The sequence below is a fragment of the Halopseudomonas sp. L-58 genome (assembly GCF_056859475.1).
The window spans coordinates 1-114,466 of the sequence record NZ_JBSXON010000051.1 but is presented as its reverse complement, the minus strand read 5'-3'; the positions used below and the strand labels follow the sequence as shown (position 1 = coordinate 114,466).

Genomic DNA, 114,466 nt, shown 5'->3' with positions numbered 1-114,466 from the left:
CAGCAGGACGTACCGACCAACCACGCGCCGTGGGAGCAGCTAGGAAAGCTGGTGGCATTACTGGCAGAGCCAACACCCTTGCTGGTAGAGGGCACGGCTCAAGGCGAGGCACTGGCCGACAACGTGGCAAAGCACTGGCTGGGCAGCTTCGACAGCCTGTGCCTGAACTGCGGTTTCTTGCTGATGGATGAGGCTGACGACCCAGCGCCGGGGTGATGCCCGGTTATTTGGTTTTCAGGCGCTCAGTCAGCTGCGCCACCAGACGCATGACCAGCTCCCGGTCAGCGGTGTCCAGTGGCTCCAGCATGCTGCGCAGGTTACGCACCTGATCGTCGACGTGCGGGCTCCCCTCCGTCAGCAGATCCACCGCTTCACAACCAAATAGCGCAGCCAACTCATAAAGGCGAGCAACCGATGGCATGGCAATGCCCCGCTCCATCCGCGAGACCGCCTCAATGCCGATACCCAACTTGCCGGCAACACCGTCCTGCGTCATCCCCGCATCACTGCGCTTTTGCGCAATCGCCCGACCGATGCTCGCGGTCAGTGCGTTTTTTGGTTTGGCCATACCCCCTCCTATCCGACCTGAATGGTTGGGCATCGACCGATTGACATGAAGGACTTGAAACGATGAGAATCAACTTCACAGGTAGATTTGACGCCAATTTCTACGCTTTGACTCCACTAATTAGGAAAGGAAAGGACGCCATGAAGCACTCTCTCCGCGCCAGCGCTCTGCTCAGCGTAATGGCTCTCACCACTATTCCCGCCACAGCAGCCGAGTGGACCAGCGGCTACGGTATGGGCACGACCGAGTACACGGTCACCGATGAATCCGGTAACGAGCTGTACATCGCCTGCCCTGAAAGCGACGGTGAATATGTCCATGCCTACGCCAAGATCCAGGGGCAGTCCTACAGCTCGAAGAAGGATCCCGGTTTCAACGTCATCCTCGATGGCACCGAGTACGGCAACCCGTTCGACACCATGTGCCGTATCTGCGGTCAGGCATTCCCAAGCTTCTGGGAGCACCTGCGCACTGCCCAAACCCTGCAGATCAGCCAGGACGGGCAAACCGTCGCGCTGCCCACGACCGGCATCGACGTACTCAAGCCGCTCAACCACCCGGAAAACACCTGCCAGTCCGCCTGGTGATCAGGCGCACCGATTCCAATAACGCTCAAAAGGAGCCCGCTGTATGGAACAGAACAACCTCGACCGACGAGATCCCCAGGACGACGAAGACGATTACATCGACGATACCTTGCCGGTCCCAGTCAAAGTGCTTGGCTGGGCGCTGGCAGCCTTTGCCTTCGCCATCTTCGCTGTAACGTTCAACAACTCCGGCATGGTGCTGCGTGCTGGCTTTTTCGCCAAAGCCTTCGCGGTACTGGTGGGTACCTTGCTTGGCTGGGGCGGTGCCCTGCTGGGTGATGCCATCTGCCGCTTTGCGCGCCCATCTGCCGTGTTCACCACCGGCGGGTTCTTCAGCCTCGTGTTCACCAAGCTTTTCTGGATAGCGGGCCCACAGGTGATCGGGCTAGTCATCGGCGTAGCGCTGGGCATTTCCCAGGTACTGTCCCGCATATAAGGAGCAAGGATGTGAAAAATAAACTACTGGCGGTATTGGCGCTGAGCGTGCTGGCAGCGGGCTGTTCTAGCCCGGAAGACAAAATGCGCGGGCAGTTCTTGTCAGGCTGCGCGCAGAGCGGCGCGGATCGTGAGTTCTGCAACTGCGTTTTTGATCAGTTGATGCTGCAGTTCGATGTCAGCTATCTGGAACGCATGAACCGCACAGGCATTCCAACCGACGACTTTGTCAAAGCCACCGTGGAAGCCGGGCAGCAGTGCAACCGGATCTACTGAGCAAAAGCACCCCAGCGGCCTGCGGGCCTAGCTGGGGTGTTATTTTTTTGAAGCACGTCATTCGTGAAGACCCCCACGGCTGATCGGGAAGCATCTTGGTCCAGAATGGACGGTGAATCCTTGATTCCAATGGGGTTGTGCCCGATCAGTGTCAGGGTCAGTGCAATCAGACCCTGCTGTGCACCGTTCCTGAGTTCCTACTCAAAGTGCACGCGAGCGGTTAGCTGATTCGATGGCCAATCGCGGCAGAAATCTCTCGGCCAGAACCTAGCGCTCAAGTGGAGTCATGCGTTCTTCATTGCTTATCACTCGATAGCGCGAAGAGCCTCATCAATCCTGGGATGCCCCAAAACTAGGTGGTAGTCAATTTCACCTCGTCGGACGTCCGCTTTCGTTATTTTTGATCCGACGGCGAGACCATTCATCCCCATGCAGAATTCCGTCGGTTCCTGCACTACGGGGTTTTGCTTCTGTAGCTGCGAAGTAACGGTCATGCACAGATTACCTTCCTTAGCTCTCCACTCGCCCAGGCTGCTCAATACCCCCTCCGGGTTATACCCCTCGAAACTTCCGTCTGCTGAGTACTGAAAAAACGCAGGCCCGAATCTATTTACAACCAATAGCGAATTACCAGAAAAAGCATCGTTCAGAGTGTTATCGCTGCTCTCGTCTGCGTACGTTCCCGAGCAGGCCAGGCAGAGAAAGTACGGCAGCGCCAAGCACAAACGTTTTTTTGATTTCATAAATCCTCATAAGTAGATCGCGCAGGTTGAATCGCCTCTGGTTTTTAGAGACATCCGAGTAACGGCTCCTGGCTGACTCCAGCCCTGTACAACTGGCTGAGGAGTTGAGTTGGTTTACCTGTCTGCAGGCGCACTTCCCTGTGCACCCGGCAACTTACCACTGGTGGCTGTACCCCATCGTTAGGGTCGTGCCAGGAGCAGGCAGATGGCTTGTATTGCTGCTGCTGCGCATCAGTTGGCTGTATAGCGGGTAGTAGTCGCGGTTGAACAGATTCTCCACCCCCAGGCTGACCTTGCCATTTTCACTCAGACGGTAGTCGCTGATCAGGTCCACGGTAGTATAGCTGTCGACTTCGCGGCGGCCGAAGCTGGCCACGCCGTTTAGACGATAGTCCTTGCTACCAACGTAGGTGGCCTGAACGCGGTTGCTCCAGTTTTCATCCGTTTGGTACTGCAGGTAAGCGGTAACTTTCAGTGGCGGTACACGGAAGCCGGTCATGCCCTGCCAGTCGCCGTCTTCTGGCTTCTCGCGCCCCCTCATCCACGTGAAGGTACCACCCATGCCCCAGACCTCATCCAGGGTCAACCAGTCGGCACTGGCCTCTACGCCGTAGACACGTTCCTTGGTGCGTTTGAGGATCAGACCGTTGTTGAAGCTTTGCACGTCACCCAGATCAGAGGTGGTGTAGAACAGCGCCAGTGAGGCAAGTGTCTGCTCGCCTACGGCACCACGCCAGCCCAACTCGTAGTTGTCTGTCTTCACCGGCTCAAGGTCCGAGGAGTCGATGTCAAAGCCGCTACGTGCATTCCGTACCTGCACGCCGATATCGGGTAACTGGAAACCCTGGCTGAAGGATGCATAGATTTCCTGACCTGCGAGCGGCGAGTAGACGACGCCGAGGTTATAGAGCACATCGTCATAGCGGACTTCGCCACCCTGGACGGTCGCCGGGCTAGCGTTGTGAATTTCCGATAGAGGGACGAAGTCATCGAACTGGGCGGTGGCATATTCGTAGCGTATGCCGCCATCGATCGACCAGCGGTCATTGAAGCGATGTTGCAACTGTGCAAAGGCACCGCTGCTGACGGTAGTCAGGTCAGGCATATAAATCATCTTGCCGATCTTCTCGAAGTCGGTGCCGCCACTGGCGTCGTAGATAGCGGGATCGAAGATGTCGAGGGGCATGTCGCTACGCTCGTGGCTAAGGTCTCCCCCCCAGACCAGTTCGGTGTTGTCGCCAAGCGGTGTACGCAGGGTCAGACGACCACCGAAGATTTCGCTGTTCTGCATCACCTGATCGACAAAGCGGCCGCGGGTGGCAACGCCACGGGCATCGAAGGGAGTGAAGCGAGTGAAGTAGTCGCGGTAGTAGAGCTGCGCCGACAGGCGACTGCCAAGCAGGTCCGCATGGCTGTATTCGAGGTTGGCCATGGTGTTCTTGATCTGGTTTTGCTCATCCAGGCTCAGCCCCTTGAGTGCCTGCGCAGGCACCGTGCCGGCGGGCAGACTGGCCACCGATGGGTCAGAGGTGTAGTCGCTGTCCTGCTGGGCGTCGTAGTGGCTGAGGGCGAGCTGGATGCGCTGATCGTCGTCGATGCGTAGCCCTAGCTTGCCGCCGATATTGAATGCATTGGAGTCGAACAGATCGCCCTGGCTAGGCTCTGGCGCAATGCGCTGCCCGTTTGCATCGAACGAGCTGCCGATATGTCGCGCGCCAAGGTCGAGTGCATAGTCGAACTGGCCCTGGGAGCCAGATTGATGGTGCTGCAGTTGCCCGCCGAGACTCTGAGTATCGAACTGAGTTAGTGAGGAAATGCCGGTCAGCGTGGTTTCAGCGCGGGTTTCGCCATCGGCGGGGCGCGTGGTGATGTTGACGATCCCACCCGTGGCACCGGCGCCATAGATCGCGCTGCTGCCGTGGATTACCTCGACGCGCTCGATCAGTGCAGGGTCGATGTTGGCCAGGTTGCGTGAGGAGTCACGGTTGGTGTTCAGCGGCACACCGTCGACCAGAATCAGCATGGTACGACCGCGCAAGGTCTGGCCGTAGTCGGTGATGGTGCGGCTGGAGTCCGAGATACCGGGAATGCTCTTGGCCAGCACGGTGGCCAGACTGCCGGAGGCCATGCGCAGCTTCTCGAGTTGCTCGCGTTCGATAACGTCGACCTGTCGGGCCTGCGGAACCAGATCGCTGGTTGTGCGTGACGAAATCACTTCAATCGGGGGCAGTTCGATAGCTTCCGCCGAGGAGGTCGGATCGACATTGGCCACTGCGCGCGGCACCACGATGAAGGTGTGCTCATCCTGTTGTTGCACAGCAAGACCACTTTCGTTGAGTACGCGCTGAAGGGCTTCGCGGGTACTCAAGCGCCCGCGCAAGGCAGGCGACTGCTTGCCAAGGGTGAGGTCGCTGGAGAACAAAATCTGACTGTTAGCCTGTGCCGCCAGAGAGTTTAGGGATTGCTCAAGGGGCGCAGCGGGCAGATCGAAATCGATTTCGCTAGCAGCCTGGGTCATTGACGACAGGCCGAGCAGCAGGCTGCTGGCCAACAAGGTAAGGTGCCGGGTTGGGTTATTCACTTATAGGGCTCCGGGAAAGTATAGGTCGTTCCTAGAGATAGCCGCCGCAGCAATGAAAAAACCCTACCTCGTGCCGCGATTATTTTTTCTCGGCCTGTCGGCTCAGACTCAACGAGCCATCTGCAGCCGTGTGAAGTTCTAGCGGCAGTATCTTCGGTAGCAGGGCTGGCAATGCGCTCAGGTTGGCGCGCTCGAAGGTGCCGGAGACGGGTAGTTGCGCCAGTTCAGGATCGTTTAAACGCACGATGGTGTTCTGCTGGCGCTTGAGCGTATCCAGTACCTCGGCCAACGTGGTGCGATCAAACACCAGGCGCCCCTCGACCCAGCCGGTCAGGGCCTGAGCGTCGACCTGAATCGGTTTATCGACCAGACCGTTGCGCACTCGAACCTGCTGGCCGGGTGTGAGCCGTAGTTTGCTCCCCTGGCCGCGCACCTCGACCTTGCCCTCTTCGACGGTTACGCGCACATCGTCCTGCAGGCGACTGACGTTATAGCGGGTGCCGACCACAGTGATTTCTGCCGAGCCGGCCAGCGTGCGGAAGGGACGGTAACTGGCAGGAGCCACGTCGAACAGCGCTTGCCCCGCTTGTAGATCCACACGTCGGCTGCGCAGGTGCCAGCTGACCTCGACTTGGCTGGCGCCATCGAGGGTGAGGATACTGCCGTCCCGCAACGCGATGTGCTGCACCTGGCCTGGTGTGCTGCTGTAACTGGTGCTCTGATAGGCAGGGTCAAACCATGCCAGCCCCAGGGCTATTGCACTGAGCAGCACGCCGAGCGCTGCAGGTTGCTGCCGGGCTTTCTTTGCCGGCGAGGGCAGCGGGAAGCGCTTCTTCAGCTCCTCACGATGGCGTGCAAGCGCATCGTCGGTAGCGTTGTCGTCAGCTGGGCGATTCATGTGCGAACCTGCTGCTGGCCCAGACGTGCCAGACATTTGCTCATGCCGACCCTGAGGTGTTTTTCCACGGCCTTTAGTGAAATCCCCAGTTGCCTGGCAATCTGCTGCTGCGGCAGTTGGTGAATTTTGTGCATGACGAATACCTGCTGACAGCGTGGCGGCAACTCGGCAATTGCGGTGCACAGATGTTCCAACTCATCGATAGCCGCATGCTGACGCTCCGGACCAGGGGCCCTGCAGAGCACCTCGTCCAGTTCGGCCTTGTCATCGACCCATGCCTGTCGGCGACGTTCGCTGCGGTAGTGGCTGATGGCGCGATCATGAATGATCTTGTGCAGCAGCGCCAAGGGTACACGTGCGGTCTCTTTCTCGGGCGACGCCAGCAGGTTCACACACACATCATGCACGACTTCGTGCGCCTCCTGGCGGTCACCAAAGCGGCGGCGCACGGAATCGACCAGCTCGTCATAGTGACGGACCAGGGCCGTGAGAAGCGAGGTTTTAGGCGATGCGTGGGGCAATGAGGAGGCACAATGAGCAGGGAATTTGCGCAAATATAAATGATAACAAGTCGCATTTAAAGAAAAGTATTCCCGAGTTGCTCAAAAATGTAAGCTCAGGCCGTGCTGGTAACCTCATCCGTTTGACTGATTCTGACGGTATCAACCTGAGCGACCGACTCAAAGTGGCCAGCAACTGCCGAACTGAACCCAACCAGTACGTTCTGAATATGCCCGATACACGACTAAGCAAGAAACCTCCAGACGGCATCAAGCACAACGACTTGGTGCTCGCGGTGCGGCACATGACCACAGTCGGGTAACATCAGCAGGTGCCTCCCTCCTCTACTCCCTGCACATATCCGCTGCGGATGAAGTGCCGAACCGTATTCATCAAGCTCTCCATGTATGGCCAGCACGGGGCAGCAAACATTTGCCAGTGCCCCATCCAGGTTCCACTCCCGAAACCCCGCGGATAGCCAAGTATCGGTCCAGGAGCGGAGCACCCATTCCGCTTTTTCGCCATGGTACTTCTGCAGCCGCTCTAACTGTCCGGGCTTGGCAAACTGCGTCTTTGCTTCCTGGATACCAGCCAGTGTCCGGGGCTCGACAAACGCCTGCGCCGATTCGGTGATAAGCCCCTTACAAGCCTCCGGATAGGCAGCGGCGCAGGATACAGCCATACCGCCGCCGACACTGTGCCCCATGATCACGAACGCATCCAAGCCAAGCTGGGTAGCCCCCAGCGAAGCAGGAAGCAGCCCCCCCATAAGCAGACTAACTGGCCCGGCAAACCAAGACCTTCCGGCTCTATGGGCTGAGTGGATAACACCTATAAGCACTCCTTCACCACCAGGTTTGATCAACTATGGACGGTACGGGCTGGTAACTAGCGGATACACCCCGTCCTGTAGGCCCTGACACCTGCCGGCCTGATCCGCAGGTGCTGTCCCTTGTCCTTGACCAAGTAGGTCATCAGGCTCGCTACGGCATAGCGTCCATTCACGTCGCTACGCTGAAACATGCCAGTGCCTCTGCCCTCATCCTTGCCCCCCTGTTTCATCCATTCCGCACCACTGTCGTGCCAATGCCCGCCACCATGAGTGATCTCCTCCCACAGCTCGCCGATAAGCTCAGCAATGCGGAAATGACGCCTGACGCATGAGCCGTTGAAGAAGAACGCGACATGTAGATGAAAGCCCTGATCCTCACCCTGCTCTACCCGGATGATGAAAGCCACCAGATGCTCAAAGATGGGATTGGTCCTGCGAGCTCTGACCAGCTTGTTCATGTCATCGAACACCTGCTCGACAGTGAGCCGCTGTCTGGCTGACTTCTTGTAGTAGAGGTTCAGCCTCAGCACGAGCGTCTTGGAATACCGCTCCATCACTCTCTGCACGAACTCACTGATGTCTTCAGCCTGGCGCTTGGCTTGATACCGACGGTCTCTGGCTCTGCGCTGATACCACTCCTGCTTACTCAGCTCACGAATGCGCTCGATGAGCAGATTCATGGTCTCAGGTTCTGACAGAAAGCCACCGTTAGACTCCGGATCAGGACAGATATAGGAACGATCGACACACTCCAGTCGAATGTCATGGCAAGCATCGTAGAACAGCTCCAGGTTCTCGCTGTAGTCGTAATCCACGCGACCATCGAACAAAGCAAGCATCTGACTGAAGTAATCCAGATACTCCCCTAGTTTCGTCTTGTGGTATGGCATGCCTGGGTGTGACTGAGGAATATAGGCCTGACCACCTCTGCGTAGAGCATCGTCTACGAGCTGATCGATCTTGACGCTGGCTTCTGCTTGGGAGATTGCAGGTGTGTAGTGGTTGAATGTGTGATGCATGGTATGTCTCCTCGGTTAGGTACATACCACTGGTCACTTGTGTATTTTTTAACCTGATCCCTCTGTCGTAGTGGGTTGATCTCTTAGCTGTCTCTGTCCTGTATGAGGTTATGTATTCGCATCGGGTTGATTAGGATTGGTGATTAGATAACCAGAGCACATAGAGTATATAAATAAATCCCGATTCAAGCTGCCGACTGATGCCCAGCGCGGCAAGGAGTTCAGGGAGAAACATCACGGCGGGGCTTGGCAAAAGACGCTGGACGACCACTGTCAGGTTAGCTGATGCGGGAACGGAATCATCCCTCGCAGAACTCCAACTAAAACACGAAGAAAGGACTACGCGCACACGAATCGCTGAGTTACTCCTCAGCGACATAGAAGCCACGACCGGCAACGGCCAGCCGTGGTTTCTATGTTGCACTAACTGGCCACGCTCAACCGCTGGGGCTTCACACCATCTGCCAGGCTAACGTCCCGCTCCTCAATCCTGGCCAAAACCCAATCAAAGATCTCGGCATCAACCCAGCCTACCCCCCTGGTATTGACGCCATCATGCCCAGCTGGGGCAAGGTTAACCGGCTTAGGGAAAATTCCCTCCGCGATGTACTTGTAGATGGTGGAGCGTGCAAGCCCTGTGGTGTCGATTACGTCTTTCAGTCGCATGATCCTCATGAGCAGTCTCCTCTGTTAGCTCAGAGGATTTGCAACGGTGGTAAAAAAAGACGCTCAGACTGACTATTCAGCAGCGAGCCCAGCAGCCAAGCGTACATTCTGAGGGATCTCTTGCTCATACATGCACTCCGACCTGCCAAACGCCCCGGGAGCACATTTTACTGGGCTGGGAGATTTCACTTCAGCACGAACAAGCAATGTGATGTACTCGTAGCCGCGCAGAATGTTCCCTGGCAGCATCAGGACTTCGTTCATTTTCACTGTCGCCGGAATCACCGTCCCGAACAGCAGCACCACCTCCTCAAGTAGTCGCTCAGCACAGTAAGCTAACTCGTCGACCATCGACTCTGATGCGAAAGCAGCCCGCTTCGACTCTACAGACTCTCCGCGCTCAAGGATGGCAAGAAACCCTTTGATAGACTCCCTTATCGACGGACGATCAACATCTCGCTCTTGGACCAACCTGACCGTCAGCCATTGCGAGACCAGCCGATTGACAAAGAGCTCAATCTGAAGGAAGGCATGCTTGGGCAAATGGCGGTAGATATGAGCTACATGGCGCAAGTCACCAGATTCGCGAGCGTAAACCGCCTGCTCCCAAAAAACCTGCAAAAACTTGGAACGCTCCGAGTCACAATCATCCCTGAAAATCAAAACAGCGGTAGGGCTGCATACACCCCGAAACACGGGATGGTTGATGTTGACGATGTAAACCGAACTAAGCTTGCGTGAGAACACTGACGCGCCGATGCCTGGAATGACCTGACGCAGCACACCATTGTCAGTCAGCTTCTTTAGCCGCCCTTTGAGCGCCACCCTAGTAACCCCGATCGCCGCTGCTAGCCGCCTATGACTCCACCCCGCCACCACGCCAACGGGGTCAGATGCGGCAAGTAGCAACGTTAGAAGGAGCACACCTGATGCATCAAGAAAGGTGCTTTTCCCATCAACCATCTTCCGAGCTATCGGGTTATCTCCTTCCTGAAGCAGGTAGCCAGAGGCAATCAATTTCGCGGCACTGGTAGCACTGCTACCAGACGCCCACCTCAAACTTGCCACCCTAACTGTAGGCCGATCTAGGAACGAGATCGCAGACAGAATACTTTCAACTTGAAATTCTTTACCCACTGGTATCGCCCCGATCAACGTCTTGTTCAACGAAAGTTTCCGCAATGGTCGCCCTCGTTTTTTGTAGACCGGTTGCACTACCAGAAAGCTCGCTGCGATCAGCCTAGGTACCGACGACTCTACTAAACCTCTCTTCAGCCCGAGCGCTTCTGCTAGCTCGGCAATCCTCAACTCCCCACTCCAGCCCTCCCCATAACGCGCAGCAAATACTAGCAAAAATAGCTTGTCACTTGCGGTTAGCGTTACAGAAGAAAGCAGGAGCACTTTCTCGACCAGCGTCCTTTTCACAGTTTATTCCACGTTAAGAGATACTATATCCTGCCATCCCGCTAGGTATAACGCTAGAACTAACGCTATTACTAACGTATATTTTCCACCTATGTGATACCGCAAGTTCAATGCCGCGAGAATGGCGTAATGCTGCTTTATTGACGCGAAGGTAGAAATAATGACAGGCAAAATTGAGTGGCTTCGAAGCGAGGAAGAGTGTCGGTACTCAGTGAGCTATCTGCATAGAAAAGCAACCGCCGATGAGTGGGGGCTTCTACACCCAGGGAATGGACATAGAGGCGTAAAGATGAATGCACGCACTAGGGCCGAGACTTGGATTCACGCACTGAGTGACGCAGGCCACAAGGAAATAATTAGGTCTCTACAGAATAATCTGCGCCAGCGACGCATTCAGAAACGAACCAAACCGAGGCGTTTCAATCTACCCCCGGAGGCATGTGCAGCACTCAACAAGCTGACGAAAGAGTTTGAAACCAAGCCTTCAGAAACGCTGGCAATCCTGCTGAAGAACAGCCCCAAGGAATATGCGGCGCTGAAGGACAAATGGAAAAAGGAGCATGAAGGAGAGATCGGTGCACTAACCTACGAAAACCTGTGCTTAAAGCAAGCCATCAAGTCGAAGGACCTGGAGAGAAGCGAGCTGATTGACGTGTTGCGTAAACACGTCCTGGAGGTTGAGATATGGAAATCCGCAACGCTCAATGAATCGCCCCCGTTTGAAGGAGACTGGCAGACGCTGGAGAGCAAAGTGAACGCAGTACTAGAGGCGCTGCAGGAGAGCGTGAGGGAGTCGACCAGAATCAAACTCCTGCGACCTGACCCGACATGAAGCCCACCGCATAGCTAGCACCGTAGACATGCTCAGCCGCCCCCCCCCAAATACCATTCCAAGAAATTGGAAACCGCATACGATCAACAAGGACACTGCGCGAGCAATACAGAATGCGAGACGCCGAGGAATAGCTCAGGGGAGCCACCCACCCCCTTTCCACCAACAGGCGACGTGAGCAGCGAGAATAGCCCCTTCCCCCAGGTAAAGAGCATGTCGCCAGGCCCGCTCAATCCATCGACCTCAAACCCGGCAAATGAGCTTCGAGCGCAAACTTGGCCATGCGGACGCCCACACCTTCGCCGGCACAAGCAATCAAGGCAGTGCAGCAGGCACAACCAATCGCCACCGATGACGTAAGCGCAGGCGAGCTAGAAACCATTATTGAGCACAGGTAGGCACATGAGCATCAAAACAAAAAACACAGACAAAATTCGGTGGGGCAAAAAGTGGGGCAAAAATGCGAGGCAAATAAAAAGGGGTCAGACCGTATCGATCTAACCCCTTGATTTTATTGGTCGGGACGGAGTGATTCGAACACTCGACCCCTTGCACCCCATGCAAGTGCGCTACCAGGCTGCGCTACGCCCCGACGATGCTTCGGTTTGTCTGCCGAAGCGGGTCGCATAATACATTAACTCCCTGAAATGAGAAAGTTTTTTTTCAGTATCAGCGAACCCGAAGAACGTTGAGCACTTCCTCCAGCTCGGCAATGGTCTGGCGGATCAGTTGCTTGTACTGGGTGAGATCTTCACGGGCTTCTTCACCGGACAGGCGCTGGCGTGCGCCGCCGATGGTGAATCCCTGATCGTACAGCAGAGCACGAATCTGACGGATCATGAGCACATCCTGACGCTGATAGTAGCGACGGTTACCCCGACGCTTGACCGGCGACAACTGGGGAAACTCCTGTTCCCAGTAGCGCAGAACATGGGGCTTTACTGCACACAACTCGCTCACTTCACCAATGGTGAAGTAGCGTTTACCGGGGATCGCCGGCAGCTCGTCGTTATGGCTGGGTTCCAGCATACGCTTCTACTCGTGCCTTGAGTTTTTGTCCCGGGCGAAAGGTCACCACCCGCCTGGCGGTAATGGGGATCTCTTCGCCTGTTTTCGGATTTCGGCCGGGGCGCTGACGTTTATCGCGCAAATCGAAGTTGCCGAATCCGGACAACTTGACCTGTTCATTGGCTTCCAGTGCGTTACGAATTTCTTCGAAAAACAACTCGACCAACTCTTTGGCTTCGCGCTTGTTGAACCCTAACTCTTCGTACAGCCGCTCAGCCATTTCCGCTTTTGTCAGAGCCCCCATTTCACCTATTTCCTTAGCGTGGCGTTAAACCCTTGCTCCAAGGACTGCAGCACTCTGTCCATGACAGCATTCACCTCATCATCGGTAAGAGTGCGTGACGAATCCTGTAACGTCAAGCCGATTGCCATGCTTTTTCTATGAGGATCAATACCTTTGCCCTCATACACGTCAAACAACCTGAGGTTTTTGAGATGTTCGCCGGCCGCTTGGCGAATGGCACCGAGCAGATCCTGGGCCAATACCTCGCGGTCCACAACCAGTGCGATATCCCGTCTGACCTCAGGGAAGCGGGACAATTCGCTAAAGCGCGGCAGCTCGCCCTGACAGATCTTCGCCAATGCCAACTCGAACACAAATACCGGCCCATTGAGGTCAAGATCCTCAACCAGCTGCGGGTGCAGCGCACCGATCAGGCCTACCTGCTCTTCACCATTGAGGATCCCGGCAGACTGGCCAGGATGCAGCGCAGGGTGGGCCACCGGTGCGAAGCGGAAGCTGACGCCGGCGGCACTCTGCGCCAGGATGGCTTCAACATCAGCCTTGACGTCGAAGAAGTCGACCTTCTCTGCCCCGTTCGCCCAGCCCTCAGGTTGACGGCTGCCAGTAACAATACCGGAAAGCATGACTTCCTGACGCAGACCATCTGCGCACGGAATGAAGCGCTGGCCGCTCTCGAACAGCCGCACCCGGCCTTGCTGCCGATTCTGGTTGTACTGCACCGCCTTGCACAGGCCCGGCCACAGGGAGGGACGCATGACTGCCATGTCACTGGAAATCGGGTTGGCCAGCGCCAGGGGTTCGATCTCCGGCTCGAACTGCTTGCTCAGGCCCGGCTCGATGAAGCTGTAAGTAATGGCTTCATGGTAGCCACGGGCGACCAGCAGGCGACGCAACACGGTCAGCTCGCCGCGGGCCTCCGGCTTGCCAGCCAGACTGAGGGCTGCGGTTGGCGCGCTGACCGGCAGGCGGTTGTAACCATACAGGCGAGCCAGCTCTTCGATCAGATCCACTTCGATACTGATATCGAAGCGGTGACTGGGTACATCAATCTGCCACTGGCCATTACCAATCGCAGTAACGCCCAGCCCAAGACCGGAGAGATAACCGACCACGTCGGCCTCACCCATCTGCATGCCGAGCATCTGGGTGATGCGGTCATTGCGCAAGGTGATTTGCTTGAGTGAGGGCAATGCGCCCTGCTCGACCGCCTCGATGACCGGGCCCGGCTCACCACCGACGATCTCCAGGATCAGTGCAGTCGCACGCTCGATGGCCTCACGCTGCAGTTGCCAGTCAACGCCTCGCTCAAAGCGATGCGAAGAGTCGGTGTGCAGGCTGTAGCCACGCGCCTTGCCGGCGATGGCGATGGTGTCGAAGAAGGCGCTCTCCAGGAACAGGTCCCGGGTGTTTTCGCTGACGCCACTGTGCTCACCACCCATGATGCCGGCCATAGCCAGCGGGCGTTCGTGGTCTGCAATCACCAGGGTATCTGCACGCAGGCTGATTTCCTGGCCGTCCAGCAGTACCAGCTTCTCACCCTCTTCCGCCATACGCACGCGAATGCCGCCCTTGATCTCGGCCAGATCGAAGGCATGCATCGGCTGTCCCAGCTCAAGCATCACGTAGTTGGTGATGTCGACCACTGCATCAATACTGCGAATATCGCTGCGACGCAGACGCTCAACCATCCACAGCGGCGTTGGGCGTGACAGATCAACGTTGCGGATAACCCGCCCCATATAACGCGGGCAGGCTTGAGCAGCGACCAGCTCAACCGGACGCACCTCGTCATGGACGGCTGCGATCGGCTCAACCTTGACACGGCAAACCTCGGCGCCATAGTTGGCGCCTACTTCACGGGCCAGACCAGCGATGGACAGGCAATCACCACGGTTCGGCGTCAGATCGACTTCGATGATAGCGTCGTCGAGGCCAAGGTACTCGCGTACGCTCTGACCGACAGGGGCATCAAGCGGCAGCTCATAGAGGCCGTCGTGGTCTTCTGAAATCTGCAGCTCGGCAGCCGAGCACAGCATGCCGAAGGATTCGACACCGCGCAGTTTGGCCTTCTTGATCTTGAAGTCTTCGCCCAGTACCGCGCCCACCATGGCAAACGGGATCTTGATGCCGGCGCGCGCGTTGGGTGCGCCGCACACCACCTGGAACTCTTCGCTGCCATTGCTGACACGGCATACGCGCAGCTTGTCGGCATCGGGATGCTGCTCGGCACTGAGGATCTCGCCCACCACAACGCCGGAGAACTCGCCGGCTGCCGGGGTAACGCTGTCTACTTCGAGTCCAGTCATGGACAGGCGCGCTACCAGTTCGTCACGGGAAACGTCAGGGTTTACCCAGGTGCGCAGCCACTGTTCACTGAATTTCATTATCGATTCCTGCTGTCAAAAGGGTTGCGGATGCGGCGCTCAACGGAACTGCTCAAGGAAACGCAGATCGTTGTCGAAGAAAATGCGCAGATCGCCCACGCCATAACGCAGCATGGTCAGGCGCTCGACGCCCATCCCGAAAGCAAACCCCTGGTATTTCTCCGGGTCGATACCGGACATGCGCAGCACCTCCGGGTGCACCATGCCGCAACCCAGGACTTCCAGCCAGTCGGCCTTTTCTTCACCGTTCTTGACTACGCGGCGGCGAATATCCACCTCGGCGGAAGGTTCGGTGAAGGGGAAGAACGACGGGCGGAAACGGACTTCGAGATCAGCCTCGAAGAACTCGCGCAGGAACTGCTCAATGGTGCCCTTCAGATCGGCAAAGCTCACACCCTCGTCAATCAGCAGACCTTCAACCTGATGGAACATCGGCGAGTGGGTCTGGTCGGAGTCGCAGCGGTACACGCGACCCGGACAGATGATGCGAATCGGCGGCTGCTGGCTCTCCATGGTGCGTACCTGAACCGGCGAGGTGTGGGTACGCAGCAGGGTGTTGGCATTGAAGTAGAAGGTGTCGTGCATGGCACGCGCCGGGTGGTGACCCGGAATATTAAGCGCCTCGAAGTTGTGGTAGTCGTCTTCCACTTCCGGGCCTTCCGCGACGGTATAACCGACGTGGGCAAAAATCTGTTCAATCCGCTCCATGGTGCGGGTAACCGGGTGCAAACCACCGGTAGTCTGACCACGGCCGGGCAAGGTGACATCCACACGCTCGGCAGCCAGACGGGCATTCATCGCAGCGCTTTCCATCTCGGACTTGCGTCCATTGAGCACGCTCTGAACCTGCTCTTTAGCCTGGTTGACCAGCGCGCCAACCTTGGGACGCTCCTCGGCCGGAATGTTGCCCAGAGTCTTCATCACCTGGGTCAGCTCGCCCTTCTTGCCAAGATACTGAACGCGGATATTCTCCAGCGCAGCCACATCAGCTGCCTGTTTGATTGCCTCAAGTGCTTGTGCGACCAGGGCGTCGAGGTTTTCCATCAACACGTACTCCAGAAACAAAAATAGGGGAAGAGCTTTGAGGCTCTTCCCCTATCATTGACGTTGCCAGCCGCGCCCGAAGGCGCGGTGATTGTCGTAACGAGGGCTTAAGCCAGGCTAGCCTTTGCTTTTTCGACAATCGCGGTAAACGCCGCTTTTTCGTTCACGGCCAGATCGGCCAGAACCTTACGATCGATCTCGACGGACGCCTTTTTCAGGCCAGCGATCAGGCGGCTGTAGGACAGACCGTTCTGACGAGCACCAGCGTTGATACGGGCAATCCACAGCGCGCGGAACTGACGCTTGCGCTGCTTGCGGTCACGATATGCGTACTGACCAGCTTTGATAACCGCTTGCTTGGCAACGCGGAACACGCGTGAACGCGCGCCGTAGTAACCTTTAGCCAGCTTGAGAACTTTCTTGTGACGCTTGCGCGCCATGACACCACGTTTTACACGAGCCATTGCTTTCTTCCTCTAACCTGTAACCTTGATGATTAACGCAGACGCAGCATGCGCTCGACTTTTTGGACGTCAGCAGCGTTCAGCTGCGAAGTGCCGCGAAGTTGACGCTTACGCTTGGTGCTCATCTTGGTCAGGATGTGGCTTTTGAAAGCATGCTTGTGCTTGATGCCGTTCCCGGTTTTCTTGAAGCGCTTGGCAGCGCCACTTTTGGTCTTCATCTTTGCCATGTTCAGTTACTCCAAATTGAAGTGCATCAAATAATCGCAAGGCCTGGCGTTGCCCTGGAGATTACTTTTTCTTTTTGGGGGCGATGACCATCATCAGCTGACGACCTTCCATCTTCGGGTGCTGTTCCACGGTGCCGTATTCAAGCAGGTCGTTTTCGACCCGTTTCAACAGCTCCATGCCCAGCTCCTGATGGGCCATTTCGCGACCACGGAATCGCAACGATACCTTGGCCTTGTCCCCTTCAGAGAGGAAACGAATCAGGTTGCGAAGCTTGACCTGATAGTCACCCTCTTCCGTCCCTGGACGAAACTTGATTTCCTTGATCTGAATCTGCTTCTGATTCTTGCGCGCTGCGGCTTGCTGTTTCTTCTTTTCGAAGATGTGCTTGCCGTAGTCCATGATGCGGCACACGGGCGGCGCCGCATCGGGAGAGATTTCAACCAGGTCCAGCTTGACTTCTTCAGCTGCGGCCAGCGCTTCCTGAATGGATACGATGCCGATCTGCTCGCCATCTGCACCAATCAGGCGCACTTCGCGCGCCGTGATGTTTTCGTTAATCGGCGGGCGTTGTGCGGCTCTTTTGTCTTGTCTCATCTCGCGTTTAATCTTTATTGCTCCGAATTCGGGCGGCCTCGTTGTGCCACAGCGCGAGATAGGAAATCAGCGAACTCGGTTACAGTCATTGAACCCAGATCTTTACCCTCTCGCGTGCGCACGGCCACGGTGTGCGACTCGACTTCCCGATCACCTACAACCAGCAGGTAGGGAGTCTTGTGCAAAGTATGCTCGCGGATTTTAAAGCCGATCTTCTCGTTTCTCAAGTCCGCAACCACTCTATACCCCATATCCTTCAGGGATTTCTCGACTTCACTGCAGAATTCGGCCTGATTATCGGTGATATTCAGTACCGCTGCCTGCGTCGGCGCGAGCCATGCCGGGAAGTCGCCGGCGTAATGTTCGATCAGAATACCGATAAAACGCTCGAACGAACCGAGGATCGCACGGTGCAGCATGACCGGGGTCTTGCGCGCACCATCTTCGGCGACGTACTGAGCGCCCAGACGGCCCGGCAACATGAAGTCCAACTGCAGGGTACCGCACTGCCAGACCCGTCCGATACAGTCACGCAGGGAGAATTCGATCTTCGGACCATAGAAAGCGCCCTCGCCCGGCTGCAAATCCCACTTCAGGCCCGCTTCATTAAGTGCATCCTCTAGACCTTTTTCGGCGCGATCCCACAATGCGTCATCACCAACCCGGCTTTCCGGACGAGTGGACAACTTCAGCTCAACGTCGTCAAAGCCGAAATCCCGGTAGACCTGCAGCGTCAGCGCGATAAAGTCGCTGGCTTCCTTCTTGACCTGCTCATCGGTACAGAAGATATGCGCATCGTCCTGGGTAAAGCCACGCACGCGCATCAGACCGTGCAGCGAACCGGAGGGCTCATTGCGATGGCAGGAGCCGAACTCGGCCAGACGCAGCGGCAGCTCGCGGTAGCTCTTGAGACCCTGATTGAACACCTGGATGTGACACGGACAGTTCATCGGCTTGACCGCGTAATCACGGCTTTCCGACTCGGTGGTAAACATGTTCGCCGCGTAGTGCTCCCAGTGACCTGAACGCTCCCACAGCACGCGATCAACCACCTGAGGCGTCTTGATTTCTTTATAACCGGCGTCCAGCTGGACCTTGCGCATGTACTGTTCAAGCACCTGGTAGATAGACCAGCCATTGGGGTGCCAGAACACCATGCCCGGCGCTTCTTCCTGGGTGTGGAACAGGTCCAGACGCTTGCCGATCTTGCGGTGATCGCGCTTCTCGGCCTCTTCCATACGCTGGATATAGGCTGCCAGCTGCTTCTTGTCCGCCCAGGCAGTGCCATAGATACGCTGCAGCTGCTCATTCTTGGCATCGCCGCGCCAGTAGGCACCGGAGATACGGGTCAGCTTGAACGCTTTCAGAAAGCGCGTGTTCGGCACGTGCGGGCCGCGGCACATGTCGACATATTCTTCGTGGTAGTAGAGGCCCATGGCCTTTTCGTCCGGCATATCCTCAACCAGACGCAGCTTGTACTCCTCACCACGGGACTCGAACACCTTGATGACCTCATCACGCGGGGTCACCTTTTTGATCACGTCGTAATTGGTGTCGATCAGCTCGGCCATACGCTTTTCGATGGCGGCCATGTCTTCCGGCGTAAAGGGGCGCTCAAAGGAGATGTCGTAATAGAAGCCGTCATCGATAACCGGACCGATGACCATCTTGGCCGTCGGATACAGCTGCTTGACCGCATGACCCACCAGGTGAGCACAGGAGTGGCGAATGATTTCGACCCCTTCCTCGTCCTTGGCGGTAATGATCTGCAGGGTCGCGTCCTGCTCGATCAGATCACAGGCGTCGACCAGACGCCCATCGACTTTGCCGGCAATGGTTGCCTTGGCAAGGCCGGCGCCAATGGACTGCGCAACGTCTGCAACGGAAACGGGATTTTCAAAAACGCGCTGACTGCCGTCAGGAAGAGTAATTACGGGCATGTGCCTCTCCTTCTCAGTGGTGACCCCTACGCAAGGCCACGTGATGGATGAACCGCCCCAGCGACTCGCCGCAGTCAGACCGGCATCACGATTGCCGGCAGCCCTTGCGGGCTACTGCAGAAGCACCTGAAGCGGTGCAGAAAGAAAAAAACCCGGCCACAGGGACCGGGTTTCTAATTTGGTAGGCACGATTGGATTCGAACCAACGACCCCCACCATGTCAAGGTGGTGCTCTAACCAACTGAGCTACGTGCCTGCGATGGAGGCGAACTTTACGCACCTCCCTTAACCCTGTCAACCACTAAGTTACTGAAAACCTGAAAAAAGCTTGAATCGCCAGCAGGGCGATCAACAAACAACCAGCACCTGATTATTCTTTATCCAAAACGCTCAAATAACGAGCAAAACCCCTGAATCCGATTCAGACCTGCATCAGTTGATCGCGCAATTTCTGGATCTGGTCACGCAACTGGGCAGCCGACTCGAATTCCAGATCACGCGCGTGCTGGAACATTTTTTCTTCCAGCTCGCCGATACGCTTGGTGATTTCGCCCGGTGTGCGCGGCGCAGAATATCCCGCCCCCTCTTCTGCCACCTTCTGCTGACGACGACGGCCACTGCGACTGCCAGGCACCACTGCACCCTCCAGAATATCCGCCACGCTCTTGGTAACGCCCCGCGGGGTGATGCCATGCTCCTTGTTGAAGTTGATCTGCTTCTCGCGGCGGCGTTCAGTTTCACCGATTGCGCGCTCCATCGACCCGGTAATACGGTCGGCGTAGAGTATCGCCTTGCCGTTCAGGTTGCGCGCCGCGCGGCCGATGGTCTGGATCAGCGATCGTTCGGAACGCAGAAAGCCCTCCTTATCTGCATCCAGAATGGCAACCAGCGACACCTCCGGCATGTCCAAACCCTCACGCAGCAGGTTGATGCCCACCAGCACATCGAAGGCCCCGGTACGCAGGTCACGGATAATCTCGACCCGCTCCACCGTATCAATGTCCGAATGCAGATAGCGCACCCGCACACCGTGATCGCCCAGATAGTCCGTCAGATCCTCGGCCATGCGCTTGGTCAGCGTGGCGACCAGCACCCGCTCCTCTTTATCCACCCGCAAGCGTATCTCGGACAATAGATCGTCGACCTGAGTGGTCGCCGGGCGTACTTCAATCAGCGGGTCAACCAGCCCGGTTGGCCGCACCACCTGCTCGACCACCCGCCCGGCATGGGCCTCTTCATAGGGGCCGGGTGTAGCCGAAACAAAGATCGTTTGCGGCGATATCGCCTCCCACTCATCAAAGCGCATCGGGCGGTTATCCAATGCCGACGGCAGACGGAAGCCATACTCGACCAGGGTCTCCTTGCGCGAACGGTCACCCTTGTACATCGCACCGACCTGCGGTACCGACACATGGGATTCGTCGATGATCAGCAGCGCGTTCTGCGGCAGATAATCAAACAGCGTTGGCGGCGGCGCACCCGGCTCGCGACCGGACAGGTAGCGCGAGTAGTTCTCGATGCCATTGCAGTAACCCAGCTCCAGAATCATCTCCAGGTCAAAGCGGGTACGCTGCTCCAGCCGCTGCATTTCAACCAGTTTGTTCTGCTCCTTCAGTACCGCGAGACGCGCATCCAGCTCCACCTTGATATGTTCCACAGCCTCAAGCAATGTCTCACGAGGCGTTACATAATGGCTTTTAGGATAAACAGTTACGCGCGGAACCTTACGCAAAACCTCACCTGTTAGCGGGTCGAAGAAACTAATCGTCTCGACCTCATCATCGAACAGTTCGATACGAATGGCCTCGAGGTCAGATTCCGCCGGAAAGATGTCGATCACATCACCGCGCACACGGTAAGTCGCCCGGGCCAGCTCCATGTCGTTGCGGGTGTACTGCAGCTCGGCCAGTCTGCGCAGCAAGGTCCGCTGATCCACCTGATCGCCGCGATCAACATGCAGCACCATCCGCAGGTAGGATTCGGGATCACCCAGGCCGTAAATAGCCGACACCGTCGCCACGATGATGGCATCCGGGCGCTCCATCAGCGCCTTGGTCGCCGACAGCCGCATCTGCTCTATGTGATCATTGATGGAGGCATCCTTCTCGATATAGGTATCGGAGGACGGCACATAGGCTTCAGGCTGGTAGTAATCGTAATAGGAAACGAAGTACTCGACCGCGTTGTGCGGAAAGAACTCCTTGAACTCCCCGTACAGCTGCGCAGCGAGGGTCTTGTTCGGAGCCATGATGATCGCCGGCCGCTGCATCTGCTGAATGACATTGGCAATGGTAAAGGTCTTGCCGGAGCCGGTCACACCCAACAGGGTCTGGTGCGACAGCCCTGCCTCGAGGCCCTCGACCAGCTGAGCGATCGCTGTCGGCTGATCGCCGGCAGGCTGAAAGCGGGTTTGCAGATTGAACTCAGACACGGTCGACGATCTCTCACTATTACGACAATCGCACATCATACCCGACACAACCCCAACGCGTCCGTCACTGCCTCGCAGTGACGCTATCAGCAAAGCTGTCGTCTGCATTGAGAGCGCATTCGCGGCAAAAAGACGCGTAACGCGAAGGGAACCCGATTGGAGTTATCTGATCAGTTCCTTATAATGAACGGCCGCTAAGATGGCACTGACAGAACCCTGATGGCGAGGCAAAGCAACCCACCCTCGTCAATCCGCAGCTTCAGTGCAGTCTCCTGGCATAGCCCGACACCCTACATTCACCTGTATCGAGTTTGCCCATATCATGAGTTTGTTTTCCCCGGTAGAACTGGCCCCGCGTGATCCTATCCTTGGCTTGAACGAAGCGTTCAACGCCGATACCCGTGCGAACAAAGTCAATCTGGGTGTTGGGGTATACAGTGACGAATCAGGCAAGGTGCCGCTGCTGCGCGCAGTACAGGCCGCCGAAGAAGCCCGCGTTGCCGAACATGCCGCCCGCGCCTACCTGCCGATCGACGGCCTGGCACCCTACGATCAGGCGGTGCAAAAGCTGCTGTTCGGTGCCGACTCCGCCCTGCTCTCCTCCGGCCGCATCATTACTGCCCAGGCGCTCGGCGGCACCGGTGCCCTGAAACTGGGTGCAGACTTCCTTTATCGCCTGACCGGCAAGCGAACCGTCGCCATCAGCAATCCGAGCTGGGAAAACCATCGCGCGCTGTTCGAAGCCGCCGGTTACGATGTCGTCAACTACACCTACTTCGACCCGGCAACCAACGGTCTGAACCTGAGCGGCATGCTTGCGGACCTGGAAGCGCTGGCCGAAGGCACCGTGGTTATTTTGCACGCCTGCTGCCACAACCCGACCGGTGTCGATCTGAGTCTGGCTGACTGGGCCAAGGTCATCGACGTTGTTGGCCGCCGCCAGCTTGTTCCCTTCCTCGACATCGCCTATCAGGGCTTCGGCGAGAATCTCGAAGACGACGCGGTTGCCGTGCGCCTGTTTGCCGAGTCCGGCCTGCCATTCCTGGTTGCCAGCTCCTTCTCCAAATCCTTCTCGCTGTATGGCGAGCGTGTTGGCGCCCTGACCATGGTCACCGCCAGCAAGGAAGAAACTGCACCGGTGCTGTCGCAGCTCAAGCGCGTTATCCGCACCAACTACTCCAACCCGCCGACCCACGGTGCCAAGGTAGTTGCAGCGGTGCTCACCAACCCTGAGCTGTATGCCCTGTGGGAAGAAGAACTGGCCGAGATGCGTGACCGTATCCGCGACATGCGCGCAGCCCTGGTTCAGAAACTGCAGGAAGCCGGCGTCGAACAGGACGTCAGCTTCATTCAGCGCCAGCGTGGCATGTTCTCCTTCTCCGGCCTGAGCAAGGAGCAGGTGGCACGCCTGGCAGACGAGTTCGGCATCTACGCTGTTGGCAGCGGCCGCATCTGTGTCGCGGCGCTGAATAACAGCAACATCGACGCCGTTGCCCAGGCAATGGCTGCGGTCATGAAGGCGTGAGTTTCACGCCTGATTGATCAATTGGCTTCAAGGCGTTGACTTCCATCATTTTTTTGGTAAAGTGCGCAGCGTCCATTCCGCGATAGCTCAGTCGGTAGAGCAAATGACTGTTAATCATTGGGTCCCTGGTTCGAGTCCAGGTCGCGGAGCCAAATTAAAAAACCCGGCTGATTGCCGGGTTTTTTATTGCCTGCGTTTTATCAGGCGATAGCAGCCAAAGCCTGATCCGCTTCAGCGCGGCCCTTGGCAGCCTCTTCCTCGCCCAACGCCTGACCTTCAACGTTGACGAATTCCACATCCTGAATGCCGATAAAGCCCAGCAACTGACGAATGTAGGGCTCCTGGAAGTCGATCGGCGTACCGGCATAGCGGCCACCACGGGCGGTCACCACATACACCTTGCGATCACCTGCCAGACCTACAGGTCCATTTTCGGTGTACTTGAAGGTGCGCCCGGCCAGCAAAACGTGGTCGAACCAGCTTTTCAAGGTAGAGGTAATGCCGAAGTTGTACATGGAAGAGCCAATCACGACGATATCGCTGGCAAGCAACTCATCGATCAACTGTCCCGACCGGGCAGCGGCCGCCCGCTCCTCCTCAGTCTGTTCCTCGGCTGGCTTCATCCAGCCGCCAAGCAGGGTGCCGTCAAGGTGGGGGATCGGCTCAGCGCCCAAGTCACGGGTCACCACCCAGGAACCGGGGTTGGCCGCTTCAATCAGGCGCACCAGCTGCGCAGTGTATTCGCGGGTCAGCGACCCTTCCTGACGGGCACTGGATTGCACTACAAGGATCTTTTTCATGGCTCGACTCCATCTTTCGGTAAAGGATAGCGCCATGATAGAACCAATAAAAAGATAAAAAAGCGCAAAAATGCGCTAATACCAATCGGCTAAATTGATATATTCAGTTTGCACTGCAGCGCACATCGACCCTGACGCGAGTGATAATCCGCTGGAAAGACTGACTGACCACCGTGCTCTCCCCTGCCGCCAGTCGCACCCGGCGCGGCGCGGGCCGTTCCGGGCCGTTGACGAACGTCGCCTCGCACAGAGCCGTGTTAGCCCCGGCATTACGCAGCGTCACTGTTGCGATATTACTGATGTCCGTGGTCCGGGTTTCGATGGTCACCCCATCGACATGCGCTTCCAGATCGATTGGAAAGGCCTGGGCAGCTGCGGGCAGTAACAGGCAGGTCAGTGCGCTGGCGGAGACGAGAGAACGCATCGAAAACTCCTTGCGGCAATACAGATGCACGACGCGTGCAAGCGTCGGGCGTGCCCCGAAACGAACACGCTCGAATACGATACGGCAGAGGATGGCAAGATGAAAGCACCACGTGTAACCCTCGAACAATGGCGTACCCTGCAGGCGGTCATCGACCACGGCGGCTTTGCCCAGGCAGCTGAGGCGCTGCACCGCTCACAGTCCTCGGTCAGCTACACGGTAGCGCGCATGCAGGAACAACTGGGCGTGCCGCTGCTGACCATTGAGGGCCGCAAGGCGGTGCTGACCGAGGCCGGCACGGTGCTGCTCAGGCGCTCCCGCCAGTTGCTGTCGCAGGCCAGTCAGCTGGAAATGCTGGCCACCGAGATGGAGCTGGGCTGGGAGCCGGAAGTGCGTCTGGTAGTCGACGCCGCTTACCCGACCGAGCGGCTGGCCAGTGCCCTGCGCGCGTTCATGCCCCAAAGCCGTGGCTGCCGGGTACAACTGCGCGAGGAGGTGCTCTCCGGCGTGGAAGATTGTCTGCTTGAAGGCTCCGCCGACCTGGCCATTTCCGGGCTCAGCATCGCCGGCTTCCTGCCGCAACAGCTCAACTCGGTCGACTTCGTCGCGGTTGCCCACCCCGAACATCCGCTGCACCAATTGCAGCGCAGCCTGACCCATGACGATCTGCAAGGCCACCTGCAGATCGTTATCCGCGACTCGGGGCAGCACAAGCCCAGGGATTCCGGCTGGCTTGGCGCCGAGCAACGCTGGACGGTAGCCAGTCTGGGCACCGCCGCCCGTATGGTCGCCAGCGGCCTGGGCTTTGCCTGGCTGCCCTGCCACGAGATACGCCACCTGATCAACGACGGCAAACTGAAAGCCTTGCCGCTGGAGAAAGGCGCCAACCGCTCGGTACCACTGTTCCTGTACGCCAACAAGGACCGCCCGGTCGGCCCGGCCACGCGCATTCTTGCCGACCTGATCATTGAACATTCGATGACAGACTGATGCAGCACTTCAATTGGCAGGACGTCCATGCATAGAATGCCATCTCTATTCGTCAGGGACGCCGTCCATGCCACAGATCCGACTGAACGACTGTGAATTCCATTACACCGACCAGGGCTCGGGCCAGCCGGTACTCTTGCTGCACGGTCTTGGTTCCAGCGAGCAGGACTGGGAATACCAGATACCCGCGCTCAGCGCCCATTACCGCGTTCTGTGCCTGGATATGCGTGGCCACGGCGGCACCGACAAAACCGGCAAGGGCTACTCGATAGCCCTGTTCGCCCGGGACTGTCTGGCCTTCATTGAGGCAATGGGGCTGGAAAAGCCGCACATCGTCGGCCTGTCGATGGGCGGCATGATCGCCTTTCAACTCGCCACGGACGCTCCTGAGGTGCCGGCCAGTCTGACCATCGTCAATAGCGCACCCGAGGTCATCCCCCGTCGCCCGGCGGAACTATGGATGGCCGGCAAGCGCCTGTTTTTCGCCCACGTATTACCGATGTCGACCATCGCCAAGGGGCTCTCTCGCCTGCTGTTCCCCAAGCCTGAGCAGGTGAACCATCGGCAAACATTCATCCAGCGCTGGACCGCCAACCATCGACGCAGCTATCTGGCGTCACTGCGGGCGATTGTCGGCTGGGGCGTCAGCAACCAGCTGGACCGTATCAGTTGCCCGGTGCTGGTCGTCAGCGCCGATCAGGATTACACCCCGGTTGAACTCAAGCGCGAATACGTCAGTCGCATGGGCGACGCCAGGCTTGAGGTGATTGCCGATTCACGGCACGCTACCCCGGTTGACCAACCCGACGCTTTCAACACGCTGTTGCTGAATTTCCTGAGCCAGGTCGACAGCAGCCGCGTAACAACAACGACAGAGCCCGCCCAGGCAGGCCTTTCCACCCTCTGACCACGGAGTCAAACCATGCTCAAACACCTGATTGGTGCCACTACCCTGCTGCTGCTCAGCAGTACCGCGCTGGCCGAAAACCCGCGTGTGCAACTGACCACCAACCTCGGCGACATCGTTGTCGAGCTGAACGAGGAGCAGGCACCCATCAGCGCCGCCAACTTCCTGCGTTATGTCGAAGCAGGCCACTACGACGGCGTGATTTTCCACCGTGTGATCCCGGGCTTCATGATTCAGACCGGCGGCTTCGACAGCAACATGCGTCAGCGTGAAACCGGCAACCCGATCAAGAACGAAGCCGACAACGGCCTGCGCAATCTGCGCTACACCCTCGCCATGGCCCGCACCGGCGTCGTCGACAGCGCCACCAGCCAGTTCTTCATCAATCTGGATAACAACGATTTCCTCGACCACGGCTCACGCGACTTCGGCTATGCCGTGTTCGGCAAGGTCGTCAGCGGTGAACAGGTTGTTGAAACCATCGGCAAGGTACCCACCACCAGCCGCAGCGGGCACCAGAACGTACCGGTCAACCCGGTCACCATCATCAGCGCCACCCGCCTGGAAGACGGCGCCGAGTAAGCTCGCTACTCAGCTGCCTGCCGGAATGGCAGGTAGCTGATTGCCTCCTGCTGATAGGCTTTCACTCCCGCGCGCTCGCGCAGCAAAAAATCCGCTACCGCCCCATGCAGTCCCGGCTGCAGCTTGTGCCATGACTGTGTCAACACCGGCTCAAAGCCGCGCACCAGCTTGTGCTCACCCTGCGCCCCGGCATCAAACCGCTTTAGCCCTTCAGCAATACAGCGCTCCATACCCTGATAGAAACAGGTCTCAAAGTGCAGGCGGTCAAACTCCTCAAGGCAACCCCAGTAACGCCCATACAGGGTGTCGCCACCCACGAGAAACAACGCGCCGGCGACTGGCCGCTCACCCTGCATGGCAAACAGCAGGCGAACGCTGGCCTGGCAGTACCGGTTCAACAAGATAAAAAACTCAGCCGGCAGATAGGGCTCCTGTCCGCGCTTGTAATAGGTCGCCGCGTAAAACGGGTAGAACTGCCGCCAGACCGCCTCATCCAATTGTTCGCCGGCCAGCCAGCGGAACTCGATACCCTGATCGCGAATCGCCTGGCGCTCCTTGCGAAAGTTCTTGCGCTTGCGCGAGCTGCAGGCGGCCAGAAAGTCGTTGAAGCACTGGTAGTCGCGGTTGTACCAGTGAAACTGGCAACCCAGACGCTGCAGCCAACCGTACTCCTGCAGCAACGCGTTCTCGGCACCCAGATTGAACAGCAGATGCAGGCTGGACACCTCACCGGCCTGCAACTCGGCATCCAGCCCGCCAAGCAGCGCGCCGGCCGCCGCCGGGTCCCGCGCGATCAAACGCGGCCCCTGCACCGGTGAAAACGGCGCAGCGCTCAGGTATTTGGGGTAGTAACGCCGCCCTGCCCGCTCCCAGGCATCGGCCCACTGCCAGTCAAACACGTACTCGCCCCAGGAATGGCTTTTGCGATACAGCGGCATCAATGCCAGCAGCTCACCATCCTGCTCGACCACTCGGTGTGCAGGCTCCCAGCCAGAGGCCGCGCATACCGCTCCGCTTTCTTCCAGTGCGCGCAGAAAGCCGTGGCACAGTAACGGGTAGTCAGCCGCGAGCAGAGCGTCCCAGCTGGCGGCATCAACATCATTGATCGAACGTAAGCGTTTCGGCACCATGGAGCAAAACCCATCCGGCAAATGACACAGCAGCCGATGATGACCGGCTGCCGATTCAGTAGCAAGATACCGGATGCAGCCCCGATCTGCCGCAGGCAACATCGATAGCAGACACCTCGGCGAGACACGGCAATGATCCATACACCTCCAGACAGTCTGACCCGGCAGCGCCTGCAGCAGATCCAGGCCCGAGATGTCGCCGCAGATGGCAGCTTTATCTACGCTGTGATCACCACGGGCGTGTATTGCCGCCCAAGCTGTCCATCCCGTCACGCACGCGCCGAAAACCTGCGTTTCTTCGACAACACAACCGAGGCCCGTGCCGCGGGCTTTCGCCCCTGCCTGCGCTGCAAACCGGATGACGCCCCACATGCCGAACGGCAGGCGCGCATTACCCGCCTCTGCCGCCTGATTGAGCAGGCCGAGCAGGCACCAACCTTGCAGCACCTGGCCGAAGCAGCCGGGCTGAGTCGCTGGCACCTGCAACGTGAATTCCGCAGAGAAACCGGCGTGACACCCAAAGAGTATGCCCGCGCCGTGCGGCAAAAACGTCTGCAGCAACAGCTTGCCGACGCCCCAACAGCGACAGATGCCGCTTTCGCTGCGGGGTTTGGCTCGACCAGCCACTTCTACGCTGAAGCCCCCGGTGAACTCGGTATGCCTGCGGCGGATTATCGTCAGGGCGGCTCCAGGCAGCAGATCGGTTTTGCCATCGGCCCCTGCCCGCTCGGCCGCGTGCTGGTCGCCCGCAGCGCACAGGGCATCTGCTCGATCCTGCTGGGCGATGATGACACCCTGCTGGAAGCCGATCTGCGAGCACGCTTTCCGAAAGCCCAGTGCACGCCCGATAAGGGCCTTGGCGACCAGCTGGGCGCCGTGGTCGCGCTGATCGAGTCACCACACCAGGCGCAGCAGCTGCCGCTGGACATTCGCGGCACCGCCTTTCAACGTCGCGTCTGGCAGGCGCTGCAAGCCATCCCGCCCGGCCAGACCCGAAGCTACTCCGAGCTGGCCGAGGCCATGGGCTCGCCCAGCGCCGCAAGGGCGGTAGCCGGCGCCTGCGCTGCCAACCCGCTGGCTATCGTCGTGCCCTGCCACCGTATTGTCCGCAGCGACGGCAGTCTGTCTGGTTATCGCTGGGGCGTAGAACGCAAACGCGCGCTCCTGCAACGCGAGGCGCAGGGCCCAAAGGATGACTGAAGCCGGTACCGCACTGCGCCTCACCCTGCCCGCAGACTATCGTCATGCCGATGTGCAGCGCTTCTACGCCCGTGACCGCGAGCAGGTCTCGGAACGCACAGCAGGCCAGCGCATCGAAAAGGCCCTGCACTGGCAAGGCCACCCCACCCTGCTGCAACTGGATTTCAGCGAACCCGGCAGCGTGCTGGCCCAACTGTCGATTGCAGAACCCGACACCACTGCGCTCCTGCATTACCTGCGCAACCTGCTCGGCCTGAATCAGGATATCGACGGCCTGCGCATTGCCCACGGCGCGCACCCCGAGATCGCCCGACTGCTCAGGCAAACACCCGGCCTGCGCATGCCGCAGAGCGCCAGCCCGTTTGAAGCCGCCTGCTGGGCGGTCACCGGCCAGATGATCAGCGTCGATGCCGCCATCTCCGTACGCCGCCGCGTTATTCGCGCACTGGGTACGCCACTGGCCAACGGCATGCATTGCCACCCCCAACCCGACGCACTGCTGGGCGCGACACCAGACGACCTGCGCAGCTGCGGCCTGTCCGCCAGCAAAGCCGCCACCCTGATACGCCTGGCCAAGGCAGTAGAAAGCAACCAGTTACCATTGGACACCTGGGCCGCCACCACCCCGTCACCCGCCGCAGCTATTGCCGAAGGCCTCGCCAGCATCAAAGGCATCGGCCCCTGGACCCAGAGCTATATCCTGCTGCGCGGCTACGGCGTACTCGACGGCTCCATGCACGGCGACGTCGTCGTGCGCAAACGACTCGGCGCACTGCTCAACCTGCCCGAAGCACCGGACCAAGCCTTTACCCAACAATGGCTCGCCCAGTTCGGCTCCTGGAAAGCCCTGGTCGCCGCCCACCTCTGGGCCATGCCAGCCGACACCCAAGCCAAAGACTACTAACAGCGATAGTGCTGGCTGTGCAAAGTCGGCATCCTGGCCCCCTGCCGCTGGCCCCAATCCGCCGCGCATGTCTACAATGCCCCTGACCCACACAACAACAGCGACATAAGGCTTTCTCGACAATGGCTTTCGGTTCCCACGGCAGTAGCGCCCTATGATCAGACACTGGTTCGATATTTTCCGCTCCGCGGTGCAGAACTGGCTGGAAAGCCAGGCCTTTATCTATGCCGCGGCTCTGGCGTTTTTCACGGTGTTTTCCATTGCGCCGGTGCTGGTGGTGGTCGTGGCGCTGGTGGGGTTTGTGTTGGGTGAGCGCGCGGTAGAGGGGCAGCTATTTGCGCAGCTTGAGGGCACTATCGGGCCTGAGGCGGCGGGGGTTATTCAAACGGCGGTGGCCAATTCGCAGATAGATCAGAGCGGCATCTGGCCGGCGTTGATTGGCATTCTGGCCACCATCGTTGGTGCAACCACGGTGTTCGGCAAGATGCAGCAGTCGCTGAACCAGATCTGGGGCGTGGCACCGCGCCCGTCGCGTAACAACTTTTGGCTGTTGATCAAAAGTCGCCTGCTGTCGCTGACCCTGATTCTGGCTATCGGTTTTATTCTGCTGGTGTCGCTGACGCTGTCTGTCGCCTTCAGTGCAGTAATGGCCTTTGCCGACAGCTGGCTGCCCGTTCCGGCACCGGCCATGGTGGCGATGGAGTTTTGCCTGTCTCTGGCGTTGACCACGCTGCTGTTTGCGGCGATGTTCAAGATTCTGCCGGATGTGCTGCTGTCGTGGCGTGATGTGCTGGTAGGCGCCTTTATTACAGCAGTACTGTTCGCCGCCGGCCGCTCCCTGATTGCACTCTATCTGGCCTACTCGGCTACCGCGTCGGCCTATGGCGCTGCCGGCTCGCTGGCCCTGCTGCTGCTCTGGGTGAACTATTCCTCGATGATCCTGCTGTTTGGTGCCGCCTTTACCCGCGCGCATCTGGAAGGCCGTGGTCTGGAAGTGCGGCCCAAGCGCACGGCGGTGCGCGTGCAGCGCGAGTTGATAGCCAAGGCGCCGCAGGACTGACCCCGTTGCGGCCAGTTCGGCTGCCGCACACAGGTATTTAGCAAGCGACGGCTGCCGAATCACGCGGGCTTATGCAGCCGGCGCAATCCCCCATCCTGCACGCAACTCCCGTAAGTTATGCCCACAACAATAAAAGATGGAGTACACGCATGAAAAAAGGGATCCTTTCGATCATTGTGCTGCTGGCAATCGCCTGCGGCGTTTTCTGGGTCACGGCCGACCAGGATATGCGCCGACTGGCGCTGAACCTGCCAACCAGCACCAATGTGCTGTTCTGGTCCGACGATCAGCGCGATGCCGGTTTCAGGGCGCTGGATCGCCTGCCGGTTCTGAGCGACTCCCGGGTAATCGAGGCGGGTGACAACGTATACCCCCTGCCCAACGGCGCACCGCTGGATGTGGGTGTGGACGTAGATGCCTACATGGACTCCCAGCGCGCCGCTGCACTGATCATCGTGCACGACGGCAAGGTACGGCTCGAAAAGTACGCCATGGACTTTGGCCCCGATGGACGCTGGACCAGTTTCTCGGTCGCCAAGTCATTTACCTCGACGCTGGTCGGCGCCGCGATTCAGGACGGTTACATCAAAAGTATCGACGACATGGTGTCGGACTATATACCGGACCTCAAGGGCTCGGCGTACGACAACGTGACCATAGCCCAGCTGCTTACCATGACATCGGGCGTGGCATGGAACGAGGATTACGCCGACCCGAACTCGGACGTAGCCCGCTTCAACTCGCACACTGCCGAGCCCGGTATGGACGTGACCGTCAGTTATATGCGCCAGCTGCAGGCCGAGGCCGAGCCCGGTACCAAATGGGTGTACAAAACCGGCGAGACCAACCTGATTGGCGTGCTCGCCAGCTCGGCCACCAACAAGCCGCTGGCGGAGTATCTGTCGGAAAAGATCTGGAAACCCTTTGGCATGCAACAGGACGCCACCTGGCTGCTCGGCTCCACCGGCCATGAAATCAGCGGCTGTTGCGTGCAGGCCGCCACCCGGGACTACGCCCGCTTCGGCCTGTTCATGCTCGGCGGCGGTATCGCCGGCGGAAAGCAGGTACTGCCCGAGGGCTGGATCACCGAGGCCACCCACAAACAGGTGGATATCGGCGTGCCGGGCCGCGGCTACGGCTATCAGTGGTGGACCCTCGACGACGGCGCCTACATGGCCCAGGGCATTTTCGGGCAAAGCATCTTTATCGACCCGAACCGCCAGCTGGTCATCGCCGCCAACGGCAACTGGCCGCAGGCCACCGACAGGCAAGGCGGCACCCAGGGCAAGGACCGTTTGGCCTTCTACCGCCAGGTACAGCAAGCCATCGATGCCGAGCAACCGTAGAGCGGACCAAGCCGCAAGCGTGTCCGCGCGGTTGCACCGCGTGATCGGGCTACGCGTGGCCAACGCTGCGCGCTGACCACCCTACCGGCCCGTGCACAAAAAATGGTTCTTTATGGCGTTCTCGGTTACTCGGCCGGGTTGTGACCCGAGCCATCAATGCCAAGCAACCGCAGGGCGGACCAAGCCGCAGGCGTGTCCGCGCGGTTGCGTCGCGTGGTCGGGCTACGCGTGGCCAAGGCTGCGCGATTGACCACCCTAGCGGCACATGCACAAAAAAATCCCCGCGTGAGCGGGGAATAAGGTGCAGCACACAAGCCTACGGGGTGTTACTCGATTACTGAGCGGCCCATTCGAGGAAGGCGTCACGGCTTTCCGGGCTGAGCATCAGGTAGATCTGCTTCAAGGTAGCAAGGGTCGATGCGTCATGCGGCAGCGTCTGGGCTGGCGCAGCAGCCTGCGACGGAGTCGGCACGGCCATCGGCACTTGCGCGGTAGCCTGGGGAGCCGCGCCAATCGGAGCGATACCGTGATCCCGGGTGGCGACCATGGTGCCAGAACCGAACATTTCGCCCAGCAGCGACACATAACGCGGACCCGGTTCGCTGACAACACGCTCGCCGGTGCGGGTGTTGACGGCAACGCCTTCGAAGTTATTTTCCATTTCCTGAGCCTGCTTCAGGTTGCCCGGCTCATCGAACTCAATGCGCCATACCTCGCCGGCCTGACCGTCGATGGTGAAGGTCGCGCTGCGGGTACGGACGATTTCGTGGCTCAGACCGCCGCCCACATCGTAGCCGTTTTCAAAGTACGCATTGATGCGGTACTTGCCCGGCTGCAGCTCCAGCTGACGCAGGTTGTTGCCGACCATACGATTGGCTTCCGGCGCAGGCTGACCGTTGATATTGAGGACCTCAAGGGTGTTGGGCATTTCAACAACCAGGACCTGCGAAGCAGGCTGTTCGGCGCCTGAGTACAGTTTGACGGGAGCCTGCTGGGCGCAAGCGGACAGAAGCGCGGCGGCGGCGAGACAGAGCAGTTGACGCATGGGATAGAACTCCTGGCACAAGTGAACATTGAGATCCGGTCGTGATCACACTTTATGACCACCTGGCGACGAGATTAAGACTGCAGGGTTTCACTTTAATGACAAAGCCGGACTGTTTTCTCAAACAGTCCGGCTTTGGGGTACTTCAATCCTGTCAGGTGACGGGATCAGAAGTCGTAACGCAGGCCTACCGAGAAGCCGGTTGCATCTTCGCCCAGTGCACCAGCCGGGTTGGCGGTACGTGCCTGGCTCCAGGGAGTCAGAGCAACGTTCTCGTCATTTTCAACCATGGCGTAGTTGGCGTAGACACGAACAGCCTTGTCCAGCTTGTGCTCGATACCTACAGCCAGCATGTCGCTGTCAAAGTTGTCGGCATCGGAGTCGCGGGTCAGCCACATGGCTTTCAGCGCAGTAGCGGAACCGACTTTCAGCTCGCCACCCAGACCGTAAGTGTCGGAGGTCAGTGCGTCCTGAACAGCTTCAGTCGCTGCCGGGTTGGTGTAGTCGACAGTCTGGTAGAAACCAACCAGTTTGAAGCCGTCAGTGATCTTGTAGGCAGCGGCAGCACGGATACCGTCGCGCTCGCCACGGCCGGTGTCTTCGTCGGCAGCTTCGTACGCCAAAGCCGCTTCCAGGGCGTCACCAGCATAGTTCAGGGAGCCGCTGATCACGCTGTCGTCGGTGTCGTCTTCATTGACGGTGCTTTCCTGAACGGAGTAGCCCAGTTTGGCGAAGAAGCCGTTCATGTCCGGCGTGGTGTATTCCAGAGTGTTGTCATAACGCTCGTCGAAGCGGGCGTTGCCAACGCGGGTCAGGTTGCGCATGTCGCCGACCTGATCGCCGAACAGGTTGGCCGGGCCGCGAGCTGCTTTGAAGGGGCTGTCGAAACGACCCATGCGAGCGGAACCAAAGTTGCCTTTCAGACCGACGAAGGTATCGCGGGTGTTGAAGGAGCTGCCGTTGTCGGTACCGAAGTCGATCTGCTGCTCAATCTGGAAGAAGGCAGTCAGGTTCGGGTTGATCTCGTGGTCACCCTTGAAGCCCAGACGGGAAGAGTTGCTGGACAGGTTGGTTTCGGAGTAGTCCGCACCGTCATCCAGGAAATCGACGGATACGTGGGCGCGGCCGTAGATGCTTACATCGGCCATGGCGACTGCCGGAATGGCGGCAGCCAGTGCGGTTACGGCGAATCCAGCGAAGTGCTTGCGCAGAGTCATTGAGTCTTCCCTCAGTTATGTTTTGCGTTGACAGTGAAACAACACATTGGGGCTCGCCGGATGGGGCGGCGCCCGGTGTTGGAGGGAATACTGGCAGCGCCATATTTCAGATCAGTTGCGCGGACATGAACATTCGATGACAGGGGAACTTTTTCCGTACGCAGCACATCCGCCAGGAAGACGGAAACAGCTTTACCTTGAAAGCATCGAGATAGAGGGGTTCAGAGCAGTCGAGGATGACGCGGCCGACACCCGTCTGAAACGTACGAGCGCTGATTGACGAGTCAGTGATGGTCGCGGCGAACCGCCTGCATTGCCTTGATCAACGCGTCCAGCTCCGCCACATCGGCGTCTGGCAGCTGGCGGATGACCCGCTGACCGAGCCGCAGCTGGCGAATGAACCGTCGGCAACGCAGACAGACAGCCAGATGCGCCGCAACCGCCAGGCGCTGCTTGAACTTCAGCTCGCCATCCAGCAGATCGCTTGACCGCCCAACCAGCTCCTTGCACGTCAACATTCGCCCGTTACCTCAAAATGCTCCAGCGTCGCAAATACACTCAGACGGGCGCGATGCAGCAGCACCCTGACATTGGAGTGCGAGATGTCCAGCAGGTTACAAATGTCGGTTAATTCGAGCCCCTGCCGTTCACGCAGCAGCAACACACTGCGCTGCAGCTCGGAGAGCGAGTTCAGGGTATGTTCGAGGCAATCACGCAATGCCTGCTCGTCAAGCAATGCTTCGGGTGAGTCGCTGTGCCAGAGCGGCAGCTCCCCGGCCCAGTGCCCGTCAGATGCAAAGCGTCGGTCGTCGATGGAGCCATGCGGCCCAGTCAGGTCGTCGAGCAGGACCTCGCGACGCTGTTTGCGCAGGCGCGACTTTGCGGTGTTGGCGGTGATGGTAAGCAGCCAGGTCTTGAGGCTTGAGCGCGCGGCAAACCCGTTGAGGTTGCGCACGACCGCAAGCCAGCTTTCCTGCACCACTTCTTCGGCATTGGCGATTCCGACAATCGCCGTCGCGACCGCCCGCATGGCCCCCTGGTAAGTGGATACCAGCTGACGGTACGCGCCCTGTTCTCCGGCGAGCAGGCGCTGAATCAGATCCTGCTCGTCGGTCACACGGATCAGCCCTTGCGGACGATGACGCTACCGATGGAGTAACCCGCGCCGAAGGAGCAGATCACGCCGTGGCTGCCGACCGGCAGGTCAGCCTGGTGCTGGTGGAACGCGATGATCGAACCGGCAGAACTGGTATTCGCGTACTGGTCAAGCACCACTGGCGCTTCTTCTACGCTGGGGTCACGACCGAGCAGCTTGCGGGCGATCAGCATGTTCATGTTGAGGTTGGCCTGGTGCAGCCAGAAGCGCTTGACGTCGGCAACAGCGAGACCGGTTTCGGTCAGGTGCTCACCGATCAGCTCGGCGACCATCGGGCATACATCGCGGAACACCTTGCGACCGTTCTGCATGAACAGCTTGTCGCGCGCGCCGATGCCGGACTCGTCACAGCGGTTGAGGAAGCCGAAGTTGTTGCGGATGTTGTTGGAGAACTTGGTCAGCAGCTTGGTGCCAAGGATCTCGTAAGGGTGCTCGCAGACCGCATCTTCGGCGCGCTCGATAACCACTGCGGTGCAGGCATCACCAAAGATGAAATGGCTGTCGCGATCGCGGAAACTCATGTGGCCGGTACAGACTTCTGGGTTGACCATCAGCACGGCGCGGGCCTGACCGAGGGCAACGGTATTGGCTGCATTCTGAATACCGAAGGTGGCCGAGGAGCAGGCCACATTCATGTCGAACCCGAAACCCTCGATGCCCAGTGCTTCCTGCACTTCAACCGACAGTGCCGGATAGGCGCGCGGCAGGTTGGAGCAGGCAACGATGACGCCATCGATATCAGCCGGTGTGCGACCCGCAGCTTCAAGCGCCTGATGGGCAGCCTTCACGGCCATCTCGCACAGCAGCGATTGTTCGTCGTCGCTGCGCTCGGGAATGGAAGGAACCATGCGATCCACGTCCAGGATGCCGCTCTTGTTAATGACATAGCGAGCCTTGATGCCCGATGCCTTCTCGATAAACTCGGTACTGGAGCACGCCAGGGGTTCAACGCTACCGGCTTCGATAGCTGCGGCATTCTCAGCGTTGAAACGCTCTACGTAGGCATTGTAACTGGCAACCAGCTCTTCATTGCTGATGCTCTCGGACGGGGTAAACAAACCTGTTCCGCTGATCACGACTCTGTGCACGGTCGGTCCTCTTCTGATGTAATGTACGCCGCCCCCTCAACGTCCGCTGCGCTACAGCGAGGGAACAGCTCTTGTGTGTGCGTAGGTTGCTGGCGCTGAGCCAGCCAGTCGGCAATCAGCGGAAAATGATCCTGCTCTGCCTGCGGATGGGTGAGCAGATCGGTGTGCCCGTAATGGCGCGAGCAACCCCGGCCCTTTTCCAGCAAGATTACCTGTGCATCATGTCTGCCCAACTCGTGGGCAAACCGTCTGACATCCTGCATGTGCCCCAACACGCGATCACGATCGCCAGCCAGATACAGGCTGGGGGGCCACGCCAGACTCTTCAAGGCGCTAGCATAGTCGAAACCATCCTCAAGATCACGCCATTCGCCGCGCTCCCAGGCCAGGCAAACGGTGTGAACATCGACGCTCTCATCGTGACTGCCCAGTCCCATTGAGCAGGCCGGGATGCGCCCCTTGAACCGACCGGCAATAGACGCCAACGCCCCCCAGATACAGCGCCGGGCAAAGCGGGTAAAACGGCCACCGGCCAGCGCTCGACGGCGCACGCCGAGCTGCACCAGCCCGCAGATCGAGGCCAGCAACTGGGGCTTGCGGATCAACGCTGCCGCCAGCCACACGCCACCCCAGCCGTGGCTGACGACAAACAGCCGCTGATCGGGGTGTTCGGAGCGCAGCCATTCAAGCAGGGCCGGAATATCGGCCTGCAACAGGTCCCACATGCGAATCGGCTGCAGCCCACCGAGCGCGGGCTGACTGTCACCGTGGCCGCGCAGATCGGCTACGTAAACGCAGCAGCCCTGCTCCGCAAGATAACGGGCCAGCCCGTGTTCGGCAGGCAAAAATACCCGACTGTCGGACATGGCACCATGCAGCAACAGGACCACAGGCCCCGACGTTGGCGCTGCGCCCAGGCGCTGCAGCTGCAATTGGCCGCCGTTGTCACTTGCCACCCGAATAGGCTCGATCACTCCAGTCACCCCGTCACGCCGTGCATTGTCAGCCGTGCTGTCAGGCGGTTATTTCCCGCCACAGTTTTGCCAGCCGCTTGCCCGAGACCGGCATCCGCGTGCCAAGCTGCTGGGCAAACAGCGACACCCGATACTCCTCCAGCATCCAGCGCCATTCTTCCAGTCTCGGGTCCCAGCGACCTTCGCGCTGGAAGCGCTCACTCAAGGCCTTGTATTGCTGCCAGTAACCTTGCAGCTCATCGGTCCAGGCGCGATCACGCGGCACCTGACCCGGCAGTTTGTCGAGGCGCTGCTCGATCGCACTCAGATACCGCGGGTACTGGCTCAGCCATTCGCCCGGCACCTGCCGCGCAAAGCCCGGGAAGACCAGTTCAGACAGTTGCTCGCGAACATCGTTCATGGCCAGCGCGTGGGCCAGTTCGACCTTACCCTTGAAGCGCTTGCGCAGCCCGTGCCACTGCTTGAGGATCGCCAGCACCTGACTCGCCAGCTGCTCGCACGCCGGCACCCAGTCGCCGCGGCCGGCCTCGATCAGCGCAGCCAACGTCTCGGCATCGCGGGGCAATGGTGCCCCGGCAGGCAAAAACACCCGATCAATCGCGCCCAGCAGCACATCATCGGTCAACTGCTTCTGGGTGCCCAGGTCACGGTAGTAGATGGCTGCGTCCTTGAGGGTGGTCAGCTTCTGGCGCAGGTAACGCGCCTGCTCGTTCAACTGAGGACTTTGCAGCAGCAGGCGCTGAATGCCAAATCGATGCTCACGCAACGCGACCTGCGGCACATCAAACAGTTGTTCGACCACGTCCTCGCCCTGCTCCACCCAGGCGGGATGAAAGTTGACGGCAATACCCGCCTGCTTGCGCACCAGGGTTTCCGGCAACGCATAGCTGCCGGGCACCTGGGCGGGCGCCTTGGGCTTGTCTTCAGCAACTGGCATCGCGGCCTGCAGCGGCAGACCGTCAATCTGGGCGCACAACGCGCTGTAATCGCGGCCGGCACAGATCGGCTTACCGACCGCATCGACCACCTCGATACGCATGCGCAGATGGTCTTCCAGCTCCACATCAGCCCAGGCATCGTCATCCAGCCGCACACCGGTCATGCGCGTCAGCTCGCGGCCGAGCGCCTGGGTCAGGCTGCCGTCGGCAAACGGCATGCGCTCCAGCGCGGCGCGGACAAAGTCCGGCACCGGGACAAAGTTCTTACGAATGGCCTTTGGCAAACCACGCACCAGCGCCACGCACTTGTCGAACAACAGCCCGGGCACCAGCCAGTCGAGCCGCTGCGGGTCGATACGCCGCAGCAGCGAAGCAGGAATACGCACGGTCACGCCATCTGCCGGATGGCCCGGCTCGAAGTGATAGCTGAGCGGCAGTGCCACACTCTCCCAGCGCAGCAGATCCGGGTACAGATCGGCGCTGACATCATTGGCCTCGCGCTGCAGCAGGTCATCGCGGGTCATGTGCAGCAGCTTGGGATCGGTCTCGCTGCTGCGCTTGAGCCAGCGCTCGAAACTCGCCAGCTGGTAGATGTTCTCGGGGATGCGCTGATCAAAGAAGCGGTAAAGCGTTTCCTCGTCCACCACGATATCGCGCTTGCGTGCCTTGGCTTCCAGTTCATCCAGCTGGCTGAGCAACTGCTGGTTGGCCTTGTTGAAGGCCGCCCTGCCGTGCCACTCGCCTGCCACCAGCGCCTGGCGAATAAACAGTTCGCGCGAGACAACCGGATCAATCGGGCCGAAGTGCACCTTGCGCTTTGGCACGATGATCAGGCCGTACAGCGAGACCTGCTCAAAGGCCACGACCTGACCGCGCTTTTTCTCCCAGTGCGGTTCACTGTGGCTGGTCTTGACCAGGTGCGCCGCCAGCGGCTCGACCCACACCGGATCAATCTTTGCCGCCAGCCGACCATACAGACGGCGGGTTTCGGTCAGCTCGGCGACCATCACCCAGGCCGGCTTTTTCTTCGCCAGACCCGAGGACGGATGCAGCAGGAAGCGGCGTTGCCTCGCGCCGAGATAATCGCCCTCCTCGGTCTTGTTGCCGAGGTGGCTGAGCAGACCCGCGAGCAGCGCCTTGTGTATCGGCTCGCCGGACGCAGGCTGTTTGTTTTCTTCCAGTCCCATGTCGCGGCAGGTGAGACGAATCTGCCGATGGGTTTCGCGCCACTCACGCAGACGCAGATAATTCAGGAAATTGCGACGGCACCAGCTGCGCAGCTGGCTTTGGGTCAGTGCCTGACGCTGGCTCTCAAAACCGTTCCACAGATTCAGGAAGGCGGCAAAGTCCGAGCCCTCCTCGTTCCACTGGGCATGGGCCTGATCGGCTGCCTGCTGCTTTTCCAGCGGACGTTCGCGCGGATCCTGCACAGCCAGCGCGCTGGCAATCACCGCCAGCTCGGCCAGGCAGCCCTGACGAGCCCCTTCCAGCAACATCCGACCAATGCGCGGATCAACCGGCAGGCGCGCCAGCTGGCGACCGATATCAGTCATTGCGCCGCTGCGATCAACCGCGCCCAGTTCCTGCAGCAAGGTGAAACCGTCGCTGATGGCCCGGCCATCCGGCGGCTCGATAAACGGGAAATCCTCGATGCGGCCAAGGCGCAGATGCAGCATCTGCAGAATGACCGAGGCCAGGTTGGTGCGGCGAATCTCCGGGTCGGTGAACTCCGGGCGAGCGAGGAAGTCTTCCTCGCTGAACAGCCGCACACAGATACCGGGGGCAACCCGGCCGCACCGGCCCTTGCGCTGGTTGGCACTGGCCTGCGAGACAGCTTCCACCGGCAGCCGCTGCACCTTGGAGCGCGGACTGTAGCGGCTGATGCGCGCCTCGCCCGGGTCAATCACATAAACGATGCCCGGCACCGTCAGCGAGGTTTCCGCCACGTTGGTTGCCAGCACCACACGCCGCCCGGCATGGGAGGAAAAAATCTTCTGCTGTTCGGCAGCCGACAGCCGCGCATACAACGGCAGAATCTCGGTGTGCTTCAGGTTGGCCTTGCGCAGGTACTCGGCGGTATCGCGAATCTCCCGCTCGCCCGGCAGAAACACCAGCACGTCACCCGGCGACTTGCCCTGACTGCGCTCAAACTGCTGAATCTCGGTCAGCGCGGCAACGATGCCCTGGTCGATGCTGAGGTCTTCCTCGACCGTGTTGCCCTCTTCGTCCCGCTCGGCGCTGAGCGGCCGATACCAGACATCCACCGGGTAGGTACGACCGGACACTTCAATCACCGGCGCATTGTCGAAACGGGCCGAGAACCGCTCAAGATCAATGGTTGCCGAGGTGATGATCACCTTCAGATCAGGCCGCTTGGCCAGGATGGTCTTGAGGTAACCCAGCAGGAAATCGATATTGAGGCTGCGCTCGTGCGCCTCGTCGATGATCAGAGTGTCATAGCGGCTGAGGTAACGGTCATTCTGGGTTTCGGCCAGCAGAATGCCGTCGGTCATCAGCTTGATCAGCGAGCGCTCTGAGGTCTGATCGGTAAAGCGCACCTGATAACCGACCAGCTCACCCAGCGGCGTGCCCAGCTCTTCCGCAATCCGCGATGCCACGCTGCGCGCAGCCAGTCGCCGCGGCTGGGTATGGCCGATCACACCGTGGGTGCCGCGCCCCAGTTCCAGACAGATCTTCGGCAACTGGGTGGTCTTGCCTGAGCCGGTCTCGCCGGCGATCACCACCACCTGATTGTCGGCAATAGCGGCCTTGATCTGCTCCCGCTTGTCGGCAATAGGCAGCGCGTCCGGGTAAATGATCTTCGGGATCAGCCGGACGCGCTCGGCCACCTTCTCGCTTGAAGCGTTAAAGCGCTCCAGCCAGGCTGCAGCGGCCTTGCCCTGATCGTCCTTGGGCAGGCGCTGAAACTGCTGCTGCAGGCGATGACGATCGCTGGCCATGACCTGGGAAAAATCGGGTGCATTGGAGTGCTTGGCTGACATGGTTGATCCTTGGCATTAAAAAACCCCGCCCGGCAGTGCCGGGCGGGGCTCTATTGTCGCAAAATCGAAGCGACCGGTGCAGCTTACTGGCTGGCGAGTTTCTTCAGCTCTTCGTCACGCAGTTCGCGGCGCAGGATCTTGCCGACGTTGGTGGTCGGCAGAGCGTCGCGGAACTCGACGTGCTTGGGCACCTTGTAGGCAGTCAGGCTGCTGCGCATATGGGCGATCACGTCTTTCTCGGTCAGGGTCGAGTCGGCAGATTTGACCAGGAACACCTTGATCGCTTCGCCCGATTTCTCGTCCGGTACGCCGATGGCAGCACACTGCACCACGCCCGGCAGTGTCGCCATGACATCTTCCAGCTCGTTCGGGTACACGTTGAAACCGGATACCAGAATCATGTCCTTCTTGCGGTCAACAATGCGCAGGTAGCCGTCTTCCTGAATGATCGCAATGTCACCGGTTTTCAGCCAGCCTTCGGCGTCCAGGATCTCATCGGTTGCTTCCTGACGCTGCCAGTAGCCCTTCATCACCTGCGGGCCCTTGACGCACAGCTCGCCACGCTCACCCAGCGGCAGCTCGTTACCATCCTCATCGATGATCTTGCACAGGGTGGACGGCACCGGAATACCGATGGTGCCCAGCTGAATGTTGCTGATCGGGTTAACCGTAGCAACCGGGCTGGTTTCGGTCATGCCGAAGCCTTCACAGATATCGCACCCGGTAACCTGCTTCCAGCGCTCGGCGGTAGCCAGTTGCAGCGCCATGCCGCCGGACAGGGTGACCTTGAACTTGCTGAAATCCAGCGCACGGAAAGCGGCATCGTTACACAGAGCAACGAACAAGGTGTTGAGGCCAACAAAGCCGGTGAACTGGAACTTGGACAACTCCTTCACAAAGGACGGGATATCACGCGGGTTGGTGATCAGCACGTTATGGTTACCGCTGACCATCATTGCCATGCAGTGGAAGGTGAAGGCATAGATGTGATAAAGCGGCAGCGGGCAGATCACGACTTCTTCGCCATCAATCATGTTCGAGCCCATCAGCGCCTTGGCCTGCAACATGTTGGCAACCAGGTTGCGGTGCGTCAGCATCGCACCCTTGGCAACGCCGGTAGTGCCACCGGTGTACTGCAACACGGCGATGTCGCCAGACGCCGGACTGGCTTCTGCCAGACTCAGGCTGCGTCCCTTGGCCATGGCATCGTTGAAGCGGACCATGCCCGGAATATTGTAGGACGGTACCATCTTCTTGAGGTACTTGACCGCCGCATTGATCAGCACGCGCTTGAGCGGAGGCAGCATATCGCCGAGCTCGGTGACGATGACATGCTTGACGCCGGTCTTGGGCACTACTTCTTCTGCCATATGCGCCATGTTGGCCAGGCAGACCAGCGCCTTGGCGCCGGAGTCGTTGAACTGGTGTTCCATTTCCCGCGGGGTGTAAAGCGGGTTGGTATTGACTACGACATAGCCGGCACGCATCGCGCCGAACACGGCAATCGGATACTGCAAAACGTTCGGCATCTGAATAGCGATACGATCGCCCGGCTGCAGGCCGCTATGCTTCTGAAGGTAGGCAGCAAAGTGACCCGAGAGAGTGTAAAGGTCACCGTAGGTGAGTGTCTTTCCGAGGTTGGTAAAGGCAGGCTTGTTGGCGAAGCGCTGGCAGGAGTCTTTGAGAACGGCGAGAACGTTGGGGTACTGGTCGGGATCGATTTCAGGGGAAACACCCGCTGGATATTTGTCTTTCCAGAAATTTTCAAGCATGTAGGCCGGCTCCTGAACAGGTATTGCTGCTGTCTTATCGTATGTTCGGTTGTCTTTTGGTGCTTTCAGCACTCTTGTCACGACACTCAGTCTGGCCCCAGGCAAGCGTCTATTTGACGCACCCGAGGGGCCAAAGAGCCCGAAGACTAGCAGCTTTTCCAGAGGCAGACCAGCACCCCGGACAGGCATCCAGGGTGCATGAAGCTTGGCTTTGAGCGCCTGCGGGAGTGACCGGCGGGTCATCCTCGCAGGCAGAGGATTACTGGTCGCGCAGCTCGCGACGCAGAATCTTGCCAACCGCCGACATGGGCAGCGACTCACGAATCTCGTAATGCTTGGGCACCTTGTACCCGGTGAAATTCGCGCGGCAGTATGCCTTGAGCTCGTCAACGGTCAGGCTCTTGTCGCTGGGCACAACAAACAGCTTGACTGCTTCGCCGGATTTCTCGTCTTCCACGCCGATGGCCGCCGCATTGGCGACCTTGGGATGGGCAGCCACCACATCTTCAATCTCGTTGGGATAGACGTTGAAACCGGACACAATGATCAGGTCCTTGATGCGGTCAACAATCGACACAAAGCCGTCTTCGTCGATGATCGCCACGTCACCGGTACGGAACCAGCCGTCGGCATCCAGTACCTCTGCAGTCGCTTCCGGGCGATTCCAGTAGCCCTTCATTACCTGCGGGCCTTTGACGCACAGCTCGCCACGCTCGCCGATAGGCAGCTCGTTGCCGTTTTCATCAATGACCTTGAGGGCTGTGCCCGGTGCCGGCAGGCCAACCGAGCCCAGACGCGCCAAACCATCGCCCGGGCTGGAGGTCACAACGGGCGAGCACTCGGTCAGGCCATAGCCTTCACCAATGACGCAGCCGGTCTTTTTCTGCCAGCGCTCGGCGGTGGCCTTGACCAGTGCGGTGCCGCCGGAACCGGTACTTTTAAGGCGAGAGAAATCCAGCTTTTCAAACTCGGGATGATCCATCAACGCGACAAACAGCGTATTGAGGCCGACAATCGACGAGAACTGCCACTTTTTCAGCTCGGCGACAAAGCCGGGAATATCGCGCGGATTGGTGATCAGCACGTTATGGTGCCCGGCGATCATCATGCACATGCAGTTCACGGTGAAAGCAAAGATGTGATACAGCGGCAGCGGTGCAATGATCACCTCGCCAGGCTCACCGTTGATCTTCTGGCCGTTGCTGTCGAGCTGCTGCATGTTGGCGTACACCTGCAGCATGTTGGCCACCAGGTTGCCGTGGGTCAGCATGGCCCCCTTGGCAACACCGGTAGTGCCGCCGGTGTATTGCAGCACTGCCACGTCGTCCAGCGTGCGGGTAACACCGCTCGGGCGCCGGCCGTTGCTGCGCTTGAGTGCTGCCTTGAACGCTACCGCCTGCGGCAACGAGTAATCCGGGACCAGCTTTTTAACGTGCTTGACCGCAGCGTTGACCAGCATGCCCTTGAGACCGGGCAGCATGTCACCCATGCGCGCCTCAAACAGGTACTTGATCTCGGTATCAGGCAGCACTTCCTGCACCAGATGCCCAAACATGTTCATGTAGATCAGCGCCTTGGCACCAGAGTCCTGGAACTGGTGACGCATCTCCCGGGCGGTATAGAGCGGATTGGTGTTGACCACCACCAGTCCAGCACGAATCGCACCGAAAACAGCAATCGGGAACTGCAGCACGTTAGGCATTTGCACGGCAATACGGTCGCCGGGCTCAAGGTCGGTGTGCTGCTGGAGATAACTGGCGAAGGCGGCTGACAGACGATCCAGGTCAGCGTAGGTCAGGGTGACCCCCATGTTGCTGAAGGCTGCCAACTTGGCGTGCTTCACACAAGCCTGGTCAAAGACGTCGATAATCGAGCTGTACTGTGTCAGATCGATGTCGTTGGGAATCCCCGCCGGCCGTTTGTCAGCCCAGAAGGACGCATCCATTGTTATTCTCCTATTCCCCGGTGGTGCAGTTTCTTATATTGGCGACGCCAGTCGTTGGCATCGATTGAGCATTGAAGCTCTTGGCACTACTGATAAAGTGGCTCAAAGCTAACAGGGCTTTGCGCAAATACAAAATGCTGGAGTGTTTCATTTGATTTGTGAATACCGCTCCTCCCGCGGGCACTAGCATGCCTGCAGCGACTGCCCGTAAACAACAAGAACAACAAGCACAGGACGACTGACCGATGCCCTACTCCACCCTGGCGTTAACTGCACCTGACGGCGCCCGCCTGAACATTCACCACTGGCCCAGCGCATTGCCAGTGCGCGCCAGCGTCGTCATCTGTCACGGCATGGCCGAACACGGCGCACGCTATCAGGCACTGGCGGAACAACTGAACGCCACCGGCCTTAAGGTATGGGCGCTGGATCTGCGTGGTCACGGTCTGAGTACGCCCGAACTGGCTCGTGGGCAACTTACCCCCGGTGCCGGCTGGGAGGCATTGACCAACGACCTGCTGCAAGTGATCAGGCATGCCAGAGACGCTGCGCCGGAGCACCCGCTGATCCTGCTCGGGCACAGCATGGGCAGCTACGTCGTCCAAAGCCTGCTGCTCACCCATTCCGACTGCGTCGATCTGGCAGTGCTCAGCGGCAGCAACGCCAACCCCCGGATTCTCTGCCGTATCGGCCAGGTAATGGCAGCACTGGAAAGCCGCTTGCGTGGTGCCGATGCGCCCGCACACACCATGAGCACACTCTCGTTCGGTCGCTTCAACCGCGCCTTCGGTGCACCCCGCACTGCGTTTGACTGGCTCAGCCGGGACCCTGTTCAGGTCGACCGCTATGTAGCTGACCCGCTTTGCGGGTTCGTGCTCAGTGGTCACTACTGGCAGCGCCTGTTCGACGCGCTTGGACGTATTGCGACAGCCGATCAACTGGCGTCGATACGGCGCGACCTGCCCATTCTGATACTGGGCGGCGAGCGCGACCCCGTCAGCGCCGGAAACGGCCTGGCAAAGCTGCAGCAACGGTTGCACGCCGCCGGACTTTCACAGGTAGAATTGCGGCTTTATCCGGGTGCCCGGCACGAAGCCTTCAATGAGATCAATCGGGATGAGGTCATCTCCGATTTGCTCGGCTGGCTGGACCGGCACCTGCCCACCCCCTGCAACGGAGCCGCAGCCATGCAGAAGCTTGAAAACCGCATTTACGACGAACTCAACATTGGCGACAAGGCCAGCCTTGCCCACCAGGTACAGGAGAGCGACCTGCTGCTGTTCGCTGCGGTGTCCGGCGACGTCAACCCGGTCCACCTGGACGAAGAATTTGCCGCAGCCACCCCGTTCAAGGGTCGCATTGCCCACGGCATGTTCTCCGGCGCACTGATCTCCGCCGCCATTGCCTGCGAACTGCCGGGGCCGGGCAGCATCTACATCGGCCAGGAACTGAGCTTTCTGCGCCCGGTACGCCTGGGCGACAACATCACCATTGAGCTGGAAGTGCTGGAAAAACTGCCAAAGAACCGGGTAAAAATCGCCACCCGCGTGATCAATCAGGACGGCAAGCAGGTTGTGGATGGTGTCGCCACCGTAATGGCGCCCACCGAGAAGGTCAGCATCGACCGTCCGCAGGCGCCGGCGGTGCAGTTGGGGTAAGCGGCAGCTTTCGCTGCCGCAGCCACGAGCTGTAAGCCTCAAGCTGCAAGCTAAAAACCAAACCCGGCACTGTGCCGGGTTTGGTTTTGGAGCTGGAAGCGAATGTGCCAAATCAGCCGCCACAGACAGCCCCTGCAGGGACTGCTTGTGGCTTATAGCTTGCAGCTTCTGGCTGCGGCGGCGAAGCCGCCGCCTACTTGCTGAGGTACTTCATCCCATCTTCCAGACCCTGCAGGGTCAAGGGGTACATCTTGTCCTCGACCAGCTCGCGAATCAGCTTGGTTGATGAGGTGTATTCCCAGGCATCCTTCGGGTACGGGTTAATCCAGATGAGCTTCTTGTACTTTTCCATGAAGCGCTGAATCCAGACGTAGCCCGCCTCTTCGTTCCAGTGCTCTACGCTGCCGCCCGGCTGAGTGATTTCGTAGGGCGCCATGGCCGCGTCTCCGACAAACACCACCTTGTAGTCCGGACCGTACTTGTGCAGCAGGTCCAGCGTCGAGGTGCGCTCGCTGGTGCGACGCATGTTGTTCTTCCACACCGACTCATAGACGCAGTTATGGAAGTAGTAATACTCCAGGTGCTTGAACTCGGTACGGCAGGCCGAGAACAGCTCTTCGCACACCTTGATGTGCGCATCCATCGAGCCGCCGATATCGAACAACAGCAGCAGCTTGACCGCGTTACGCCGCTCCGGACGCATCTGGATATTCAGCAGACCCGCATCCTTGGCGGTGTGGTCGATGGTGCCGTCAATGTCCAGTTCGTCTGCAGCGCCCTGACGCGCGAATTTGCGCAGGCGACGCAGCGCCACCTTGATATTGCGTGTCCCCAGCTCGACCTGATCATCCAGGTTCTTGTATTCGCGCTGATCCCAGACCTTGACCGCCTTGCCCTGGCGCTTTCCGGCGTCGCCGACGCGAATACCCTCAGGGTTGAAGCCACCGGAACCAAAGGGACTGGTGCCGCCGGTCCCGACCCACTTGTTGCCGCCCTCGTGGCGCTCTTTCTGCTCTTCGAGGCGCTTTTTGAACTCCTCGATCAGCTTGTCAAGACCGCCGAGCGTCTGGATCTTGGCTTTTTCCTCCTCGGTCAGCATGCGCTCGAATTCCTTGCGCAGCCAGTCGTCGGGGATCATCGCCTCAATCAGTTGGTCGAGGTTTTCCAGCCCCTTGAAGTAGGCACCGAAGGCACGATCGAACTTGTCGAAGTGCCGCTCGTCCTTGACCATGACCGTACGCGCCAGATAGTAGAACTCGTCCATATCGGCGAACACGACGTGGTGCTTCAGCGCATTGATCAGGTCGAGCAGCTCGCGTACCGAGACCGGTACCTTGGCTGCCCGCATCTCATTGAACAGGCCCAGTAACATCGGGCACCTCCCTCTTAACGGTTCTGACGACGCGTCATGAAGGCGAGGCGTTCCAGCAGCTGGACATCCTGTTCGTTCTTGACCAGCGCACCGTACAGCGGCGGAATCGCCTTGGTCGGATCGCGGTCACGCAGAACGGCCTCGGGAATCTGATCAGCCATCAGCAGCTTCAGCCAGTCAACCAGCTCGGAGGTAGACGGCTTCTTCTTGATGCCCGGCACCTTGCGCACGTCGAAGAAAATATCCATGGCTTCGGACAGCAGTGTCTGCTCGATCTTCGGGAAATGCACTTCCACAATCTTCTTCATGGTCTCGCGATCCGGGAAGGCAATGTAGTGGAAGAAGCAACGACGCAGGAAGGCGTCCGGCAGCTCTTTCTCGTTATTGGAGGTAATGATGATGATCGGGCGCTGCTTGGCCTTGATGGTCTGATTGGTCTCGTAAACGTAGAACTCCATCTTATCGAGTTCCTGCAGCAGGTCGTTCGGGAACTCGATGTCGGCCTTGTCGATTTCATCGATCAGCAGAATGGCACGTTCTTCGGACTCGAACGCTTCCCAGAGCTTGCCTTTCTTGATGTAGTTGGCAACGTCGTGCACCTTGTCGACGCCCAGCTGGGAATCACGCAGACGACTTACCGCGTCATACTCGTACAGCCCCTGATGCGCCTTGGTGGTGGATTTGATGTGCCAGGTAATCAGCTTGGCGCCCATGGACTCGGCCAGTTGCTCGGCCAGCATGGTTTTACCCGTGCCCGGCTCGCCCTTGATCAGCAGCGGGCGTTCCAGGGTAATGGCAGCGTTAACCGCCAGTTTGAGGTCGTCGGTTGCGACGTAGGACTGAGTACCTTCGAACTTCATCTGAGTGTTCCTTGGGCCGGAGCCCGGTGTAATAGAGACCAGGCATTGCACGAAAAATGGATCAAGCACTATAGCGTGCGACGATTTTCACTGTAAACGCGACATGGCACAACCAAAGGCTGGCTGATACCCACTCATTATTGGCAACGAGATTTGCGCCGCCACCGCACCCGAAAGCACCGCGCATCGCATTGACGGGTGCCGGCGCCCGGCATAGGCTGATTGGCCTGATCCCCCTGCCCTGCAGCATTTACAACAAGGAGTCGTGCCATGAGCCGCATCTTCGCAGACAACTCCCAGGCCATCGGCAACACGCCGCTGGTTCGCATCAATCGCCTCGGCCCCAAGGGCGTGACCATTCTGGCCAAGATCGAAGGCCGCAACCCTGCCTATTCGGTCAAGTGCCGTATCGGCGCAAGCATGATCTGGGATGCCGAATCCAGCGGCCGCCTGAAGCCGGGCATGACCATTGTCGAGCCAACCTCTGGCAACACCGGCATCGGTCTGGCATTCGTTGCAGCCGCCCGCGGCTACAAGCTGGTGCTGACCATGCCCGCTTCAATGAGTCTGGAGCGCCGCAAGGTACTCAAGGCGCTGGGTGCCGAGTTGGTACTGACCGATCCGGCCAAGGGCATGAAGGGTGCTATCGAAAAGGCACAGGAGCTGGCCACCCAGCACCCGGAGCAATACATTCTGCTGCAGCAGTTCGAGAACCCGGCCAACCCGGCCATTCACGAAAAGACCACCGGTCCGGAAATCTGGAACGACACCGACGGCAGCATTGACGTGCTGGTCGCCGGCGTCGGCACCGGCGGTACCATTACCGGCATTTCTCGCTACATCAAGCTGACCTGCGGCAAGAAGATAACGTCTATCGCGGTTGAACCGGCAACCTCCCCGGTAATCACCCAGACGCTGCAGGGTGATGAGGTCAAACCCAGCCCGCACAAGATCCAGGGCATTGGTGCCGGCTTCGTGCCTGCCAACCTTGATCTGGGCATGGTTGATCGCGTTGAACAGGTCAGTGATGACGAAGCCAAGGACATGGCGCTGCGCCTGATGCGCGAGGAAGGCATTCTGGTCGGCATTTCCTGCGGTGCGGCCATGGCGGCAGCAGTGCGGGTCGCAGAGGAGCCAGCGATGCAAGGCAAAACCATCGTCGTCGTCCTGCCGGATTCCGGCGAGCGCTACCTGTCCACCATGCTGTTCAGCGACCTGTTCACCGATCAGGAAACCGTGCAGTAACAGCCGCGCCCGCCGCACCCTGACCCGGTGCGGCGGATCGCAGCACACCCTTCCCAGTCTGTCCCTGACTGGCTATGCTGCGGGCATTCGCTCCCCTACCCGCAGGCGCTCTCATGTCCCAGGCTTCCGATCAGATAGCTCAGCAGATTCTTTCCGGCTTTGACCGCTACCGTCGCATCTTTCGCGACCTGACCGCCGGCGCCCGAGCGCGCTTCGAGCAAGCCCGCTGGAACGACATTCAGGAAGCCTCTACCCTGAGGATCAACGCCTACGAAGAACAGGTACAGGACACCGCTGAACGTCTTGCCGCATCCGAACTTGGCGAGCAGGTGCGCAATGTCGCGGCCTGGCCCGATATTCGCCTCTCCTACATTACCCTGATTGATCAGCGCTTTGACGACGAACTCGCAGAGACCTGGTTCAACTCGGTATTCTGCAGCCTGCATCAGCACGACCAGATCAGCGACGAAACCATGTTCGTCCACAGCACCCGGCCGGTTAGCCGCCCGCCCTCACGCATCTCCCTGACCCGTGGCTTCATCTCCGAGGGATCGCTGCAGGGGCTGGCCCACCAGATTCTCAGTGAATACAGCTTCGATGTGCCCTGGGAAGACATGACCCGGGATGTCGAGATGATTGTCAGTGAGCTGCAGCAGGGGCTGCCTGACTGGGCGCAGATGGATCGCGGACTGACCGCCGAGATGGTGCAGAGTGTGTTCTACCGCAACAAGGGAGCCTACCTGGTCGGACGCCTGATCAGCCAGCAGGAGCAATGGCCCTTTGTACTGCCGCTGGTCAACCGCGAGCACCAGGGCATCAGCGTCGATACCGTGATCACCGATGAGTCGGACGTTTCGATCATCTTCTCCTTCACCCGCTCCTATTTCATGGTCGAATGTGCGGTACCCAGTGAGCTGATCGCCTTCGTGAAACGCCTGCTGCCCGGCAAGCATCTGGCCGAGCTTTATACCGCCATCGGTTTCTACAAGCAGGGCAAGTCCGAGTTTTACCGTTCGCTGATCGCCCACCTGGCCAATTCGGATGACCGGTTTATCATGGCGCCCGGGGTACGCGGCATGGTAATGAGCGTATTTACCCTGCCGGGCTTCAATACGGTCTTCAAGATTATCAAGGACCGATTTGCCCCCTCGAAGAACATCGACCGGGCTACCGTCATCGAGAAATACCGACTGGTTAAACGTCACGATCGCGTCGGTCGCATGGCAGATACCCAGGAATTTGCCGATTTTCGCTTTCCGCGTGATCGCTTCGACCCCGAATGCCTGCAGGAGCTGCTGGAGGTCGCCGCATCAACTGTCATTGAGGAAGGCGATACCATTCTGATCCGGCACTGCTGGACCGAGCGCCGCATGACGCCACTGAACATCTATCTGGAAAATGCCAGCGAACAGCAGACTCACGACGCTTTGCTCGATTATGGCAAGGCGATCAAGGAACTGGCCGCTGCCAATATTTTCCCCGGCGACATGCTGTTGAAGAATTTTGGTGTTACCCGCCATGGCCGCGTGGTGTTTTACGACTACGACGAAATCAGTTATCTGACCGAGGTTAACTTTCGAGTCATTCCGGAAGCGCTTTACCCGGAACAGGAAATGGCGTCGGAACCCTGGTATTCGGTATCACCAAATGACGTGTTCCCCGAAGAGTTTCCGGTTTTCCTGTTTGCCGATCTGCACCAGCGCAGACTGTTCTCCAGATTGCACGGTGACCTGTTCGACGCCGGGTACTGGCAAGGCCTGCAGGAGCAGATTCGCGCGGGCCAGGTACTGGATGTCTACCCCTACCGACGCGCCACGCAAGGCGCGTAAAACGGGCATTTCCGGCTTACTGAAAAAAAATCTTGAAAGACGTGCCATTTCCTGAATCTGTCGTATACTCAATTTCGTTTATTCGCGCCGTGACGGGGTCTTGTTGAGGTCTTGACTTGTCCCCCTGAAAGGCGCAGAGTGAGCGCGTAGGTTTTCAAGAGATAGAGTTGTAGGCTGCAAGCGCACTTTTCAGTACGTAAGTTTGTCATTCTCGTGATCTTTGATTCCCACGCTTTAATTGAGTGCAAGCTCAAGTATTTCAATTTGATAGGAATTATCTGAAATGGCAACTGGTACAGTTAAGTGGTTCAACGACACTAAAGGTTTTGGTTTCATCACTCCGGATGGCGGTGGAGACGACCTGTTCGCCCACTTCTCCGAGATCAAGGTTCAGGGCTTCAAGTCCCTGGCTGAGAACCAGAAGGTGTCCTTTGACGTGACCACTGGTCCGAAAGGCAAGCAGGCTGCAAACATTCAGATCATCGGTTAATCCGAGAACTGAATAAAAAAACCCGGCTCAGGCCGGGTTTTTTGTTGCCTGCAGAATGCTAAAAACTACTCGCCTCCGCCGTCCCGACCGCGTACCCTATGCGGCATAAAAGCCATCCGACACCCCTGCTGCCGCCCAGGGTATCCCGCGGATGCAACACGTCTAACAGCCTCGTTTTACCCTCGCCCGACCAGAATCGGCCGCGAGCAGGAACGTCAGTCACAGGGGGTTACCAGTGGAAACCACGCCCAGCAGTCAGAACCCGGATGCACTCAAGGTCATCATTTTTCGTGCCGCAGAAGCGATCGTCAGTGAATTGGGCGCGTCGCAACTGACCTTCGCCAGCCTGAGCGAACGCAGCAAAATTGATGAAGCCACGCTGCAACAAATGTTCCCCGACCGCGAAGCGCTGCTGAGCGCCATGATCGAATACCGTCTTGAGCGTTTTCGCGTGCGCTGGGGCGCCTATGAAAGCGTATTGCCCGACGAGCCCATGCGCGAACTCAAGGCATTGCTGCTCAGCAACATGAGCGAATCCAGCGAGGAAAAGAACCTGGACTCGGCCATTTTCGCTGCCGCCGCCAGCAATCCGGCCTTGCTGCAGACCAGCTCGGATAACGTCCAGGGGCTGTTCGATATTCTGGAGAAGTCTCCCCTGGGGCTAGCCCAGGCGGCCATCCTGTTTTTCTCGGTACGGGGTTATCGTCTGTTCGAGCAACTGAACATGTGCCCTATGACCGACGCTCAGCGTACCGAATTCCAGGAGCAGATCATGCGTCTGGCACGCATGATGTATGAGGCTCGCAACGGAGAATAAGGGATCAGGCGTCGGCGGCGGCCGGCTCGTCTTCCTGTGGATGACGCCGGCGCCACCAACGCTGGACTGCAAGGCGGACCGCCGCAACCGGCACATAGCAGGCAAACGCCAGCGTCATCACCAGGCTGAGCTCGCCAAGCACGCGCGACTGGTTCTCACCGGTAGACAGAAACGTATCGAGCAGATAGATCAGGGTGGCCGGAGCCATCCAGGTCCCGTCAGCCTCGACGGAAACCGGTGTAAACAGCAAGACCGCCATGGCCAGACAAAGCGGCTCACGAATAAGCCACCAGCGGGTCAGAGCGGTCAGCTTCCACCAGACAAGCCAGCACCCTGCCGCCGTCGCCAGATAGATCCACCAGACCGTCTGATATTCTGCTTCGTTGAACATTGCCTGCCATCCGTCCGATCAAATCAACCGCGCCATGATAACGGTTTTTAGCCCATGAGTCCTGAACTGCACCAACCCATCGCCCGCCGCGAATCCGGTGAAGATCCCTACCGCTGGCTCGAGCAGCGCGACACACCAGAGGTCATCCAATATCTGCAGGCGGAGAATGAGCACACCGACGCCTGGATGGCGCCCCATGCCGAGCTTCGCGAACAGCTGTTTCAGGAGATTCGTGGGCGCATCCGGGAGACCGATCTGGGCCTGCCCAGCCCCAAGGGCGCCTGGCTGTATTATCAGCGCACCGAAGCCGGCGCCGAGTATCCGCGCTACTACCGCTGCCGCCGGCCGGCCGACCAGAGCCTGCACATCGACACCAGCACCGAACAGTTGCTGCTGGACCTGAATCAGCTCGCCGAAAATGAAGATTTTCTCGAGCTTGGCGACTTCAGCGTCAGTCCGGACCAGCACTGGCTGGCCTACAGTCTGGACACCCAGGGTAACGAGGTATATCAGCTTTACGTTCGCTCATTGCTGAATGATGAAATCTACTCCCTGCCACTGGAGAATGCCGGTGGCAACCTGTGCTGGGCCAACGATAACCGCACGCTGTTCGCCATCAGTCTGGATGACAGCGCACGCCCGGCTCACCTCTGGCGTCTGCGTCGAGACGAAGAGCCGGTCAGGGTCTTTGACGAGCCGGACGCGCTGTTCTATCTCTCGGTCTATCGCAGCAGTTCCGAACACTTTATCTGCGTCTCCAGCAGCAGCAAGAACACCGGTGAGGTGCACTTTCTGCCGGCGGACCGACCGGAAGCGGCTCTGGAGTGTCTGGCCGCTCGACAGACAGGCCACGAATACGACGCAGACCATGGTGAGCAGGGTTTCATTATTCGCAGCAACAGTGCGGGAGAGAACTTTGGTCTCTACTGCTGTGATCCGGCCACACCGGGTCAGTCGAACTGGCGGCTGCTGTGCCCTGCAGATCCGGCGCATACCCTGGAGGATGTCGAGGTACAGCGCGACGCGCTGATTCTCCAGTATCGATGCGATGGCCTTTGCCGGCTGGATGTCCTGCCGGTTGGCGCAGACGCGTATCAGGTACAGATGCCAGATGCTGCCTACAGCCTCCATGTGCAGTCCGGCGAGGAGTACCAGAGCCCGCAGGTTCGACTGCGCTATGAGTCGCTGAATCGACCGGCCGAGATTCGCGCTCTGAATCTCAAGAGCGGCGAGCAAACGGTGCTGAAGCAAACACCGGTTGAGGGCCCCTTCGATGCAGAGGCCTACCGGGTCGAACGACTCTGGGCTATTGCTGACGACGGCGCCCGCATTCCCGTCAGCCTGATCGAGCGCAGCGATGCAAGCGGCAGCGGTCCGCTTTATCTATATGGCTACGGTGCTTACGGCGCGTCTATGGACCCTTGGTTCTCCCACGCCCGGTTGTCACTGCTGGATCGCGGCTGGCGCTTTGCGATAGCGCACGTTCGCGGCGGCGCAGAAATGGGCGAGTACTGGTATCAGCAGGGTAAGCTGGAGCACAAGGGCAATACGTTCAGTGATTTTATCCGCTGCGCAGAGCAACTGATCGAGCAAGGCAAAACGGATCCCGGCCACCTGGTCATTGCTGGAGGCAGTGCCGGTGGCCTGCTGATCGGCAATGTCATCAACCAGCGCCCGGAGCTGTTTCGTGCAGCCGTAGCAGACGTGCCGTTCGTGGATGTCTGGAACACCATGAACAACCCGGAGTTGCCGCTGACTATCGGTGAATACGAAGAGTGGGGCGATCCCAACGAGCCGGAGGTTGCCGCACGCATCAAGGGTTATGCACCCTACGAGAATGTTGGCGCCAAGGCCTACCCTGCCCTGTTTGTGACCGCGGGTTACCATGACGTGCGCGTGCAGTACTGGGAAGCGGCCAAGTGGGTTGCGCGGTTGCGTTCCACACGCAGCAATCAGGCACCGCTGCTGCTGCGCACGCAGATGAGCGCGGGGCACGGCGGCGCCAGCGGCCGCTACCAGGCCATGCGCGACATTGCCGAGGAATACACCTTCCTGCTGACCGTGTGCAGCGGTTAGGCACTGCAGCGCAAGCATAAAAAAACCGCCGGCCCTTGTGGGTGCGGCGGTTTTTTACGTTCAGACGATCAGAACCGTGAAGCCATGTCGTCGAATTGATCGGCTACCTTGCCTTCCGGAGCCGGGGTGATCAGGGTCACCACCACAATGGCGATGGTGGCAAGGATGAAACCGGGGATGATTTCGTAAAGACCGATGGTATCGATCTGCTTCCACACCACCACGGTAACGCCACCAACAATGATACCGGCCAGCGCACCAAAGCGATTCATCCGGCGCCAGAACAGCGACAGAATGATCGCCGGCCCGAAGGCGGCGCCAAACCCGGCCCACGCGTAGGACACCAGACCCAGTACGGTACTTTCAGGGTTGAAAGCGAAGACCAGAGCCAGCGCTGCGATACCCACAACCGCCGCGCGACCAACCCAGACCAGCTCCTGCTGTGACGCATCACGACGGAACAGTGCCTTGTAGAAATCTTCGGCCAGAGCAGAGGACGATACCAGCAGCTGGGAGTCGGCAGTGGACATGATGGCAGCCAGCACCGCAGCCAACAGGATACCCGCAACCAGCGGATGCATCAGCGCCTGAACCAGGGCGAGGAACACGGTCTCGGCGTCCGCCAGCCCTTCTTCACCGAAGTAACCGATGCCGATCCAGCCGATCACCAGCGCTGCCAGCAGGCACACGCCGGACCACAGGACCGCGATGCGGCGGGCGGTCGGCAGTGCGGCATCACTCTCGATCGCCTTGAAGCGCGCGAGAATGTGCGGCTGACCGAAATAGCCAAGACCCCAGCCCAGCAGGGAAATAATGGCGATAAAGCCCAGCGGCTCGCCTTCTACGTTGGTCCAGAGGTTCAGCAGTTCAGGGTTGCGTGCTTCCATGGCTCCGTGCACTGCATCCCATCCACCCACGACGTTGAGTGCCATAACCGGCACGACAATCAGCGCTGCGGCCATCAGCAGACCCTGAATAACGTCGGTCCAGGATACCGCGAGAAACCCGCCGAAGAAGGTGTAGGAGATAATCGCCAGCGTGCCGATGACAACTGCGAGCTCGTAACCAAAGCCGAAGGTGCTCTCGAACAGCTTGCCGGCTGCGACCAGACCGGAACTGGTGTAGAACAGGAAGAACAACAGGATGAACACGGCCGAGATAACCCGCAGCATCCGGCTGTTGTCTTCGAAACGGTTCTCAAAATACGCCGGCAGCGTCAGTGAGTCACTGGCCAGGTGCGAGTAAACCCGCAGACGGCGCGCCACGATCAACCAGTTTGCCCAAGTCCCCAGCAACAGACCGATGGCAATCCAGGATGCCTCGTAACCGGCTGACAGCGCATAACCGGGCAAGCCCAGCAGCAGCCAGCCACTCATATCCGATGCGCCGGCAGACAATGCCGCCGTGCCCGGGCCCAACGAGCGGCCCCCCAAAATGTAATCCGACAGGTTGGTGGTGCGCTTGTAGGCGATATAGCCCAGTGCGAGCATCACCCCGATGTACACGATAAACGTCGCTGTAACGACTGCAGTATTACCTTCCATTTTTATTCTCTCTCTTGGAGATTCGTGAATGGTTCTCGCGGGCCGGGGGTAACCCGATCCGCGAGCAGGTGGCTATTGTCACCCAACTAACCGGTTCACGCATCTATGGTTGCTGAACTGTCCGTGCTGCTGATTCATCCCTGTTGCTTCTTTTCGCCAGTCGCCGCCGCCTCAGGGCTCCCCGTCACCAAGTGAAAGCAGACTGGCATTACCACCTACCGCCGTAGTGTTGATGGTTCGCGTACGCTCCGTGACAAACCGTAGCAGATAATGCGGACCACCCGCCTTGGGACCAGTGCCGGAGAGGCCCTGACCACCGAAAGGTTGCACCCCGACAACCGCACCGATCTGGTTGCGATTGATGTAGACGTTGCCGATGCGCACCCGTGCGTCGATATGCTCTGCGGTATCCTCGTTACGCGTATGTACGCCGAGGGTCAGACCAAAACCGGTCGCGTTGATGTCATCGATGATCTTGTCGAGATCCCGTGCGCGCCAGGTTACAACGTGAAGAACCGGGCCAAAATGCTCCTCGCTCAGCTCGTTGATGCTGTCGAGACGGAAAGCGACCGGCGCCACGAAGTGACCGTTCAGCGATTCGGGTACCGGTGTCTCGGCGATCAGACGTCCGGCCTGTTTCATTTCTCGAATATGCTTGAGCAGCCCGTCACGGGCATCAGCGTCGATCACCGGGCCAACATCGGTGTCTCGACGTGCAGGATCACCCACATGCAGCTCGGCCATCGCCCCCTTAAGCAGTTCGATAACTCGCTCGGCGATGTCTTCCTGCACAAACAGCACGCGCAACGCAGAGCAGCGCTGACCGGCGCTCTGGAACGCCGAGTGCACCACATCGTTGACCACCTGCTCGGGCAAGGCAGTGGAGTCGACAATCATGGCGTTCTGACCACCGGTCTCGGCGATCATCGGCGCAATCGCGCCGTTGCGGGCGGCCAGCGCGCGGTTGATCACATGGGCTGTCTGGGTGGAGCCGGTGAAGGCCACACCGGCGATACGCGGGTCGGACGTGATGACGCTACCAACCTGTACCCCATCACCCGGCAAGAGTGCCAGCACGTCACCCGGCAGGCCGGCTTCATGCATCAGCTCAACGCAGCGTACGGCAACCAGACTGGTCTGCTCGGCCGGCTTGGCAACCACGGTGTTGCCGCAGACCAGCGCCGCGCTGACCTGACCGAGGAAGATCGCCAGCGGAAAGTTCCACGGACTGATACAGGCAAACACGCCGCGTCCTTGCAGATACAGCTCGTTGCTTTCACCGGTCGGCCCCGGCAGGGTGATGGTAGCGAAGCGCTGGCGCGCCTGCATGGCGTAGAAGCGACAGAAATCAACTGCTTCACGCACTTCATCGATGCCGTCCTGCAACAGCTTGCCCGCCTCGCGGGTACACAGGGCCATCAGCTCGGGCATGTGTTCTTCGAGCTTGTCGGCGGTACGCTCAAGAATCGCTGCACGCTCATCAACCGGGGTCGCATTCCAGCGCACAAAGGCGCTGCTCAGGCTATCAATCGCGGAGCGGGTCTGATCGGCCGAGGCCCAGACCACCTCACCGACCTGATGGCTCAGCTCGTAGGGACACATGACCGGGCGCCCCTCCCCTTGCAGACGCTTGCCGTTAACCAGCGGAGCGCCGCTCCAGCGGGCATCCCACCACTTGTCCAACTCGTCCTTCAACGGCAGCCATTCGCTGAGGATGTTCATGTTCACACCGCGGGAGTTTCGGCGCGCGTCACCAAACAATGCAGGCGGCAGCGGAATGCGCGGATTGGCCAGCGAGGCATGACGCTTGAGCGCGTTAACCGGATGAGTCGTCAGACTGTCGACCGGTACACGCGGGTCAACCAGCTTGTGCACAAAGGACGAATTGGCGCCGTTCTCAAGCAGGCGGCGAACAAGATACGGCAGCAGGTCCTTGTGGGCTCCTACCGGCGCATAAATGCGCACCGGGCACTTGGCCTGCTCAATCACCGTGTCATACAGCGCATCACCCATGCCGTGCAGGCGCTGAAACTCGAACTCGCGGCGACCCGCCAGCTCCAGAATGCAGGTAACGGTGTGCGCATTGTGGGTAGCAAACTGCGGGTAGATATGGCCTTCGGTCAGGGGGCTGAGCAGGTAGCGGGCACATGCCAGATAGGAGACATCGGTCGCCTCCTTGCGGGTAAATACCGGGTAGCTGCTGAGGCCAGCCTGTTGCGACCACTTGATCTCGGAGTCCCAGTAGGCGCCCTTGACCAGACGCACCGGAATACGATCACCCTGGGAGCGGGCAACCAGCGTCAGCCAGCACAGCACCGGCAACGCGCGCTTGGAGTAGGCTTGTACGACGAGGCCGAAGTTGCCCCAGCCCTGCACATCCGGGTGGCGATATACGCGCTCGAACAGTTTCAGCGACAGTTCAAGGCGGTCAGCCTCTTCCGCGTCGATGGTAATACCCACGTCGCCTACGCGTGCCTGCCGCACCAGCGCCAGCACACTGTCACCCAACTCTTTGAGCACCTGCTCTTCGCGCGCGGTTTCATAGTGCGGATGCAAAGCGGAGAGTTTGATCGAAATCGTCGGTTTCGGGCTGCGGCCCTTGTATTTGTCGTCTACCAGCGCGGCGATCGCCTTGCTGTAGTCCTGGAAATACTTTTCGGCGTCGGCACGGGTCAGCGCCGCCTCGCCGAGCATATCAAAGGAGTAGGTGTAGCCCTGGTCGCGTTGCGGCTTGCCGTTCTTCAACGCTTCGGTGATGGTGCGCCCGAGCACGAACTGGCGCCCCATGATCTTCATCGCCTGCATCATGGCGGCGCGAATGACCGGCTCACCGCTGCGCTTGATCAGACGCCCCAGCACGGTACCCGGCGTGCCATCCTGACGCTGATCCATGTTGACCACCTTGCCGGTCATCACCAGGCCCCAGGCCGCGGCGTTCACCAGCGTATGCTCGCTCTGTCCGAGGTGACGGTCCCACTGCGCAGCGTTCAGCTTGTCACGGATCAGCGCATCGGCGGTATCGGCATCCGGCACGCGCAGCAGCGCCTCGGCCAGACACATGAGCATGATGCCTTCCTGGGTATCCAGGCTGTACTGCTGCAGCAGCGCGTCGATACTGTCGACCGCGTTGTCACGCTTGCGTACATCCACAATCAGCTGGCTGGCCTTGCGCGTAATCGCACTCAGATCCTGGTCCTGCGCGAGTTCGATCAACTCACGCAGATAGCTGTCCTCATCAACAGCGTAATTGGCACTGACCTTGTGCAGGAATTCCGTTGGCTGGCTGCGCAGGAAATCGCCCTGCAGCACCTCGCTGGCTTTAAACATTCTGGCATGCTCCTGGACGTGTCCGGCGTCACGGCATGTGACACACGAACATATGAGTTCGCCTGTAACAACCCTAGACCATTCAGGCGTATCGGACGAATCATCCCGTTTGTTGTGATTTAGCCGGGCTCTTGCCGACCCGCTTTCGGGTAGCGACACTGCCCGATGCTCGACTGTAGAAGCGCAGGCGGAGGGAATCTTGCGGAAAGCTCTGGGATTTTTGTCAAAATCTCGGAAGCAGTGCAAGCCATTCAGCTCGCAAATAGTTGAGATACAGGGGCGTCAGGAAGGCAAGACTGACCAGCAATATCAGGGGGAATCACGCAGCTTTGCGCCATTCAAGGCACTCAGGCACGGCCGAGACGCAACCCCCGAGGCGTCTGTCCCCAGTAACGGCGCACAGCGTGGCTGAGCGCACTCTGGCTGGAAAATCCGCAGCGACTGGCAACCTCGGCTACTGGCATTGACGTCTCCTGCAGCAGTCGGGACGCTTCGCGAAGACGCAGCGACAGCACGTGCTGATGCGGGGTTATGCCCGTCGACTCACGGAACAGCGCATGAAAATGACTGCTGCTCACGCATACCTGCGCCGCCAGCGCGGCAACACTGATGGGATGGTCCAGGTTGGCCAGAATGTAGGCGTCTAGCCGCTGCAGCTCTGCGGGCGTCAGCGCTGTTCGCCGCGTAGGCTGGGGCAACCCGTCTGACAGGCGCCGTTGCAGCGCCGCAAGCAGGACACCCCCAAGATGCCAGTTAAGGCCATCCTGATCCGGTCCGGGTTCGGTCAACGCATGCTGGGCAAAGTCCAGCAAGCCCTGCATGCGGTGATCAAGCTGCATAAAGCGTGGCCGCTCAAACAGTCGTGCCAGATCATCGCCCAGCCCAAGCTCTTGGCCGGCGCCGGGCAAGTCCATGATCAACATATGATTCTGGCCACGGCCGGAGAACGCGTGCGCCTCCCCGCCCGGCACAATGCAGGCATGCAAACGATTCACCGCGCCGCCCTGACCCTGCACCTCGAAATCTGCGCAGCCGCTCAACCCGATAACCAGCTGGTGCTCGGGATGGGCGTGAATCGCGGTTTGTACAGGAAGATCCAGTAAGCGGGTTCGCATCAACGGCTTCATCGATCCGGAAAGAACGATGTCATGCTGCCACAATCCTCAACAAATTTCCGCTATTGAAATAGTCGCCCGGCGTCGCCATCTCATCCCCAAGAGTTGTCCGTAAAAGGTGAATCGATGAGCGATCAGGATACCGACTACATTGAACACGTCGCCGAGGATGCTGCAGAGTCCCGCGGTACAGGGCTTGTTCTGCCCGATCAGAACCTGCCTGACAAGCTGTATTTGCTGCCGATAAACAATCGGCCGTTCTTCCCTGCCCAGGTCATGCCGGTGGTGGTTAATGAATCCCCCTGGCACGAGACCATAGAACGGGTCGCCAATACTCAGCACAAGGCGCTGTCCCTGTTCTACGTCGACGGCCCCATGCCTGCCGATGGTGAACTCGACCCGGATCACTTGCCGGCTACCGGCTGCGCCGTTCGCATCCACCATGCCGTGCGCGAAGACGGCAAGATCCAGTTCATTGCCCAGGGCCTGCGCCGGGTTCGTATTACCCAGTGGCTCAGCCACAAGCCGCCCTATCTGGTAGAAGTTGAATACCCGCACTCGCCCGCCGACGAGCGAGATGAGGTGCGCGCCTATGCCATGGCGCTGATCAACGCGATCAAGGAACTGCTGCCGCTCAACCCGCTGTACAGCGAGGAACTGAAGAACTACCTCAACCGTTTCAGCCCCAACGATCCGTCGCCGTTGTCGGACTTTGCCGCCGCACTGACCTCCGCAAAGGGGCCTGAATTGCAGGACATCCTGGACACCACCGGCATTCTGCGCCGGATGGAAAAGGTGCTGGTGCTGCTGCGCAAGGAAATCGATGTAGCGCGCCTGCAGGGTGAAATCACCGCCGAGGTCAATCGCAACATCGGCGAGCATCAGCGCACCTTCTTCCTCAAGGAACAGTTGAAGATCATCCAGAAAGAACTGGGCATGACCAAGGATGACCGAACAGCCGACATAGAGCAGTTCCGTCAGCGCCTTGAAGGCAAGACCCTGCCTGATGCGGCCGCCCAACGGATTGAGGAGGAGCTGAACAAACTGTCGGTACTGGAAACCGGCTCGCCTGAATATGCCGTTACCCGCAACTATCTGGACTGGGCAACCGCCCTGCCCTGGGGAATCGTGCATCCGGATCGGATCGATCTGAAGCGGGCAAGACGCATCCTCGACCGTGACCACGACGGCCTTGAGGATGTAAAAAGCCGCATTCTGGAGTTCCTTGCAGTGGGCGCCTTCCGTGGCACGATCTCGGGCTCGATCATTTTGCTGGTTGGCCCGCCGGGCGTTGGCAAAACCAGCATAGGACGCTCCATTGCGGAAAGTCTGGACCGCCCGTTCTATCGCTTCAGCGTCGGTGGCATGCGCGATGAGGCGGAAATCAAAGGCCACCGGCGCACCTACATCGGTGCCATGCCCGGCAAGTTCGTCCAGGCGCTGAAGGACGTGGGCGTGATGAACCCGGTGATCATGCTCGACGAGATCGACAAACTCGGCGCCAGCCATCAGGGCGATCCCGCATCAGCGCTGCTGGAGACGCTTGACCCCGAGCAGAACAGCCAGTTCCTCGACCATTACCTGGATCTGCGTCTGGATCTGTCGAACGTCCTGTTTGTCTGCACCGCCAACACGCTGGACAGCATCCCTGCGCCACTGCTCGACCGCATGGATGTCATCCGTCTGTCCGGCTATATCAGTGAGGAGAAGCTGGCCATCGCCAAGCACCATCTGTGGCCACGTCAGCTGGAGCGCACCGGGCTGCGCAAGAGCCAGCTGCGCATCAGCGACAAGGCTCTGCGTGAGGTGATCGAGGGCTATGCCCGCGAAGCCGGCGTGCGCAATCTGGACAAGCAGCTTGGCAAGCTGGTACGCAAGTCAGTGGTGAAGCTGCTTGAGGAGCCGGATACGCGTATCAGCATCAAGCCCGCTGACCTGAAAAGGCTGCTCGGCACGCCTGCCTTCCGCACCGAGAAGCAGCTCAAGGGCACCGGCATCATCACCGGCCTGGCCTGGACCTCGATGGGTGGCGCTACATTGCCAGTCGAGGCGACACGCATTCACACGCTGAACCGTGGCTTCAAGCTGACCGGTCAGTTGGGTGACGTGATGAAGGAATCGGCGGAAATCGCCTACAGCTATCTCTGCGCCAACCTGGCCAGCTATAAGGCCGACCGCGCGTTCTTCGATGAAGCCTTCGTTCACCTGCACGTACCCGAGGGAGCCACACCCAAGGATGGCCCGTCGGCCGGCATCACTATTGCCAGCGCACTATTGTCACTTGCTCGCCAGCAACCGCCACGCAGTGGACTGGCGATGACCGGGGAAATTACCCTGACCGGGCACGTGCTGCCGGTTGGCGGCATTCGGGAGAAGGTGATTGCCGCAAGGCGCCAGAGCATCCATGAACTGATCCTGCCGGAGGCCAATCGTGGCGACTATGAAGAGCTGCCGGCGTATCTGCGCGACGGCATGACTGTGCACTTTGCCAGCCACTTCAGGGACGTTGCCAAGCGCCTGTTTGACTGAAGGGTGCGGTGCGCAGTAGCTGGCTCATTCTGTTCTGGCACATCGATGGCGGAGACACCGTTGGCTTACTCCACCCTGCCGCACAGTCCTGTTCCGCAGGGTGGATTAAGCGCAGCGTATCCACCGACGCTCCCGCTCCAGCGCGTCTGCAGGCAGCGATGTGCCGCGCCTAGTTTGCTCCGGACATAAAAAAGGCGACCGCAATGGTCGCCTTCTGTTCATGCCGTATCTCAGCGCTTGTCCTGCTCATCACTGGGGCTGCGCACCAGGTCATGAGGCCCGTCCAGATCATCCAGCTCCTCGATTTCCGGGAACTCGTGGAGACTGCTCTCGAACGCCTCGTCGTCCAGCGCAATCGGATCAAGTCGGCTGTTCTTGCGCGCTGGCGTGGGGGTCAGGCCTTCAATCAGGTCCCAGTCAGGGTCGAGCGTGAAGTCGTTAAGATTGAGCTGGGATTCAGCCAGATCGTTATCGGCCTGCTCGGTATCCAGTACATCGTCTACCGTATCGATCGGCGATACCGCCGCGTCCAGCTGCGGGAAGCGGGCGCGCAACTGATCAACGCGCTGCATGTCGCCACCCAGCTGAGAAATGGCGGCAGCCTGCTCAGTGAACCCTTCGGCATCACACAGCTCCCCCAAAACCCTGGCTTGCTTGTAGCGCAACTCCAGATTTTCCGGCTCCTCGCTGATCGCCTTTGCCAACGCGTCACGCGCTTCGGCAAAACGTCCGTAGGTAATATACAGCTCAATGCCGGACACGTTGTCCTGCGCCTCATCTGCCACGGCCGCCGCTGTCACGCCGGCGGCAGCCGGTGCAACGCTGCTGCGGGGCTCGGCTCGGGTGACATCGGAGGTCATCTGGCGCGGCGACGCAACCACCGGCTTGCCGGCTGGCTTGCCGCGCACACGGGCCACCACCCAACCGATCAGAAACGCCAGCAGTGCCAGCAGTACAGACCACCAGGCAAACGACGAATCGGCCTTCTCGCTCGCAACCGGTTGCTCGGCGGCCACACTGCCGGCTTGCGGATCATCACTGCCGGTCGGAGAGACGGTATCGCCACCGTTACCACTGCCCAGCGTACCGCCTGCCTGGCCCTGACTGGCAGCGGCTTCCTCCGCCTGACGGGCCGCATGCAGCACATCCAGCTCGGCCTGCAACGCGGCGATCTGACGATCACGGCTGTCAAGCTCGCTCAACAACGTGTTGAACCGCCCCTCAAGTTCATTCAATCGGGATGCGAGCATGGCGGCCTCGGCTTCGGCGTCACTGACCGCATCTTCGTCGATGGTCAGACGGCCCTGTCCTTGCCCGGCATCAGACTGGCCTTGCGCAGCCATAGACTCGGCAGCATCGTCAATCATCTCGTCAGCGATCTGCGGCGGCCTGCTATCGCCTGCTGGAGCTGCGGATGGCGCTGGCGTCGATTCCGGCGCTGCCTGCGGGGCAGCCTCCGAAGCCGGAGCCGGACTAACCGATACGCCCAGTTGCCCCGCCGTCGGCAAGACCAGCGCCTGGCCGACCTTGAGTCGATTGATATCGCCGCCAACGAAGGCCTGCTGATTAAGCGCATGGATGGCAGTCATTGTGGCCTGAACCGAAACACTCGCAGCGGGACGACTGCGTTCTGCAATGGCCCACAGTGAATCACCGGCAACCGTCGTGTACTGATCGGCATCAGGCTGCGGGGTCAGATTTGGCAGCACGACCTGCCGACGCGGCACCGGGCTCGGAGACGCAGCAGCTGGTGCCGACGGCGCAGCGGCGACCGGCGCACGCTCAACCGGTGCGGACTGACCCGCGCTGTAGAGCGGCGGATCCAGCAGCACTGTGTACTCGCGCAGCATGCGTCCGCTGGGACGACGCAGCTCTACAAGAAAATTCAGATAAGGTTCGCGCACCGGCTGGGTTGAGCGCACCTGCACAGTCAGGCGGCGATTCTGCACCACGGGCGTGAAGCGCAGATCGTTGAGGAAATACGGTTTGTCGATGCCGGCGTTATCGAAGTCTGACGTCTGGGCCAGCCTGACGATCACATCGTCAGGTCCGAGCCCCTCCGAGCCCTGCAATTCGATAATTGCATTGAGCGGTTGGTTCAGCGCAGACTCCAGCTGAATTTCCCCCAGCCCCAGCGCCCCAGCAACACCTGCATACAATGCTGCCAGCGAGGCAGCACCACGGACAATCTGGCGTTTAACAGCCATACCCTTTCCTCATTTAACTGTGAGCCCCGATCGGCACAGGGAACTCAATGCGTCCATTGCTCTTGTGAACATCAGCTTGCTGTTGCCGGCAACTCGCCCACCAACGCGACGCTACCAGCGCGCTATTATGCCACCTAGCCGCACGGAAACGAATGGCAAGCCAGCCGAACAGTCAAAAAACACTATGAATACTGCCGAATGAGCACAAAAAGCCAATAAATTGGCCATGTGACACAGCGCACACTCTACTGTGCAGTCAAGCAATCCGCACTCCATCCTGTCAAGGCAGACGAGTTGGGTTAGAATGCGCAGCCTCACGATGCCACCCGGGGTCCCGCCATGTCAGAGGTAGACAAGCTGTTCGCCAGCCCTATCAGCAAGGTCGACGATTTTCGCTTCGACGATGCTGTCGCGCGCGTTTTTCCCGACATGATCAAGCGCTCGGTACCCGGCTACCCCACTATCATTGAAAGCATTGGCGTGATCGCCGGACAGTACGCCCAGCCCGGTACCCTGATCTACGATCTCGGCTGCTCGCTCGGTGCAGCGACCCAATCGATGCGCCGCCACCTCCCCCAGAACGGCTGCCGGATCATTGCGGTCGACAACGCCGAGGCCATGAGCGAGCGCTGCAGGGAGTACCTCAGTGCCCAGGACGCCATGCTCGAAGAGGCGATTCCTGCCGAGGTGGTTACCGCCGATATCAACACGCTGACGCTGCAACCCTGTTCCATGGTGGTGCTGAACTTCACCCTTCAGTTCATCCCCCCGCACCAGCGTCTGGCCCTACTGCAGCGCATCCGCAAGGCCCTGCTGCCAGGCGGCGTTCTGGTACTGTCAGAAAAGCTCAACTTCACCGACAGCCAGACCCAGAACGCGCTGGAATCGCTGCATTACGCGTTCAAGCGCGCCAATGGCTACAGCGAGCTGGAGATTGCCCAGAAGCGCACCGCAATCGAGAACGTGATGCGCCCTGATCCCCTGGAAGTTCACCAACAGAGGCTGCGCGACGCGGGCTTCAGCCACAGCCACCTTTGGTTCCAGTGCCTCAACTTCTGCTCGATGATTGCCCACACGTGATTGATTACACCCCGCTACTCGACACCCTGAAATCCACGCCGCTCGCCAGCTGGCACACGACGCTGGCAGAGGGTCTGCAAGCCCGCCTGGCCGAACTGCAGCACGGCGATCTGGAGCGCTGGCAGCAAAGTCTGCGCAACCTGCCGCCCCTGGACGGCGTGCAGCATGATTTCAGCCGGGGCGTGAAGCTGACCGGCGCCGCTGCGCTGCCGGACGCCACCCGACAGCAACTGCACGATGCCCTGCAGGGGTTGCACCCCTGGCGCAAGGGGCCGTTCGACCTGTTCGGGGTGCATATCGACACCGAGTGGCGCTCGGACTGGAAGTGGGAGCGCGTCGCGCCGCACATCGACCTGCGCGGACGTCGGGTGCTGGACATCGGCTGCGGCAATGGCTACTACATGTGGCGCATGTGGCACGCCGGCGCCGCCATGGTGATCGGCGTCGATCCCAACCTGCTGTTCCTCAACCAGTTCGAGGCGGTAAAGCACTATTTGCCGACAGCGCCGGTCTGGCAGCTACCCTTCACCCTGGAAGACCTGCCGGAGCCGACCAACGCCTTCGACACCGTGTTCTCGATGGGCGTGTTCTACCATCGCCGCTCCCCGGTTGACCACCTGCTGCAACTCAAGGCCTGTCTGCGACCGGGAGGCGAACTGGTGCTTGAAACGCTGGTGGTAGAGGGCGATGAGAACCACTGCCTGCTGCCGGAAGACCGCTACGCGCAGATGCGCAACGTCTGGTTCCTGCCGTCAGTCCCGATGCTCGAACGCATGTTGCGACGCGCCGGTTTCAGAAACGTGCGCTGCGTTGATCTGAATCAGACCAGCATGGAAGAGCAACGCAGTACCGAGTGGATGCGCTTCAACTCGCTGCCATCGTTCCTCGACCCGAACGACAGCAGCAAGACCATCGAAGGCTACCCGGCACCACTGCGGGCCACCCTGATCGCAGAGCGTCCCGCCTGAGCCGTCAACCGAAAACCGTGACGGTCTGACGGCTGATGGCAACCAGCTCGCCCGCCGCATTCCAGACCATCGCCGCGCAGTGACCATAGCCATCACGGGCATGTTCGATGGTCGCCTTGTACAGCAGCCACTCATCACCGGCAATCGCTGGCTGCGGCTGGACGAACTCGATGGTCCACGTCAGTGAGCTGGCCGGAGCCCGCTCCTTGAGGTGCGGAAGCACCGCAGGTGGCCAAACGTCGACCAGGCCAACCAGGTGCACTTCGTCAAACTGCTCGAAGGTTTCATCAAAGCGCATCCAGCCGCCCATTTCCCGCTTGCGGCTATTGGTGCAGGGGTAATCACCAAAGGTCCAGCGCGTATCAAAATAGCGCAGGAAGTTGGGCATGACGCCTTCGACATACGGGGTACGCTGACATTCGCTCGCCGGCGGCGCGCTGGGTGCCGGCTCTGCCGCAACGTTGACGCTGGACTCACGGCCCGCGCCAAAGCTGCCCTGTACGATGCACATGGTCTGCCCATTCTGCACCGCCCGGCCCAGCACCTGAGTGACGGCTCGGCCTTCGCGCAGGGTTTCGGTCTGCACCTGGACCGGCTCGCCCGGCTGCACCGGCCCCACAAAGGTGATCGCCAGAGATCGCACCGGCCGGGCGTCGGACAGCGTGGCCCGCATACCGCGCAGCACCAGCGCAGCCACAAGGCCACCATACCCGGCGCGGCCCTGAGCCCACTCTGGCGGGATGGTGACGGATGCATTGGCGGACTGATCAAAGGCCTGAAGCAGAGCGGTGAAGTTCATCAAACAAGATCCCTAGCCGTGACAAAGCCGGCTATGTTAGGCCAGCCGCCCGTTACTGACCAGCATTGCCGTCCGATTCACTCACCCGCAAACCGCACAACCAGCCAAGCGCCATCCAGGCTGCCGGAATATCCGGCCAGTCCTGCGGGCCGGCACCGGCCAGGTCATAGTCTGGCTCCCCGGCGCGCGCCATCAATCGCTCATACCACCAGCGAACATAGTGCCCATCCCCGAGCGGATATCGATTTGCCAGCTCGGCCCGCAGCCGTAACGGCAGCGAGCTGAACAGACGTTCGTCGACCGCCCGGTAAATACGCTGCTCATTATCCAGATAGGCTGATTCCGCCGCTGCAGCAACCTCAAGCAAGCTGGCCAGAATCCGCAATTGAGTGGCGTATTCACGATGGGGTGTCAGGGGATTGAGCTGGCTGCGCCAGTCAAGCTGCAAACGCTCCAGCGCCTCCAGCAGGGTCACTGGGCCGGCGCTTGGCGCATCCAGCAGGCTCGCCAGCCAGCGCCGCTGGCGGGGCTCCAGACGCTCCAGCCAGACCAGCAGCTCGGCACTGCTGGAACCGTCACGGGGTCGCCAGTGCACGGTTTCACCGTCGCCGATAGAAGCCAGTCTGGCCATGCGTTCGGGCCAGCCGAGCGGCAACAACTGATCACGCAGCCTGCCGAGGTGCTCCCCCAATCTGTCCTGCTGCCGCGCCAGCCAGCGCTCCGCCAGCCAGCGGCGTCGCGATTTATAACCCGCCATCGATACTGCGCCCCAGGCGCTCCTTCATCATCCTGATAATGCCCCGATTGTCCTCGACCAGTTGCTGCTTTTCTGCCAACGGTGCCGCACGACTGAGATCCAGCGTAAAATGCCCCAGCCGGGCACTGTAAAGCCCGACCCCGACACCCTGCCCGATCCGCGCCGCGACCTTTTCCAGCAAGCCCGACAGTAACGAATCACTCAATGCACCCATGGCTACTTCGGTGCCGCCTGCCAGAGCGATATTACGCAGCACATGGCGCGCCAGGCGCCAGCGACTGAAGCGACCGATAGGCAGTCCGTAGCAGACAGCCACCCGTTGCATCAGCCGAATATTTCGCCAGACTACCAGCAACAGATCGATTGCGACCCATGGACTGGACGCCACCAGCGCGCCGGTAGCAACCGACTCCTGACGGATAATCTGCCGCGCCTGCTGGTCGATTGGCTGGTAGAACTGCAGGTTCAACCGCCTGGCCACTTCCTCCGCGCTGTGGGAGCCGTCCAGCCCCGCACACGCCTGGCGCAAGTTGCCGGCCAACGGTGTATCGGCGTAGACACGCTGCAGGCGGTCCAGCCAGTCGACTGCCAGCCGCTGATCGTGTTCAGCCATGGCCTGCTGCATTTCGGCGCGCAGTTGCTCCAGTGAGCTCAGACGGTGCCGCTGTCGGCGCAAATCGCGCCAGGCCAGCAGCCCGGAACCGGCCAGCGCCAGCCCAATGCCACCTACCAACGCCCCCCACAGCGGCTGCCATTGCCACGCTGCCCAACTCCACTGCCCCCACTGCAGAACGGCGCCGCCAAGCCCGGCAGCCAGGGCGAGGCGAACAAGCCTGCCAGGCCAGCGACTGGCAGGCGGCGCATTCAGGGTTGACGGCAGCGCCGCTTGCGCGGACTCGGAAAAGGCATCTGGCATGGTATCGGCGCTGCCTACTACCTCGGTAGCACGCTCGGTATCGCCCTGCTGCTCGCCCTGCCAGGTATCAATAATGCGGGTTTTCTGTTCGGTACTCACAGTTGCGCCCCCTCAATCAGCCAGGCCACCAGGTCGTCCATACGGTAATGGGGAAACGGCTCACTGCGATGCAGGCCCGGTGGCGGTCTGAGCGGCAACAGCTCGGGACTGTTCAGTTGCAGCGACTGCGGCAGATGTGCCGGAATGCTGCCCGGCCGGTAGCGAACCCAGCCTTCCTGCCCTTCCAGCCCGGCCACCAGATTCTCACCTTCCTGACGGGTTGCCCGGATAGCCGATAACGGCAGACCGAGAACCTCCACACCGCCATGACGCACATCAGCCAGGCGATCCAGCATCAGGTCCTCCAGGCACTGCTGCACCGAGCGCTGCTGCTCGGGGCTGACCTTATCGACCTTGGTTGCGCAGAAGGCCAGCCGGCGAATACGCGGGCGGAACCGCAGCAAACGTGCCAGCAGGCCACTGCGGCCATAATCGAAGCTCGACAGCACCGCTTCCATTGCATCGCGAAGATCAGCCAGCGCCGCTTCGCCGGCATCCATCGGGCCGAGCATATCGACCAGCAACACCTGCTGATCCAGGTGGCGGAAATGCTCGTCATAGAAACCACGTACCAGATAATCGCGGTAGTAGTTGAAACGCGCCGCACAGACGCCAAACCAGCTGCTATCGCTCTCGCTGCTGTGTCGATTGGCCCTCAGCAACGGAATAAACTGCAGCATCTGTTCGGCTACCCCGCTTCCCGGCTGCAGAAAACGGGCAGGCTGGTTGCGCGACAGCCCAGCGTCGCGACGGCAGCGCAGCAGAAACTCGGTCCAGGCGTCCTTCAGCGCAGCCAGCTGCGCGGCGTCCGCCGGCGCCGCCGGATCGATGTTCAGCAGTGTCTGGCGCAATTCGCCGGCCAGCGAACGTCGCGGCTCCTGCTCAAGCCACTGCGCCATCTGCTCGCACCATTGCCCGTAATCAAGCTGCAGCAGCGGCAGATCCAGCAGCCACTCGCCCGGATAGTCGAGAATGTCGATGCGGACCTGGCGTACCGGCTGCACCCTGCGCAACAGCCCCTGGGGGCGAAAGCGAAGGTCAATCACCACCCGTGACAGGTCACTGGTCGAGTCCGGCCAGCGCGCAGGCGCGGAAGATAGGGCTGCCAGCGCGTCGAGATAGGGGAATGGCTGCTCGACGTTCTCGCGCTGCCAGCGCACCGACTCCAGCCGGTCAAAGGGTGCGCGCCTGGCCAGCAGACCCTTGCCATGATTCTCCAGCTGATTGATCAAACTGGTAATAAAGGTGGTTTTACCCGCACCACTGAGGCCGGTCACACCAACACGCAGCCGCTGCTGGCCAAGGGTCTCTGCGCGCTGGGCCACTTGCTTGAACCAGTTCGCACTTTTATTTTGCACGCTGCAGGCACTCCACAAATCGTTTATGGTCTATGACCAGTATTACACACCCACTTTTGCAGAGAGGCACCCCCGCATGGCGTATTCGGATACTCACAGCAAGGCAATCGGCTACCTGCTATGGATATTCGGATTCATGGGGGCCCACCGCTTCTACTACGGAAAACCCTGGACCGGCACCCTGTGGTTTTTCACCCTGGGGCTGTTCTTCATCGGCTGGATCATCGACCTGTTCCTGATCCCTGGCATGGACCGTGAGGCTGATCGTCGGTTCCGCACCGGCCCCATCAACTTCAACCTGACCTGGATTCTGCTGACGTTCCTCGGCATCTTCGGCGCGCACAGGCTGTATATGGGCAAGTGGGTTACGGCGATCATCTACTTCTTCACCGGTGGCCTGTTTCTGATTGGCGTGCTGTACGACTATTGGACGCTGAACGAGCAGATTTCCGTCGAAAACATGCGCCGCGAGTGGTAGCCCGGAGTTGCCCGACAAACCCTCTCCCGCCAGCGTAAGTGCTGCACCGGGTCGTTTTGCGATTTGCCCTCCCAAGCACTCCAGGGCTTGTCGGAGTCCCGGAAACAAAAACGCCGTCACTGTTACGACGGCGTTTTTGCAGGGAGCACTCAACCAGGATAGCTACACCGGGTCATTCCGATTCAGCAACTCCGGCGGCAGATGCTGAATATAGTCATCTTCCTGCGGCGGCATTTGCAGGTGAAAGCCCTGCTCTTTCAGGTTTTGCAACACAGTAAGGATGTCTTCCTGAGCCAGCTTACGCTCCTCGTGCAACACCAGATCCATCGCATGCTCACCCCGCCCGAACAACTGCAGCAACGCCTCGGGCAGTTCGCTCAAGCCCTTTTCCCGGGGCACATACAGGTACATGCCCTGCTTTTTCGTGCTCCGAAAGATCGAACACAACACTTTCATTCAGCTACCTCCACCGCACCGTTGGCGGCTTTCAACAATGCTTCACCCATCAGTTCCCGACGCCAGCCGGTCAACTCATCCGGCAGTCGATAAGGGCCGGAGGGATAACCCGTGCGTACCATGGCTTCAAGTACTTTCTTGCGCAGCATGATCTCGACTGCGATACCCCGTTTCTCGGCTTCATCCTGCCCAACCTTGCGCAACGCCTTGAGTAGCCGATTGGCAGCCGATGGCAATGGCTCGGGCAGCACCTCGGGATAGTCTGAGGGAGCAACTGCGCGGCCCTCGCGAATCAGCTGCAAGATGGTTTCACCCTCGTGGCGCACGGTCCGAGGATGCATGTCCTCAATGCGCGACAGCGCCTGCAGGGTATCGGGCTGGCGCTGCGCCAGCGGTACCAGCGTGCGTTCACGCAGCAAGCGGTTACGGGCGATGTCGCGAGCCCTGGACTCGCGTTCGCGCCAGGCCGCCAGCGGGCGCAAGATCGCCAGCTCGGCCGGTTTCAGCCGCCATGCCTGCTTGACTTGCAGATAAGCCTGCTCTGGCTCAATCATCTGGCCTGAGGCTGCGACCTGCTCAGCGGTGTCGGCAAACAGCCACTCGGCCACGCCGGCCTGGGCGATACGTGGCGCCAGAATCTGATAGAGCTCTGCCAGGTGCTGGGCATCACGGGCGGCATACTCAATCTGGGCCGGGCTCAGGGGCCGCTGCAGCCAGTCGGAGCGGGTCTCATCCTTGGGCAGATCGATATCCAGCAGCGCACTGACCAGTCGGGAGTAGCCCATGGAAAAGTCCATGCCGAGAAAGGCTGCCGCAAGCTGGGTATCGAACAGCGGCGCGGGCAACGTGCCGCACAGCCTGGAAAAGACCTCAAGATCCTCACTGCATGCATGCAGGACCTTGACTACAGAAGCATCCTCAAGCAGCGCGACAAAGGGCGTCCAGTCGCCAATACCCAGCGGATCAATGAGCGTGGCGCGCTCGCCATCGCCAATCTGGATCAGACCGGCAATCGGGTAAAATGTCTCGGTGCGAACAAATTCGGTATCAACGGCAACGAAGGGCAGCCGACGCCACTGGTCGCAGCAGCGTGCCAACTCGGCGTCATCATCAATCATTACGGGTTGCGTTAGCGCAGGGGTCATAAGCTGTCTTTTCTGGGGCCTTTTCCCGTCTGGTTCGCTCGCCTTGCAGCATCAAACATGCTCCCGGTCGGGTAGCGATCTGCAGTCCAGGACGCAGGCAATGGATTGTTCCCTTGGCAGGTCCCGCAGCGCCGCGCAGCTGACTATGATGCCAGCCTGAAGGATGAGCCGGCGCTTGCGTCACCCTCCGGCGGTTATACTGGCGGACCAGCCGTCACTGCCGAACAGGGCTTGACGCAAAAGCGGCTTCATCATGGTCATGGCGCACGGGAACAGACCCTGAAGTTGCGCGCAGTATAACCGAAGCGCCAGCGCCCTGCCGAAGCCTGTGTTACATACAACCCTTCAAGTTTGACCCGGATCAACCGATATATCAGAGTGACGGCACATACTGACGGCCCTGTGCCGCCTGCCAGTCAGGATCACCTGTTTCAACATGCTCTGGAGTATGCATGCAAGCCTTCAAGAACCTGCCACTGAAATACAAGTTCTGGGCAGTCAACGGTGTTGCTTTCGCAGCAACGCTGATGCTCGTACTGGTTGCCATCTGGGTCGAGCAACGCAGCATCGAACAGACCCGACAGGAACTGGCCGGCGTGCTTGCCGGCGAACAACCCTCCGACGGCAAGGTGCACGGCCTGAGCTGGATCACAGCACCGACTGCCGCACAGACAGAGCCAGGGCGCTGGCTGGAGGCCTCCAGACTCGGCATTGCCGAAGATCGCTACATTGGCGCCTGGTCAGCCGTAGAGGGCCGCGCTCTGGCCGTGGAACGGCAGGGCTTCACCGCGCTGTTACTTGAACGCGCGCCACTCTATGCGATCGTGGTGGCAGCGCTGATGCTGATGGTGCTGTTCTTCTCGCAACTGCTGATTCTGTTCATCACCCGCCATATCATCACCCTGCGCGACGTCATGCTGGCAGTGGAAAGCACCGGTGACCTGACACTGCGTGCGCCTGGCAGTGCGCGCGATGAAGTCGGCTCGATGGCCCGAGCCTTCAATGCCATGCAGGAGTCCCAGCAGGCCGTCGTCGGCTCGGTACGCCAGGCGGCACTGGAACTGGATCAGCGTGCCCGCGGACTGGCCGAGACCATGACCCGTATGCGCGACGGCATGATAGTGCAGCAGGGAGAGACTGATCAGGTCGCCGCCGCCGTTAACGAAATGAGTGCGACGGTACAGGATATTGCCGGCAGCACCTCGATTTCCCGTGATCAGTCCAGTCAGGCCAATGCTCTCGCCATTCAGGGCCGGGACAAGGTACAGCAGGTTCGCAAGACCATCGCAGGCCTGGTCACCAGCATCGACCGCTGCACCGAGCACATGCACCAGCTGTCAACTCACAGTCAGGAAATCAGCGGCGTAGTGCGGGTAATTCGCGAGATTGCCGAACAGACCAACCTGCTGGCCCTGAACGCGGCAATCGAGGCAGCACGTGCGGGTGAGTCTGGTCGCGGATTTGCCGTCGTCGCAGACGAGGTGCGCGCCCTGGCCCAGCGCGTTCAGCACTCTACCGATGACATTCAGCGCATGATCGAAGCCCTGCAGACCGGCACCGAGGTAGCTGTCGAGGATATGCAGGCCAGCGCCGGGCTGACCCATGACTCGGTCCAGCAGGTTGAAGATGCCGGTGAGTCTCTGCAGGATATCGCTGCGGCCGTCAGTCAGATCAGCGAGGGCAACAGCGAAATCGCATCGGCGGTCGAGCAGCAGAGCCTGGCAGCGGATGCCATTACCCAGAGCGTGGTCGAAATCAGGGACGTGACCGAACGTACCGTAGAACAGACCGCGCACAGTGCCGACACCAGCGACCAGCTGGCTCGACTGGCCCATCAGCTGACCGAAGCGGTCAGCAAGCTCCGCACCTGAAACAGAGGCGGCGCCTTGCGGCGCCGCTCTGCCATTGCCCGGAAACACCAACCCGGGCCTATTTACTCAAGCACAATCCGCCCCTCGTTATTCGCCAGCGTGCTGGCGCCAATCCCCTTCACTTCGGCCAGCGAAGCTACCGACCCGAAAGCACCATGCTCCTCGCGGTAGGCAACGATAGCGTCAGCCTTGGCCTGCCCTACCCCCTGCAGCACCTCGGCGATCTCTGCCGCGCCGGCGGTATTGATATTGACCGTTGGTACAGACACTTCCTGAGCCCAGGCGGGAGATACCAGCCAGAGACTGAGAACAACACCCAAGATGCTAATCCAGTGACGCATTTTCCATCCTCCATATATGTGAGAAGTGCCGCACTGAAGGAACACGGCTTCAGCACTATCCCTGCGGCATGGAGGACGCTAAAACAAAAAGGCCGGAGAGCTGCTAACTCTCCGGCCTTGATGTGACGAAGCACGCAACTGCGCAGACAACTCAGCTCTGGGCGTCGAATCCGCGCTGCAGATCGGCCTTGATGTCCGCCAGGTCTTCCAGGCCGATAGCCAGTCGAATCAGCCCCTCACGGATACCCGCCGCTTCGCGTGCCTCGGCGCTCAGGCGGCCATGGGTAGTGGTCGCCGGGTGCGTGATGGTGGTCTTGGCGTCACCGAGGTTGGCGGTAATGGACACCATTCTTGTCGCGTCGATGAAGCGCCAGGCAGCTTCACGACCGCCGCGCAGCTCAAAACTCACTACCGCTCCAAAGGCACTCTGCTGGGCCTTGGCCAGGGCGTGTTGCGGGTGCGACGGCAAGCCGGCGTAGTATACGCGCTCAACTTCCGGACACTGCTCCAGCCACTCGGCAATCTGCTGCGCGGACTCGCAATGGGCACGCATGCGCAGACGCAACGTTTCCAGGCCCTTGAGGAATACCCAGGCGTTGAACGGGCTGAGGGTCGGCCCTGCCGTGCGCAAAAAGCCCACCAGCTCCTGCATGTGCTCACGACGCCCTACTACCACGCCCCCCATGCTGCGGCCCTGACCGTCAATGTATTTGGTTGCCGAGTGAACGACGATGTCGGCTCCCAGCGACAGCGGCTTCTGCAGCGCCGGCGTGCAAAAGCAGTTGTCGACTACCAGCAACGCGCCATGCTCGCGGGCAATCGCGCCGAGCGCGCCAATGTCGCCCAGCTCGGCCAGCGGATTGGACGGAGACTCGATAAAGAACATCCGGGTGTTCGGCTTGCAGGCGTCACGCCAGGCGGCCGTGTCGGTCAGAGGTACATAGTCGACCTCAATGCCAAAGCGCTTGAAGTACTTTTCAAACAGCGTGACAGTGGCGCCGAAGACGCTGCGCGACACCAGAATATGGTCACCGGCCGAGCACAGGCTCATAACGGTTGTCAGGATGGCCGCCATGCCGGAGGCAGTGGCAACAGCCTGTTCACCGCCTTCCATGAGCGCAATCCGCTCTTCGAAGGTGCGCACGGTCGGGTTCATATAACGCGAATAGACATTGCCGCTGGTTTCACCGGCAAAGCAGGCAGCAGCATCAGCGGCACTGCGAAACACATAGCTTGAAGTCAGAAACAGGGCTTCGCCATGCTCTGCTTCAGGCGTGCGTCGCTGACCGGCGCGTACCGCCAGGGTGTCGAAGCCGGCCCCGTCAAGATCACTGTCCAGACGGCCAGGTTGCCATTGTTCGGTCATGCAAAAACCTCGTTCATACAGGGCAGCGCTGGCGCTGCCGACTGGCATCAGTTGTTGTGCAGGCCGATGATTTCGCTGACCCGCTCGACCGTCGATTTGGCCGCGTCATTACGAGCACGCTCGATGCGATCCAGGTACTGTTCGTTGACATCGCCGGTGACGTACTGACCATCGAATACCGCGCAATCAAAATGTTCAATCTTGACCTTGCCGCCGCCAACGGCGTCTTTCAGGTCATCAAGATCCTGATAGATCAGCCAGTCGGCGCCGATCAGTTCGGCAACCTCGTCCGTGGTGCGACCATGGGCGATCAGTTCGTGGGCGCTGGGCATGTCGATGCCATACACATTGGGATAGCGCACCGCCGGTGCAGCCGAGCAGAAGTAAACATTCTTGGCACCGGCCTCGCGTGCCATCTGAATGATCTGCTTGCAGGTGGTGCCGCGCACGATGGAGTCATCCACCAGCAACACGTTCTTGCCGCGAAACTCCAGATCAATGGCGTTCAGCTTCTGGCGAACCGACTTCTTGCGCGCAGCCTGACCCGGCATGATGAAGGTCCGGCCGATATAGCGGTTCTTGACGAACCCCTCCCGGAACTTCACACCCAGCTGGTTGGCCAGCTCCAACGCCGAGGTTCGGCTGGTATCCGGGATCGGGATGACCACGTCAATGTCGTGATCCGGGCGCTCGCGCTGAATCTTGTCTGCCAGCTTTTCGCCCATGCGCAGCCTGGCCTTGTAGACCGACACACCGTCCATCAGCGAGTCAGGGCGAGCCAGATATACATGTTCGAAAATGCACGGCGAATATTGCGGATTCTCGGCACACTGACGGGTGAACAGTCGACCATCCTCGGTGATATACACTGCCTCGCCCGGCGCCAGATCGCGGATGAGGCTGAAGCCCAGCACGTCGAGCGCAACGCTTTCAGAGGCAATCATGTACTCGACGCCCTCGTCGGTGTGACGCTGACCAAACACGATGGGACGGATCGCATGGGGGTCACGGAATCCGACAATACCGTACCCGGTGATCATGGCCACTACCGCATAACCACCCCGGCAGCGCTTGTGCACCTGGCTGACCGCGGCGAAGACGTCTTCCTCGGTCGGCTGCAATTTGTTGCGTACGGCCAGCTCGTGGGCAAATACGTTCAGCAGTACCTCCGAATCAGAGGTCGTATTGACGTGGCGCAGATCGGATTCATAGATCTCGCGCGACAGCTGCTCGACGTTGGTGAGGTTACCGTTGTGCGCCAGGGTGATGCCGTAGGGCGAATTGACGTAGAACGGCTGGGCCTCGGCAGAACTGGAGCTGCCAGCGGTCGGATAGCGAACGTGTCCGATACCCATCTGACCTACCAGACGCTGCATGTGACGCTGATGGAACACATCGCGTACCAGACCATTATCCTTGCGCAGGAAGAGTCGCCCCTGATCGCTGGTTACAATGCCGGCGGCGTCCTGGCCGCGATGCTGCAGGACGGTCAAGGCATCATAGAGCGCCTGATTGACGTTCGATTTGCCCACTATGCCAACAATGCCACACATGCCTGAGTACCTTCTCGATTAAGGGCGGCGCTGTCCGGGAGTGCCGGATCAGCGACCCGCCATTTGCAGAATGAGATTTTTCGACCAGTCAGCGACCAGCAGAAAATGGGGAATCACCACCGATTCGCGCCACCAGGCATCCGCTTCAACGGGGGCCAGGCTTAACAGACCGACTGCGACTACCACCAGCAGCGCACCGCGCGCTGCGCCGAAAACCATGCCAAGAAAGCGGTCGGTACCGCTGAGACCCGTTGCCTTGACCAACTGGCTGATCAGATAGTTGACCAGCCCGCCCAGCAGCAGCGTCATGACAAACAGAATGGAACACGCGGCGATGACGCGCAGGGAAGGCGTTTCAATATAGGGCACAAGCAACTCGGCGAGTGCTCCGCCAAACAGCCAGGCAACCAGGCCGGCAATAACCCAGGTCAGCAGGGAGAGGGCTTCCTTGACGAAGCCTCTGGTCAGGCTGATCAGGGCCGAGACTGCAATGATGGCGACGATAGCCCAGTCAACCCAGGTCAAAGACACGATGAAGTACCCTGTTCTACAAAGGCAGGCATTCTAGCAGAGCTGCGCGGCCCATCGAAACTGCATAATCAGCCTCGACCGCTATCGGCATCGTACGCCACAACAAAACCCTTGCTGCCGCGCTTGCGCTCCAGTTCATCGCGCAGGCGATTGGCTGCTTCACGGCTCGCCAGCGGCCCGACATATACGCGGGTGCTGGTCTTGCCTTGCACGGTTACGCTATGGGTGTAGGCGTTGTAACCTTGGGCGCGCAACTCCTTGCTCAAGCCGTCAGCATTGTAGGCACTGGAAAAACTGCCCAGCTGGATAACCCAGTCACCCGACGCGACCGGCGCAGGCGCGGGCGCAGCCGGCGTCGCTACCGGCTCCGGCGCAGATGCCGGGGCTGGCGCAACGGGCTGCACTGGAGCGGATGGGACGACTGCCGGCGCAGAATCAACCGGCACGTCCGGCAGCGCGACAGGCAGCTCCGGAACCTCCGCAGGCGCGGGCAGCGGCGCGGGCGCGACGGGCTCAATTACCTGCGGAGCCAGCACCGGCGCCTCAGGCACATCAACCTCAACCTGTACCGTCTCGTCCTGCCCAGAAAGCAGCATCGGCAAAAACACCACAGCCGCAATGATCAATACAACCGCACCAATGATGCGCTGTTTCAGACCCTCATCCATTCTGCGCTACTCCGGCATGTTCAGATAGCCAGAGTATGGCGTCGGCGACGCAGAAAAACGACCCGAATATCACAACTTCGGTCGCCGAGTCGGTTTGCTCCAGCGCCTTCTCAATCGCCCGGGCGATGGATGCATGGGCTGAAGCCGGCTCGCCAGCCGCGGTCAGGCCCTGGACCAGATCCTCGGCAGAGCGGCTGCGCGGGCTTGGCAAAGGGGCGGTAAACCAGTGCTCGAACATCCCTTGCAACTCTGCCGCAACTCCGTTCAGGTCCTTGTCAGACAACAGGCCAAATACGGCTACCCGCGGACGCGCCGCATCGGCACCCAGACTGGAAGCCAGAAAACGAGCCGCATGCGGGTTGTGACCGACATCCAGACGCAGATCACGCACCGCTCCCTGCCACAGAACCTGGCGCGCCTCCAGACGTCCCGTTGCGGTAGCTGACCGCAGCGCCGCACAGATCAGGGTATCAGCCAGATCGAACCCGGCAGCCCAAAACGCCTGCAATGCCACAGCCAGGTTATCGCGCGGCAGACTGACCGCAGGCAGGCGCAGCTGACGGCGGTTACCAGTCCCGTCAATGCCGTCAAGCACCCAGGATCCATCAGCAAAACTCTGAACACTAAAGTCCTGATCGCGCTGGTACAGCCGACATCCCAGCCGTTCTACTGCATCAGTAAAGGGCGACGGCAAGTCACGTTCGCCACTGACAACAGGATGCCCTGCACGCATGATGCCGGCCTTCTCAAACGCAACCGATTCCCGCGTTGATCCCAGGTACTCCTGATGATCCAGACCAATGCTGGTCACAACCGCCACGTCGGCATCAACCACATTTACCGCGTCGAGACGACCGCCCAGCCCCACTTCAAGCACGACCGCATCCAGCCGCTCGCGCTGGAACAGCCAGAACGCGGCCAAGGTGCCGAATTCAAAATAGGTCAGGGAGATATCGCCACGGGCTGCATCAATGGCAGCAAAGGCATCGCAGATCGACTGATCATCGGCCTGCGCACCATTGATACGGATGCGCTCGTTGTAGCGATGCAGGTGCGGGGAGGTGTAACAACCGGTACGCAGCCCGGCCGTGCGCAACAGCGAGTCCAGGGCCGCACAGGTCGACCCCTTGCCGTTGGTACCGGTAACGGTGAAAACGCGAGGTGCCGGACGAAGCACGTTCAGTCGCTCGGCGACCTCACGTACCCGTTCCAGCCCCATATCGATTTCGCTGGGATGCAAGGCCTCCAGCACGGCCAGCCACTGGCCAAGACTGCGCTGGGACATCAGGCCTCGTCGGCAACCTCTGCCGCTGGCTCAGGTGCAGGCGCGCCGGTCAGCATGGAAAGCAGGCTGGCCAGGCGGTCGCGCATCTCGTTGCGGGCGATGATCATATCCAGCGCACCGTGTGCCAGCAGGAATTCACTGCGCTGGAAGCCGGCAGGCAGCTTTTCGCGCACGGTCTGCTCGATAACACGCGGGCCGGCAAAACCGATCAGCGCGTTGGGCTCGGCTACGTTCAGATCACCCAGCATCGCCAAACTGGCAGAAACGCCGCCGTAAACCGGGTCAGTCATCACCGAAACAAAGGGGATGCCCTCTTCGCGCAGACGGGCCAGCGCCGCACTGGTCTTGGCCATCTGCATCAGGGAGAACAGGGCCTCCTGCATCCGCGCACCGCCGGAAGCAGAGAAGCACACATAGGGAACGCGATCACGCAATGCGGCTTCAGCGCCACGCACGAAGCGAGCCCCTACCACGCTGCCCATCGAGCCACCCATGAAATTGAATTCGAAGGCGCTGGCCACAATCGGCGCCCCCTTGAGCTTACCCTGCATGACAACCAGCGCATCTTTCTCGCCGGTGTCCTTCTGCGCCGCAGCCAGGCGGTCCTTGTACTTTTTGCTGTCACGAAACTTGAGACGGTCTACCGGCTCCAGCTCGGCACCCAGCTCGGTACGCCCTTCCGGATCGAGGAAAATGTCCAGACGGCGGCGTGCGCCAATACGCAGATGGTGACTGCACTTGGGGCACACATCCAGATTCTTCTCCAGCTCGGGCCGGTACAACACTGCGTCACAGGACGGACACTTGCGCCACAGCCCCTCCGGTACGCTGCTTTTCTGTGCTTCGGAGCGCACGATGGAGGGAATCAGTTTGTCCACCAACCAGTTGCTCATCGCCTTTCCTTCTCTGAATTTGTCATGTCAGCCTGCCCTCCTGCGGAAGGAGCGGCAGCGCCTTGTTCAGCGGTCCATTGAACTGCGCATGTCAGCCACGATGGCAGCGATGGCCTCACGTGCCTTGTCCGGATTGTCCGCATTGGCGGCAATCTGATTGACCAGCACCGAGCCTACAACGACGCCATCTGCTACACCGGCAACCGCCGCTGCAGACTCGCCATCGCGAATGCCGAAGCCGACACCAATCGGCAGATCGGTAACGGTGCGCAGCATGTCCAGTTTTTCTGCTACATCGGTGACGTTCAAAGCACTGGACCCGGTCACACCTTTGAGTGAAACATAATAGACATAGCCGCTTGCCTGTTCGCAAATCAGCCGCGCGCGCTCTGCCGTGGTGGTCGGTGCCAGCAGGAAAATGGTATCCAGCCCCCGCGCCTTGAACAGCGGAACGACGTCTGTCGCCTCTTCCGGCGGCAAATCGACGGTCAGCACCCCGTCTACACCCGCCTCTGCCGCGGACTTGGCAAATTGTTCGTACCCCATCTTCTCGATCGGGTTCAGATAGCCCATCAGTACCACCGGCGTTTCATTATCGCGGCTGCGGAACTGGCGAACCATCTCGAGCACCTGACTCAGACTGACGTGATGCTCGAGCGCGCGCTCCATTGCCAGCTGAATCACCGGGCCATCGGCCATCGGATCAGAGAACGGAATACCCAGCTCGATGACATCGGCACCGGCGGCTACCAGATCATGCATCAGGGGCAGTGTAACCGCCGGATTCGGATCACCAGCAGTGATATATGGAATAAGCGCCTTGCGACCAGCAGCCTGCAAAGCGGAAAAACGGGCTTCAATTCGGCTCATGAATATCTCTTTTAAATGCTGATGCCGTCGATACCGGCGACGGTGTGAATATCCTTGTCGCCTCGACCTGACAGGTTGATTACCACGATCTGATCAGGACTCATGCGCGCCGCCAGCTTCATGCCGTAGGCGACCGCATGACTGGACTCCAGCGCGGGCATGATGCCCTCCACACGGGTCAGCTCACGGAACGCATGCAGCGCCTCGTCGTCGGTCGCATCAACATAATCAACCCGACCGATATCCTTCAGCCAACTGTGCTCAGGGCCGACCCCAGGATAGTCAAGGCCCGCGGACACGGAGTGAGTCTCGATGATCTGCCCCGCCTCATCGGACATCAGATAGGTGCGGTTGCCATGCAGCACACCAGGCTTGCCCGCACTCAGTGGCGCCGCATGCTCGCCGGTCTCAATGCCAAGACCACCCGCCTCGACGCCGTACATACGTACGCTCTCATCATTGAGGAACGGATGAAACAGGCCAATGGCGTTGGAGCCGCCACCAACGCAGGCAACCAGCGCATCAGGCAGACGGCCCGCCTGTTCCAGACACTGCTGGCGCGCCTCGCGGCCAATCACGCACTGAAAATCACGGACCAGCTCAGGATACGGGTGCGGCCCGGCTACCGTACCGATGATGTAGAAGGTGTCATCGATATTGGTAACCCAGTCGCGCATGGCTTCGTTCATGGCGTCCTTCAGGGTGCGCGAACCCGAGGTCACCGGAATGACCTCTGCGCCCAGCAGCTTCATGCGATAGACGTTGAGTGCCTGCCGGCGCACGTCCTCGGCCCCCATATAGACCTGACACTTGAGTCCAAGACGCGCCGCCACGGTCGCCGTGGCAACACCATGCTGACCGGCGCCGGTTTCGGCAATGACCCGCGGCTTGCCCATAAACTTGGCCAGCAGCGCCTGGCCGATGGTGTTGTTTACCTTGTGGGCACCCGTGTGATTAAGGTCTTCACGCTTGAGATAGATCTTCGCGCCACCGACCTTGTCGGTCAGATGCTCGGCAAAATACAGCGGCGACGGGCGGCCAACATAATGGGCCAGATCGCGATCAAACTCGGCCTGAAATTCGGGATCGGCAGACAGCTTGCGATACACGCGCTCCAGCTCGTCCAGTGCATCCATCAGCGTCTCGGACACAAACCGGCCGCCATAGGGACCGAAATGCCCACGCGCATCAGGGACCGCAGAATAATCGATGGGGTTGGAGTCAGACACGCTTCACCTCTTGTACAAACGCGTTAATTTTTGCCACATCCTTGATGCCCTTGCTTGCCTCAACGCCACCACTGACGTCGACCGCCCAGGGGCGCATCTCACGGATCGCCTGATGCACATTGCCTGCTGTCAGCCCCCCGGCCAACACCAGATTCCATTCCCGCTTGAGCGGCACCAGGGTCCAGTCGAAAACCTCACCGGTCCCGCCCGGAACACCTGGCTTGTAGCTGTCGAGCAAGATTCCGCTGGCCCCAGGCCAGCGCGATGCAACGTCGGCCAACTGATCTGCACACTGCACCCGGACCGCTTTCAGAAAGGGCCGTCCGAACTGGCGGCAATAGGTATCGGACTCATCACCATGAAACTGCAGCACGTCCAGCGGCACCTGGCCCAGCACTTCACGCACATAGTCCGGCTCGGCATCGACAAACAGGCCGACCGTGGTGACAAACGGCGGCAGCGCCGCAATGATATCGGCAGCCTGAACGGCAGTGACGGCGCGCGGGCTGGGTGCATAAAACACCAAGCCGATTGCATCGGCACCTGCTTCAGCGGCAGCCAACGCATCCTCGACCCGGGTAATTCCGCAAATTTTGATACGCGCCATGTAACCTGCTCCAGGGCCTGCCCCTAAGGGTCTCGATGTTAGCAGATCACATCAGGGGCGTCAGTTCGCCACATCAGGGAGTGCAGACAGAAAGTGCGGCCCCAGATATCGCTCAGGCAGAGCAAAGGTCTCGGGGTAGGTCACATCGACCAGATACAAGCCGTAAGCCGGTGCGGTCAGACCGCCCTGCGCGCGATCGCGCACCTCAAGCACCTGCTGCGCCCACTCCACCGGCTGCTCGCCGCAACCAATCTGCATCAGGACCCCGGCAATATTGCGCACCATATGGTGCAGAAAGGCATTGGCACGGATATCCAGCACGATAAAACGGCCGAACTCCAGCAGTTCAAGGTGATGGATAGTCTTGATTGGCGACTTGGCCTGACAGCCAACCGCACGGTAGGACGTAAAGTCATGCGTACCAACCAGCGCCCGGGCGGCAACACGCATGCGCTGGATATCCAGCGGCCGGTAGTTCCAGGTCACTTCATGGGCCAGATGCGCGGGCCGAATGGGATCGTTATAGATCACATAGCGATAGCGCCGGGCAACGGCAGAAAACCGCGCGTGAAAATCCAGACCGATCGGCGTAACCCAGCTCAGCGAGATATCCGCCGGCAGGTTGGCATTGGCTCCATGAATCCAGTTTCGCGGCGAACGATGCGCGTCACTGTCAAAGTGAATCACCTGGCAGGACGCGTGAACCCCGGCATCGGTGCGGCCAGCACAGAAAACCTGTACCGGATGATTTGCCACGCGCCCCAGCGCCTTCTCCACGGCCTCCTGCACGCTGGGTACACCCGACTGCTGGCGCTGCCAGCCGCGATAGGCCGTACCCTTGTACTCGACGCAAGCCGCCACTCTGGAAACAACAGCGGCCGCCTCAGGGGCGGCCGCTGTTGCGAGATCAAACTCTGTCATCAGTCAGCCAGGTGCTCCATCATGCTCTGTGCTTCCTGCTTCTGCTGGTCGTTACCCTCTTCAATCACTTCGTTGAGGATATCGCGTGCACCTTCCTGGTCACCCATATCGATGTAGGCCCTCGCCAGATCCAGCTTGGTCGCACACTCGTCGGTGCCGGACAGGAAGTCGAACTCATCGTCCTCCTCGTCCGATTCAGTAGCCAGCGCCGCCTCTTCTTCAACGACAGGCGGAGCAACCTCATCCATCTCCGGCAGCTCGAAATCATCCAGCGACAGCTCGGTATCAGCGGGCACCTCAATATCCTCAGGCAACGCCACATCCTCCGGCAGCTCAAACTCGATCGCGTCGTCCTCCAGCTTGATGTCAGCGTCAGCGGACAAATCCAGTGGCTCGGCAGCAACGGTTGACGCTGGCTCCTCGACCGGCTCGTCGCTCAGTGCGGCAAAGTCAGCCATCAAGTCTTCTGCCTGGAGATCGTCGGTCATGGCCAGATCGAAATCCGCCTCAAGAGATGGTGTTGACGAATCGGCTGCGGGCTCCGCTTCATCTGCGGGCAACGCCAGATCATCAACATCCAGCTCAAATTCGTCAAAATTGATGCTGTCAACCTGACTATCAGGCAGCTCTGGCTCAAAGGGCGCGGAGGCAGTCGGCTCCTCTTCCTGAGCCACAGGCTGTGCACTGCCGTCTTCCAGATCAAAGTCCAGATCAAAGCCCTCTGCTGCCGGCGCGGCAGGCTCAGGCTCGGCAACCGGCTCGTCAAATGCCAGTTCGGCGGACGGGGTAGTATCGCTGGCGTCCCCAAGATCAAACTCGCTGAAATCAAAGTCCATATCCGCGTCGAGGTCAGCCTGATCGTTCTGACCTGCAGCGGACGGATCCAGATCGGCCAGATCCGTTTCGTCCCACTGCGCTGCGGCAGCAGCGGCTCCGGCAGCGGCTGCGGCCATCAGCGGGAAACGGGCATCCAGCTCAGCCACGCGAGCGGAAGACGGGTTTTGCGCAGTAACGGCAGCACGCTGCTCCAGATAGCCGGCGCTATCTTCAAGCAAACCGTTCACTTCCATCAGTTTCAGGCGCAGCTCCTCACGTGCCGGGTCCGCCGCCACGGCTGCCACCAGCACATCACGCGCCTCCTGCAGCTTGCCGTAAGCCATCAGAGCATCGGCTTCAACCAGCGGGTCAGCGGCCAAATCCAGCTCATCGGCCCCGTCCATACCCTCTGCGCCGGCCAGAGCAACATTGAAATCATCGCTGTCAGTGAGCTGATCACCGTCCTGCTCGGCAGCGTCGGCAATGAAGTTATCCGCCATTGCCTCCTCGCGACGGGCGTTGCGACGCGAAATTGACATCAACACCAGCAGAAGCAGCAGAACCGCAACAACGCCCCCGCCGATCATCAGCATCTGATTTTGCATCAGCCCCTTGATAACAGCCATCGGGTCGCTATCCGCAGGCTCTGCAACCGGCGCAGGTTCAGCCGGGACCACAGACTCTGGCTCGGCGACTGGCTCTGGTGCTTGTTCCGCTACAACGGGCTCCTCGACAGCGGGCTCTGACGCCTCGGTTTCGGCAGGGGCTTGCTCGTCGGCAGCTACGTCTTCAGCAGCCTGCTCCTCGGAAGTTGCCTCTGACGCGGCTTCCGGTTCTGCAACCAGTACGCTGCTTTCGACGTCTGCTGCGGCGTCCGCCTCTGCTTCCGCGACGTCGGCCAGCTCGGCAGCTTCCTCGGCTGTTACCGCCGGCTCCGCACCCGCGTCAGCGACCTGCTGCTGCAATGCAGCCAGCTGGGCATCTTTCAATTCAAGCAGGCGTTGCAGGGTTTCAAGCTGCCCTTGAACGTCATTCAGGCGATCGGTCATTTCCGCCTTTTCACGCTCAGCGGCATCCAGCTGTTCCTTGGTGCGGTCCAGCGCATCACGCAGCTGCGCCCCTCCGGCATCGGCATTGGAGCTGCCGGCAGCCTCTGCCGCCGTGCCTTCGGTGCCCGATACCAGACGCAGTGAATCCTGACCATCTACGGCCTCGGGTGCAGCACCGGCCGACTGGCGCTCCCGCGCATCGAGCTGAGGCGCCTGCGCCTGAGCGGCAGTCGGCGCCCGGCGATTGCGCCATGCACTGTTCTGCGCGGCGACCTCGGCAATCGCCTCGGAGTTGCTGCGAGCGGTCGCCTGCTGGGCGCTCGGCAAGGTCAGTGTTTGCCCCGCCTTGAGCTGATTGATATTACCGTTGATGAAGGCGTTCGGATTCAGGTCCTGAATCGCCAGCATGGTCTGGTGCACGCTTGCGCCCTGGGGGCGAGCCCGCAACGCCAGATCCCAAAGTGTGTCGGAGCGTGTGGTCGTCAGCTGGCCTGTCCGGGTACCTGAACTCGCTGCCGGTGCCGGCGCCGCGGCAGTGGGAGACGAAGCACTGGCCGGTGGAGCGGAAACGGCCGCAGCTGATGCCAGACCTGCCGCACTGGGTCGCGCCGCCGCAACCTGCGGTGCCGACGAAGACACGGGTGCAGAGATAGTGGAGCTGCTGACGACCGGCGTTGGCTGATACATGGGCGGGTCAAGCAGGATGGTGAACTCGCGCAGCACCCGCCCGGACGGCCAGCGCACTTCCATCAGGAAGTTCAGAAACGGCTCATTGACGGGGCGGCTGGAGGTAACGCGAATAACCGAGCGGCCATTGGGCTTGATGACCGGCTGAAACTTGAGATCGGTAAGAAAGAAGGTTCTGTCAATGCCGGCGCGTCCGAAGTCATCGGGCGACGCCAACATGGAGCGAATTTCATCGCCGGACAGATCACGAACCTGAGTAAGGTCAATCTCTGCATCCAGCGGCTGATTCAGCGCGGAGTTCAGATGGATATCGCCTACCCCTAATGCGTGAACCATCCCGGACGACATCACGGCACTTGCTGCGGCGACAGCGATAACCAATTTGCGAACCATAGCGGTAATCCTTTGCTCTTATCGTTTTCTCACGTCCCAACGCACCCCATGCTCGGACTGGCTTACGCCAAAGGCTCCCCACCCGGCCCGAGCAAGTTGCGAATGCAACGCCATGCCCAAACGGTCTTTGTCCTGCAAAACCTAACCTGCTTGATACAAAAACACCAGCAAGTATCGATTACAAATAGTCTTTTATCAACAATCCGGCCACTGCCAGACTGTTAAGTGCGACACCTTTTCGAAGATTATCAGACACAATCCACAAATGTGTGGTGTTCGGATCAGTGACATCCTGGCGAATCCGACCCACCCAGACCTCATCCGTGCCAGTGGCTTCGGTTACCGGCGTCGGGAAGCCGCCCGGGCCCTCCTTGTCCAGCACCTTGATACCCTTGACCCGACGCAGGATGTTGCCCACCTTTTTGCTGTCGAGCGGCTCGGCGGTCGTGACCTGCATCATCTGGGCGGTACCGTAGAACAGCGGCACCAGCACGCAGCTCGCCAGCACCGGGACATCTTTGAGCCCGAGCACATCAATCACGCCATTTACCAGGTCACGCTCCTCGCGGCTCGCCCCGGAAGCATCGATTTCGCTGGTGGCCGGCAACAGGTTGAACGCCACCTGCTTATCGAGGACACCGCCCTTCTCAATTGGCTGGCCATTGAGCAGTCGACCGGTCTGCATCGCCAGCCCTTCCACAGCAGCCTTGCTATGAGTAGACATTGACTGATAGGTGGAGATACTCACACGCCGCAGATCCGACATTCCGGCAAGCGCCTTCAACACCAGCGCACTCTGCACGACCTGAGCATCCGGGCAAGATACTGCACGGCGCTGCGCCGCATCGGCCAGCGCCTGAGGGTTCACCTCTGCAACAACACTGGCGCCCTGACCCGCCAGCAGACCTGTCGTATCGACCACCAGCGCACCGGCATCACGAATGGCACCGATGCACTGCAGGCCGAATTCCCGCTCGCCTGCGACGATCGCGACCGCAACCGATGAAAAATCAAAGCCGGAAAGCGCTTCAACCCGAACACTCTGGCCTTTGATCATGCGGCGCTCACCCGCCTCGTCGTCGACATCAACCAGCGCAACGGAGGAGAACGAATGCTCATGCTCGTCCAGCATGTTGACCAGCATGTCGCCAACCAGACTGCTGACACCGACAATCGCCACACCTGATGCTTTGCTCATACCCTGCCCTTCATCTATTTCACGCATTACACAAACACAAAGGGCATCCCGACGAAACGGGATGCCCTGATCGTTACCGCACACGCGCCAAACGCGCTGCGATCAACCTTCCTGCAGAATCCGCAGCATGCGGCGCAGCGGTTCTGCCGCGCCCCACAACAACTGGTCGCCCACAGTGAAGGCCGACAGATACTGCGAACCCATGTTCAGCTTGCGCAGCCGCCCTACCGGTACACTCAGGGTGCCGGTAACGGCAGTCGGCGTCAGGCCAACCAGGGTGTCTTCCTTGGTGTTGGGAATCACCTTGGACCAGGGGTTGTGCTGGGCCAGCAGTGCTTCGATATCTGCCAGCGGCACATCCTTGTTCAGCTTGATAGTCAGCGCCTGGCTGTGGCAGCGCATGGCACCGATGCGCACACAGATACCATCAACCGGGATCGGACGGCCGCTGCGACCGATGATCTTGTTGGTTTCGGCCTGCGCCTTCCACTCTTCACGGCTTTGACCGTTTGGCAGTTGCTTGTCGATCCACGGAATCAGACTGCCAGCCAGCGGCACACCAAAGTTGTCCACCGGGAAGGCGTCACTGCGCAGGGTCGAGGCAACAGTACGATCAATTTCCAGAATCGCACTGGCAGGATCAGCCAGCTGATCGGCAACGGACGCGTTGATTGCGCCCATCTGACTGATCAGCTCGCGCATGTTCTGGGCACCGGCACCGCTGGCCGCCTGATAGGTCATGGCGCTCATCCACTCGACCAGCCCCTGCTCAAACAGGCCACCGAGACCCATCAGCATCAGGCTGACAGTGCAGTTGCCACCAACGAATGTCTTGATACCATCACGCAGCGCCTGATCAATGTTACGACGGTTGACCGGATCCAGCACGATAACGGCATCGTCTTCCATTCGCAGTGTAGAGGCCGCATCGATCCAATAGCCTTTCCAACCCTCGGCGCGCAGCTTGGGATACACCTCACTGGTGTAATCGCCACCCTGACAGGTAATGATGACGTCCATCGGCTTGAGAGCTTCAAGGTCAAAAGCGTCCTTGAGCGCAGGAATGTCCTTGCCAATATCCGGACCTTTGCCACCCACGTTGGATGTGGTGAAAAACACCGGATCAATATCAGCAAAATCATTCTCGTCGCGCATGCGTTGCATCAGCACAGAGCCGACCATGCCACGCCAACCAACCAAACCAACTTGCTTCATAACAACAACCCCCGTGGGGTAACAGATTCAAAGACACATACGCCCGGCCGAAGCCGGGCGTAAATGGATAGTCGAACAGATTACAGGTTTTTCAGTGCTGCTACTACGGCATCACCCATTTCCACTGTACCGACCTTGCGGCACCCTTCAGACAGGATGTCGCCGGTACGCAGCCCCTGATCCAGCACCTGGCTGACCGCCTGCTCGATGGCATCAGCCGCCGCTACCTGGGCAAAACTGTAACGCAGCATCATGGATACCGACAGGATGGTCGCCAGCGGGTTGGCGATACCCTGGCCGGCGATATCCGGCGCACTGCCGTGACACGGCTCATACATGCCCTTGTTGTTCACATCCAGCGACGCCGAAGGCAGCATGCCGATTGAACCGGTCAGCATGGAGGCCTGATCGGAGAGAATATCGCCGAACATGTTGTCGGTCACCATCACGTCAAACTGCTTCGGTGCACGGACCAGCTGCATGGCCGCGTTGTCGACGTACATGTGCGACAGCTCGACTTCCGGATAATCCTTGGCCACCTCCTCGACCACTTCGCGCCACAGCTGGCTGGACGCCAGTACGTTGGCCTTGTCGACCGAGCAAAGCTTCTTGTTGCGGACCATCGCCATGTCGAAACCGACCTTGGCAATGCGGCGCACTTCGCTCTCGCTGTAGGGCAGCGTATCAAAAGCCATGCGCTCGCCGTTTTCCAGCGTGGTGCGCTCGCGCGGCTTGCCGAAGTAGATGCCACCGGTCAGCTCGCGCACGATCAGGATATCGAGGCCGGAGACAACTTCCGGTTTGAGCGTCGAGGCTTGCGCCAGCTGCGGATACAGAATCGCCGGGCGCAGGTTGCCAAACAGACCCAGCTCGGAGCGAATTTTCAGCAGGCCACGCTCAGGGCGCAGCGCAGGATCGATGGTGTCCCACTTCGGACCACCAACTGCACCCAGCAATATCGCGTCAGCGGCACGGGCGCGCTCCAGGGTTTCGTCAGCCAGCGGCACGCCGTAACGGTCGTATGCAGCACCACCCAGGTCGTCGAAACTCAGCTCGAAGCCGAGATTGAACTTGCTGTTGGCCACTTCCAGCACCTTGACCGCTTCGGCCATGATCTCCGGACCAATACCATCGCCCGGCAGGATCAGAATCTGTTTGCTCATGTGTTTCCTCGTAATCATTCATGGTGCACCGCGCCAGCCGCAGTGCACCCATTGTTCAGGTGCAGCCCGTGTCAGGCGTCGCGAAACAGCCAGGGTTGACGCTGCCTGTGGCCGGCTTCGAAGGCGCTGATCGCATCGGCATCACGCAGTGTCAGGCCAATATCATCCAGACCGTTGAGCAGGCAATGCTTGCGGAAGGCGTCGATCTCGAACGCATATTGCTTGCCGTCCGGACGGGTTACGGTCTGCGCCTGCAGGTCGACCGTCAGCTGATAACCTTCGGTGGCCTCACATTGCTCGAACAGCTCGTCCAGCGCCTCGTCCGAAAGGATGATCGGCAGAAGGCCGTTCTTGAAGCTGTTGTTGTAGAAGATATCGGCAAAGCTCGGTGCAATCACCGTGCGGAAGCCGTACTCATCCAGCGCCCAGGGCGCATGCTCGCGGGACGAACCACAGCCGAAGTTTTCGCGCGCCAGCAGCACACTGGCACCCTTGTAACGTGGGAAGTTCAGCACGAAATCTTCGTTGATCGGCCGCTGGGAGTTGTCCTGATTCGGCTGGCCGACATCCAGGTAACGCCACTCGTCAAACAGGTTCGGACCAAAACCGGTGCGCTTGATCGACTTCAGAAACTGCTTCGGAATGATCTGATCGGTATCGACGTTGGCACGATCAAGCGGGCAGACCAGGCCGGTATGTTGGGTAAAAGCTCTCATCGGGGCACTCCTCAGGCCTGCATCAATTCGCGAACATCAATGAAACGACCGGTCACCGCTGCGGCAGCGGCCATTGCCGGACTCACCAGGTGGGTGCGCCCGCCGTTGCCCTGACGACCTTCAAAGTTGCGGTTGGACGTGGATGCGCAATGCTCGCCACTTTCCAGGCGGTCCGGGTTCATCGCCAGACACATGGAACAACCGGGCTCACGCCATTCAAAACCGGCTTCGATAAAGATCTTGTCCAGCCCTTCCTTCTCGGCCTGCGCCTTGACCAGACCGGAGCCCGGAACCACGAGCGCCTGTTTGACGGTGGCGGCTACCTTGCGGCCCTTGGCCACAGCCGCCGCCGCGCGCAGGTCTTCAATCCGCGAATTGGTGCAGGACCCGATAAACACGCGATCCAGCTTGATCTCGGTGATCGGCTGGTTTGCGGTCAGGCCCATGTACTTGAGCGCGCGCACGATGGAGTCGCGCTTGACCGGATCGCTCTCAACGGCCGGGTCCGGCACGTTCTGATCAACGGCCAACACCATCTCCGGAGAGGTGCCCCAGCTGACCTGCGGCTTGATGTCTTCGGCGCGCAGCTCAACGATGGTGTCAAAGTGCGCATCAGCGTCGGACACCAGATCCTTCCAAGCCTCGACCGCGCGGTCCCATTCGGCACCCTGCGGCGCAAACGGACGGCCCTTGACATATTCGATGGTCTTTTCGTCTACCGCGACCATGCCGACACGGGCACCGGCTTCGATGGCCATGTTGCACAGGGTCATGCGGCCTTCGACCGACAGATCACGAATCGCACTGCCGGCGAACTCCAGCGCGTGACCGTTACCACCTGCCGTACCAATCTTGCCGATCACCGCCAGCACGATGTCCTTGGCGGTGACGCCGAAGGGCAATTGCCCCTCAACGCGCACCTGCATGTTCTTCATCTTCTTGGCGACCAGACACTGGGTGGCCAGCACATGCTCAACCTCAGAGGTGCCGATGCCGTGCGCCAATGCACCAAATGCGCCGTGGGTGGAGGTATGCGAGTCGCCGCAGACAACGGTCATGCCCGGCAGGGTTGCGCCCTGCTCCGGGCCGACAACGTGAACGATGCCCTGACGCACGTCATTCATCTTGAATTCGAGGATGCCGAAGTCGTCACAGTTCTCATCCAGGGTTTTCACCTGAATGCGCGACACTTCATCCGCGATGGCTTCCAGACCGCCCTGGCGCTCTGCCTTGGTAGTCGGCACGTTGTGATCCGGGGTCGCGATATTGGCGTCGATGCGCCACGGTTTGCGGCCAGCCAGTCGCAGCCCTTCAAACGCCTGTGGCGAGGTCACTTCGTGGAGAATGTGACGATCGATATAGATCAACGCGGAACCATCATCCCGTTGTTTGACGAGATGGTTGTCCCACAGCTTGTCGTAAAGCGTTTTCGCAGACATGGGTTACTCCTGGGCATCAGACTGTGGCCACCGTCCCCTGCAACTGCAGGCCATGCGACGGCTCTTTCACTGGGCACAGAATAAATTTTACCCAGAGATAAAACAAAGGAATATTATTTATAAAACAGATAACCAACTGGAATGCGACATGGACACCGCCAACCTGCAAGCCTTTCTGGCCGTCGCCGAAACCGGCTCGTTTTCCCGTGCCGCCGAGCAGCTGCATCTGACCCAGCCTGCAGTCAGCAAGCGCATTGCCATGCTTGAGCAGCAACTCGATGCGCGCCTTTTTGATCGCATCGGCCGCCACGTATCGTTGACCGAAGCTGGCATGGCACTCAAGCCGCGCGCCGAACAGGTACTCAGCCTGCTCAATGATACGCGCCGGGCATTGAGCAATCTATCCAGCGAAGTTTCCGGCCGCCTGAGCATTGCCACCAGCCACCATATCGGCCTGCATCGCCTGCCCCCGGTGCTGCGCGAGTTCACCCGCCGCCATCCGCAGGTGTCCTTCGACATCCAGTTTCTCGATTCCGAAGTTGCCTACGACAAAGTACTCCACGGCGAAATCGAACTTGCTGTGATCACCCTTGCCCCCGAAGTCGAGGCGCCGGTGATGAGCGAGCTGATCTGGCACGACCCGCTCGACTTTGTCATCGCCCCGGAGCACCCGCTGGCGCGCCAGCCAACGCTCGATCTGGCACAGCTGGCCGACTATCCGGCTGTTTTCCCCGGCACCAATACCTTTACGCACAAGGTGGTCAGCGACCTGTTCGAGCGTCATCACGTACAACCGCAGATCAGCATGAGCACCAACTATATGGAGACGATCAAAATGATGGTCTCCATCGGCCTGGCCTGGAGTGTTCTCCCACGCAGCATGCTGGACAGCCAGGTCAGCGTTCTGCCATTACCGGGCGTTCACCTGCAGCGTGAGCTCGGCTGCATCTGGCACAGCGGTCGCACCCAGTCCAATGCCGCCCGGGCGCTGATTGAACTGCTCCGCGACGCCCGTCAGCATCCAGACTGATTCCGACTTTCGGTTACTTGTCCAACCGCATGCGCACGGCTATCTTCAAGGAAGGAAGGAATCAGCCAAACAGCCCGGCAATTTGCGGGGCTGAAGCGGCGCCGGGGCAAGACGGCCCCACTGAATGGATCAGAAACCGATGCCAGGCAATACAGGCACTTACTCACCAGATGCCGTAGACGGGTCAGAGACGCCCTTTAACCTGCTGTTTCACGGCATGCCCTGCCCTGCCCTGATGATCGAACCAGATTCTCAGCGGATCATCGACCTCAACAGGGCATTCACCCAACACTTTCAATGGCAGCCGGACCACGTTCTCAACCAGCCCGTCGCCCGCTTTCCGCTTTGGGGGCGCCCGGCGCACTGGCGCGTCCTGATCAGCGCGCTTGAACAAGAGGGCTGCCTGCGCGACCGACCCATAAACCTGCTGGGTCGTGACGGCAACTTGCAGCAGTGCCGCCTGAGCATGGACAGGATCGACAGCAACGGCCGGCAACGCATAGTACTCAGCCTGCTTCCGGTCATATCGCCACTGCCCTCCTGCACTGACGAATTCACCAGCAGCAACGTCCCGCAATTGATGCTGGACCTGGACAGCCGCCGTATCCTGCAGGTCAATCCGAGCTTCGAACGCCTCAGCGGGCTTGGCAATGAGGACTGTCAGGGCCGGACCGTCGCGGAGCTTGGCTTGCTGCCGCGCTCGGTCAGCGACCGCCTGCACGCCAGACTGGTCAATGGCGGGGTACTGGAGGGCGAGGAGTTCAGAGTCCGGTTACCTGGCGGCCAGAGCAGCGACGTTTCACTGCATGCCGAAACGGTCCTGCACCAGAACAGGCGCAGACTGATAGTGACGGTGCACGGTACCGGCCAGCTGAAAAACCGGGATCGCGCCCTGAGAGATAGCCAGGAACGCCTGCGACTGGCACTGGATGCCGCGCAGATGGGCATCTGGGACTGGAAACCGGGCAGTGACACCCTGCATTGCTCCGCCCGTGCCGCTGAGCTGAACGGCCTTGCGCCCGACGAGTGGCAGGGGTCGGCACGCGCCTTTCTGAGACGGATCGTCAGCGAAGACAAACGGGCCATTCGTCGCGCGCTGGTTACCATCTGTCGCGGCCATCAACCCCACTACCTCGTAACCTACAGGGTGCCGCACGGCAAGAGCGTACGCTGGCTGCAGGCCACAGCCACCCTGCACCTGGATTCTGCCGGGCAGCCTGCCCGCATCATCGGCACGGTTATGGACATTACTGATCAGCGCAAAAGCCAGAACGCTCTGGCCGAGAGCGAAGCCAAGTTTTCCATGCTGTTCCAGAGTGCGCCTGACGCCTATTGCCTGATCCATTGCGAAAGCCAGCGGATTATCGAGGTCAACCAGAGTTTTTCCCGAACCTTCGGTTATCCATTACCCGACCTGATCGGGCGCACGCCCAAGCAAGCCGGCCTGTGGAGCAACCATGAGGCAGACGCAGCACTCAACGAGGCCGCAACGGGCGCGCAAGAGCTACTCGAAAGACACTTCACCTTCGCCACACGCAGCGGCCATCTGCTGCTTTGCGAGACATCAACCACCCGCCTGCGCATCAACCGTCAGACCTGCGTGCTGTTCAGTTTCCGCGACATTACCGCACGCACCCAGGCGGAAGCCGCCCTGCGCGCTTCCGAGGACAAGTTCGCCAGGGCCTTCAGAGGCAGCCCAGATGCCATCACCATCAGCGAGAAACTGACCGGACGTTATCTGGAAGTAAACGACGGGTTTTGCCGCCTGACCGGCTATCGCGAGCAGGACGCCATCGGACACAGCGCAGACGAACTCAACCTCTGGGTGGAGCCAGGCCAGCTCGAGGAGCTGATTTACCAGATGGACCAGCAAGGTGGGGTCTACCATCGAGAGCTGGGCATGCGCAATCGCGCGGGAAGCGAATTGACCGTAGCCGTATCTGCCCAGCCGCTGAACGTAGAGGGACTGCAGTGCGTTCTGCTCACAGCGCGAGACGTCACCGAACACAAACGCATTGAAGCCAAGGTCAAACATCTGGCTTACCACGATGCGCTGACCAACCTGCCAAACCGGTTGCTGCTAAGTGATCGACTGGGTCAGCTCAATGCGCTCTATCAACGCCACGCTCTGCGTGGCGCACTGCTGTTTTTCGACCTGGATCACTTCAAGCATATCAACGACTCGCTCGGGCACTCCTGTGGTGATGCCGTACTGCAGGAGGTCACTCGCCGCCTGCTCGGCCGCGCCCGTGCTGAAGACACCGTGGCCCGGCTGGGCGGAGACGAATTTGTTGTACTGCTCAGCGGCCTGCACTCCAGCGGTACAGCCTTGCGCCAGGAGGTGGCCAATACTGCGCAGGCGTTGCTTGATACCATTTCCGAGCCAATGCAGATTGAAGGTCACGCCCTGCGACTCAGCGCCAGTATCGGTATTGCCCTGATCCCGGAACATGGCGACAGCGCCGAAGACCTGCTCAAGCGCGCCGATATCGCACTCTACCGGGTCAAAGAGGACGGTCGCGACGGCATTGCCTTCTTCGAACAGGCCATGCAGGTCGCTGCCAGCGAACGCCTGGCCATCGAGTCGGAGCTGCGCAAGGCCTTCAGTGACAACCAGCTGAGGCTGCATTACCAGCCGCAGGTAGTCTACGGCAGCCAGAAGATTCTCGGTGCCGAGGCCCTGCTGCGCTGGCAGCATCCTGAACGCGGCCTGATTGGTCCATCAGCGTTTATCGACGTCTTGGAGCAAAGCAGCCTGATCTTTGATGCCGGCCGCTGGATTCTTGCCCGGGCCTGCGAGTGCATCGCCGGGTTGCTGACAGATCAACTGGTCAACCCCGACACATTCTGCCTCAGCGTAAACATCAGCCCCAGGCAATTCCGCCATCCCAACTTCGTGGGCGACGTGTTGGGTGCTATCCGCCAGCATGCCATCCCGACACGCTGCCTGAGCCTGGAAATCACCGAAGGTATCGTCATTGAAAACATCAACGACACCATCGACAAGATGAACGAACTGCGCCAGCACGGCGTGCATTTCTCCATTGATGACTTCGGCACCGGCTACTCCTCGCTCAGTTACCTCAAGCAACTGCCAGTCGACCTGCTGAAGATCGATCAGTCGTTCGTGCGCGACTGCACCGGCAATGCCAACGATGCCGAGATTATTCGCGCCATCATCGCCATTGCCTCCAGCCTGCATATGGATCTGATCGCCGAAGGCGTGGAAACCCGCGACCAGTTGAACTTCCTCCACGCCCAGGGCTGCGACCAGTTCCAGGGCTACCTGTTCAGCCCGCCGGTGGACGAGCACCGCTTTCGCGAGCTGCTGGCAAGCGGCGGCTTTGCACAACAGCACTGAAGCGCCAAGCCGGTCACAAAGCTGACGTTTCGAGGCGAGCTACGGGAACCGGATCAGGCCGACAGCAGTCCATATGCGCATACACCGCAAGATCGCGGACACAGTCATAGACATAAAGGAGTATCCATCATGAACAAGTCTATGTTAACGGGCATTCTGGTCGGCGCGGCTCTGGCCACGGCCGGCGGCGCCATTGCCGGTTACACCGCCTTTGCGGACAGAACTCCCACCGAGGCTGACGTTCTTGATGTTGTCGAGATCACCCAGACCCAGCGTACCCCGCGCGAAGTCTGTAATGATGTCGCCGTCACCCGGCAGAAGCCGGTACAGGACCAGAATCGAATTCTTGGCACGATCGCCGGCGCTGTAGTGGGTGGCGCGCTGGGTAATCAGGTAGGCGGCGGCAACGGCAAGAAGATTGCCACTGTAGCCGGCGCCGCAGCCGGTGGTTACGCAGGCAACCGCATCCAGGAAAACATGCAGAACAACAGCACCTACACCACCACCGAGCGCCGCTGTGAGACCGTCTACGACAGCCACGATGAAGTGGTTGGCTATAACGTCAAATACCGCATCGGTGACGAAACCGGTACCGTGCGCATGGACCACAAGCCCGGCGCTACCATCCCGCTAAAAGATGGCGAGCTGGTGCTGAGCAGCAACTGATCATTGCTGGCGGTAAACGAAGCCGTAGCGCGCAAGCGTTACGGCTTTTTTGCTGCCCCCACGAAAACCGCAGGGGCGCGACATGACGCACCCGCCGCCCCAAGGCATACCAAAAAAGCCGGCCACGGCATGCGGCGGCCCTACGCCAATCCCTCGGTACTTTCCCTGCACAACGCCAGCCAGCGCTCCACCCCGGCGCTGCGAAACTTCTGCCGGTGCAGCGCGAAGTAAAACCGGCGATGAAAGTCCCGATGGGGCACCGGCAGCGGTACCAGCCGGCCGCGCTTGAACGCATCCACCAGGGTAATCTCGGACAGGCAGCCCACACCAAGCCCTGCCTCCACCGCCCGCTTGATGGCTTCGGTGTGCTGCAACTCCAACTTGATATTCAGCTCGGGTAGCAGGCCGTGCATCGCCCACTCAAAGTGCTGGCGGGTACCGGAACCGGGCTCACGCACGATCCAGGCAACACTGAGCAAATCGTCGTCGGTCAGCCAGGGCTTGCCGGCCAGCGGGTGATCCGGTGCACAGAACACCACCAGTTCGTCGTCACGCCAATGGATCATCTCCAGATCAGGGTGTCGACTCTCCCCTTCGATCAACCCCAGATCCAGCTCAAAGTTGGCCACCTTGCGCACGATGGCCTCGGTATTCGCCACCTCCAGCTCGACCCGCGCGCCGGCCTGCTCGCCCATATAACGGGCCATAATCTCGACCGCCAGATAGTTGCCGATACTGAGTGTCGCGCCGACCCGCAGGTGACCAAGCTCCTGGTGCCGGGCCAGCGCACTCTCCAGACCGCGCGCCTGCTCAAGCAATGCCTCAGCCCGCGGCCTGATGCTTTCGCCCAGCTCGTTCAGCTGCAATCGCTTGCCTACCCGATCAAACAACTGCACATCAAACTGGCTTTCCAGATCCTTCAATGCACTGCTGGCCGCCGACTGCGACATCGACAGGCTGGCCGCTGCACGCGTGAGGTTTTCATGGAAGGCCGTGGCGAGGAATACCTCAAGCTGGCGAAGGGTGTATTTCATAATCGGTTTTCCCGAATAGTCATATATGAATTATCCGCTTAGCCGATAGATTAACCCCGCGTAGACTCGCCGACCAAGAGATCTTCACTACTGGAGGCGTCATGTCAGGCTTCAACACCGAAAAAGTACTCAGCGTGCACCACTGGACAGACACTCTGTTCAGCTTCAGGACCACCCGTGATCCCGGTTTCCGTTTCAAGAACGGTCACTTCATCATGATCGGTCTGGAAGTCGAAGGCCGCCCGCTGATGCGCGCCTACAGCATCGCCAGCCCGAACCACGAAGACACGCTGGAGTTCTTCAGCATCAAGGTGCCGGATGGCCCTTTGACCTCGCGCCTGCAGAACATCAATGCAGGCGACCAGATCATGATCAGCCGCAAGCCCACCGGCACGCTGGTGCTGGATCACCTGATCCCGGGCCGCAACCTGTATCTGCTCAGCACCGGTACCGGTCTGGCGCCGTTTATCAGCATCATCCAGGACCCGGAAACCTACGAGCAGTACGACAAGGTGATCCTGACTCACGGCTGCCGCAACGTCAGCGACCTGGCCTATCAGGATCTGATCAACGACGTGCTGCCCAATAACGAGTACTTCGGCGATCTGGTACGTGAAAAGCTGATCTACTACCCGACGGTGACCCGCGAGCCGTTCCGCAACCAGGGCCGCCTGACCGACCTGATGAGCAACGGCAAGCTGTTTTCCGACATCGGCCTGCCGCAGTTCGATCTGGAACAGGATCGCTTCATGCTGTGCGGCAGCCCGAGCATGCTCAAGGACTGCTGTGAAATCCTCGACGCCAACGGCTTCAAGGAAGCCCGCCACGGCGACCAGGGCCACTACGTGATTGAGCGCGCCTTCGTCGAGAAATAAAGCCCCAAGTGTAACGAAAAGGGCCCCGCTGCTCTCGCACCGGGGCCTTTTCTATGCCCTGCTTCCGCGCGGGCCAGCGACAAACCAGATAATCAACCCCAGCAGTGGCAACAGCACCACCAGCAGAATCCACAACAGCTTCATGCCCATCTCGGAGCGACTCTGCAAAATATTGATGATGGCCCAGATATCCCCGATCAAGATCAGCAGCCCAAGCAGACCGCCACCCGTTCCCATATTCATTGCCTTCCCCCTTGGCGTTGGTGTGTCCAACACACTATAGATCATGCGGAGAAGTCAGATATCCAATGGCAACAAGCCCGACAGCGTTGGCGCTTCAAGCGGATGGTACGTCAATGCCGAGTCTTCGGCTGCGCTGTCCTGCCAGCGGCAGTCAGTACCGGCGGCGGGCAAGATGGCCTGCTCAAGGCCTGCAGGCAGAGAAATACGGTCACCCGCGCGCAGCGCAATCACCATTGCCCAAGCGCCGGTACCAAGGCATAACCGCAGCCGTCCAGCCTGCACCGTGCGCACCACAGCGCCGCAGCAAAACAGGTTGGCCTCGGTGAGCTGCTCTTCCACCTGCTGGTAGGCCGGCATGCCATGAGCATCATGTATGCGGCTGACAGCGGCGGACTGAGGCTCGGCATCTGCAATGGTCAGCGACAGCCCCCTCTCCTGCAGCGCGCACTGGATATCCTCAAGATGGGTCAGCACCCGTCGAGGGCACTGCAGATCACCACCGTCGTATATTGCCAGTATGCTCATCAATCCCCCGTGTTCAGTCCGCTTCTCTCAGCCGCAGGCTCAGGATGACCGCCGCAGCCAACGCTGCCAGAGCCGCCACCCCGAATGTCAGCGTAGGGCCAACGCCCTGCCAGGCATATCCTGAATACAGCGCCCCCAAGGCACCGCCCACGCCCGCCAGCGTCGCATAAAGCGCCTGCCCCTGTCCCTGATACCTTTCGCCAAAGCGCTGCTGAACGAAGTGAATGGCGGCTACATGGAAGGCGCCAAAGGTGGCCGCGTGCAGGATCTGGGCAAAAATCAGCACGGACAAATGATCGGCCAGGGTGCCGAGCAATACCCAGCGCAATGACGCGATCAGGAAACTGGCGACCAGCAGCGCCCGCAGGCTGAACACACCCAGCACCCGATGCATGACGAGAAACAGCAGGATTTCCGCAACCACCCCAAGCGCCCAGAGCGCGCCGATCAACCCGCGCCCATAGCCCAGCGCTTCCAGGTGAATACTCAGGAAGGTGTAATACGGCCCGTGCGAGAGCTGCATCAGCGCCACACAGAGGAAAAAGGCTGGAACACCCGGCCGCCACAGTCGCCGGAGGAAGCCGTCAGCGTGCTCCTGCGCAGCGGCAGGTTGCTGCGGTGGCGCTGGCACCAGCGCGCTGCACAGACTGATCAACAGCATGATGCCGAGCATGGCCATAGGATAAACCCCCATCCCCTCGCGCTGCAGCAGCATGCCGAGCAGAACGACGGTAAGGATGAACCCCACCGAACCCCAAAGCCGGAGCTGACTGTAACGGGAGGACTGGCTACCCAGATGCGCCAGAGTAATGGCCTCGAACTGCGGCAGCACGGCATGCCAGAAGAAACTGTGCAGGGCCATGATCGCCGCCAGCCACCAGTAGTCCAGCCGCCAGAAAATGCCGGCAAACGTCAGCGCCGTCAGCAGCGCGCCCACCCGCACAATCAACAGGCGCTGACCTGTCGCATCGCCCAGCCAACCCCAGAGATTGGGCGCAATGCAGCGCATCAGCATCGGAATGGCAACCAGCTCGCCAATGCGCGCGGGCTCAAACCCGAGGGACTCGAAATACAGTGAGAGAAAAGGCGCTACTCCGCCCAACAGGGCGAAGTAGGCAAAATAGAAACCGGACAGCCGCCAGTACGGCAGCGGAGAACCCGCGACGGCGCTCACGGCTGACCGTGCCGACTCAAAGCTGGCCCAGTACCGGGGTCGTCACCTTCACATCGGCGTTCTGCGCGCGGTGGCGCAGCAGATGATCCATCAGCACCAGCGCCATCATCGCCTCGGCGATAGGGGTTGCGCGGATGCCGACGCAAGGGTCATGGCGGCCCTTGGTAATGACGTCCACCGGCTCACCATTGACGTCGATCGAGCGGCCCGGTGTGGTGATGCTGGAGGTCGGTTTCAGCGCCAGACTGGCGACAATCGGCTGACCGGAGGAAATACCACCCAATACGCCACCGGCCTGATTGCTGAGGAAGCCTTGCGGAGTCAGCTCGTCACGGTGTTCGGTGCCGCGCTGGGCAACCGAGGCGAAACCCGCGCCGATTTCGACGCCCTTGACCGCGTTGATGCTCATCAGCGCATAGGCCAGCTCCGCATCCAGACGGTCAAAGATCGGCTCACCCAGCCCCGGCGGCACGCCTTCGGCGACGACGGTAATTTTGGCGCCGACCGAATCCTGGTCGCGACGCAGCTGATCCATGTAGGCTTCCAGTTCGGCAATCTTGTCCGGATCAGCGCTGAAAAATGCGTTGTCGTTGACACCATCCCAGCTCTTGAACGGAATCTCGATCGGACCCAGCTGACTCATATAGCCGCGCACCTGAATGCCCTGGGTTGCAAGATACTTCTTGGCAATCGCACCGGCGGCGACACGCATCGCTGTTTCACGCGCCGAAGAACGGCCACCGCCGCGGTAATCGCGCAGGCCGTACTTGTGGTGGTAGGTGTAATCGGCGTGGGCCGGACGGAACAGATCCTTGATCGCCGAGTAGTCCTTGGACTTCTGATCGGTGTTGCGAATCAGCAGACCAATCGGGCAACCGGTGGTCACGCCCTCAAATACGCCAGACAGGATCTCGACCTCATCGGGTTCCTGACGCTGGGTGGTGTGGCGGCTGGTGCCGGGCTTGCGGCGATCCAGATCACGCCGCAGGTCTTCGCTCGACAGCGGCAGGCCGGGAGGGCAGCCATCCACAATGGCGACCAGAGCCGGGCCGTGGCTTTCGCCAGCCGTGGTAACAGTGAAGAGAGTACCAAGCGTGTTTCCAGACATACCAAGAACCTGAGCTGAACATGGGCAGTGCGGCAGTATACCCGCTGTCCGATAGCGGTGACAGCCTGAAGTCCGCCCGTTAGGCTACCCCCTTTTGCCGGAGCCACCCGATGAGCGAGCTGTTGCCGCTGCTGCTGCCCGAAAACCTTGCCCCACAGTGGGCGCTACTGCTGATTCTGACAGCCGCGCTGACCTCCGCAGTCACTGCGGCCATGGGCGCCGGTGGCGGTGTCATGCTGCTGGCCGTGATGGCGCTGGTGATGCCGGCAGCCGCCATTATCCCGGTGCACGGCATGGTCCAGCTGGGCTCCAACGCCAATCGCGTGCTGCTGACCTGGCGAGACGTCAACTGGCGAGTAATCGCCTGGTTTGCTCCCGGCGTCATCCTCGGCGCATATGCCGCCAGCCTGCTGCTGGTGCGTCTGCCTCTGGAGCTGGTTCAACTCAGCATCGCCGCATTCATCCTGGTGCTGTGCTGGGGGCCGGCGATCCCCAAGGTTGCCACCGGCCCAGTTGGCACCCTGCTCGCCTCCACCGTCACCAGTTTTGTCAGCCTGTTTGTTGGCGCCACCGGCCCGCTGGTTGCCGCCTTCATCAAACAGCAGCAGTCACATCGCCGACTGCAAACGGTTGCCACCTTTGCCGCCGCCATGACCCTGCAGCATCTGCCCAAGGCCTTTGCCTTTGCGGCTGCCGGCTTCATCTTTCGCGACTGGCTGGCCCTGATAGCGGCCATGATTGCGGCGGGTGCAGGCGGTACATGGCTCGGCCTGCATTTGCTGAGACGCATGAGCGACCAGCATTTTGGTCGAATCTTCAACCTGGTGCTTACCCTGCTCGCCATTCGACTTGCCTGGGAAGCTGTTCACAACTGGCTGGCATGAGCCGCGGCGTGCAGGTATTTATGTTACAGAATGGCGCTGAGCGGCCGATAAACCCGGAGTGAAATGCGCGACAATGCATTCGCAAAATGCCAGGAACCGCCAATGAGCCCAACCGACACGCTGGATGAAGGAGTTGCAACGGAGCACTCAGCCCCGAAGGATCCGTTCGCCCGCGCCAAGCCGTCGGACTCCTACTGGGTCCAGTTAAAGCCGGTATTCAAGGCTCGCATCCTGGTGCATCCCGAACGCCTGGCCCAGATCGCTGTAACCCAGGAAAGTATCGCCTCGCTGGAATTGCTGCGCCTGCAGGTACGCTTTGAAGGAGAGCCGCTGCCGGAAACGGGCAACCGCATGGAAGTAATGGTGGACCACAAGCGCAAGCGCGTGCGCTTCGGCCCGGTGGACGGTGTGCAGATAGTGCCTGCCCAGCGTGGCCTGGCGACTTTCATGCTGGCCCAGCTGATTCACTGGTGCCAACGCTACTGCGGCGACTACGCCGTCACCCCCATTGCCCTGCACAACAGCGACTCTGCCAACGAAGACGCTCGCAGCGCACGCGACGCCATTCTCAGCCGTGCCGGTTTTACCATCACGCCGATCGAGGGTGAGCCCGGTGCTGCGCTGGCTCAGGCCAACCGGGTTAACGACCTGATAGGCAGCTGGAACACCGAACGCATACAGCCGCTGCAGATCAACACCCTACTGGCTCAACTGCGCGAAACCGAAGCCCTCAATCAGAAACAGGAAGGGCGAATCAACCAGCTGCAGGCCGCCATCGCCAGTTACAAACGCTCAGACTTGAGCAACCGCTTTGCCATCGGCTGTCTAATCGCCTTCTCGATCTTTCAGGCGTTGATGCTGCTGTGGGTCGTACTGCGCTGAGCCAGACGCCAGGAATGCTTACAGGCTCTCGGCAAACAGTGACTGGAAATGACGGCACTGCTCTGCACTCAGCACAAACACACCGTGCCCACCGTGCCGGAACTTGACCCACTCAAAATCCACCTCGGGCCATTCGGCCATCACATGGACCATGCTGTTGCCAACCTCGATCACCAGCACGCCATCCTCGGTCAGGTAGTCCGCCGCTTCCGCCAGCATCCGGCGCACCAGATCCAGTCCGTCGTCGCCGGCAGCCAGCCCCATCTCGGGCTCGTGGCGATACTCATCCGGCAGGGAATCCATATCTTCGGCATCCACGTAGGGCGGATTGCTGACGATCAGATCAAAGCGCTCACCTGCCAGCCCATCAAACCCGTCGGACCAGCGCGCCTCGACACGCTCGCCCAGCTCGTGCATCTCGATATTCTGCTCGGCGACCGCCAGTGCATCGGACGACAGATCCGCCAGCACCACCTCGGCCTCCGGGAAGGTATAGGCACAGGCAATGCCGATACAGCCGCTGCCGGTACACAGATCCAGAATGCGTTCGGGGTCGCGCTCCAGCCAGGGTTCAAAGCGGCTTTCAATCAACTCGGCAATCGGCGAGCGCGGCACCAGCACGCGGTCATCAACAATAAAATCCAGACCTGCAAAGCGTGCGTGACCGGTCAGATAAGCCGCCGGCATACGCAGACGAATACGCTCCTCAAGCAACGCTACCACCGCATCGCGCTCCTCGTCCGTGACCCGGCACTGCAGATAGTCCTGCGGGGTCTCCCAGGGCAGGTAAAGTGCATGCAGGACCAGCAGCCGCGACTCATCCCAGGCGTTGTCGGTGCCGTGGCCAAAAAACAGCTCGGCCTGATGGAAGCGGCTCACGCCCCAACGGACGAGATCCTGAATGCTCTGCAGCGCAGCGTGTTCGCTCATGGGTCAATCCTTGTCTGGTTCAGGCCGCCATTCTACCTTGCCGAGCGCCGACGACCAGCGGGCGGGGCAAAATCGGTAACAACGCCGCCAGCTCATTTGCATCCGGCTGCTGTTACACTTCGGTTTTTGCGCGATGATCAGCAGCATGACACAGGACTCCTTCTCCGACGACGATCTCGACCTGTTCCGGCAGGCCGTCAAGGGCACCAGGCCCATCAAGCACCAGCAGGCCGACGTTGGCAAACCGCCGCGCGACCGCGCCAACATTGCCGCAAGCCGCCAGCGCGCGACCGTCAGGCAGAACGAGGTGGTGGTCGATGGTTTGTCCGATCAGTTCGTGATCGACGTAGACCCGGAACAGGAACTGGCCTGGGCCTCCAATGGCGTGCAAGACTCCCAACTGCGCAAGCTGAAGCAGGCGCATATCCCGTTTGACGGCTCAATCGACCTGCACGGTCTGACGATCGAGCGCGCCCGCGAACAGCTCTGGGCATTTCTGGCCGAAGCGGTGAAGCAGGAAATCCGCTGTGTGCGCGTCACCCACGGCAAGGCCCGTCGCCTTGATGGCCGCAAACCGATGATGAAGAGCCACGTCAACACCTGGCTACGCCAGCACGACAGCGTCCTCGCGTTCGCCTCGTGCATACCGCGCCACGGCGGCACGGGCTCGGTCTATGTATTGCTGCGCAGAACCATGCTTGAAGGAAGGGATGACTGACAGGCAGCTGGAAGCTGGAAGCTGGAAGCTGGAAGCTGGAAGCTGGAAGAAAGGATGATGTGGTATCGCAACCAAGGCAAACGGTTCCTCGGCCGCTGACCGTGGACACGCCCGCAAGGCGCATCCACTAGCCTGTACATACCCCGCGATTACTCACCGAAACCGACGAAGTTAGCCACATCAGCCACTTCGCGCCGACGCGACACCACTGCGTTGGCCGGAAAACTCTCGTCCGGGTAACCCATCGCCACACAGATAATGATCACCTGATCATCCGGAATGCCAGCATGCTCGCGCACCACCGGCGAATGCATGATGCCCTGACTGTTCACCACACATCCAAGACCACGCGACCAGGCCGCGTTGACCAGGCCGTTCACCAGAGCGCCGCAGTCGAACTGGGCAATGTCGCCCTCGCGCAGCTGACGGTCGTAGGCCACCACGATGGACACCGGCGCATCAAACTGGCGGAAGCCACGCAGCACCCAGTCCTGACGCTTCTCCTTGTCGTCACGAGCAATGCCCATGGCTTCGAACAACTGCACGGCAATCTCGACCTGACGCTGACGGTGCAGCCCCTCATAACTCCCGGAATCGCGGGTTTCCTTTGAGGGCTTTACGCCGGTGACCATGCGCTCGGTATTCTCCGCGCGAATACGATCCAGCGGCTCGCCGGTCAGCACATGCAGGTGCCACGGCTGCGAGTTCATCGACGACGGCGCCCGGATCGCCAGACCAATAACCTCCTCCAGCACCGCGCGCGGAACCGGCTCAGGCTTGAATGCCCGGATACTGCGTCGACCCAGCACCACATCATCGTAATTCATTGTTGTTCTCCTACGACAAGTCCCGCCCGAAGCCCGTGCCTCGGCGCCATTGGGAGCGGACGTTAGCACAGCAGGCGGCGCAGCTGACGCGGGTCAGCAGGTTGAAATGGCGGGCTATCACATCGCTGGATAAAACAGAACAGGCTGACGGCGCCCCCAGGCACCATCACCATCCCCACCACTGCTGCACCTTCAGCACCGCGCGCCAGATCGCGCCCAGCAGCGAGGGAAACAACAGCGGAAACAACAGCGCGGCCAGGGCAAACGCAACAACAGTGACGAGCAGATAGCGGCTATCGAGGAAGCCACCCCAGTACGCCAGCTCCTTGTTGACGCCCAGCCAGATCAGCGCAGCCGTGGGAACAGAAAAGACCAGCGAGGCAAGCATGCTGAGCAGGCGCATTTGCGCAGAAGGGTTAGCGGCAGCGGGTTTGGACATACTCAACCAGTTTCATCCATGAATGACGAGCTCAATCATCAGCGATGACGCAGTCGCAGGCAATGCTCCGCACCCAGGCAATGCCCTGTGCTAGAGTAGCCACTCGAATCCAGCCCGGGTAAGCCTCATGTTTGTATACGTCCTCATCGCCTGCGACCGTCTTGATGAAAAGCAGGAAAAAAAGCTCAGGCAGAACCTGCCGGCGCTGCAAGCCGCCCTGCAGACCTATGCTGATGAGAACGCCGCGACCACGGTAACCCTGATCAACGACTGTGAAAGCGACGATTGCGAAGACTGGCAGCTGGGCATCAGCCAGCAAGTCAAGAAACCGCTTCACCTGAACCCGCCGGTAAACCTGTTCAACAGTCTCGCCGAGCAGTACGACATCAATTGCGAAGTGGGATTCATCGAAGACGATACCCGCGAAGCCGTCAGCTACTTCGGCAAGCACGAAGGGCGCGGCGAGGCCTTCCTGATCGCCGGATATCTGGGAATCTGACCCCAGCCCTGCGCAGGCCCGAACTCCATCAGCGCTGAAGCACTACACGATTGCGGCCTGCAGCCTTGGCTTCATACATGGCCCTGTCCGCACGGCCGATGGCGTCCTCGACCGGCATTGAGCCCGCCAACGCCGCCACCCCGAACGATGCCGTGACCTGAATATCGGCAAACTCGAAATCCAGCCGGGCGATGGAAAGTCGCAACCGATCCATGATCTCGCCCGCCTGTTCCACAGTGGTATCGGGCATGCAGACGATAAACTCCTCACCGCCATAGCGATAAATGCGGTCATAGGGCCGCAGATGCGCCTTGACGCACTGCACCACATCAACCAGGACCACGTCACCGGCTACGTGGCCATAGGTATCATTCACCTTCTTGAAGTGATCAAGGTCCAGTAGCGCCAGAGCACAAGCCTGCCTGCCCCGCTCCACCAGCGCCTGCTGTTTGCGCAGTTCCGTCAGCAAGCCCCGCCGCGTCTGAATTTCGGTAAGCGGATCACGGTTGTTGGCAACTTCGGCAAACCTGTCCCGGGCACTCAGCACCGATAACCGCATCGTCTCCCGGCAACGCTCAAAAAAGTCCCATTCTGCCGGCGGGATCACCAGGCCATCCGCCGACAGTTGCAGTAACTTCCGAGCCTCGCTATGTACCACCTCATGCGCCTTTTGCAGCGCAACGTACTCATCCCGGTCATCGAGCAGGCGAGCAGCGTCACCCGCCAGCCACTTGCCGAAGGAGCAATGCAAGTGCGCATCAACGCACAGATCCGCCCGCTCCGCAGGCACGTGCGCAATTAAAACCTTGAGCAGATTTCTAAACCACTGATCGTGAAGATAAATGGCGTGATCCAGCTCAAGAATACCCAACTGCAACTCATGATTGGTCAAGGCATCCAATGCGGTAACTCTCTCGGCAACAAATCCAGACAATCAACCGGAACAACCATGTGGCCTGTAAGCACTGTTTTTGGCAAGCGTCCCTCCTGGAGGCAGAGTATCCAAATGATGCTTCACAAGCTCAACCGCAGACACCAGCACCCGTCTTTTGCTAACCGTGTCCAAGCATAAACGCACGCAGCTGCCGCTCCTCGCGCATGACGCAAAGTACCAGAACCCGTTTTTCGTCCTCACGATAAAAAATACGGCACGGTGAGACCACTACCTCCCTGTATACCGAGTTGGGAAGCTCAGGCGGAACTCGACCGGACTGAGGAAATATTCCCAAACGCTCGATCTTGTCGAACACCTCTTGCACCAGCTCGCGTGCGGCGGCCGGGTTATCCAAAGCAATATACTCAGCGATGGAGTCAAGGTCTTGAACTGCAGGCTCTGTCCAGATTACCTCAGCCATTTGCTCATTTTCTCTCTGGCCTCGCGCTGGCTGTAAGTCCTTCCCTCGAGTACAGCTCGCTCCCCACGCGAGAGACCTTCAAGCAGCTCAATACGGCGCTGCATAAACTCGTAATCCTGCACGTCCACCAAGTATGCGGATGGTTTGCCATGCTCGGTTATCAGCACCGGCTCTTTCGACATGTGGAGATCTGCCAGAATCCTTGTCGCCTGACGTTTTAGGTTAGTAACAAGCTCGACTTTCATAGATTCACCCTGCCCCAAGCCAAAAGTGACACTATAGTATCACCACTCAAGCAAGGCAATTGCCGGTCGCCCCCTAGGAAAACCAGCCCACAGCGCGGCAGAGCAAAGCCAGATGGATTCACGCTCGGCTGCAGATTGACGGTCCGCTCAGACAACGAGCGACATAGGCTCAAGAATCCTTAACGAAAAGCTTCCGGAACAGACGCTCCGCCTCTTCGAGGCCGTCCGCAGTGAACTGGACGGACTTTGCCTTGCCGACCGGGTTCGCAATGAGGCCCTTTTCGTGGAGCCTGTTCATCGCCTGCCAATCAACGGATTTCCATGCCCGCGCGCCGTCATGCAAGGTCAGATACAACAATGCCAAAACGGCTTCATCGATTTTCTCTTGATCGATTTCCATAGATCCCCCTCGGATGAGGGCTTTCAATGCCCCGCTCACATGCCGGTTTGGAGCCGCGAAGCGGCAGAAACGCGGTCGCTGGCAGCCGTTGGTTATGCTCTCACTCAGGTGCTAGAGCATGTATAAGACTCAATACCCATACACACAGGTGCAAAATGAGGCCTAACGCGCGGCTTTGGGGCGGCCTTGTAGCCGCGAAGCGGCGGAAAGGCTGTCCCAGCCCCGAAGAGGCGACAACAGCCGTTTGTTATGTGTAACTACCACGACTCTTGGACTATGACTCGGCCAGTGCTATCTCTTTGGGTTACATGTTGAGTTCTCTTGAATCCGTTCAGGGACATATGATCTTCATGCTCAACTGATCCGACAACTTCCCCCTTTTCGTTCAAGATTGAATAGGTATCTATCTCTGTTTGGCCCATAGTCCCCTTGCTACGCGAGCCTTCAAGCTTCAATGAATCTCCAGCCTGAAGCTTCAGTTTTGACTTCATTTGAAATCCTTCCTATTGACAGTTTAATTGCAGAATACGTAACCAGAGGAGGTAGCCGTACACATTCGTTGACCGCCTCCAAAATTAACCAAGTAGTGATTCGATTGGTTTTCTGGCAAGCCAAAGGTAACCTGCCCACTTGGCATGATTGTGGAAGGCTGGTTGTATGTTGGCAAATTATTTCCAATAGATGCGGCTGATTGACTCATTCCGACCAGGGCAGCTTGCCGAGCTTGGGAAATACTTCTGTACTGTCGGAGTACGTTATCTGTCATTCGAGGGAATTGGGATGAAATCTCACTACAGCCAGACAGATATTCATCTGGAAAATAGGCATCCAGCTGTGATTTCGTATTTTGATATGTCTCTTCATATAATTTCTTGTTGTAAACGGAAACTGAATACAGCTGACTAACAGCATATCCATAAGCATAAACAGATGCCCCGGGAGCCAATCCTTTTTCAACACAGCTCATCGCAATTGCCATGGCCTGTGCTTGGCCTGTCACGTCATGGTCCGCAAATCGATAATGAGGAAGCATGCTAGGGATGGTCTGAAGTAGTTGTGTATTTCTGGCTGACTTCAGCCCCTGCCGATTTTAAAAGCGGCAAATCGATCAAAAACGCTCAGATCACCCGCTTATTTCTGTGTTTTTAGCCGCCGCGAGCACCTCGCGGCAGCCATTTT

General features: G+C 59.8%; 106 protein-coding genes and 3 tRNA genes (1 of these 109 cut by a window edge). 33 read left to right on the top strand and 76 right to left on the bottom strand.

Annotated elements, in window-relative coordinates:
- A protein-coding gene (locus AC13EY_RS07330) for a hypothetical protein (protein WP_482876825.1) crosses the window boundary here: on the top strand, positions 1-216 show its 3' portion. Its footprint begins 114 nt before the window's first position; only the last 216 of its 330 coding nucleotides appear in the window; its start codon lies off the left edge, out of view; its stop codon occupies positions 214-216.
- Positions 217-223: 7 nt separating this feature from the next.
- On the opposite strand, the gene AC13EY_RS07325 is transcribed toward AC13EY_RS07330, so the two are convergent.
- On the bottom strand, positions 224-568 hold the full coding sequence (locus AC13EY_RS07325; protein ID WP_335601000.1) for a helix-turn-helix domain-containing protein: 345 nt from the start codon (positions 566-568) through the stop codon (positions 224-226).
- A gap of 140 nt (positions 569-708) precedes the next feature.
- Between AC13EY_RS07325 and AC13EY_RS07320 the strand changes: the two genes are divergently transcribed.
- Genes AC13EY_RS07320 through AC13EY_RS07310 form a run of 3 tightly spaced genes read left to right on the top strand, consistent with a single transcriptional unit; the run spans position 709 to position 1,866 of the window.
- Positions 709-1,155, top strand: coding sequence for a hypothetical protein (locus tag AC13EY_RS07320; protein ID WP_482876823.1), 447 nt, complete (start codon positions 709-711; stop codon positions 1,153-1,155).
- 43 nt (positions 1,156-1,198) lie between these two features.
- Positions 1,199-1,591, top strand: coding sequence for a hypothetical protein (locus AC13EY_RS07315; protein ID WP_482876821.1), 393 nt, complete (start codon positions 1,199-1,201; stop codon positions 1,589-1,591).
- An 11-nt stretch (positions 1,592-1,602) separates the two neighbouring features.
- The gene (locus AC13EY_RS07310; protein ID WP_482876819.1) at positions 1,603-1,866 is read left to right on the top strand and encodes a hypothetical protein; all 264 of its coding nucleotides are present in this window, start codon (positions 1,603-1,605) and stop codon (positions 1,864-1,866) included.
- 305 nt (positions 1,867-2,171) lie between these two features.
- Here the strand turns inward: AC13EY_RS07310 and AC13EY_RS07305 are convergent, their stop codons facing one another.
- The 8 genes from AC13EY_RS07305 to AC13EY_RS07270 all read right to left on the bottom strand — a co-directional run bounded on the left by AC13EY_RS07305 (position 2,172) and on the right by AC13EY_RS07270 (position 10,531).
- A complete protein-coding gene (locus tag AC13EY_RS07305; protein ID WP_482876817.1) occupies positions 2,172-2,609 on the bottom strand; it encodes a hypothetical protein in 438 nt (145 codons plus the stop codon).
- Positions 2,610-2,763: 154 nt separating this feature from the next.
- On the bottom strand, positions 2,764-5,127 hold the full coding sequence (locus tag AC13EY_RS07300; RefSeq protein WP_482876861.1) for a TonB-dependent receptor: 2,364 nt from the start codon (positions 5,125-5,127) through the stop codon (positions 2,764-2,766).
- A gap of 142 nt (positions 5,128-5,269) precedes the next feature.
- Positions 5,270-6,088 carry a FecR family protein gene (locus AC13EY_RS07295; protein WP_482876815.1) on the bottom strand — a complete coding sequence of 273 codons (819 nt, stop codon included), beginning with the start codon at positions 6,086-6,088 and terminating at the stop codon, positions 5,270-5,272.
- Positions 6,085-6,609, bottom strand: coding sequence for an RNA polymerase sigma factor (locus tag AC13EY_RS07290; protein WP_482876813.1), 525 nt, complete (start codon positions 6,607-6,609; stop codon positions 6,085-6,087). Before AC13EY_RS07290 ends, AC13EY_RS07295 begins: the two co-directional genes overlap by 4 nt.
- 224 nt (positions 6,610-6,833) lie before the next feature.
- Positions 6,834-7,358 carry an alpha/beta fold hydrolase gene (locus AC13EY_RS07285; RefSeq protein ID WP_482876811.1) on the bottom strand — a complete coding sequence of 175 codons (525 nt, stop codon included), beginning with the start codon at positions 7,356-7,358 and terminating at the stop codon, positions 6,834-6,836.
- Between the two features lie 119 nt (positions 7,359-7,477).
- Positions 7,478-8,440 carry a YagK/YfjJ domain-containing protein gene (locus tag AC13EY_RS07280; RefSeq protein WP_482876809.1) on the bottom strand — a complete coding sequence of 321 codons (963 nt, stop codon included), beginning with the start codon at positions 8,438-8,440 and terminating at the stop codon, positions 7,478-7,480.
- A gap of 423 nt (positions 8,441-8,863) precedes the next feature.
- Positions 8,864-9,115 carry an AlpA family phage regulatory protein gene (locus tag AC13EY_RS07275; RefSeq protein ID WP_269687535.1) on the bottom strand — a complete coding sequence of 84 codons (252 nt, stop codon included), beginning with the start codon at positions 9,113-9,115 and terminating at the stop codon, positions 8,864-8,866.
- 63 nt (positions 9,116-9,178) lie between these two features.
- Positions 9,179-10,531 carry a hypothetical protein gene (locus AC13EY_RS07270; protein WP_482876807.1) on the bottom strand — a complete coding sequence of 451 codons (1,353 nt, stop codon included), beginning with the start codon at positions 10,529-10,531 and terminating at the stop codon, positions 9,179-9,181.
- Between the two features lie 160 nt (positions 10,532-10,691).
- Between AC13EY_RS07270 and AC13EY_RS07265 the strand changes: the two genes are divergently transcribed.
- On the top strand, positions 10,692-11,363 hold the full coding sequence (locus AC13EY_RS07265; protein ID WP_482876806.1) for a hypothetical protein: 672 nt from the start codon (positions 10,692-10,694) through the stop codon (positions 11,361-11,363).
- 515 nt (positions 11,364-11,878) lie between these two features.
- On the opposite strand, the gene AC13EY_RS07260 is transcribed toward AC13EY_RS07265, so the two are convergent.
- From AC13EY_RS07260 to uvrB, 11 genes are all read right to left on the bottom strand, one after another.
- Positions 11,879-11,955, bottom strand: a tRNA-Pro gene (locus AC13EY_RS07260).
- A 77-nt stretch (positions 11,956-12,032) separates the two neighbouring features.
- On the bottom strand, positions 12,033-12,392 hold the full coding sequence (locus tag AC13EY_RS07255) for a MerR family transcriptional regulator (RefSeq protein WP_083727851.1): 360 nt from the start codon (positions 12,390-12,392) through the stop codon (positions 12,033-12,035).
- The gene (gene ihfA, locus AC13EY_RS07250; protein ID WP_088275071.1) at positions 12,373-12,675 is read right to left on the bottom strand and encodes an integration host factor subunit alpha; all 303 of its coding nucleotides are present in this window, start codon (positions 12,673-12,675) and stop codon (positions 12,373-12,375) included. Before ihfA ends, AC13EY_RS07255 begins: the two co-directional genes overlap by 20 nt.
- A 5-nt stretch (positions 12,676-12,680) precedes the next feature.
- Positions 12,681-15,059 (bottom strand): phenylalanine--tRNA ligase subunit beta, encoded by a 2,379-nt coding sequence (gene pheT, locus AC13EY_RS07245; protein WP_228246484.1) that lies wholly within the window; start codon positions 15,057-15,059, stop codon positions 12,681-12,683.
- A gap of 39 nt (positions 15,060-15,098) precedes the next feature.
- Positions 15,099-16,103: a phenylalanine--tRNA ligase subunit alpha gene (gene pheS, locus AC13EY_RS07240; protein ID WP_228246485.1), complete on the bottom strand. Its 1,005-nt coding sequence runs from the start codon at positions 16,101-16,103 to the stop codon at positions 15,099-15,101.
- A gap of 107 nt (positions 16,104-16,210) precedes the next feature.
- Entirely contained in the window at positions 16,211-16,567 is a 357-nt protein-coding gene (rplT, locus tag AC13EY_RS07235) for a 50S ribosomal protein L20 (RefSeq protein ID WP_083727855.1), read from the bottom strand.
- A gap of 32 nt (positions 16,568-16,599) precedes the next feature.
- Positions 16,600-16,794, bottom strand: a complete 195-nt coding sequence (gene rpmI / locus AC13EY_RS07230; protein WP_083727856.1) for a 50S ribosomal protein L35 — start codon at positions 16,792-16,794, stop codon at positions 16,600-16,602.
- 61 nt (positions 16,795-16,855) lie between these two features.
- Positions 16,856-17,407, bottom strand: coding sequence for a translation initiation factor IF-3 (gene infC / locus AC13EY_RS07225; protein WP_172409659.1), 552 nt, complete (start codon positions 17,405-17,407; stop codon positions 16,856-16,858).
- The gene (gene thrS / locus AC13EY_RS07220) at positions 17,404-19,329 is read right to left on the bottom strand and encodes a threonine--tRNA ligase (RefSeq protein ID WP_233049537.1); all 1,926 of its coding nucleotides are present in this window, start codon (positions 19,327-19,329) and stop codon (positions 17,404-17,406) included. The genes infC and thrS overlap by 4 nt, the downstream gene beginning before the upstream one ends.
- A gap of 179 nt (positions 19,330-19,508) precedes the next feature.
- A tRNA-Val gene (locus AC13EY_RS07215) sits at positions 19,509-19,585 on the bottom strand.
- A gap of 165 nt (positions 19,586-19,750) precedes the next feature.
- Complete coding sequence (uvrB, locus tag AC13EY_RS07210) at positions 19,751-21,796, bottom strand: excinuclease ABC subunit UvrB (RefSeq protein WP_482876859.1); 2,046 nt, start codon at positions 21,794-21,796, stop codon at positions 19,751-19,753.
- Between the two features lie 286 nt (positions 21,797-22,082).
- Between uvrB and AC13EY_RS07205 the strand changes: the two genes are divergently transcribed.
- Together AC13EY_RS07205 and AC13EY_RS07200 are read left to right on the top strand one after the other, a co-directional pair.
- Positions 22,083-23,285: an amino acid aminotransferase gene (locus AC13EY_RS07205; RefSeq protein WP_228246487.1), complete on the top strand. Its 1,203-nt coding sequence runs from the start codon at positions 22,083-22,085 to the stop codon at positions 23,283-23,285.
- Between the two features lie 76 nt (positions 23,286-23,361).
- Positions 23,362-23,437: transfer RNA gene (locus AC13EY_RS07200), tRNA-Asn, on the top strand.
- A gap of 48 nt (positions 23,438-23,485) precedes the next feature.
- On the opposite strand, the gene AC13EY_RS07195 is transcribed toward AC13EY_RS07200, so the two are convergent.
- Both AC13EY_RS07195 and AC13EY_RS07190 read right to left on the bottom strand, forming a co-directional pair.
- Positions 23,486-24,085 carry an FMN-dependent NADH-azoreductase gene (locus tag AC13EY_RS07195; protein ID WP_228246488.1) on the bottom strand — a complete coding sequence of 200 codons (600 nt, stop codon included), beginning with the start codon at positions 24,083-24,085 and terminating at the stop codon, positions 23,486-23,488.
- A 103-nt stretch (positions 24,086-24,188) separates the two neighbouring features.
- Positions 24,189-24,509 (bottom strand): 3-phosphoglycerate kinase, encoded by a 321-nt coding sequence (locus AC13EY_RS07190; RefSeq protein WP_228246489.1) that lies wholly within the window; start codon positions 24,507-24,509, stop codon positions 24,189-24,191.
- 99 nt (positions 24,510-24,608) lie between these two features.
- On the opposite strand from AC13EY_RS07190, the gene AC13EY_RS07185 reads away from it, so the two are divergent.
- The 3 genes from AC13EY_RS07185 (at position 24,609) to AC13EY_RS07175 (ending at position 26,988) form a co-directional block, all read left to right on the top strand.
- Positions 24,609-25,499, top strand: coding sequence for a LysR family transcriptional regulator (locus tag AC13EY_RS07185; RefSeq protein ID WP_228246490.1), 891 nt, complete (start codon positions 24,609-24,611; stop codon positions 25,497-25,499).
- 67 nt (positions 25,500-25,566) lie between these two features.
- Entirely contained in the window at positions 25,567-26,406 is an 840-nt protein-coding gene (locus tag AC13EY_RS07180) for an alpha/beta fold hydrolase (protein ID WP_228246491.1), read from the top strand.
- Between the two features lie 15 nt (positions 26,407-26,421).
- On the top strand, positions 26,422-26,988 hold the full coding sequence (locus AC13EY_RS07175) for a peptidylprolyl isomerase (RefSeq protein ID WP_228246492.1): 567 nt from the start codon (positions 26,422-26,424) through the stop codon (positions 26,986-26,988).
- Positions 26,989-26,993: 5 nt separating this feature from the next.
- On the opposite strand, the gene AC13EY_RS07170 is transcribed toward AC13EY_RS07175, so the two are convergent.
- Positions 26,994-28,118: a GNAT family N-acetyltransferase gene (locus tag AC13EY_RS07170; RefSeq protein WP_228246493.1), complete on the bottom strand. Its 1,125-nt coding sequence runs from the start codon at positions 28,116-28,118 to the stop codon at positions 26,994-26,996.
- Positions 28,119-28,250: 132 nt separating this feature from the next.
- Here AC13EY_RS07170 and ada point away from each other — a divergent pair, with 132 nt between their 5' ends.
- The 4 genes from ada to AC13EY_RS07150 all read left to right on the top strand — a co-directional run bounded on the left by ada (position 28,251) and on the right by AC13EY_RS07150 (position 32,628).
- The gene (gene ada, locus AC13EY_RS07165) at positions 28,251-29,318 is read left to right on the top strand and encodes a bifunctional DNA-binding transcriptional regulator/O6-methylguanine-DNA methyltransferase Ada (protein ID WP_228246494.1); all 1,068 of its coding nucleotides are present in this window, start codon (positions 28,251-28,253) and stop codon (positions 29,316-29,318) included.
- The gene (locus tag AC13EY_RS07160; protein ID WP_228246495.1) at positions 29,311-30,222 is read left to right on the top strand and encodes a DNA-3-methyladenine glycosylase 2; all 912 of its coding nucleotides are present in this window, start codon (positions 29,311-29,313) and stop codon (positions 30,220-30,222) included. Before ada ends, AC13EY_RS07160 begins: the two co-directional genes overlap by 8 nt.
- Before the next feature lie 154 nt (positions 30,223-30,376).
- Complete coding sequence (locus tag AC13EY_RS07155) at positions 30,377-31,282, top strand: YihY/virulence factor BrkB family protein (RefSeq protein WP_228246496.1); 906 nt, start codon at positions 30,377-30,379, stop codon at positions 31,280-31,282.
- 149 nt (positions 31,283-31,431) lie between these two features.
- Positions 31,432-32,628 (top strand): serine hydrolase domain-containing protein, encoded by a 1,197-nt coding sequence (locus AC13EY_RS07150; RefSeq protein WP_228246497.1) that lies wholly within the window; start codon positions 31,432-31,434, stop codon positions 32,626-32,628.
- 334 nt (positions 32,629-32,962) lie between these two features.
- Here AC13EY_RS07150 and AC13EY_RS07145 read toward each other — a convergent pair whose 3' ends face one another.
- From AC13EY_RS07145 to AC13EY_RS07105, 9 genes are all read right to left on the bottom strand, one after another.
- On the bottom strand, positions 32,963-33,673 hold the full coding sequence (locus AC13EY_RS07145) for a DUF2057 family protein (RefSeq protein WP_228246498.1): 711 nt from the start codon (positions 33,671-33,673) through the stop codon (positions 32,963-32,965).
- Positions 33,674-33,840: 167 nt separating this feature from the next.
- Positions 33,841-34,890 carry a porin gene (locus tag AC13EY_RS07140; protein ID WP_228246499.1) on the bottom strand — a complete coding sequence of 350 codons (1,050 nt, stop codon included), beginning with the start codon at positions 34,888-34,890 and terminating at the stop codon, positions 33,841-33,843.
- A 284-nt stretch (positions 34,891-35,174) separates the two neighbouring features.
- Positions 35,175-35,408 carry an anti-sigma factor family protein gene (locus AC13EY_RS07135; protein ID WP_228246500.1) on the bottom strand — a complete coding sequence of 78 codons (234 nt, stop codon included), beginning with the start codon at positions 35,406-35,408 and terminating at the stop codon, positions 35,175-35,177.
- Positions 35,402-36,013, bottom strand: a complete 612-nt coding sequence (locus tag AC13EY_RS07130; protein WP_088275105.1) for an RNA polymerase sigma factor — start codon at positions 36,011-36,013, stop codon at positions 35,402-35,404. The genes AC13EY_RS07135 and AC13EY_RS07130 overlap by 7 nt, the downstream gene beginning before the upstream one ends.
- Positions 36,013-37,134: a beta-ketoacyl-ACP synthase III gene (locus tag AC13EY_RS07125; protein WP_088275107.1), complete on the bottom strand. Its 1,122-nt coding sequence runs from the start codon at positions 37,132-37,134 to the stop codon at positions 36,013-36,015. The genes AC13EY_RS07130 and AC13EY_RS07125 overlap by 1 nt, the downstream gene beginning before the upstream one ends.
- The gene (locus AC13EY_RS07120; protein ID WP_228246501.1) at positions 37,119-38,108 is read right to left on the bottom strand and encodes an alpha/beta fold hydrolase; all 990 of its coding nucleotides are present in this window, start codon (positions 38,106-38,108) and stop codon (positions 37,119-37,121) included. Before AC13EY_RS07120 ends, AC13EY_RS07125 begins: the two co-directional genes overlap by 16 nt.
- A gap of 40 nt (positions 38,109-38,148) precedes the next feature.
- A complete protein-coding gene (gene hrpA, locus AC13EY_RS07115; RefSeq protein ID WP_228246502.1) occupies positions 38,149-42,048 on the bottom strand; it encodes an ATP-dependent RNA helicase HrpA in 3,900 nt (1,299 codons plus the stop codon).
- Between the two features lie 83 nt (positions 42,049-42,131).
- Positions 42,132-43,820, bottom strand: a complete 1,689-nt coding sequence (gene fadD1, locus AC13EY_RS07110) for a long-chain-fatty-acid--CoA ligase FadD1 (protein WP_228246503.1) — start codon at positions 43,818-43,820, stop codon at positions 42,132-42,134.
- Between the two features lie 259 nt (positions 43,821-44,079).
- Positions 44,080-45,765 carry a long-chain-fatty-acid--CoA ligase gene (locus AC13EY_RS07105; protein WP_228246504.1) on the bottom strand — a complete coding sequence of 562 codons (1,686 nt, stop codon included), beginning with the start codon at positions 45,763-45,765 and terminating at the stop codon, positions 44,080-44,082.
- Positions 45,766-46,010: 245 nt separating this feature from the next.
- On the opposite strand from AC13EY_RS07105, the gene AC13EY_RS07100 reads away from it, so the two are divergent.
- Positions 46,011-47,423 (top strand): alpha/beta fold hydrolase, encoded by a 1,413-nt coding sequence (locus AC13EY_RS07100; protein ID WP_228246505.1) that lies wholly within the window; start codon positions 46,011-46,013, stop codon positions 47,421-47,423.
- A 193-nt stretch (positions 47,424-47,616) separates the two neighbouring features.
- Here the strand turns inward: AC13EY_RS07100 and AC13EY_RS07095 are convergent, their stop codons facing one another.
- Complete coding sequence (locus tag AC13EY_RS07095; protein ID WP_088275120.1) at positions 47,617-48,795, bottom strand: vWA domain-containing protein; 1,179 nt, start codon at positions 48,793-48,795, stop codon at positions 47,617-47,619.
- 14 nt (positions 48,796-48,809) lie between these two features.
- The gene (locus AC13EY_RS07090; protein WP_104739552.1) at positions 48,810-49,655 is read right to left on the bottom strand and encodes an AAA family ATPase; all 846 of its coding nucleotides are present in this window, start codon (positions 49,653-49,655) and stop codon (positions 48,810-48,812) included.
- A gap of 270 nt (positions 49,656-49,925) precedes the next feature.
- Between AC13EY_RS07090 and cysK the strand changes: the two genes are divergently transcribed.
- From cysK to AC13EY_RS07070, 4 genes are all read left to right on the top strand, one after another.
- On the top strand, positions 49,926-50,900 hold the full coding sequence (gene cysK / locus AC13EY_RS07085) for a cysteine synthase A (RefSeq protein ID WP_228246506.1): 975 nt from the start codon (positions 49,926-49,928) through the stop codon (positions 50,898-50,900).
- 113 nt (positions 50,901-51,013) lie between these two features.
- Entirely contained in the window at positions 51,014-52,729 is a 1,716-nt protein-coding gene (aceK, locus tag AC13EY_RS07080; RefSeq protein ID WP_482876797.1) for a bifunctional isocitrate dehydrogenase kinase/phosphatase, read from the top strand.
- A gap of 283 nt (positions 52,730-53,012) precedes the next feature.
- Positions 53,013-53,219 carry a cold-shock protein gene (locus AC13EY_RS07075; RefSeq protein WP_083727464.1) on the top strand — a complete coding sequence of 69 codons (207 nt, stop codon included), beginning with the start codon at positions 53,013-53,015 and terminating at the stop codon, positions 53,217-53,219.
- Positions 53,220-53,454: 235 nt separating this feature from the next.
- Positions 53,455-54,036 (top strand): TetR/AcrR family transcriptional regulator, encoded by a 582-nt coding sequence (locus tag AC13EY_RS07070; protein ID WP_269687554.1) that lies wholly within the window; start codon positions 53,455-53,457, stop codon positions 54,034-54,036.
- Between the two features lie 4 nt (positions 54,037-54,040).
- Here AC13EY_RS07070 and AC13EY_RS07065 read toward each other — a convergent pair whose 3' ends face one another.
- Positions 54,041-54,427, bottom strand: a complete 387-nt coding sequence (locus tag AC13EY_RS07065) for an MFS transporter (RefSeq protein WP_088275130.1) — start codon at positions 54,425-54,427, stop codon at positions 54,041-54,043.
- Between the two features lie 54 nt (positions 54,428-54,481).
- Between AC13EY_RS07065 and AC13EY_RS07060 the strand changes: the two genes are divergently transcribed.
- Positions 54,482-56,503 (top strand): S9 family peptidase, encoded by a 2,022-nt coding sequence (locus AC13EY_RS07060; RefSeq protein WP_228246508.1) that lies wholly within the window; start codon positions 54,482-54,484, stop codon positions 56,501-56,503.
- Between the two features lie 68 nt (positions 56,504-56,571).
- Here the strand turns inward: AC13EY_RS07060 and putP are convergent, their stop codons facing one another.
- The 3 genes from putP to AC13EY_RS07045 form a co-directional block, all read right to left on the bottom strand.
- A complete protein-coding gene (putP, locus tag AC13EY_RS07055; RefSeq protein ID WP_228246509.1) occupies positions 56,572-58,047 on the bottom strand; it encodes a sodium/proline symporter PutP in 1,476 nt (491 codons plus the stop codon).
- Between the two features lie 171 nt (positions 58,048-58,218).
- Positions 58,219-61,374, bottom strand: a complete 3,156-nt coding sequence (putA, locus tag AC13EY_RS07050; protein WP_228246510.1) for a bifunctional proline dehydrogenase/L-glutamate gamma-semialdehyde dehydrogenase PutA — start codon at positions 61,372-61,374, stop codon at positions 58,219-58,221.
- Between the two features lie 347 nt (positions 61,375-61,721).
- Complete coding sequence (locus AC13EY_RS07045) at positions 61,722-62,489, bottom strand: helix-turn-helix domain-containing protein (protein ID WP_442908877.1); 768 nt, start codon at positions 62,487-62,489, stop codon at positions 61,722-61,724.
- A gap of 126 nt (positions 62,490-62,615) precedes the next feature.
- Here AC13EY_RS07045 and lon point away from each other — a divergent pair, with 126 nt between their 5' ends.
- Complete coding sequence (gene lon, locus AC13EY_RS07040) at positions 62,616-65,018, top strand: endopeptidase La (RefSeq protein ID WP_335599428.1); 2,403 nt, start codon at positions 62,616-62,618, stop codon at positions 65,016-65,018.
- A 230-nt stretch (positions 65,019-65,248) separates the two neighbouring features.
- On the opposite strand, the gene AC13EY_RS07035 is transcribed toward lon, so the two are convergent.
- Positions 65,249-67,225 (bottom strand): type IV pilus assembly protein FimV, encoded by a 1,977-nt coding sequence (locus tag AC13EY_RS07035; protein ID WP_335599527.1) that lies wholly within the window; start codon positions 67,223-67,225, stop codon positions 65,249-65,251.
- A gap of 339 nt (positions 67,226-67,564) precedes the next feature.
- On the opposite strand from AC13EY_RS07035, the gene cmoA reads away from it, so the two are divergent.
- Both cmoA and cmoB read left to right on the top strand, forming a co-directional pair.
- Positions 67,565-68,305, top strand: coding sequence for a carboxy-S-adenosyl-L-methionine synthase CmoA (gene cmoA / locus AC13EY_RS07030; RefSeq protein WP_228246514.1), 741 nt, complete (start codon positions 67,565-67,567; stop codon positions 68,303-68,305).
- Complete coding sequence (cmoB, locus tag AC13EY_RS07025; RefSeq protein ID WP_335599526.1) at positions 68,302-69,273, top strand: tRNA 5-methoxyuridine(34)/uridine 5-oxyacetic acid(34) synthase CmoB; 972 nt, start codon at positions 68,302-68,304, stop codon at positions 69,271-69,273. Before cmoA ends, cmoB begins: the two co-directional genes overlap by 4 nt.
- Positions 69,274-69,277: 4 nt before the next feature.
- Here cmoB and AC13EY_RS07020 read toward each other — a convergent pair whose 3' ends face one another.
- The 4 genes from AC13EY_RS07020 to AC13EY_RS07005 are packed head-to-tail and all read right to left on the bottom strand — an operon-like array spanning position 69,278 to position 73,202.
- Positions 69,278-70,072 carry an acyl-CoA thioesterase gene (locus AC13EY_RS07020; protein ID WP_228246516.1) on the bottom strand — a complete coding sequence of 265 codons (795 nt, stop codon included), beginning with the start codon at positions 70,070-70,072 and terminating at the stop codon, positions 69,278-69,280.
- Between the two features lie 52 nt (positions 70,073-70,124).
- On the bottom strand, positions 70,125-70,829 hold the full coding sequence (locus AC13EY_RS07015; RefSeq protein WP_335599525.1) for a hypothetical protein: 705 nt from the start codon (positions 70,827-70,829) through the stop codon (positions 70,125-70,127).
- Positions 70,816-71,844 carry a TIGR01620 family protein gene (locus tag AC13EY_RS07010; RefSeq protein ID WP_335599524.1) on the bottom strand — a complete coding sequence of 343 codons (1,029 nt, stop codon included), beginning with the start codon at positions 71,842-71,844 and terminating at the stop codon, positions 70,816-70,818. Before AC13EY_RS07010 ends, AC13EY_RS07015 begins: the two co-directional genes overlap by 14 nt.
- The gene (locus tag AC13EY_RS07005) at positions 71,841-73,202 is read right to left on the bottom strand and encodes a YcjX family protein (protein WP_335599523.1); all 1,362 of its coding nucleotides are present in this window, start codon (positions 73,200-73,202) and stop codon (positions 71,841-71,843) included. Before AC13EY_RS07005 ends, AC13EY_RS07010 begins: the two co-directional genes overlap by 4 nt.
- Positions 73,203-73,278: 76 nt before the next feature.
- Between AC13EY_RS07005 and AC13EY_RS07000 the strand changes: the two genes are divergently transcribed.
- Complete coding sequence (locus tag AC13EY_RS07000; protein WP_088275153.1) at positions 73,279-73,680, top strand: NINE protein; 402 nt, start codon at positions 73,279-73,281, stop codon at positions 73,678-73,680.
- 162 nt (positions 73,681-73,842) lie between these two features.
- Here the strand turns inward: AC13EY_RS07000 and AC13EY_RS06995 are convergent, their stop codons facing one another.
- Complete coding sequence (locus tag AC13EY_RS06995; protein ID WP_228246520.1) at positions 73,843-74,136, bottom strand: YcgL domain-containing protein; 294 nt, start codon at positions 74,134-74,136, stop codon at positions 73,843-73,845.
- The gene (gene rnd / locus AC13EY_RS06990; protein ID WP_335599522.1) at positions 74,133-75,254 is read right to left on the bottom strand and encodes a ribonuclease D; all 1,122 of its coding nucleotides are present in this window, start codon (positions 75,252-75,254) and stop codon (positions 74,133-74,135) included. Before rnd ends, AC13EY_RS06995 begins: the two co-directional genes overlap by 4 nt.
- 479 nt (positions 75,255-75,733) lie before the next feature.
- Between rnd and AC13EY_RS06985 the strand changes: the two genes are divergently transcribed.
- The gene (locus AC13EY_RS06985) at positions 75,734-77,152 is read left to right on the top strand and encodes a methyl-accepting chemotaxis protein (protein ID WP_335599521.1); all 1,419 of its coding nucleotides are present in this window, start codon (positions 75,734-75,736) and stop codon (positions 77,150-77,152) included.
- A 62-nt stretch (positions 77,153-77,214) separates the two neighbouring features.
- On the opposite strand, the gene AC13EY_RS06980 is transcribed toward AC13EY_RS06985, so the two are convergent.
- The 17 genes from AC13EY_RS06980 to leuC all read right to left on the bottom strand — a co-directional run bounded on the left by AC13EY_RS06980 (position 77,215) and on the right by leuC (position 96,092).
- Positions 77,215-77,493: a ComEA family DNA-binding protein gene (locus AC13EY_RS06980; protein WP_088275167.1), complete on the bottom strand. Its 279-nt coding sequence runs from the start codon at positions 77,491-77,493 to the stop codon at positions 77,215-77,217.
- A gap of 151 nt (positions 77,494-77,644) precedes the next feature.
- Complete coding sequence (locus AC13EY_RS06975) at positions 77,645-78,859, bottom strand: O-succinylhomoserine sulfhydrylase (protein WP_335599520.1); 1,215 nt, start codon at positions 78,857-78,859, stop codon at positions 77,645-77,647.
- 47 nt (positions 78,860-78,906) lie between these two features.
- A complete protein-coding gene (gene purF, locus AC13EY_RS06970; protein WP_088275169.1) occupies positions 78,907-80,412 on the bottom strand; it encodes an amidophosphoribosyltransferase in 1,506 nt (501 codons plus the stop codon).
- Between the two features lie 48 nt (positions 80,413-80,460).
- Positions 80,461-80,943, bottom strand: coding sequence for a CvpA family protein (locus tag AC13EY_RS06965; RefSeq protein ID WP_088275171.1), 483 nt, complete (start codon positions 80,941-80,943; stop codon positions 80,461-80,463).
- 68 nt (positions 80,944-81,011) lie between these two features.
- Positions 81,012-81,611, bottom strand: a complete 600-nt coding sequence (locus AC13EY_RS06960; protein ID WP_335599519.1) for an SPOR domain-containing protein — start codon at positions 81,609-81,611, stop codon at positions 81,012-81,014.
- Positions 81,604-82,896: a bifunctional tetrahydrofolate synthase/dihydrofolate synthase gene (gene folC, locus AC13EY_RS06955; protein ID WP_335599518.1), complete on the bottom strand. Its 1,293-nt coding sequence runs from the start codon at positions 82,894-82,896 to the stop codon at positions 81,604-81,606. Before folC ends, AC13EY_RS06960 begins: the two co-directional genes overlap by 8 nt.
- Positions 82,896-83,789 carry an acetyl-CoA carboxylase, carboxyltransferase subunit beta gene (gene accD / locus AC13EY_RS06950; RefSeq protein ID WP_228246524.1) on the bottom strand — a complete coding sequence of 298 codons (894 nt, stop codon included), beginning with the start codon at positions 83,787-83,789 and terminating at the stop codon, positions 82,896-82,898. The genes folC and accD overlap by 1 nt, the downstream gene beginning before the upstream one ends.
- 66 nt (positions 83,790-83,855) lie before the next feature.
- A complete protein-coding gene (trpA, locus tag AC13EY_RS06945; protein WP_088275179.1) occupies positions 83,856-84,659 on the bottom strand; it encodes a tryptophan synthase subunit alpha in 804 nt (267 codons plus the stop codon).
- 11 nt (positions 84,660-84,670) lie between these two features.
- Positions 84,671-85,888 carry a tryptophan synthase subunit beta gene (trpB, locus tag AC13EY_RS06940; RefSeq protein ID WP_088275181.1) on the bottom strand — a complete coding sequence of 406 codons (1,218 nt, stop codon included), beginning with the start codon at positions 85,886-85,888 and terminating at the stop codon, positions 84,671-84,673.
- Positions 85,881-86,495: a phosphoribosylanthranilate isomerase gene (locus AC13EY_RS06935; RefSeq protein ID WP_088275183.1), complete on the bottom strand. Its 615-nt coding sequence runs from the start codon at positions 86,493-86,495 to the stop codon at positions 85,881-85,883. The genes trpB and AC13EY_RS06935 overlap by 8 nt, the downstream gene beginning before the upstream one ends.
- 60 nt (positions 86,496-86,555) lie before the next feature.
- A complete protein-coding gene (truA, locus tag AC13EY_RS06930) occupies positions 86,556-87,416 on the bottom strand; it encodes a tRNA pseudouridine(38-40) synthase TruA (protein WP_269687570.1) in 861 nt (286 codons plus the stop codon).
- Positions 87,416-90,361 (bottom strand): motility hub landmark protein FimV, encoded by a 2,946-nt coding sequence (locus AC13EY_RS06925; protein ID WP_335599517.1) that lies wholly within the window; start codon positions 90,359-90,361, stop codon positions 87,416-87,418. Before AC13EY_RS06925 ends, truA begins: the two co-directional genes overlap by 1 nt.
- A 178-nt stretch (positions 90,362-90,539) precedes the next feature.
- The gene (locus AC13EY_RS06920; protein WP_285676644.1) at positions 90,540-91,559 is read right to left on the bottom strand and encodes an aspartate-semialdehyde dehydrogenase; all 1,020 of its coding nucleotides are present in this window, start codon (positions 91,557-91,559) and stop codon (positions 90,540-90,542) included.
- Positions 91,560-91,661: 102 nt separating this feature from the next.
- On the bottom strand, positions 91,662-92,774 hold the full coding sequence (gene asd / locus AC13EY_RS06915; protein WP_088275190.1) for an aspartate-semialdehyde dehydrogenase: 1,113 nt from the start codon (positions 92,772-92,774) through the stop codon (positions 91,662-91,664).
- Positions 92,775-92,854: 80 nt separating this feature from the next.
- Positions 92,855-93,937, bottom strand: coding sequence for a 3-isopropylmalate dehydrogenase (gene leuB, locus AC13EY_RS06910; protein ID WP_088275192.1), 1,083 nt, complete (start codon positions 93,935-93,937; stop codon positions 92,855-92,857).
- 71 nt (positions 93,938-94,008) lie between these two features.
- Complete coding sequence (leuD, locus tag AC13EY_RS06905; RefSeq protein ID WP_088275194.1) at positions 94,009-94,653, bottom strand: 3-isopropylmalate dehydratase small subunit; 645 nt, start codon at positions 94,651-94,653, stop codon at positions 94,009-94,011.
- An 11-nt stretch (positions 94,654-94,664) separates the two neighbouring features.
- On the bottom strand, positions 94,665-96,092 hold the full coding sequence (gene leuC, locus AC13EY_RS06900; RefSeq protein WP_482876787.1) for a 3-isopropylmalate dehydratase large subunit: 1,428 nt from the start codon (positions 96,090-96,092) through the stop codon (positions 94,665-94,667).
- A gap of 148 nt (positions 96,093-96,240) precedes the next feature.
- Here leuC and AC13EY_RS06895 point away from each other — a divergent pair, with 148 nt between their 5' ends.
- The 3 genes from AC13EY_RS06895 (at position 96,241) to AC13EY_RS06885 (ending at position 101,149) form a co-directional block, all read left to right on the top strand.
- Complete coding sequence (locus AC13EY_RS06895) at positions 96,241-97,122, top strand: LysR family transcriptional regulator (RefSeq protein WP_285676647.1); 882 nt, start codon at positions 96,241-96,243, stop codon at positions 97,120-97,122.
- Between the two features lie 139 nt (positions 97,123-97,261).
- The gene (locus AC13EY_RS06890) at positions 97,262-100,483 is read left to right on the top strand and encodes a sensor domain-containing protein (protein WP_482876785.1); all 3,222 of its coding nucleotides are present in this window, start codon (positions 97,262-97,264) and stop codon (positions 100,481-100,483) included.
- Positions 100,484-100,612: 129 nt separating this feature from the next.
- Complete coding sequence (locus tag AC13EY_RS06885; RefSeq protein ID WP_088275202.1) at positions 100,613-101,149, top strand: glycine zipper 2TM domain-containing protein; 537 nt, start codon at positions 100,613-100,615, stop codon at positions 101,147-101,149.
- A gap of 140 nt (positions 101,150-101,289) precedes the next feature.
- Here AC13EY_RS06885 and AC13EY_RS06880 read toward each other — a convergent pair whose 3' ends face one another.
- Positions 101,290-102,183 (bottom strand): LysR family transcriptional regulator, encoded by an 894-nt coding sequence (locus AC13EY_RS06880; RefSeq protein WP_233049486.1) that lies wholly within the window; start codon positions 102,181-102,183, stop codon positions 101,290-101,292.
- Between the two features lie 101 nt (positions 102,184-102,284).
- Between AC13EY_RS06880 and AC13EY_RS06875 the strand changes: the two genes are divergently transcribed.
- Positions 102,285-103,058, top strand: a complete 774-nt coding sequence (locus AC13EY_RS06875) for a ferredoxin--NADP reductase (RefSeq protein ID WP_088275206.1) — start codon at positions 102,285-102,287, stop codon at positions 103,056-103,058.
- Positions 103,059-103,109: 51 nt separating this feature from the next.
- Here AC13EY_RS06875 and AC13EY_RS06870 read toward each other — a convergent pair whose 3' ends face one another.
- The 4 genes from AC13EY_RS06870 to aroC are packed head-to-tail and all read right to left on the bottom strand — an operon-like array spanning position 103,110 to position 106,108.
- Positions 103,110-103,295 carry a PLDc N-terminal domain-containing protein gene (locus AC13EY_RS06870; RefSeq protein ID WP_088275208.1) on the bottom strand — a complete coding sequence of 62 codons (186 nt, stop codon included), beginning with the start codon at positions 103,293-103,295 and terminating at the stop codon, positions 103,110-103,112.
- 60 nt (positions 103,296-103,355) lie between these two features.
- Positions 103,356-103,826: a hypothetical protein gene (locus AC13EY_RS06865; protein WP_233049485.1), complete on the bottom strand. Its 471-nt coding sequence runs from the start codon at positions 103,824-103,826 to the stop codon at positions 103,356-103,358.
- A 13-nt stretch (positions 103,827-103,839) separates the two neighbouring features.
- Positions 103,840-105,000: an MFS transporter gene (locus AC13EY_RS06860; RefSeq protein WP_233049484.1), complete on the bottom strand. Its 1,161-nt coding sequence runs from the start codon at positions 104,998-105,000 to the stop codon at positions 103,840-103,842.
- 16 nt (positions 105,001-105,016) lie between these two features.
- On the bottom strand, positions 105,017-106,108 hold the full coding sequence (gene aroC, locus AC13EY_RS06855) for a chorismate synthase (protein ID WP_233049483.1): 1,092 nt from the start codon (positions 106,106-106,108) through the stop codon (positions 105,017-105,019).
- Between the two features lie 110 nt (positions 106,109-106,218).
- Between aroC and AC13EY_RS06850 the strand changes: the two genes are divergently transcribed.
- Both AC13EY_RS06850 and AC13EY_RS06845 read left to right on the top strand, forming a co-directional pair.
- The gene (locus AC13EY_RS06850; RefSeq protein WP_233049482.1) at positions 106,219-106,992 is read left to right on the top strand and encodes a sulfite exporter TauE/SafE family protein; all 774 of its coding nucleotides are present in this window, start codon (positions 106,219-106,221) and stop codon (positions 106,990-106,992) included.
- A 102-nt stretch (positions 106,993-107,094) separates the two neighbouring features.
- The gene (locus tag AC13EY_RS06845) at positions 107,095-107,874 is read left to right on the top strand and encodes a hypothetical protein (RefSeq protein WP_233049481.1); all 780 of its coding nucleotides are present in this window, start codon (positions 107,095-107,097) and stop codon (positions 107,872-107,874) included.
- A gap of 18 nt (positions 107,875-107,892) precedes the next feature.
- Here AC13EY_RS06845 and prmB read toward each other — a convergent pair whose 3' ends face one another.
- Together prmB and AC13EY_RS06835 are read right to left on the bottom strand one after the other, a co-directional pair.
- Complete coding sequence (gene prmB, locus AC13EY_RS06840) at positions 107,893-108,804, bottom strand: 50S ribosomal protein L3 N(5)-glutamine methyltransferase (RefSeq protein ID WP_233049480.1); 912 nt, start codon at positions 108,802-108,804, stop codon at positions 107,893-107,895.
- A 3-nt stretch (positions 108,805-108,807) separates the two neighbouring features.
- Complete coding sequence (locus AC13EY_RS06835; RefSeq protein WP_228247692.1) at positions 108,808-108,951, bottom strand: hypothetical protein; 144 nt, start codon at positions 108,949-108,951, stop codon at positions 108,808-108,810.
- Between AC13EY_RS06835 and AC13EY_RS06830 the strand changes: the two genes are divergently transcribed.
- A complete protein-coding gene (locus AC13EY_RS06830) occupies positions 108,950-109,522 on the top strand; it encodes a Smr/MutS family protein (RefSeq protein ID WP_233049479.1) in 573 nt (190 codons plus the stop codon). The two genes, AC13EY_RS06835 and AC13EY_RS06830, sit on opposite strands and share 2 nt — an antisense overlap.
- Positions 109,523-109,671: 149 nt before the next feature.
- Here the strand turns inward: AC13EY_RS06830 and AC13EY_RS06825 are convergent, their stop codons facing one another.
- Both AC13EY_RS06825 and AC13EY_RS06820 read right to left on the bottom strand, forming a co-directional pair.
- The gene (locus AC13EY_RS06825) at positions 109,672-110,349 is read right to left on the bottom strand and encodes a nitroreductase (RefSeq protein WP_233049478.1); all 678 of its coding nucleotides are present in this window, start codon (positions 110,347-110,349) and stop codon (positions 109,672-109,674) included.
- 166 nt (positions 110,350-110,515) lie between these two features.
- Positions 110,516-110,737, bottom strand: coding sequence for a hypothetical protein (locus tag AC13EY_RS06820; RefSeq protein ID WP_200818423.1), 222 nt, complete (start codon positions 110,735-110,737; stop codon positions 110,516-110,518).
- A gap of 178 nt (positions 110,738-110,915) precedes the next feature.
- Between AC13EY_RS06820 and AC13EY_RS06815 the strand changes: the two genes are divergently transcribed.
- On the top strand, positions 110,916-111,287 hold the full coding sequence (locus tag AC13EY_RS06815; protein WP_482876780.1) for a hypothetical protein: 372 nt from the start codon (positions 110,916-110,918) through the stop codon (positions 111,285-111,287).
- A gap of 28 nt (positions 111,288-111,315) precedes the next feature.
- Here the strand turns inward: AC13EY_RS06815 and AC13EY_RS06810 are convergent, their stop codons facing one another.
- The 5 genes from AC13EY_RS06810 to AC13EY_RS06790 all read right to left on the bottom strand — a co-directional run bounded on the left by AC13EY_RS06810 (position 111,316) and on the right by AC13EY_RS06790 (position 114,287).
- The gene (locus AC13EY_RS06810) at positions 111,316-112,188 is read right to left on the bottom strand and encodes a diguanylate cyclase (protein ID WP_233049477.1); all 873 of its coding nucleotides are present in this window, start codon (positions 112,186-112,188) and stop codon (positions 111,316-111,318) included.
- 151 nt (positions 112,189-112,339) lie between these two features.
- On the bottom strand, positions 112,340-112,642 hold the full coding sequence (locus tag AC13EY_RS06805) for a type II toxin-antitoxin system RelE/ParE family toxin (protein WP_233049476.1): 303 nt from the start codon (positions 112,640-112,642) through the stop codon (positions 112,340-112,342).
- Entirely contained in the window at positions 112,630-112,887 is a 258-nt protein-coding gene (locus tag AC13EY_RS06800; RefSeq protein ID WP_233049475.1) for a type II toxin-antitoxin system Phd/YefM family antitoxin, read from the bottom strand. The genes AC13EY_RS06805 and AC13EY_RS06800 overlap by 13 nt, the downstream gene beginning before the upstream one ends.
- 169 nt (positions 112,888-113,056) lie before the next feature.
- Positions 113,057-113,287 (bottom strand): DUF6429 family protein, encoded by a 231-nt coding sequence (locus AC13EY_RS06795; protein ID WP_233049474.1) that lies wholly within the window; start codon positions 113,285-113,287, stop codon positions 113,057-113,059.
- 514 nt (positions 113,288-113,801) lie between these two features.
- Positions 113,802-114,287, bottom strand: coding sequence for a hypothetical protein (locus AC13EY_RS06790; protein WP_233049473.1), 486 nt, complete (start codon positions 114,285-114,287; stop codon positions 113,802-113,804).
- Positions 114,288-114,466: the final 179 nt, after the last annotated feature.

Bases quoted from the DNA above. Each gene is read 5' to 3' on its own strand.
- AC13EY_RS07325 (WP_335601000.1), bottom strand. From the start codon at position 568: ATGGCCAAACCAAAAAACGCACTGACCGCGAGCATCGGTCGGGCGATT.
- AC13EY_RS07320 (WP_482876823.1), top strand. From the start codon at position 709: ATGAAGCACTCTCTCCGCGCCAGCGCTCTGCTCAGCGTAATGGCTCTC.
- AC13EY_RS07315 (WP_482876821.1), top strand. From the start codon at position 1,199: ATGGAACAGAACAACCTCGACCGACGAGATCCCCAGGACGACGAAGAC.
- AC13EY_RS07305 (WP_482876817.1), bottom strand. From the start codon at position 2,609: ATGAAATCAAAAAAACGTTTGTGCTTGGCGCTGCCGTACTTTCTCTGC.
- AC13EY_RS07300 (WP_482876861.1), bottom strand. From the start codon at position 5,127: ATGACCCAGGCTGCTAGCGAAATCGATTTCGATCTGCCCGCTGCGCCC.
- AC13EY_RS07295 (WP_482876815.1), bottom strand. From the start codon at position 6,088: ATGAATCGCCCAGCTGACGACAACGCTACCGACGATGCGCTTGCACGC.
- AC13EY_RS07285 (WP_482876811.1), bottom strand. From the start codon at position 7,358: ATGGGGGGGCTGCTTCCTGCTTCGCTGGGGGCTACCCAGCTTGGCTTG.
- AC13EY_RS07280 (WP_482876809.1), bottom strand. From the start codon at position 8,440: ATGCATCACACATTCAACCACTACACACCTGCAATCTCCCAAGCAGAA.
- AC13EY_RS07275 (WP_269687535.1), bottom strand. From the start codon at position 9,115: ATGAGGATCATGCGACTGAAAGACGTAATCGACACCACAGGGCTTGCA.
- AC13EY_RS07265 (WP_482876806.1), top strand. From the start codon at position 10,692: ATGACAGGCAAAATTGAGTGGCTTCGAAGCGAGGAAGAGTGTCGGTAC.
- AC13EY_RS07255 (WP_083727851.1), bottom strand. From the start codon at position 12,392: ATGCTGGAACCCAGCCATAACGACGAGCTGCCGGCGATCCCCGGTAAA.
- ihfA (WP_088275071.1), bottom strand. From the start codon at position 12,675: ATGGGGGCTCTGACAAAAGCGGAAATGGCTGAGCGGCTGTACGAAGAG.
- pheT (WP_228246484.1), bottom strand. From the start codon at position 15,059: ATGAAATTCAGTGAACAGTGGCTGCGCACCTGGGTAAACCCTGACGTT.
- pheS (WP_228246485.1), bottom strand. From the start codon at position 16,103: ATGGAAAACCTCGACGCCCTGGTCGCACAAGCACTTGAGGCAATCAAA.
- rplT (WP_083727855.1), bottom strand. From the start codon at position 16,567: ATGGCTCGTGTAAAACGTGGTGTCATGGCGCGCAAGCGTCACAAGAAA.
- rpmI (WP_083727856.1), bottom strand. From the start codon at position 16,794: ATGGCAAAGATGAAGACCAAAAGTGGCGCTGCCAAGCGCTTCAAGAAA.
- thrS (WP_233049537.1), bottom strand. From the start codon at position 19,329: ATGCCCGTAATTACTCTTCCTGACGGCAGTCAGCGCGTTTTTGAAAAT.
- uvrB (WP_482876859.1), bottom strand. From the start codon at position 21,796: ATGTGCGATTGTCGTAATAGTGAGAGATCGTCGACCGTGTCTGAGTTC.
- AC13EY_RS07205 (WP_228246487.1), top strand. From the start codon at position 22,083: ATGAGTTTGTTTTCCCCGGTAGAACTGGCCCCGCGTGATCCTATCCTT.
- AC13EY_RS07195 (WP_228246488.1), bottom strand. From the start codon at position 24,085: ATGAAAAAGATCCTTGTAGTGCAATCCAGTGCCCGTCAGGAAGGGTCG.
- AC13EY_RS07190 (WP_228246489.1), bottom strand. From the start codon at position 24,509: ATGCGTTCTCTCGTCTCCGCCAGCGCACTGACCTGCCTGTTACTGCCC.
- AC13EY_RS07185 (WP_228246490.1), top strand. From the start codon at position 24,609: ATGAAAGCACCACGTGTAACCCTCGAACAATGGCGTACCCTGCAGGCG.
- AC13EY_RS07180 (WP_228246491.1), top strand. From the start codon at position 25,567: ATGCCACAGATCCGACTGAACGACTGTGAATTCCATTACACCGACCAG.
- AC13EY_RS07175 (WP_228246492.1), top strand. From the start codon at position 26,422: ATGCTCAAACACCTGATTGGTGCCACTACCCTGCTGCTGCTCAGCAGT.
- AC13EY_RS07170 (WP_228246493.1), bottom strand. From the start codon at position 28,118: ATGGTGCCGAAACGCTTACGTTCGATCAATGATGTTGATGCCGCCAGC.
- ada (WP_228246494.1), top strand. From the start codon at position 28,251: ATGATCCATACACCTCCAGACAGTCTGACCCGGCAGCGCCTGCAGCAG.
- AC13EY_RS07160 (WP_228246495.1), top strand. From the start codon at position 29,311: ATGACTGAAGCCGGTACCGCACTGCGCCTCACCCTGCCCGCAGACTAT.
- AC13EY_RS07155 (WP_228246496.1), top strand. From the start codon at position 30,377: ATGATCAGACACTGGTTCGATATTTTCCGCTCCGCGGTGCAGAACTGG.
- AC13EY_RS07150 (WP_228246497.1), top strand. From the start codon at position 31,432: ATGAAAAAAGGGATCCTTTCGATCATTGTGCTGCTGGCAATCGCCTGC.
- AC13EY_RS07145 (WP_228246498.1), bottom strand. From the start codon at position 33,673: ATGCGTCAACTGCTCTGTCTCGCCGCCGCCGCGCTTCTGTCCGCTTGC.
- AC13EY_RS07140 (WP_228246499.1), bottom strand. From the start codon at position 34,890: ATGACTCTGCGCAAGCACTTCGCTGGATTCGCCGTAACCGCACTGGCT.
- AC13EY_RS07135 (WP_228246500.1), bottom strand. From the start codon at position 35,408: ATGTTGACGTGCAAGGAGCTGGTTGGGCGGTCAAGCGATCTGCTGGAT.
- hrpA (WP_228246502.1), bottom strand. From the start codon at position 42,048: ATGTCAGCCAAGCACTCCAATGCACCCGATTTTTCCCAGGTCATGGCC.
- fadD1 (WP_228246503.1), bottom strand. From the start codon at position 43,820: ATGCTTGAAAATTTCTGGAAAGACAAATATCCAGCGGGTGTTTCCCCT.
- AC13EY_RS07105 (WP_228246504.1), bottom strand. From the start codon at position 45,765: ATGGATGCGTCCTTCTGGGCTGACAAACGGCCGGCGGGGATTCCCAAC.
- AC13EY_RS07100 (WP_228246505.1), top strand. From the start codon at position 46,011: ATGCCCTACTCCACCCTGGCGTTAACTGCACCTGACGGCGCCCGCCTG.
- AC13EY_RS07095 (WP_088275120.1), bottom strand. From the start codon at position 48,795: ATGTTACTGGGCCTGTTCAATGAGATGCGGGCAGCCAAGGTACCGGTC.
- AC13EY_RS07090 (WP_104739552.1), bottom strand. From the start codon at position 49,655: ATGAAGTTCGAAGGTACTCAGTCCTACGTCGCAACCGACGACCTCAAA.
- cysK (WP_228246506.1), top strand. From the start codon at position 49,926: ATGAGCCGCATCTTCGCAGACAACTCCCAGGCCATCGGCAACACGCCG.
- aceK (WP_482876797.1), top strand. From the start codon at position 51,014: ATGTCCCAGGCTTCCGATCAGATAGCTCAGCAGATTCTTTCCGGCTTT.
- AC13EY_RS07075 (WP_083727464.1), top strand. From the start codon at position 53,013: ATGGCAACTGGTACAGTTAAGTGGTTCAACGACACTAAAGGTTTTGGT.
- AC13EY_RS07065 (WP_088275130.1), bottom strand. From the start codon at position 54,427: ATGTTCAACGAAGCAGAATATCAGACGGTCTGGTGGATCTATCTGGCG.
- AC13EY_RS07060 (WP_228246508.1), top strand. From the start codon at position 54,482: ATGAGTCCTGAACTGCACCAACCCATCGCCCGCCGCGAATCCGGTGAA.
- putP (WP_228246509.1), bottom strand. From the start codon at position 58,047: ATGGAAGGTAATACTGCAGTCGTTACAGCGACGTTTATCGTGTACATC.
- putA (WP_228246510.1), bottom strand. From the start codon at position 61,374: ATGTTTAAAGCCAGCGAGGTGCTGCAGGGCGATTTCCTGCGCAGCCAG.
- AC13EY_RS07045 (WP_442908877.1), bottom strand. From the start codon at position 62,489: ATGCGAACCCGCTTACTGGATCTTCCTGTACAAACCGCGATTCACGCC.
- lon (WP_335599428.1), top strand. From the start codon at position 62,616: ATGAGCGATCAGGATACCGACTACATTGAACACGTCGCCGAGGATGCT.
- AC13EY_RS07035 (WP_335599527.1), bottom strand. From the start codon at position 67,225: ATGGCTGTTAAACGCCAGATTGTCCGTGGTGCTGCCTCGCTGGCAGCA.
- cmoA (WP_228246514.1), top strand. From the start codon at position 67,565: ATGTCAGAGGTAGACAAGCTGTTCGCCAGCCCTATCAGCAAGGTCGAC.
- AC13EY_RS07020 (WP_228246516.1), bottom strand. From the start codon at position 70,072: ATGAACTTCACCGCTCTGCTTCAGGCCTTTGATCAGTCCGCCAATGCA.
- AC13EY_RS07015 (WP_335599525.1), bottom strand. From the start codon at position 70,829: ATGGCGGGTTATAAATCGCGACGCCGCTGGCTGGCGGAGCGCTGGCTG.
- AC13EY_RS07000 (WP_088275153.1), top strand. From the start codon at position 73,279: ATGGCGTATTCGGATACTCACAGCAAGGCAATCGGCTACCTGCTATGG.
- AC13EY_RS06995 (WP_228246520.1), bottom strand. From the start codon at position 74,136: ATGAAAGTGTTGTGTTCGATCTTTCGGAGCACGAAAAAGCAGGGCATG.
- rnd (WP_335599522.1), bottom strand. From the start codon at position 75,254: ATGATTGATGATGACGCCGAGTTGGCACGCTGCTGCGACCAGTGGCGT.
- AC13EY_RS06985 (WP_335599521.1), top strand. From the start codon at position 75,734: ATGCAAGCCTTCAAGAACCTGCCACTGAAATACAAGTTCTGGGCAGTC.
- AC13EY_RS06980 (WP_088275167.1), bottom strand. From the start codon at position 77,493: ATGCGTCACTGGATTAGCATCTTGGGTGTTGTTCTCAGTCTCTGGCTG.
- AC13EY_RS06975 (WP_335599520.1), bottom strand. From the start codon at position 78,859: ATGACCGAACAATGGCAACCTGGCCGTCTGGACAGTGATCTTGACGGG.
- purF (WP_088275169.1), bottom strand. From the start codon at position 80,412: ATGTGTGGCATTGTTGGCATAGTGGGCAAATCGAACGTCAATCAGGCG.
- AC13EY_RS06960 (WP_335599519.1), bottom strand. From the start codon at position 81,611: ATGGATGAGGGTCTGAAACAGCGCATCATTGGTGCGGTTGTATTGATC.
- folC (WP_335599518.1), bottom strand. From the start codon at position 82,896: ATGTCCCAGCGCAGTCTTGGCCAGTGGCTGGCCGTGCTGGAGGCCTTG.
- accD (WP_228246524.1), bottom strand. From the start codon at position 83,789: ATGAGCAACTGGTTGGTGGACAAACTGATTCCCTCCATCGTGCGCTCC.
- trpA (WP_088275179.1), bottom strand. From the start codon at position 84,659: ATGAGCCGAATTGAAGCCCGTTTTTCCGCTTTGCAGGCTGCTGGTCGC.
- AC13EY_RS06935 (WP_088275183.1), bottom strand. From the start codon at position 86,495: ATGGCGCGTATCAAAATTTGCGGAATTACCCGGGTCGAGGATGCGTTG.
- truA (WP_269687570.1), bottom strand. From the start codon at position 87,416: ATGACAGAGTTTGATCTCGCAACAGCGGCCGCCCCTGAGGCGGCCGCT.
- AC13EY_RS06925 (WP_335599517.1), bottom strand. From the start codon at position 90,361: ATGGTTCGCAAATTGGTTATCGCTGTCGCCGCAGCAAGTGCCGTGATG.
- AC13EY_RS06920 (WP_285676644.1), bottom strand. From the start codon at position 91,559: ATGAGCAAAGCATCAGGTGTGGCGATTGTCGGTGTCAGCAGTCTGGTT.
- asd (WP_088275190.1), bottom strand. From the start codon at position 92,774: ATGAAGCAAGTTGGTTTGGTTGGTTGGCGTGGCATGGTCGGCTCTGTG.
- leuB (WP_088275192.1), bottom strand. From the start codon at position 93,937: ATGAGCAAACAGATTCTGATCCTGCCGGGCGATGGTATTGGTCCGGAG.
- leuD (WP_088275194.1), bottom strand. From the start codon at position 94,653: ATGAGAGCTTTTACCCAACATACCGGCCTGGTCTGCCCGCTTGATCGT.
- leuC (WP_482876787.1), bottom strand. From the start codon at position 96,092: ATGTCTGCGAAAACGCTTTACGACAAGCTGTGGGACAACCATCTCGTC.
- AC13EY_RS06895 (WP_285676647.1), top strand. From the start codon at position 96,241: ATGGACACCGCCAACCTGCAAGCCTTTCTGGCCGTCGCCGAAACCGGC.
- AC13EY_RS06890 (WP_482876785.1), top strand. From the start codon at position 97,262: ATGCCAGGCAATACAGGCACTTACTCACCAGATGCCGTAGACGGGTCA.
- AC13EY_RS06885 (WP_088275202.1), top strand. From the start codon at position 100,613: ATGAACAAGTCTATGTTAACGGGCATTCTGGTCGGCGCGGCTCTGGCC.
- AC13EY_RS06880 (WP_233049486.1), bottom strand. From the start codon at position 102,183: ATGAAATACACCCTTCGCCAGCTTGAGGTATTCCTCGCCACGGCCTTC.
- AC13EY_RS06875 (WP_088275206.1), top strand. From the start codon at position 102,285: ATGTCAGGCTTCAACACCGAAAAAGTACTCAGCGTGCACCACTGGACA.
- AC13EY_RS06870 (WP_088275208.1), bottom strand. From the start codon at position 103,295: ATGGGAACGGGTGGCGGTCTGCTTGGGCTGCTGATCTTGATCGGGGAT.
- AC13EY_RS06865 (WP_233049485.1), bottom strand. From the start codon at position 103,826: ATGAGCATACTGGCAATATACGACGGTGGTGATCTGCAGTGCCCTCGA.
- aroC (WP_233049483.1), bottom strand. From the start codon at position 106,108: ATGTCTGGAAACACGCTTGGTACTCTCTTCACTGTTACCACGGCTGGC.
- AC13EY_RS06850 (WP_233049482.1), top strand. From the start codon at position 106,219: ATGAGCGAGCTGTTGCCGCTGCTGCTGCCCGAAAACCTTGCCCCACAG.
- AC13EY_RS06845 (WP_233049481.1), top strand. From the start codon at position 107,095: ATGAGCCCAACCGACACGCTGGATGAAGGAGTTGCAACGGAGCACTCA.
- prmB (WP_233049480.1), bottom strand. From the start codon at position 108,804: ATGAGCGAACACGCTGCGCTGCAGAGCATTCAGGATCTCGTCCGTTGG.
- AC13EY_RS06830 (WP_233049479.1), top strand. From the start codon at position 108,950: ATGACACAGGACTCCTTCTCCGACGACGATCTCGACCTGTTCCGGCAG.
- AC13EY_RS06835 (WP_228247692.1), bottom strand. From the start codon at position 108,951: ATGCTGCTGATCATCGCGCAAAAACCGAAGTGTAACAGCAGCCGGATG.
- AC13EY_RS06825 (WP_233049478.1), bottom strand. From the start codon at position 110,349: ATGAATTACGATGATGTGGTGCTGGGTCGACGCAGTATCCGGGCATTC.
- AC13EY_RS06820 (WP_200818423.1), bottom strand. From the start codon at position 110,737: ATGCTTGCCTCGCTGGTCTTTTCTGTTCCCACGGCTGCGCTGATCTGG.
- AC13EY_RS06815 (WP_482876780.1), top strand. From the start codon at position 110,916: ATGTTTGTATACGTCCTCATCGCCTGCGACCGTCTTGATGAAAAGCAG.
- AC13EY_RS06805 (WP_233049476.1), bottom strand. From the start codon at position 112,642: ATGGCTGAGGTAATCTGGACAGAGCCTGCAGTTCAAGACCTTGACTCC.
- AC13EY_RS06800 (WP_233049475.1), bottom strand. From the start codon at position 112,887: ATGAAAGTCGAGCTTGTTACTAACCTAAAACGTCAGGCGACAAGGATT.
- AC13EY_RS06795 (WP_233049474.1), bottom strand. From the start codon at position 113,287: ATGGAAATCGATCAAGAGAAAATCGATGAAGCCGTTTTGGCATTGTTG.